Raw genomic sequence first — 91,761 nt, 5'->3', positions numbered from 1 at the left:
GACACGATCCGTGCCGCCGGACGCGACGAGTACGCGGGCGACCAGGACATCCAAAACCGTTCGGGGTGTCCGCAGTGACCAGGTATGGGTCCAAGACTCACTCCTGCTCACTGATTAGGAACGGTTCGGGGACATCTGCCGGATCTACCCGCCCACCGACGCTCCGTTCAAGCAACTGCGGGTCAGCTGGTACCTGTCCGGTAGTGCGCCGGAGGACATCTCCGCCGGGAAGTTCACCCTGCTGCCGATGGGCGAACAGGCCGGCACTGCACCGAACGTCGCCTTCGTCACCTTCGCCTGCCACGACGGGCACGAACTGACCGGCCCCACCCCCCGGCACATCACCATCACCGTCGAGCCCGGAGGCAGGCCCATCGAACCCGAGGGCGACGCGGAGGAACTGGAGGCGCTGAAGGACGCCTACGCCACCATCGCCCACTCCTTCTCCCTGGCCATGGCGAAGGAACTGGGCTGCGAGGACAACGGCGGGCTGAAGGCCCGGCCCTCCCTGGACCCGGCGTAGACGGAACGCGCGGGCCGGCCGCGGCATGACGGTGCGGGCCTCTTGGGCGGTCCCTGCGTCCACCTGCCCGCGCGCACCCGCCGGAGGCGATGACGAGTGGGGCGAGTCCTTCGCCTGGACGGGCGCTCTGCTCGACACCGCGTCGGCCGCAGGAGGTGCACGAGTCCGGGCAGGCGCTGAACCTCGTCAGCCCGTCCACCCCCGCCGAGTTGCGGGCTCGGCTCGTGCAGGACCCGAGCACGCATCGGACGGTTGGCGGCAGGCCGAGTCAGGGCAGGTCGACCCGCGGGCAGGAGTAGGTGTCGGCCGCTGCGTCGAGGAAGTTCTGGAATGTGCTCTTCAAGACGCGCACATAGGCGGTTGCGGAGCGACCGGCGCGCTTGAGGGCCCTGTCGTACTCGAAGCTACTCCGTGCGGCGAAGTAGACATCATTGTTTTTGCACTTCAGGACGGCCTCGTCGGTGGTAGCGACTCCCTTGCCGCCGGGAAGCGCCCGGAAGGTTTCTACGCCCTTGGGGGCCATTTCGACGAAAGAGGCGTCTGTCGTCATGGCGAAGGACAGATACGCCTTCTCCGGACCTGTCAGATACATGTCACAGGCCCACGTGTGGGCGCCTGTGCCGTTCACCACCTCCCGGTCCGGCTCGGCACGACCGACCAGTACGGCCTTCTTGGGAAGCGAGAACCCCGGCAGACCACAGACATTCTGCACATCCGTCGCGCGCGAAGAGTCCGGCTCGGCGAGGGCGGGAACGCCGGTGCGATCCGATGCTGCACAGCCGGCCTTCTCGGCAGCCTGCCGAGCCGAGCGCGTCAGAAGCCGGGCCAGTCCCGCACGATCCGCTGAACCCTTCTCGACGACGGCTTCAACGGTCGCCACCGCGCCCTCTTCCTCGTCCTCGAGCACGATCCGGCTCCCCTGGATCCCGCCGACCTTGTTCCAGCAGGACTTGGGAAGAACCACATATCCACGGGTCTCGGAGACCGCACCCGTCATCCCGTCCTTGAAATAGGAGCGGGCGGCCGGCTTCTTCCAGACGGCGGTCGTGAAGGGGAACGCCCCCTCTTCGCTGTGGGTCTTGACGGTTATCCGCTGGTCGTCGCCTCCGCCGAAACGACTGGTGCGCTCGACGGTGCACGTGAATTCCGCTCTGCTGGAGTCGACTTGAGAACGCACCTGGGACACCCTGCCGGTGGAGTCCAGCGCGGCCCGCACATCGCCGCCTTCCAGCCTCCCGTCGCAGAACGAGCCCGCCCCGAGGACGTCCGTGTTCCACCAGAAGTACGAGGAGGTAACCGCGGCGACCGCGACCAGGACGCCCGCGACGATCCACACCGGCTTCTTCTTCCGCGTCCGGGATGTCTGAGTGCTGCTCATCGGTTCCTTGCCTTGTGGTGTACAGCAATGGCGGATGCAGTGATCAGGTGCGGGAGCGCAGGGCTTCGTACGCTATCTGCCGACCATCGACGTAGCTCTGCCGGGCCTCCCCAGCGGCTGCCTCCGTGATCTCGGGAGCCATGCGGCGTTCCTCGCCCCATGCGTCGAAGGTGCGGTCGAGGTTGTCCTGAGCGACATCGTTCCCGCGGCTCAGCTCTTCCTTGGAGAGCGCCCCCTCTTCGGCCTGGACTCCGGCGAGCCAGTTGTTGAGCGAGACGTCGACGAGTCGCTGGGCGGCGTCACCGATGGCCGGGATGCCGGTCACCAGACCACCGCCGAGGTGGTAGCCGTAGAACCGGGTGTCGGTGGCGCTGCCGATCTTGTCGTCGTGGATGTCCATCTTGACGTCGCCGCCCACCGCGTTGAGGGCGCCGGTGACCTCACCCACCTTGCGGGCCTCATTGGTGGCCGCGGTGACGTTCGCGAAGTCCTTGCCCATCAACTCCTGCGACATGTAACCCTGCTGAGCCTGGTAGATGCGCTCGAAGTTGGTGGTGTCATCGGACTCGGAGACGCCGCGCATCATACGGATCAGACTGCTGCGGCTGTTCTGGAGCTGCGACTCGTCACCGTTCTCGTACAAGTCCGCCTTGCCGGACCGGCCCCCGGGCGCGTCGCCGCTGATGATGTCGACGGCGTCCGGCGAGTAGTCGGCCAGGGCCTGGGAGAGAGGGTCGCGGAGTGCCGCGTAGTCGTCTTCGGCCAGCACCTCGTCGGCCCTGCCGACACGCGGGTGCTCGGCGTCCTCGCCGGACTTTCCGTTCGGGTGGCCGTAGTCGATGAGATTGATGGTGTCGTGCATGACACGCGTCTGCGCGGCGGTGTGCCGTCCCAGCGCCTCCCCCTCGCCACCGGGAACGTTGCCGGTGGCACCAGCCGCCAGGGCGAGTCCCAGACCCGTGCGCACGTCCTTGTCGAAGGTGTCCTTGCCGGTGGTCTCGACGTTGCCGGACCAGTTCGAGGTGTCGACATGGTTCCAGTCCCGCTCCGTGAGCAGGTACTCGAGATTGTCGTTCTTGCTGTCAGGGCCCGGGTCCAGGTAACTGGTGGCTGTGCCGGGGTCCTCGGACATGATGCCCAGGACGCCGTCGAGCGGGTCGTTGGCGAACCAGCCGTCGCGCTTGCCGCTGAATCCACCGCGCAGGTCCCAGATATCGGGATCTCCGCCCCGCCTCCCGTCCTCGGCGGCCCGGATGTCGGTTGCCGTGTCCTGGAGGAACTGCCCCGAGTAGCCGTCGCCCTGCTGCATGAGGGTGACGAGGCTCTGGTAGCCGCGTACCTGCTGCCCGGCTCCGGGGCCGACCCGAAGCTTGTCCCCGGCGACGTCGAGATCGAACTTCTGAGTGCCGGCCTTCTGCATGTCGGCACGGAACTTTTTGTAGAACGCCGAATCGGAGTCCTTCGTCGCCACTGCGAGGGAGTTGGCAAGATCGCCTTGGAGCCCGGCGTACACGCTCTTGTCCTTCCCGCCGTGCATCCGGTCGCTGAGCGCATTGGAGAACTCGATGGTTCCCGACGCTCCCAGATTGTTCAGGAGCATCTGGTTGAACTGTTCGTTCTTCGCATTGTCCCGGAACGCCCGCCGTGCCTCCCGGAGGTCCTGTGTGGTCGCGTCCCCGGAATCGATGCGCATGGCGATGTCGGCGAGCTCGTCGGCCTCGTACTTCTCGATGTCGCCACTGGCGGCGCCGTTGAAGCCGTTGACAGTGCCGTCGAGAGGGTCGGAGTCCCGGACCACGCCTTGGAAGGCGATCTCCACTCCCTTGTCCGCGTCGTTGACGGCCTTGACCGCGTTGTCGATACGGTCCTGCCAGGACCTCACCGCCTTGTCGAGACTTTGCCGGTAGTCCGGGTCGTGGTGCAGCGCGGCCTTCTCGCCCTCGGACAGTTTCTCGTAGTCGTACTCGACCACTCCCTGATCCGAGACCTTCATGTCCGCCGCGATCGCCTCGCTCCGGGCCGTCTTCAATTTCTTCTTGAGATCGGTGTACTGAGCGTGTGCGTCACGTAGAAGCGAGGCGATGGCCTTGGCCTCCTTCTGCGCGTACCGGTACTCGCGCAGCGTGATGTCGAATCGCTCAGTGGCCGCGTGGGCACTCAATCCCTGCCATCCGCCGCCCAGCGAGATGCCGTGCACATCTCGCTTGTAGGCCACTTCCTGGTCGTGCAACTTCTCGGCCATGCCGTTCCAACGGTCGGCGGCTGTGATCAGCACGCCCAGATCCGTGGTCATGATCTCGTGGTACGTCGGCATACCGGATTCCCCCGCGAAGTCTGAACGCAGTTGCTCGGAGCACTTGCAGGTCGGTCAGTACTGGTCCAGAGCCGAAGGAGTGCGCACTCCCTGCACACCGGCGCGTACGCCGAGGTCAGTGTTCGTGAACAGACTGCTGGTGCTGCGCAGCGCGGTCTTCTCGGCCCCGAGGCGGTTCATCAACGCCTGCACCTGCTGGTCCCACGTCTTGCGTGCCTTTTTCACCGAGGACGACATGAGCCAGCCGTGCCCGTCCTTGGCGTCGAATGCCTTCACGACCCCGGACGTCGCCTCGTCCGCGTAGTCGCCGGCCTTCTTGGTATCCGGCTCGATGTGGTCCTCGATCGCTTTGGCTGCGGCCTTCTTCTGCGCGGGTGTCGAGGCCAGGTTCTGCTGACCGCCTCCGAAGGCGCCGCCGCGGTCGGCGGGATGCTGGTTGAGATGCATCCCGGTGTCCGATGACATGTTGTCCCCCTCCACTCGCCGATCTGTGTTCGGCGTTGGCCTGCGATCAACGTATCAACCGGCCCTGCACCGTCACGTGGTGAGCGCCAAGACGCGCGAGGGGAGGCGCACAGCGCACCCCGTCGCCGCCCGCCTGGACGTGGCTGAACGACGGATCTGCTCCAGTTCTGTCCTGCTGGTCCTCAACGCCCCTACGGTGAAAGAAGATTGTGCAGGAAGCCCGTACCGACTTGTCAGCACGGACGCGGCGCCGGCGACGGCCCGGTGCCGGAAGGAGAACGAGACCCCTGATGGCCCAGGCTCAGCAGCCGCCCCTGCTCCGCGATGTCCTCGACATCAAGGAGTCGATCTCGACCTCGGACTTCGTGCTCCAGCTCTCCGAGGCGACGACCCCGGAGGGCGCCGAGCGGGCGCTGCGGGACTACGTGGTCACCGAGCGGCTGCTGGAGAACTTCGACGAGGCGCTCGGGCTGATCAGGACGGCCCTCGACGGGCGCACCTCGAAGGCGGCCTATCTGCACGGGTCGTTCGGTTCCGGTAAGTCGCACTTCATGGCCGTGCTGCACGCGCTGCTGAGCGGGCGGCCCGCGGCGCGGGCCCGGCAGGACTTCGATCCGCTGTTCACCAAGCACGCGTGGCTGACCACGGAGGGGAAGAAGTTCCTTCTGGTGCCGTACCACATGCTCGGCGCGAAGGCGATGGAGCAGCGGGTGCTCGGCGGGTACGTCTCGCACGTCCGGAAGCTGCACCCGGAGGCGCCGATACCGCAGGTGTACCGGACGGACGCGCTGTTCGAGGACATCCGGGCGCTGCGGGCCCGCCACGGCGACCGGTTCATCATCGACGGGCTCGCCCCGTCCGACGGGCCGGACGCCGGCACCGAGGACGAGGACGACGAGTGGGGCGAGTCGTTCGCCTGGACGGGCGCTCTGCTCGACACCGCGCTGGCCGCCGAGGAGGTGCACGAGTCCGGGCAGGCGCTGAACCTCGTCAGCCCGTCCACCCCCGCCGAGCTGCGGGCCCGGCTCGTGCAGGACGCGAGCACGCATCTGCTGCCCGGCTTCACCCGGAACGCCGCCGAGGACGAGCACGGGTTCATCTCGCTGGACGCGGGCCTGTCCGTGATCGCCGCCCATGCCAAGGGGCTCGGCTACGACGGGCTGATCCTCTTCCTCGACGAGCTGATCCTGTGGCTCGCCACGCTCATCCACGACCAGAAGTTCGTGGGGCGCGAGGCCGGGAAGATAACGAACTTCGTGGAGGGCGCCGACGCGCGCCGGGCGATACCCGTGGTGTCGTTCATCGCCCGCCAGCGGGACCTGCGCGAGCTGGTCGGCGAGGAGCTGTCGGGCGCCGCCGAGGCGTCCGTGCAGGACACGCTCAACCAGGCGTCCGGCCGCTTCGACAAGATCACGCTGGAGGACCGCAACCTCCCGCAGATCGCCCGCGCCCGGCTGCTCCGCCCCCGGAGCCCGGAGGCGGAGGCACTGGTCGACGCGGAGTTCGAGAAGACGCGCACGGTGCGGCAGGAGGTGTGGGACACGCTGCTGGGCTCCGAGCGGGGCGCCGGCGGCGTCGGCGCGGACGAGGAGAGCTTCCGGCTGACGTATCCGTTCTCGCCCGCCTTCATGGACACCCTCGTGCACGTGTCGTCCGCGCTCCAGCGGAACCGGACCGGCATGAAGCTGATGGGCCAGCTCCTCGCCGACCACCGGGACGAGCTGCGCCTCGGGGACCTCATCCCCGTCGGCGACCTCTACCCCCTCATCACGGCCGGCGGGGACAAGCCCTTCACCGACAGCCTCAAGGTCGTCTTCGAGGCCGCCGACAAGCTGTACCGCACCAAGCTGCGGCCGTACCTGCTCGCCACCCACAACGTGAGCGAGGAGGACATCGAGCAGTACACGCACCGCGGTCCCGGCTCCCTCGCCGATCCGGGGCTGCGCGGCCGGGTGAAGAGCTTCACCGGCGACAACCGCATCATCGGCACCCTGCTGCTGTCCGCGCTGGCGCCGAGCGTGCCCGCGCTGTCGGATCTGACGATCCGGCGGCTGTCCGCGCTCAACTACGGCTCCGTCACCGCGCCGATCCCCGGCCGCGAGTACGGGATCCTCAAGAACAAGGTCGCCGAGTGGGCGGGCCGCTTCCCGGAGATCAAGGAGACCGGCAACGACACCAACCCGGGCGTGCGGCTCGAACTGTCCGGTGTGGACGTGGACTCCGTCATCGCCAACGCCCAGGTCAACGACAACCCGGCGAACCGGGAATCGCTCGCCAGGCGGTTGCTCGTCGAGGAGCTGGGCGTCGAACAGGGGCAGTTGTCCGCCCGGCTGGACTTCGTGTGGCGGGGGACGCAGCGCACGGCCGAGGTCGTGTTCGGCAACGTCGCCGACGAGGAGCGGATGCCCGACCACGAACTGGTCCCCCAGGAGGACGGGCTGTGGCGGATCGTCATCGATCTGCCGTACGACGAGGGCGAGTACGGGCCCCGTGAGGACGCCATGCGCGTCCAGCGGCTGCGGGAGCGGCAGCAGGGCGAGCGGTCCCGCACCGTGGCCTGGCTTCCGGCGCATCTGTCGGCGCAGCGGTACGCGGACTTCCGGCGGCTCGTCGTCATCGACAAGGCGCTCGCCGACGACCAGCGGTTCAACGGGCACTACGCCGGACACCTCAACGCCGACAACCGGGCCCGCGCCCGGGGGCTGCTGCAGACCCAGCGGGAGTCGCTGCTGCGGAACCTGAAGGCCGCCTTCAAGCAGGCGTACGGGCTCGCCGCCAAGAAGGCGTCCGATGTCGAACTGGGTTTCTCCGAGCACCTCCAGGCGCTGCGCGAGGTCGACGCGCTCACCCTGTCGTTCGGGCACTCGATGCACGAGGGGCTGCGGCACATCGCGGGGAAGCTGCTCGCGAGCCAGTACCCGGACCATCCCGACCTCGACCCCGACGCCACCGGCACCGTCGTGAAACCGGCCGACGCGCGGAAGGCGTTCACGCATGTGCGGGCCGCCGCCGAGGCGCGCGACCGGCGCACCGAGGTGCCCGGCCCGGACCGGAAGCTGATGCGACGCCTCGCCGGGCCGCTGCGGCTCGGGCAGCAGAAGGAGGCGTACTTCGAGCTGTCGCTGTACTGGGCCGACCACTTCCGCAAGCTGGCCCGCGAACGCGGCGCCACCGGCGACCTCAGCCTGATCACGCTGACCGACTGGACGGACGAGCCGGATCCGCGCGGCCTGCCCGGCTTCCTCGCCCGACTGGTCGTCTCGTCCTTCGCCGAGATGGACGACCGGGTGTGGGTGCGCGGCGGCATGCCGCTGGACCCGGCACCCGAGCCGGCGCAGATCAAGGACCACGACGCGCTGCGCAGCCAGCCGCTGCCGTCCGAGGAGGACTGGGAGACGGCCCGGGGGCGGTTCGAGGCCGTCTTCGGGGAGAAGGCGCCGGCGCTGCGCCGCGGCCGGATGGTCAACCAGTTCGCCCGCCGGATCACCGAGCTGGCCCGGGCCCACCATGAACCGGCCGCCGACCTCGTACGGCAGTTGGAGACGCACGCGGACTTCCTGGAGCTGGACGACACCGACGAGACGGGCCGGCTCGCGCTCGCGCGGCGCTCTCTCGATCTGCTGAAGGCCCTGACGCAGGCGGCCGGCCAGGGCGCCGCGGGCGCGAAGAAGACGGTGGAGGCGCTGGCGTCGTTCCCGCTGGGGCAGGTGTCGGCCGACCGGTACGGAACGTCCGTCAAACAGGCGCGGACGGTGGCGCGGGCGCTGGAGGAAGCCTCCTGGACCACCCTGGAACTGGCGCCGAACGAGGGCCCCGAGGGGCTCGCGCTGCTCGACTCGCTGCGGAACACGGCCCGGAGCGACCAGCGCACCTCCCCGCTGCACGAGGCGCTGCCGCGCACCCAGCGCGAGGTGCTGGCGCTGGTGAAGCGGAACCGGGCCGCCGCGCTGCCCGTGCCGCCCGCGCCGCCCGTCCCGCCGCCGCCCGGGCCCGGTGACATCTCGCTCGCGGGCTCCAGCAGCCACCCGCCGGTGCCCGGGATCCCGGCGCAGCCCTCGCGGGCCGCGGGCGCGGCGGCCGCGGGCGGGCCGGGTGCGGACGGGTCGGCCGGCCGGGCGCGGCGGTCCGGCGGGGGCCGTACGACGGCGGCGCGGGCCGCGGCGGAACTGCACGCGGAGCTGGCGGAGCTGGCGGCGCTGGAACCCGGTGCCACCGTCGAGATCAGCTGGCGGGTCGTGGACTGATGAGCGCTGCTGCCACCTCTGCCGGGACCGCGGCCGGGACGGACGGGACGGCGGCCCGGCGGGCCGAGACGGCCGGGTCGGCCGGGTCGGCCGGGTCGGCCGCCATCCGGCTCAACCCGGCGACCGTCACCCAGTACCTGTCCTCCCAGACCTCGCTGGCCGCCGCCCTCAGGGGCGGGGACCGTCGGCGCGTGGTCCTGCTGCGGTCCGAGCCCGTGTGGGACGGACCGGCCGAACCGGTGTGGGGCGAGGGGCACACGGCCCGCATCGCCGCCGCGCCCTCGCCCCTGGCCGTGCACGAGCTGGTTCTGGACCACCTCGGCGCCGGGGCCGCGCCCCCCGCGGGCGGCGAACGCCCCCGCGTACTGGTGGTGTTGACGGACCGGGAGCAGAACGAGCTGGATCCGGCGATCCTGGCCCGCGTCCACAAGCTGCGCATCGACACCGTGGACAGCTTCGAACTGGTCCGCGAGGCGTTCGGTGCCGTGCAGGTCGATCAGCGGCTGCGGGACGCCGGATGGGCTGCCGAGGCCCTGCTCGACGCCACCCCGCCGGGCGGCTGGCCCTCGCTCGCCGGGGGCATCCTGTCCCGGCGCACCGCCCTGTCCGCGCTGGCGACGCGGCGGCTGCGGCTCGGCGGTGGCGACGACACCGGCGCCGCGCGGGCCCCGGGCGCCGCCGTGGGCGGCACGCTCGACCCGCACACCCTGCTGCGCTGGTCCCTCACCCCGGGCGGCCCGGACCTGCTGCTCGGTCTGCGGGGTCCGGAGCGGGCCGGGCTGGCCGATTTCCTCGGCGAGGAGGACCAGGTCGGTCTCGCGGGCCGGGCGCTGCTCGCCCTGGTGGAGGCCGGGCACGGGGCGGACGCGGTCGCGTTCGGCCTGGTCTGCGGCGCGCTGTGGCTGCACGCGCCCGCCGACGCGGACACCTACCGGGCCCGGGGCCGCGCCGAGCGCTGGTTCGGCGAGCAGCCCCCGGCCGCCGGTGAACAGCTCGACGCGCCGGCGTCCGCGTACGGGCGGGCCTGCGAGGAGTACACCGGCACCCTGCTGGCCATGGCGGCCCGCGCACCCGGCTCCGGCGCGGAGGCCGCGGAGGAGACGCGGGAGGCCCGCCGGACCGGCGACACCCTGCTGGACCGCGCGTCCGTCCTGCTGCGGCAGTTCGGCGCCGAGGCGGCCGGGCGGACCAGTCCGCTGCTGCCCGCGGGCCTGGCGGCCCGCTTCACCGCCGTGGGGCGGGCGCTGGCGTCCGGCGCCCTCGGCGCGGCCGTGGAGGCCGTCCGCGCGCTGGACGATCACCAGGGTGCCGTACGGGCCGAGCTGCGGCCCCGGGTCGAGCGGACCCGCATGGGGCTGCGGCTGGCCCGGTGGCTCGCCACCGACCCGCCCGCCGCCTGCGACACGGTGGACGCGGGCATCAGGCGCCAGATCGCCGAGACGGGCTGGGTGGACCAGGCGCTGGAGCACATCGAGGCCGGCGGCGACCCCGACCCCGTGCTCAAGGCGGCCTACGACACGCTCGCCGCCCGGACCCGCGAGCGGCGGCACGAAATCGACCGACACTTCGCCCGCACCCTGGCCGGCTGGACCGCGGCGGGCACCCGTCCGGGCTCCATGCTGACGGTGGAGACCTTCCTGGACCGGATCGTGAAACCCCTGGTGCGGGGCGGCGGCGAACAGCGCGTGCTGCTCCTCGTCCTCGACGGCATGAGCGCGGCGATCGCGGCCGAGCTGGCCGGGGAACTCCGGGCTTCCTGGGCCGAGTTCGATCCGCTGCCGGACGGGGTGCCGCAGCGCAGGGGCATGGCCGCCGCGCTGCCCACCCTCACGGCCGTGTCACGCACCTCGCTGCTGACGGGCACGCTGACGAACGGCTCCCAGGCGGACGAGAAGCGGCTGTTCCCCACGCTGAGACTGTGGGGCGGCCGGCCGGCGGCCGTGTTCCACAAGGACGACCTGCGGTCCGGCACCGCCGGGGAGATCTTCGGCCCGGCGCTGACCGAGGCGCTCACCGACGGGCGCACGCACGTCGCCGTCGTCCTCAACGCCATCGACGACCGGCTCGCCAAGGAACAGAAGCTCGGGGACGGCACCTGGCGTCCCGAGCACATCCCGGGCCTGCCCGACCTGCTGCGGGTCGCCGCCGAGCAGGGCATGGCCGTCCTGATCACCAGCGACCACGGGCACGTCGTGGACCGGCACGGCACGAAGGCGGAGGCGGCGGCCGCGGCATCGGCCCGGCACCGCGCCCCCGGCGGGCCGCTCGGACCCGCCGAGGTCGAGCTGAGCGGGCCCCGTGTGGTGTGGCCGGAGCCGGGCGCGTCGATCGTCGCCCTGTGGGACGCCGACACCCGCTACACCGCCCGCAAGGCGGGCTACCACGGCGGCGCGTCCCTCGCCGAGTTCGCCATCCCGGTGCTGGCCTTCCTGCCATTCGGTGCCGAACCGCCGCGTGACTGGCGCGAGTTGGGCGACCCGCGGCCGTCCTGGTGGGATGCGGACGCGCAGGTCCCCGGCCCGCGGGTTCCGGCACCGCCCGCCCGCGCCGAGGCCGCGGCGCCGGTGCGGAAACCGGCCCGCCCCCAGCGGTCCGCGAAGGAGCGGGCCGAGCTCGCCGCGACACACGCCCCCCTCTTCGAGGTCGCCCCGGAGCCGGACCCGGCCCCCGCCGGCCCTCCCGCTTCCTCCGTTCCCTCCGTCCGGGCCGCGGAACAGGGGGCGGCCGAGCAGGGGGCGGCCGAGCAGGGCGTGGCGGACAGTGCCCTGGTGGAGCGTCTCTTCGCCTCGGACGCGCTGCGCAGCCAGGCCGAACTGCTGGCGCGCAGGCCGCAGGAGCGGGAGATGACCAAGTTCCGGCGGGCGGTCGCCGCGCTCCTCGACGCGGGCACCCTGCCGGTGACAGCCCTGGCGCAGCGCGCCGGCCACCCGGCCGGCCGCGCCGACGGCTTCGCCGCGGTGCTCCGTCAGCTGCTCAACCACGATGGCGTCCAGGTCCTGGAGACGCTGCCGGACGGGCGCACCGTACGGCTCCATCAGGCCCTGCTGCGCGAGCAGTTCGGGCTCGGGTGAGCGGGCGGGAAGGGGCGGCCGGTACCACGACGGCGCCACGGCAGGACGGCACGACGGTGGGAGACTGAACCGATGAGCACGACCAGACCTTCCGCTGCCTCCACCGCCTCCGCGGCACGCCGGCGGGCGGTCATCGACGCCCTGCGGCGCGGCGCCGTCCCCGACAGCGGTCTCGACCTGCTGGCGACCGGGCTGGACCGCTTCGAGTCCGCGCTCGACGCCGAGTTGGCGGCGGTGGCCTCCGGGGCGTCGGTGTTCAAGGCGGTGCGCGGCGAGTACGGGTCCGGCAAGACGTTCTTCACGCGCTGGCTGGGCGAACGCGCCAAGCGTCTGGGCATGGCCGTCTCGGAGATCCAGATCTCGGAGACGGAGACCCCGCTGCACCGGCTGGAGACCGTCTACCGGCGCCTGACCGAACACCTGGCGACCGCCGGTTTCCCGCCCAGCGCCCTCCGGCCGGTGGTCGACGCCTGGTTCTACGCGCTGGAGGAGGACGCTCTCGCGGCCGGCGCCGGCGAGGAGGAACTGGCGGAGGCCGCCGGCCGGCTGCTGACGGCCCGGCTGGCCGAGGTGTCCCGGCAGGCGCCGTCCTTCGCGACCGCCCTGCGCGGATACCGCGCGGCGCTCACCCGGGGCGACGAGGCCACCGCGTCGGCCGTCCTGGCCTGGCTCGGCGGCCAGCCGCATGTGGCGGCGTCGGCCCGGCGGTCCGCCGGGGTCCGGGGCGACCTGGACCACTTCGGCGCCCTCGGCTTCCTGCAAGGACTGCTCACCGTCCTGCGCGACTCCGGGCACCGGGGGCTGTTCGTCGTGCTCGACGAGGTGGAGACCCTCCAGCGGGTCCGCTCGGACGCCCGGGACAAGGCGCTCAACGCCCTGCGGCAGCTCATCGACGAAGTGCACTCCGGCCGCTTCCCCGGCCTCTACCTGGTCATCACCGGAACCCCGGCCTTCTACGACGGACGGCAGGGCGTCCAGCGGCTCGCGCCGCTCGCGCAGCGCCTGGCCACCGACTTCTCCACCGATCCCCGGTTCGACAACCCCCGGGCCGTGCAGCTGCGGCTGCCGGGATTCACGCAGGAGTCCCTGACGGCGCTGGGGGTCACCATCCGCGATCTGTACGCCGCGGGCGCCGACGCGCCGGAACGCGTCACGTCCCTCGCGGACGACGCCTACGTCGCCGATCTCGCGCGGGCGGTCGGAGGCGCGCTCGGCGGCAAGGTGGGGGTGGCGCCCCGGCTGTTCCTGAAGAAACTCGTCGGCGATGTCCTGGACCGCATCGACCAGTTCGCCGACTTCGACCCCCGCAAGCACTACACCCTGACCGTGAGCGGCAGTGACCTCACGGATGTGGAGCGGAACGCGGCGGCGGGCGCGTCGGCGGGCCCGTCGGCGGGCGACATCGAGCTGGACGTCTGAGCGGCGGCATGGGCGGGGACGGAACGGGACAGGGCGGCGGCGCTTCAGCATGGCCGCCCTGCGCATCAAACAGACGGCGGACGGCCGGGAGGGACTGGTCACCACCCTGCAGCGCACGCGTCTGGCCGGCGTCTCCGCGCAGGGCGTCGGAGCATCGGACCTGGCGTCCTGCACCGCGGACGGCAGCCTGCTGGCGACGGCGGACCCGTTCGCCGGGAGCGAGAGCAGCGCCGCACAGCGCACGGTCGCCCTGTGGGACACGCGTGACGTCGTCCACCCGCGCCGGCTGGCCACGCTCACCGGTCATGCGGAGCGCGTACACGGCTTCGCCTTCAGCGCCGACGGGCGTCTGCTGGCGACCATCGGCAACGACGGGCGCGAGGAGCGGTACCGCTCCAGCCTGGCCCTGTGGGATCTCTCCGACCGGGCCCACCCCCGCCGGGTGCTGCACTGGAAGGGCCTGCGCGACGCGGCGGGGGCGGCTTTCAGCCGGGACGGCAGGACGATGGCCGTGGTGTCGGGCAGAGCGAACGGCACCCTCCAGCTGTGGGACATCGGCAAGCCGTCCGCGCCACGCCGGCTGACCGCACCGCTGCCCGCCACCGACTCGGACAGCGTGGCGTTCAGCCCGGACGGGAACACCCTCGTCACGGGCTCGGGCTGGTTCACCGCCTCGGACAGTTCCCTTGATCCCGGGACCATCACCCACAGCAGCGGCTGGACGGCGTGGGACATCCGCGATGTCCGCCATCCCACAGCGGTGTCCCGGCGGAAGGGTTTCGGCGGCGCCGCGTTCGGCCGCACCGCGCCCCTTCTGGCGGTGACCCACGGCAGAACCGTCACGCTGTGGGACCTTCACCGCCCCCGTTCGCCCCGGCGACTGGCCGCGTTCGAGCACAAGGACCAGGTGGAGGCGGCGGCGTTCAGCCCGGACGGCCGCCGCCCGGCGGTCTCGGTGCTGGACGGCACGGCCTTCCTCCGGGACGTGGGCGATCCCTCCCGTCCCGGTGAGCCGGCCCTGCTGGGCGGGCACGGCACCCGGGTCCACGCCGTCGCCTTCGGCCGTGACGGCCGGACCGTACGCCTGGCGGACGTCTCCGGTTTCCTCACCGGCTGGCGGGCCGCCAGCCGGGTGCCCGCCCGCACCGCCACCCTGCGCATGGACTCCGCCGGGCTGAACGGGTCCGCGTTCAGTCCGGACGGCCGCACACTGGCGGTCGCGGCCTCCGGTGGCGAGGTGTGGCTGTGGGACACCTCCGATCCCGCCCACCCGCGCAGACGGAAGCGAGGAGTGGCGGAAGCAGGCCCCGGGCCTGCCGTACGCGTCAACCTGCCCGCGGCGGTGACCGCCTGCCGGGACAGCCGGCTCTCCGGCCGGGCCGCGCTCCGCCGCCAACTCTCCGCCGTGCCGGGAGTATTGACGCAGCCGTGAAACGACGCAATAGTTTTTGTATCTTCGACTCCGCCGGTCGATCCGCGTCCGCTCCGGCGCACTCCCCGCACCCCGCCCGACGGGAAGGAACTCGCTTGAGGGACAGAGAGCCCCGAAGCGGTGGCCTCCCCGGCTGCGGTGCTCCCGGCCCGGCCGGCGCCACGGGCGGCCGGGCCGGGCCGCGGTGCGGGGCACCGCCGGCGGTACGCCGGTGATCGCCGTCCCGCATCCCCCGGGACGCCCGGCGGCAGCCGGTACACGGCCCCGGCGTGCTAGCCGGCCGGCCGGTCGCGGAGAACCACATCCGCCGCCCGGCGACCGGCGGGCGGACGCGGGCCGCCGGCGGGGATCCCGGCATCCTCCGGGTGGACGTCCGCGCCGCCGGCTCACCGGCTCCGTTCACCCTCCCCGGCACCGGCCCGGCGGACGAACGGGCGCCGGGCCGGGCCGGTGCCGAAACGGTCAACTCCCGCCATCCGAGCGCCCGCAGCCGCACGCACGAGGAGGCACCACCCATGGGCCGTTACACCCGGCTCCGCCGCATCCGGCGACTGGACCCGCAGCAGGACCACGAGCTGATCTTCCACTTGCTCACCCGGTACGAATTCCCCTGGGACTACCTCCAGGGCGTCTCGGTCGCGTTCCTGCGCGACTACGGCGTACCGCGCATCTCCCGGCTCCTCGACCGCACCCAGGAATTCGAGCGCGCCGGCCAGAAGCGGTACGACGACACCCTCCTGTTCGCCCACGAGATGGTCCGCGACGGCCTGGGCTCCGAGCACGGCCGGGCAGCCGCCCGCCACCTCAACCGCATCCACGGCCGCTACCGGATACCCAACGAGGACTACCTCTACGTCCTGGCCACCACCGTGGTCGGCCCCAAGCGGTGGATCGACCGGTACGGCTGGCGCCCGCTGTCGCCGCAGGAGACGGAGAGCATGGCGCTGGTCGGGCGGCGCATGGGCGAACTGATGGGCATCACCGGGATCCCCGGCGACTACGCGGGCTTCGAACGGCTCCACGACGCCTACGAGCAGCGGATGTTCGCCTACGATCCCGCCAACCGGCGCGTGGCCGCGGCCACGCTGAGGGTCATCGCCGGCTGGTACCCGCGGCCCCTGCGCCCGCTCGTCGTACGGGTCGTCCTGGCGCTCCTGGACGACCCGCTGCTGACCGCCCTCGGTCTCCCCCGCCAGCCCCGTCCGCTCCGCGCGGCGGCCCACCGGGCGCTGCGGCTGCGCGCCGCGGTGGTGCGCCTGCTGCCGCCCCGCCCCGCGTGGCTGCCGTACCGCCCCCGGCCGCGCAGTTACCCCTTCGGCTGGACACTCGACGACCTCGGCCCGCACTGGGCGCACGGCAGGCCCCTCGCCCCGCTCGCCGGGGAGCCCGACGATGCCCAGGGCCCCTTCCTCGCGTCCGCCGCGTCCGCCGCGTCCGCCCCCTCCGCCGGCGAGCCCCGAACCCCGGCCCCGGCCCCGGCCCCGGCCGAGGACACGACGACATCTCCGGAGCACCGATGACCCGCCCCGTCCAGGAGCCCGCCGCACCGCGGGACACCACCACCGGCAGCCCCACCGGCGGCAGCGCCGACGGCAGCGCCGGCGGGCACACCCCCGCGTCCCCGGACCGCACCGGCCCGCGGGACACCACCGGTGAGCAGGAGACGTTCCCCTCCCGCGACCCGGCCACCGGGCGGCCGCTCGCCGCGTACCCGGTGCACGGGCCGGACCACATCGCCCGGACGGTGGACCGGGCCCGTGCGGCGGGCGACCGCTGGGCCGCGCTCCCCGCCGCCCGCAGGCGGGCCCACCTGCTGCGCTGGAAGCGGGAGCTGGCGGCGGAGCTGGACACCGTGGCGCACACCGTGGCGGCGGAGACGGGGAAGCCGCGCCGGGACGCCGAGTTGGAGGTGCTGCTGACCCTGGAGCATCTGGCCTGGGCGGCGCGCAACGCCGGCCGGGTGCTGCGCCGCCGCCGGGTCCGCTCCGGGCTGATGGCGTCCCACCAGGCGGCGGCGGTCGGGTACCGCCCGCTCGGTGTCGTCGGGGTGATCGGCCCCTGGAACTACCCCGTCTACACCCCGATGGGCTCCATCGGCTACGCCCTGGCGGCCGGCAACGCCGTGGTGTTCAAACCGTCCGAGTACACCCCGGGCACCGGTGTGCTGCTCGCCGAGACCTTCGACGCGGCGGTGCCCGGGTACGCCGGGCTGCTCGCCGTCGTCACCGGGGCCGCGGGGACGGGCGGGGCGCTGGCACGCTCCGGGGTGGACAAGCTCGCCTTCACCGGCTCGCCGGGGACCGCCCGCAAGGTCATGGCGGTGTGCGCGGAATCGCTCACGCCCTTCCTGGCCGAGTGCGGCGGCAAGGACGCGGTGATCGTCACGGCGGACGCCGATCTCGACGCCGCCGCCGACGCGGTGGTGTGGGGGGCGATGGGCAACGCCGGGCAGACCTGCGCGGGCGTCGAACGGGTCTACGCCGTACGGGAGGTGCATGCGGAGCTGTGCCGCAGGATCGTGGAGCGCGCCCGCGCCCTGCGTCCGGGGACCGGCCCGAACGCCTCCTACGGCCCGATGACGATGCCGGCCCAGACGGCCGTCGTGGAGCGGCACGTCCGCGGCGCCCTGGCGGCCGGGGCGCACGCCGGCCTGGGCGGCGCGGAGTCGCTGTCCGGGCCGTTCGCGGCACCGGTCGTGCTGGTCGGCGTGGACGAGGACGCCCCGGCGATGACGGAGGAGACCTTCGGGCCGACCGTGGCCGTGAACGAGGTGCCCGACGTGGAGGAGGCGGTGCGCCGGGCCAACGCCTCCCGGTACGCCCTGGGCGCCGCCGTCTTCTGCGGCAGCCGGCGCGCCGGCGCGGCCATCGCCCACCGGCTGCGCGCGGGCGCGGTCTCCGTCAACACCGTGCTGGGCTTCGCCGCCGTACCGGCGCTGCCGTTCGGCGGGTCCGGCGAGTCCGGCTTCGGCCGGATCCACGGCGCGGACGGGCTGCGCGCCTTCGCCGCCCCGCAGTCGGTCACGGTGCGGCGCTTCGCGCCCCCCGTCGACCTGACGTCCTTCGCCACACCGGCCGCCGTGAAGGACCGCGCCATCGCCCTCGCGCGGAGCCTCCACCGGCGGCGCTGAGGGGCGGCCGGAGGCCCCGGTCAGCTGCCGATCAGGGGCGCGAGGTACCTGCGGGCGAAGGCGCGGGCCTGTTCGTCGTCGTCGAGTTCGATGCAGCTCGCGGGATTGAGGAGGAAGGAGACCGCGACCCGCACCATCAGCTCGGCCACCGGGCGGGGGTCGGAGTCCGGGCGGCCCTCGGCCTGCTGCGCCCGGCGCAGATGTCCCGTCAGATAGTCGGTGGTGGCGGCGAGGGCCGGACCGCCCTGGACGGTCAGATAGGGCAGGACCACCTCGGGTTCGAGCCGGAGCAGCCCGCCGAGGAGCGGGTGGTCCCTGCTGTGGCGGAGTGCGACGACGAAACCCTCGACGACCCTCTGCTCCATGGTGGCGAGCGCCGCGACCGCGGTGTCGAGCTGCCGGAAGAAACGGCCGGCCTCGCGCAGCAGGCACGCCTCGACCAGCCCGTCCTTGGTGCCGAAGCGGCGGTAGACCGTCACCCGCGCGACCCCGGCCCGTTTGGCGACGTCGTCCACCGAGGAGCGGCGCAGGCCGAAGGTCGTGAACTGTTCCAGGGCGGCGTCGAGGATCCGCCGCGCCACCTTGTCCTCCGTCGCCCCGTCATCCGCCTCCGGCCGGGCGAGGGCCCGCGCGAGCAGGGAGTCGTTCGCAGAAGTGTTCATGGTGCCTGTCACGGTACCGGCACATCTCCGGACGCAGCACTGCAACAGGAGCCGTACATGTGTGTCTTCACGGAGTGGGGAGGGCTCGCCGGGAGTATCCCCCGGAGGGCCGGCCCGGCCGGGCCGGGCGGGCCGGGCGGGCCGGGCCTCGCGGTGGGGGTGCCGGCCGTCCCGGGTCAGTGGCGGCGGCAGGCGGCGGCGAGCCGTCCGGCGATCAGCTCGTCGGCCTCCGCCACGATGCGCCGGACGACGTCCCCGACGGTCGGGATGTCGTCGATGAGGCCCTGCACCAGGCCGACGCTCCAGATACCGGCCTCCAGGTCGCCGTCCTCGAACACCTTGCGCCCCCGGGCGCCGCTGACCAGATCCCGTACGTCCGGGAACTCGCCCCCGTCGCGGAGTATGCCGACGACCTTCCGGCTGACGGAGTTGCCCGCCACCCGCGCGGTGTTGCGCAGCGGCCGGAAGATCAGCTCGGTGTCGAGCTCGCTGCCCGCGACGATCCGCTCCTTGACCCGCTGGTGCACCGGGGACTCGGCGGTGCACAGGAACCGGGTGCCCATATTGACGCCCTCGGCGCCCAGCGCCAGGGCCGCGACCAGTCCGCGCCCGTCGGCGAAACCGCCGGAGGCGATGACCGGGACGGAGAGCCGGCGGGCCGCCGCGGGGATGAGGACCAGCCCGGGTATGTCGTCCTCGCCGGGGTGGCCGGCGCATTCGAATCCGTCGATGCTCACCGCGTCGACGCCGATCTTCTCGGCCTTCACCGCGTGCCGGACGCTGGTGCACTTGTGCAGCACCTTCACGCCGTGCGCCCGGAACTCCGGCAGGTGCTCCTCCGGGCTGAAGCCGGCCGTCTCGACGGTTTTCACACCGGATTCGATGATCGCGCGCCGGTACTCGTCGTACGGCGGCGGGTTGATCGACGGCAGGATGGTCAGGTTGACCCCGAACGGCTTGTCGGTCATCTCCCGGCAGCGCGCGATCTCCCGGACGAGCGCCTCCGGGGTCGGCTGGGTGAGAGCCGTCAGAAAGCCGAGCGCGCCCGCCTCGGCGACCGCGGAGACGAGCTCCGCCCGCCCCACCCATTGCATCCCGCCCTGGACGATCGGGTGTTCCACGCCGAACGTCTCACAGAACCGTGTGGTCGGCATCGCGGTCCCCTACAGCCCGTAGGTCTTGCCGATGATCTCCCGCTGGATCTCGCTCGTCCCGCCGTACACGGTGGAGACGACGGTCGAGCGGAGCAGGGCTTCCATGCCGTACTCCGTGGCGTAGCCGTAGCCGCCCATCATCTGCATGCCCTCCAGGGTGATGTGCTTGGCGAGTTCGGTGCACTTGAGCTTGGCCATGGACGCCTCGCGGGCGAACACGCGGCCGGGTTCGGCGTCGATCGCGGCGGCCACGTCGTCGAGGAGCAGCCCGGCGCACTCGAGTTCGGTGGCCATGTCCGCGATCCGGTGCTTGAGCGCCTGGAAGGAGCCGACGGGCCTGCCGAACTGTTCCCGCTGGCGGACGTAGGCGACGGTGTCGTCGAACGCCCGCCGCGCGACGCCCAGCATCATGGCGGCGAGGATCATCCGTTCGAGGTTCAGCCCGGCCATGAGCTGGGCCCATCCCGCACCGGGGGTGCCGACGACCGCGGAGTCGGGCAGGAAGGTGTCGGTGAAGTAGAGGTCGTTGACGTCCTTGCCGCCCATGGTGCCGATGCCCATGATCTTGAGGCCGCCGGCGTCCGTGGGCACCATGAACTGGGTGAGGCCGTCGTGTTTCGAACCGCCCTGCTCCGTGCGGGCGGTGAGCAGGATGTGGTCGGCGAAGTGCGCGTTGGAGCACCAGGTCTTCTGTCCGTTGACGACGTAGCCGCCGCTGACGCGTGCCGCGCGGCAGGTCAGGGCGCCCACGTCGGAGCCGGCACCGGGCTCCGACATCGACAGGGCCTCGACCCGGCCGTTCACGACCCCTTCGAGGACGGTGCGCTTCTGCTCCTCGGTGCCGAACTTCTCGTAGGCCGCGGCCGCGATGACGGTGGTGCCGAAACCGCTGATGGGCGCCAGGCCGTAGGAGGTCTCCCGCAGGAAGAGGCAGAGGTCCGTCATTCCCTGCCCCGCGCCTCCGTACTCCTCCGGGATCGCGATGCCGAGCCAGCCGAGTGCCGCCATCTTCTCGTAGAGCCGCTGGCTGTGCGGCTCCTGGCCGCCCTCGGTCAGTTCGTCGCGCTGCTCCTTCGTTCCGCACTCGCGGCGGCAGAAGTCGGCGATCGCCCGGACCAGGTCGCGGCGTTCGTCGGACAGGGCTTGGGGCATGGCGGTCTCTCTCCTTGGCAAGGGGTGTGGGCAGGAGGTGTCAGGGTGTTCTCACGCGTCCCGGCGCACCGCGGGGAAGACCGTGTCGACGAGGTGGAGCACGGTGCGCGTCAGCATCACGTGCAGGTCGCTGCGGCCGAGGGTGCCGCGCACCAGCCATTCGCGGGAGGCGGCCTTCAGCATGCTGCTGTGCGCGCGGATCATCGCCCGGAGCTTCTCCCGGCCCTCGGTGACGTCCGCCATCATCGCGGCCTCCAGCACGCGGTCGGTGGCGATCTCGTCGGCCTCCAGCATGATCCGGTCGATCTCCGGATCGTTGCCGAGCGCTTCCAGACCGATCGCGGACAGCCACATGTCCCGGTTGCGCTCCACGACTTCGAGCCAGCGGTCGACACAGATCGACACCCGTTCCTCCGCGGTGGTCGGCGGGAGCCGCTCGGAGACGGAGGCCGGGATGACCATCATCTGCCGGACGACCTCCAGGTAGAGCTGCCGCTTGCTGCCGAAGTAGTGGCTGACCAGTGCGCGCGCCACGCCTGCTTCGGCCGCGATGTCCGCGACGGCCACCGTGCTGTAGCTGCCGGCCCCGAACAGCCTGCGCGCGACGCCGAGGATCTCGGCGCGCCGGGCGTCCGGCTCCATCCGGCGTCGCTGGGCGTGACGCTGAGCGCTCATGTGGTCTTTCCTTCCGTGGGTGCCGCCGCGGCGGACCTAGGTGTACATCGATTCGATGACGTCCGCGTGCCGTTCGGCGATGGCGCGGCGGCGCAGGCTGAGTTTGGGGGTCAGCTCGCCGGTCTCGGCGGTCCAGGGGCCGGCGAGGACCTGGTGTTTCTTCACCTGTTCCGCGCGGGAGAGCACCGTGTTGGCCTCGGCGACCGCCTCGTCCAGGGCCGCGAGCACGGCCGGGTGCCCGGCCAGCTCCGCCATGCCGGACGTGGTGATCCCGTTCTCGCGCGCCCAGAGCGGGGCCGTCTCCTCGTCGAGCACGAGCAGCGCGGTGACGTAGCGCCGCCGGTCGCCGATCGCGACGGCGTGGGCGACCAGCGGGTGCGTCCGCAGCAGGGATTCGATCCTGGTCGGGGCGATGTTCTTGCCGCCGTCGGTGATGAGGATCTCCTTCTTGCGGTCGGTGATGGCGACCATGCCCCGGGAGTCCACCGTTCCGACGTCACCGGTGGCCAGCCAGCCCTCCGCGTCGGTCGCGGGTTCCACCCGGCCGTCGGCCTGCAGGTAGCCGGCGAAGACGACCGGGCCCCGGACGAGGAGTTCGCCGTCCTCGGCCTCCCTCACCTCGATCCCCGGCCCGGGCCGCCCGACCGAGCCGAGCGCGAACGCCTCCGGTGTGCTGACCGTCGCCGCGCCGGTGGTCTCGCTCAGGCCCCACACCTCGTACACCGGCAGTCCCATACTCGCCAGGAACTCCAGGACGTCGGCGGGGATCGGTGCCGCGCCGCTGAAGGCCCTGCGGCAGTCGTCGAGTCCGATGGCCGCCCGGAAGGGCCGCATGACCTGCGCGTCGAGCTGTTCCAGCGGCTCGGTGAGATCCGCCGGGATGTCCTTGCCGTCGGAGCGGAGGCGGTACAGCTCCAGGGCGGTCTTCCGGGCCTGCGCCACCGCCGCGGCCTGCTCCCCGGGGAGCGCGGCGAGCGCCGCCCGCAGACCGGCCGCGAGTTTCTCCCACACCCGGGGCACGCCGAAGAAGCCGTGCGGGCGCACCGCTTGCAGGGTGGGCAGGAGCTGGTCCGGCTGCGGGCAGATGGTGACATGGCCCGCGGCGCAGATCGGCATGTAGATCCCGAGCACCCGCTCGGCGATGTGCGCCATCGGCAGATACGCGACCGACCTCGGGTGCTCCGGGACCGGGACGAGGTGGTCCTGCATCAGGCATTCGTGGATGACGTTGCGGTGGGAGAGCACCACGCCCTTGGGGTCACCGGTCGTGCCCGAGGTGTACACCAGGGTCAGCGGCTGGTCGGCGGTGACGGCGTCCGTGAGCGCCTCGAACGCGTCGTCGTCGGGCGGCACCGCGCCCCGTACGGCCGAGTAGCTGACGAAGCGCGCGTCACCGGCCGGTGCGGCGTCCCAGTCGAGGACGACGACGGCACGCAACCGCGGGAGGTCGTCCAGGACGGGCTGCCAGCGCCGCATCTGCTCCGCGCCCTCCAGGACGAGGACGGAAGCCGCGCTGTGCCGGGCGACGGCGCCGATCTGCTCGGTGCTCAGCGTGTCGTACGTGCTGCACGGCAGGGCGCCGGCGTGGATCGCGGCCAGGTCGGCGATCCAGTGCTCCGCCCGCTTGGACATCGCGATGAGCATGCGGTCGCCGCGTTGCAGGCCGAGGGCGGTGAGGCCGCGGGTGAGCGCGGCGACCTCGGCGCGCAGCTGCGACCAGGACAGGGTGCCGGCGTCCGGCCCGATGCCGGTGGTCAGCGCCGGGAGCCCGGCGAACTGCCGGGCGTTGCGACGCAGCAGTCCGGTGATCGTCAGACCCTCGACGGACTCGTGCAGCTGCTCTGCTGTGGCCACGGCGGGCTCCCTCCATCGCGAACCGTGAGCTGACTCCTTGAGCGGTCCCCACAGTGAAGCGCTCTTGGCCGAGAGTCAATAGGAAGCTCAAGAAGACGGCTCAGCGCTCTTCCGATCGCCAACACGGCCTCACATTCCCTATGACATAGGCCATCCCGCATCCGCCACCGCTATTGACGTAGCGCCAATAAACCTCCTTACTTGTCTCGCCGGAGCCCCGCGCGGACCCGGAGCGCCCGGGTCCGCGGGGGCGCCCGCCGACGGAGACGAAGGGCAGGGACAGTGACCGAAGCATTCATCTACGATGCGATCCGCACCCCGCGAGGCCGGGGCAAACAGGGTTCGCTGCACCACGTCAAACCGGTGTCCCTGGTGACGGGGCTGATCGGCGAGCTCCGCCGCCGCCACCCGGGCCTGGACCCGGAACGGCTGGACGACGTCGTGCTCGGCGTGGTCTCCCCGGTCGGAGACCAGGGCATGAACCTCGCCAAGACCGCCGCACTGGCGGCCGGACTCCCGGACCACGTGGCCGGCGTCCAGCTCAACCGGTTCTGCGCCTCGGGACTGGAGGCGGTGAACACGGCCGCGCAGAAGGTCCGTTCCGGCTGGGACCGGCTGGTGATCGCCGGCGGGGTGGAGTCCATGTCGCGGGTGCCGATGGGCAGCGACGGCGGCCCCATGGCCGCGGACCCGGAGACCGCCTACGCCACGTACTTCGTGCCGCAGGGCATCGGCGCCGACCTGATCGCGACCATCGAGGGCTTCTCGCGCGAGGACGTCGACGCGTACGCGGTCCGGTCCCAGCAGCGGGCCGCACGGGCGTGGTCCGGCGGCCACTTCGCCAAGTCCGTGGTGCCCGTCCGGGACCGCAACGGGGTCATCGTGCTCGCCGAGGACGAGCACCTGCGCCCGGAGACGACGACGGAGACGCTCGGCACGCTGCGGCCCTCCTTCGCCGACGCCGGCGCCAGGGCGGGCTTCGACGCGGTGGCCCTGCAGAAGTACCACTGGGTGGAGCGCGTCGAGCATGTGCACACCCCGGGCAACTCCTCCGGCATCGTGGACGGTTCGGCCCTGGTCCTGATCGGCGGCGAGGAGGCGGGGGCCGCGTGCGGCCTGGCCCCCCGCGCCCGCGTGGTGGCCACCGCGGTCAGCGGGGCCGATCCCACGATCATGCTCACCGGGCCGGCCCCGGCGACCCGGAAGGCGCTGGACCTCGCCGGGCTGACGGTGGACGACATCGACCTGTTCGAGATCAACGAGGCCTTCGCCTCGGTGGTGCTCCGGTACGTGCGGGACCTCGCCCTGCCGTGGGACAAGGTCAACGTCAACGGGGGCGCGATCGCCCTGGGGCATCCGCTCGGCGCCACCGGGGCGATGCTCGTCGGCACCGTGGTGGACGAACTCGAGCGCCGCTCCGCGCGACGGGCCGTGGTCAGCCTCTGCGCCGGCGGCGGCATGGGCATCGCCACCGTGATCGAACGGCTGTGACGGCCCGCCCGCCTTCCCCGTACACCGGCCACGCACCTCCCCTCGCGAAAGGAACGCCGTACCGATGCCGGAAAAGAACATGATCCGCTGGCAGCAGGGCTCCGACGGTGTCGTCGTCCTGACCCTGGACGACCCGGATCACCCGGTCAACACGATGAACCAGACCTATGTGGACTCGATGGAGGCCACCGTCGCCCGTCTTGAGGCGGAGCGGGAGACCTTCGGCGGTGTCGTCCTCACCTCCGCCAAGAGCAGCTTCTTCGCCGGCGGCGACATCGGCCTCATGAGCCGGGCGCGGCCCGAGAACGCCGCGGACCTCACGGAGCTGTGCACGGTCCTGAAGTCACAGCTGCGCCGGCTGGAGACGCTCGGCAGGCCGGTGGCCGCGGCCATGAACGGCACGGCTCTCGGCGGCGGGTTCGAGATCGCGCTCGCCTGCCACCGGCGCATCGCCCTGGACACGCCGGGCAGCCGCTTCGGCCTGCCGGAGGTGACCCTGGGCCTGCTGCCCGGCGCCGGCGGCGTCAGCCGGACCGTCCGTCTCCTGGGGCTCCAGAACGCGCTCACCGACGTCCTGCTCACGGGCCGCCAGTACAGCCCCCGGGAGGCGCTCACCAAGGGACTCGTCGACGAACTCGCCCGGACACCGGAGGAGTTGCTCGCCCTGGCCGGGAAGTGGGTGCTGGCCCACCCCGACTCCGTCCAGCCGTGGGACACCAAGGGCTTCCGCATCCCCGGCGGCGCGCCCTCCCACCCGCGGGTCGCGGCGATCCTGCCGGCCCTCCCGGCGCAGCTGCGCAAGCAGCTGAGGGGCGCGGACGTACCGGCACCGCGCAACATCCTCGCCGCCGCCGTCGAGAGCGCGCAGGTCGGCCTGGAGGCCGGGGAGAAGACCGAGACCGGCTATCTCGTCGAACTGATGACGGGCCAGGTCTCGACGAACATGATGCAGGCGTTCTTCTACGACATGCGGCACATCACCTCCGGCGGCAGCCGGCCCGCGGGCCATCCGCGGCACACCGCGCACCGGGTGGGCGTTCTCGGCGCGGGCATGATGGGCGCCGGGATCGCCCACTCCTGCGCCCGGAGCGGCCTGCCCGTGGTACTCAAGGACGTCTCCCGGGAGGCGGCGGAGAAGGGCAAGAAGTACTCCGAACAGCTCCTCGCCAAGGCGGTGGACCGCGGCCGGCTCTCCCGGGAGGAGGCCGGCGAGATCCTCGCACGGATCACGCCGTCCGCCGATCCCGGGGACCTCACCGGCTGCGATCTGGTGATCGAGGCGGTCTTCGAGGACCCCGCGCTCAAGCAGCAGGTGTTCCGCGAGATCGAGGGGGTCGTCGCACCGGACGCGGTGCTGGCGTCCAACACCTCCACCCTGCCCGTCACCGGGCTGGCGGAGGGCGTGGGGCGCCCGGAGGACTTCATCGGCCTGCACTTCTTCTCCCCCGTCGACAAGATGCCCCTGCTGGAGATCGTCGTCGGGGAGAAGACCGGTGAGCACACCGTGGCCAAGGCGGTCGACATCGCGCGGCAGATCGGCAAGACGCCCATCGTGGTCAACGACGGCCGGGGCTTCTTCACGAGCCGGGTGATATCCCAACGCCTCGACGAGGCGGTGGCGATGATCGGTGAGGGCCTGCCTCCCGCCTCGGTCGAACAGGCCGGCGCCCAGGCCGGCTACCCCGCGCCGCCGCTGCAGCTGCTGGACGAGCTGACGCTGACCCTGCCGCGGAGGATCCGCGAGGAGACCAGGGCCGCGGTACTGGCCGGGGGAGGAGAGTGGCGTCCGCACGGTTCGGAACCGGTCATGGACCGCATGATCGACGAGTTCGGGCGGGGCGGGCGCTCCTCGGGCGCCGGGTTCCACGAGTACGCCGACGGCCGGCGGACGCGGCTGTGGCGCGGCCTGTACGAGCACTTCGCGGTGCCGGGCCGCGAGATCCCGTTCGAGGACATGAAGGAGCGGATGCTGTTCGCCGAGGCCCTGGACGCGGTCCGCTGCCTCGACGAGGGCGTGCTGCGGTCGGTGCCCGACGCCAACGTCGGCTCGATCCTGGGCATCGGCTTCCCCGCCTGGACCGGCGGCGTCCTGCAGTACATCAACGGCTACCCCGGCGGACTGCCCGGCTTCGTCGCCCGGGCCGGTGAGCTGGCCGGGCGGTACGGGGAGCGGTTCGAGCCGCCCCGGTCCCTGGTGGCCATGGCCGCCGAGGGCGGACGCTTCGAGTGAGGCGCGTGCGTGGCCCGGGCACGGGGGGGGAGGAACCGCCGGGCCACCGCCCGTGGGCGCGCGTCCGCGTGGGGATCGACCGCAAGGCCGGGGACGGCGGGGGACGCCGTGGACGGCCGGAAGGGACCGGACGTCCGGGCCGTCGTCCCGGCCGGCGGGTGCGTCTCCGGTGAAACCCCTGGCGTTCACGGCACGTTTGCGCTCCCCTGTTTGAAACAAAGAAGCTGAAAATGATTCATCGTAACAACTACAGGGAACAGCGGTGCTACGGAGAGAGGAGGAGTCCACAGCGATGGACGGACTCAGCCACGTTTGTCATGCGCAAGCTGAAAGAGCGGCGGGTTCCGGTCTCGGCCGCCGAGTCGGACGGCTTCCTGCACGTGTGGCAGGTGACCGCGCACATGCTGGGCATCCTGGACGAGTACATCGTCCCGGAGGCCGCCTGGACCGTGGAGGAGGCCATCCGCAGGTTCGTCCTCCTGTACCTCTCCGAGGGACGGGGCATCCACCTGGAGATCCCCGACACCAACCGCCCCTCCTGAGCCGCATCCCTCCCCCACGGGAAGCGCGGGGTTCCGCCGCCACCGGCGGAGCCCCGCGCCACCGGGCGCATCCTCCGGAGCCCACCGCGACCGCCCCCGCCGCCGACCCGGCGGGTGGCCCCGCCGACCACGCACCCGCGAAAGGCCGTTGACGACAGTGCGCAGTGACGGAACGACAGAGCCGCTTCCGGCCCGGGCCGCCGGCCCCCCACCCCCACGGCCGCCGCACACCGGCGCCGCACGCGAGGGAGGCCGTCCATGACCGGTGACGGCGACCCGGCGCGGCGGGCCGCCGGCCCCCGCCCCCTCGGCCGGCGCCGGTTCCTCGGCTACGTGCTGGCCGCCCCGACGCTGACGGCGGCGGCCGAACTCGTCGCCGCACCCGGGGCCCGGGCCGACGGCATCCCCTCACCCGAGATCACGGAACTGGCCGATCTCAACGACGTGATGACGGCGGCGGCCCTGCCGACCTCCGGACTGATCACGGTCGAGGTGCACCGGGACGGCACCGTGTCCTTCGCCCTGCCGCGGGCCGAGGTGGGCCAGGGCATCACCACCTCGACGGCCATGCTGATCGCCGAGGAACTGGACGTGCCCGTGGACCGGGTGCGCGTCACCCTCGCCGACGCGCGGCCGGAGCTGGTGTTCAACCAGCTCACCGGCGGATCGAACACCACGTTCTCGACCTACACCCCGGTCCGGGTCGCCGCGGCGGTCGCCCGGGCCCGGCTGCTCCGGGCGGCGGCGGCCGCATGGGGCACCGACGTCACCGAGCTGTCCTGGGAGGCGGGAGTCGTCACCGGCCCCGGCGGCCGGAGCGCCGGCATCGGGGCCCTGTCCGAGCGTGCGGCGGCCGTGCGGACCGAGCAGGTGGCCGTGGACCTCAAGCCGCGCGACCGGTTCACCGTCATCGGCACTCCGCACGGTCGCGTCGACGCCCTCGCCGCCGTCACCGGGCGCAAGAAGTTCACGATGGACCTGGACATCCCGGACGCCCTGCCCACCATGGTGTGCCGTCCGCCGACCATCAACGGCACGGTCGGATCGGTGTCCAATCTGCCCGAGGTCCGCGCCATGCCCGGGGTCACCGATGTCGCCGTCATCTCGACCGGCGTCGCGGTGTGCGCGGCCACCTTCGGCCAGTGCATCGACGCCGTGCGCGCCCTGCGGGTCTCCTGGAAGCCCGGCACCGCGGAGGGCAAGTCCGACGCATCGGTGCTCGGAGAACTCCGGGCGGCCGAACTGCCGCTCGGGCCGCCGCCGCTGACGCCGAGCGTCGAGGGCACGTTCACCTTCCACTTCCGCAGCAACAGCGCGCTGGAGCCGAACTGCGCGATCGCCGACGTGCGCTCCGACCGTGCCGAGATCTGGTCGAGCCTGAAGGCGCCGATCGTCGCGAAGGAGACGCTCGCCGCCCAACTGGGCCTTCCGCTCGGTGCGGTGACCGTCCACGTCACCGAGGGGGGCGGCTCCTTCGGCCGCAAGCTCTTCTTCGACGCCGCGCGGGAGGCCGCGGAGATCTCCCAGCGGATCCGCAAACCGGTCAAGCTCATGTGGCACCGCGCCGACGACTCCCGCCAGGGGCGCACCCACCCCATGGCCACCTCCCGGGTGCGCATCTCCTACCTCGGCGGCACCGTCCTCGGCTACCGGCAGCGGCACACCAGCGTCGCCACCGACCTCAGCCACGGACTCGGCGAGATCTTCACCGCCCTCGCCGCGAGACTTCCCGTGGGCGACATCGGGTTCTCCGAGACGTTCTTCCAGCTCTCCCAGTCGATGCCCTACAACTTCGGCGCCAACAGCCGGCTGCTGAGCGAAACCGACAAGGGCTTCAACACCGGCAGCATGCGCAACGTCTATTCACCCGATGTCACCTGCGCCCGGGAACTGCTCGTCGACCGGCTCGCCACCAGGATGGGCAGGGACCCGTACCGTTTCCGCCGCGCGTTCCTGCGGGACGACCGGGCCCGGGCCGTGCTGGACACGGCTGCCGAGGCCGGCGAGTGGGGCCGGAGCATGCCGGACGGCACGGCGCAGGGCATCGCCCTCCACACCGAGTACCACGCCGCCTGCGCGGCCCTGGTGGAGATCGACTGCCGCCCCGGGACCGTCAACCGCCGTATCCGCGACGCGGTGACCGGTCCCCGCGTCACCCGGGCCGTCATCGCCGTGGACGCCGGCCTCGCCGTCAACCCGCGCGGTCTGGAGGCACAGATGATGGGCTGCCTCATGGACGGCATCGCCCTGACGCTCACCTCCAGCCTGCATCTGCGCGACGGGCACTTCCTGGAGGCCAGCTGGGACAACTACTTCTACACCCGGCAGTGGAACACCCCACCCGAGATGCGGATCGTCGTCATGCCGGACAGCACGGGGGAGCCCGGCGGTGCGGGCGAGCTCGGCGTGGCCCCGTCGATGGCCGCGGTGGCCTGCGCCTACGCCCGCGCCACCGGCACCCTGCCCACCAGCTTCCCCATCAACCACGGCACCCTCTCGTTCGACCCGAAGCCCGCCGTCCCGCCCGTCCCCCAGTCCCCCACCGACGGCCTGGACCACGTCCGCTGAACCCCACGTCCACCGAACCGCCTGGAGACACCGTGCCCCAGCACACCTTCCGCCTGAACGGCGAACACGTCACCGTGGACGTCGCCGACGACGTGCGCCTGCTGTGGGTGCTGCGTGACGTCCTGGGCGTCACCGGCCCCAAGTACGGGTGCGGCATCAACGTCTGCAAGGCATGCACCAGCCACCTCAACGGCAGGGCCGTCAACCCCTGCGCGGTCCCCGTGGGGGCCCTCCGTCCCACCGACGAGGTCACCACGATCGAGGGCCTGCCCGCCACCTCCGGAGCGGATCTGCACCCGATGCAGCAGGCGTGGATCGAGCAGGACGTGGCCCAGTGCGGCTACTGCCAGCCCGGCCAGATCATGACGGCGGTCGCCCTGGTGCGCCGGGTCGCCGAGGAAGGGCGGGAGATCAGCGACGACGATCTCGACACCATCCGCAACATCTGCCGGTGCGGCACCTACCCCCGCATCCGTGAAGCGATCAGGGCCGGGGCCCGGAACATGCGGTGACACGGGACGCGCGTCGCGGAGGCCGGCCGCCGCGCGGACGCGTGCGGCAACCGCCGGGGAGCGACTTCCCGGCGGTTGCTCCGTGCTGCGCCGGCGGCGGACCGGCACACGGCAATGGCAAGGAGCTGAGCCGCTCCTTGCCACTCTCAACGTATAGCGCACGGGGGGCCTTGCGGCAAGGCCCGGTTTCCGGTGCAGAATCTCCGTCCGCGGCCGGGATCTGCGGAAAACGGGGATCCGCGGAGTCTGCGGTCCCGGGCCGATCCGGGGCAGCCGCCGGACACCGGAGTGCCGGCGGGTCGGGCGACGCGGGCCCGCGGGCGGCGGGCGGCGGGCGGACACGCGGGGCCCGGACGGGGTGTGCGCGCCGCCGGACCGTACGACGCCGCGCCGCGCAGTCCGGTGTCCTGTTCAGTGAGTGGGGGGTTTCATGTTTGACGTGATCATCGCCGGTGGCGGGCCGACCGGCCTGATGCTGGCGGCCGAGTTGCGGCTGCACGGCGTGCGCGTGGTGCTGCTGGAGAAGCTGGCGGAGCCGACCGGGCATTCCCGCGCACAGGACCTGCACGCCCGCAGTGTCGAGGTGATGGACCAGCGCGGACTGCTGGAGCGTTTTCTCGCGCACGGAAGGAAGTTCACGGTCGGCGGCTTCTTCGCCGGTATCGGCCCGTCGTGGCCCGAAGGGCTGGACACCGCGCACTCGTACGTCCTCGCCATCCCGCAGACGGTCACCGAGCGCCTGCTGACCGAGCACGCCACCGGCCTCGGCACCGAGATCCGGCGCGGCCGCGAACTGACCGGGCTGAGCCAGGACGACGACGGGGTGACCGTCGAACTCGCGGACGGGTCCCGGCTCCGCGCGCGCCATCTCGTCGGCTGCGACGGCGGCCGCAGCACGGTGCGCAGGCTGCTCGGCGTCGGCTTCCCCGGCGAGCCCAGTCGTGTCGAGACGCTGCTGGGCGAGGTGGAGGTGGGCGTCGGGCCGGAGGAGCTGGCGGCCGTGGTGGCGAAGGTCCGCAAGGCGGAGTGGCGGTTCGGCACGATGCCCGTGGGGGACGGGGTGTACCGGCTCATCGTGCCGGCCGAGGGGGTGGCCGAGGACCGCACGGTCCCACCGACCCTTGAGGAAGTCAGGCAGCAGGTCAAGAAATTCGCCGGTACCGACCTCGGCGTGCACTCACCGCGCTGGCTCTCCCGCTTCGGCGACGCGACCCGGCTGGCCGAGCGCTACCGCGTCGGCCGGGTGCTGCTGGCCGGCGACGCGGCACACATCCACCCGCCGACCGGCGGGCAGGGCCTCAACCTGGGCGTGCAGGACGCGTTCAACCTCGGCTGGAAGCTGGCAGCCGAGGTGGCCGGCTGGGCACCGGAGGGCCTGCTGGACAGCTATCACACCGAACGGCACCCGGTGGCCGCCGCCGTGCTCGACAACACCCGCGCCCAGATGGAGCTGCTGTCCTCCGAGCCGGGCCCCCGGGCCCTGCGCGGGCTGCTGGCGGAACTGATGGAGTTCGAGGAGGTCAACCGCCACCTCATCGAGAAGATCACCGCGATCGGGATCCGCTACGACTTCGGGGAGGGCCACGAACTGCTCGGCCGGCGGCTGCGGGACGTGGAACTGCGGCAGCGGGGCCGCCTCTACGGGCTGATGCACGCCGGCCGGGGGCTGTTGCTCGACCGGACCGGCCGGCTCTCGGTCGCGGGCTGGGAGGACCGGGTCGACCACGTCGCCGACGCCGGCGACGAACTGCGGGACATGGACGTGCCCGCGGCGCTGCTGCGGCCGGACGGCCATGTGGCGTGGGTCGGCGACGACCAGCGGGAGTTGCTCGCCCACCTGCCCAAGTGGTTCGGGGCCGCGACCAGTTGAGCCCGCTCCGGCGGCAGGCGGCAGGCGGCAAGCGGCGGGAAAGGCAAAGTGTGCGTCAACGGCAGCGTCAACTCCGCGGGACAGGCCGAGGCGGAGGTCATCGGCCGCACGGCTGACGGAACCCGCCTGCCGGGCCTGGGCGGCCACGGACGGACTCCCCGAACGCCGGGACGGCTTGGGCCCGGTGGCGGCGTCGCCGGGCGGACCAGCCGGCATGAGCCCACTTCTGGTGGAGGCACTTTCTTCGCTTGATGATGCCTGCGCGACTCAAGAATCGAGCACGGCGGCGACAGCCTCGATCTCGACGAGTTGGTCCCGGTAACCGAGCACGGTGACGCCCATCAAGGTGCTGGGGACGTCATGGTCGGCGAACGAGTCCCGGACGACCTCCCAGGCAGCCACCAGGTCCTCCCGCCGGGCCGACGCGACGAGAACTCTTGTGCTGATGACGTCCTGGAGTGACGCTCCCGAGGCAGTGAGAGCGGCACGCATGTTCTCGACGGCTTTCGCCGCCTGGCCCGCGTAGTCCCCGATCGCGGCCGTGGAGCCGTCATCGTTCAGCGGACACGCCCCCGCGAGGAAGATGAGGCGTGACTCGGCGGGCGCCGTGGCCGCGTAGGCATACTCGGCGATGTCAGACAGGGAAGCGGAGCGGATCAGAGTGACGGCGCGAGCCACGGACGTCGGGTCCTTTCCCGTCGGGCGGTGAACACGGACATCCTGCCAACGCCCGCCGGCTCCCGCCTTCCCTTTTCTCCGCGGCCCCACGACAGCGCCGTCACCGTGGGCATCGGCCGGGTGCGCTTCCCTCGCTGTCATCGCCGCATCGGCAACTCCAGCAGGCCGGCGAGTTCGGCGCCGGTCGCCGGCCTGAGCGTCGACAGGACGTGGCGGGCCGCGGACAGATCGGTGGGGGAGCCGTCCCCGGCCACGGTGTACACCAGGCCGTCACGGCGCAAACGCAGCTCCCAGTGCTCGTAGTCCCCCTCGTAGACGCGCAGTTGGCGGCCCCCGCCGTCGTCCGTGCAGCGGATCGGGTCGCCGCGGGGAACCGGGCAGTCGCGCGCGTCGACGCGCCGGGGGTCGTGTCCCGCCCGTTCCACGCCGAGGTGCAGCGACTCGGCGTTCGGCCCCTCGTAATGGGCACCGAAGCTTTCCTCACTCGCGCCCTCGCCGCGCAGGGTGTACCCCGGCGGCGGGTCGCCGACCCGGAGCATGCCGCGGTCCACGCCGTTGGCGGTGATCCACTCACCGAGCGTGGGTGGCTGCGCGGCCGCCCAGGCGGCGTACGCCACGCCCGCGGCGAGAGCGGCCGCCGCTCCGGCGGCGCCCAGCTTGACGCGGGTGCCGGGGAGGAAGAGCGCGGCCGCGATCGCATAGCAGGCGCCTCCGGCCGGGTAGAGCAGATGAATGCCGTCCAGGCGGTTGATCTGCATGCTCACCACGGTGACTCCGGACGCGGCGGCCGTGCCGAGCGCGTAGACGCTCGCAGTCCAGGCCCACAGACCGCCACGCCGGCGCATGAGCGGCACCAGCGTGCGGACGGCTGATCCGAGCGCCGCGAGCACGGCCACCGCCAGGAGCACCACGCCGGCGAGAACGGACGTGAACAAAGCCGCTCCGCCGGAGAAGAGCGTGACGAGTACGGCCATGACCTGCATGCCGGTCAGGGCGCATCCGGCCAGCCAGACGGCCGCCACGTGACCGATGGCGCGCCGCGCCGCTTCCCTGTTCCGCGTCATGTCCCCGACCACGCCGGACGGTCGGCCATGGTTCCCCGGCCACAGCGGAGACCATGGCGGACCCGTCCGGCGCCCCGGGTGCCGGAGTGCGCGGAGTGGAGCCGGGGTACCGGCTGGGCGGGCAAGGGGAGCGGCCCCGCAGTCCGCGGCAGCTGGTTCCGGAGCCGTGGCGCCATGACCGGTTCTGGCGGCCAGCCGCCGCGGCGGCGCGCGGCGCAGGTGTCGGGGTATCGCCTCGGCTCGTCCGGGGAACGAGCACGCCGGTCTCCCGGGCGAGGCGGCCGGCCGGCCGCTGGAGTTGCCGGGCCGGTCCGACCGCGCGGCGGGACGGGGCCGGTGCCCGTCCCGCCGCGCGGGGGGCCGCGTGCGCCGGCGGGAGGGGATCACCGTGCGCGCCGCGGTCCGGTGTGGTGCGGGGGACTACCCTGCGGCGGCCATGGCCTCCTCGCACACCACCAGGTGTCCGGTGCCGCTGAGCGACGACAGGTCGATGTCGGCGACGCAGCGCACCCGCACCATGTTGAGCGTCAGCGTCCCCTCGATGTGCACGCTGCCGGTGCCGTTCGCGAAGTCGGCCCCGCCGAGGTCGGTGGCCGCCTCGTCGAGGCGCACGCCGAGGTCCGTGCCCCCGCTGGTCTCGGGGAACTTGATGAACACGTATCCCAGTTCGGTGATGCGGCGCCGCAGCTCGTCCACCGAGGGCGAGGGGCCGCCGACCACGGCCTTCCGCCCCTCGGCGGAGAGGCGTTCGACGAGTGCGTCCATGAGTGTCTCCTTCATGGCTGTTACGGGCTTGTCCGACGGGTTGCTTGGGCCCGGCGGGTTGGTGGGGTTGCTGGGGAGAGCGGCGGGGGGTGGCGTGGGGGAGGGCGGGGCCGGGCCGGTCAGCCGGACTGTTCCGCCATCTGCCGGCGCAGGCTCTTGGGGCGCATGTCGACCCAGACCTCCTTCACGTACTCCAGGCACTCCTCCTTCGAGCCGGCGGTGCCCGTCTCCTTCCATCCGGCGGGGACGGCAAGGTATTCCGGCCACAGGGAGTACTGCTCCTCGTCGTTGACGAGGACCTTCATCCGGTCTGCTTCCACGGGTGTTCTCCAGCCTCTGGTGTCGGGTTGTTCGGATTGCGTGGCGTCGTTGCGGTGCGCTGTCCCCCGAGGGGGCGCGCGGTCTACGGGAAGAGCCAGGGCGCCTCCTGCTCGCGCCGCCGCTCGTAGGCGAGGATCCGGTCCTGGTGGGAGAGGGTCCAGCCGATGTTGTCCAGCCCCTCCATCAGGGAGTTCTTCTTGAAGGGGTCGATGTCGAAGGTGAAGGCCCGCCCGTCCGCGGTCGTCACGGTCTGGGCCGCCAGGTCGACGTGCAGCACCGGCAGGGCGCCGCCGGTCAGGCTCTCGGCAACCGCCTCGACCTCGGCCGTCTCCAGGCGCACCGGGAGGATGCCGCTGTTGAAGCAGTTGTTGTGGAAGATGTCCGCGAAGCTCGGGGCGACGACGCACCGGAAGCCGAACTCCCGCAGCGCCCAGGGGGCGTGCTCGCGCGAGGAGCCGCAGCCGAAGTTCTCCCCCGCCACGAGAAGCCCGGCGCCCGCGTAACGGGGCTCGTTGAGCGGGAAGTCCGGGCTGGGCGTGCTGCCGTCCTCCAGGTAGCGCCAGTTCGCGAACAGATGGGGGGCGAAGCCGGTGCGGCGGACCGACTTGAGGAAGCGGGCGGGGATGATGTCGTCCGTGTTGACGTTGGACCGCATCAGCGGCACCGCGGTGCCCTCGTACGTGATGAATTTCTCCACGGGGGTCCTTCTTTCTACAGGTCGCGTGCGTCGGCGAAGCGGCCGGCGACAGCCGTGGCGGCCGCCGTCAACGGACTGACCAGGTGGGTGCGGCCCCCTTGGCCCTGGCGGCCCTCGAAGTTGCGGTTGCTGGTCGAGGCGCAGCGTTCGCCGGCGGAGAGGCGGTCTCCGTTCATGGCGATGCACATGCTGCAGCCGGGCTCACGCCACTCGAAGCCGGCCGAGCGGAACACGTCCGCCAGCCCTTCCTCCTCGGCCTGGCGGCGCACGCTCATCGAGCCGGGGACGACGATGGCGCGGACACCGTCCGCGGCCTTCCGCCCGTCGACGTACCGGGCGGCCAGGCGGAGGTCCTCCAGCCGCGAGTTGGTGCACGACCCGATGAAGACGGTGTCGACCGGGGTGTCCTGGAGGCGCTGCCCCGCCGTGAGGCCCATGTACTCCAGGGCCTGTTCCATCTCCGCGCGGGCCACGGGGTCGCTCTCGGCGGCCGGGTCCGGGACCGTGCCCGTGATGTCGGCGACCATGCCGGGGTTCGTGCCCCAGGTGACCTGCGGGGCCAGGTCATTGACGGTCAGGTGGTGTTCGGCGTCGAAGCGGGCCCCCGGGTCGCCCGCCAGCTTTCTCCACTGCTCCGCCGCGCGTTCGAAGAGCTCCCCCGAGGGGGCGAAGCGCCGGCCGCGCACGTACTCGATCGTGGTGTCGTCGGGGGCGACCATGCCGGCCCGCGCTCCCGCCTCGATCGCCATGTTGCACAGCGTCATGCGGCCCTCGATGGTCAGGGACCGCACGGCCGAGCCGCTGAACTCGATGACGTGGTGGGTTCCGGCGTCCGTGCCGAGCCGGCCGATCACGGCCAGCGCGACATCCTTCGCGGTCACCCCGGGCGCCAGCACGCCGTCGATGCGGATGTTCATCGTCTTCGGCTTCTTCTGCAGCAGGCACTGGGTGGCCAGGACGTGCTCCACCTCGCTGGTGCCGATGCCCATGGCGAAGATGCCCAGGGCGCCGTGCGTGGAGGTGTGGGAGTCGCCGCACACGACCGTCATGCCGGGCAGCGACAGGCCCAGCTCGGGGCCGATGACGTGCACGATGCCCTGGTCGGCGTCGTTCATGCCCAGCAGCCGCACCCCGAACTCGCGGGCGTTCTCCTCCATCGTCTCGATGCACAGGACGCTCTGGCTGTCGACGACGTCGACGAGCCGGCGCCCCGGCACCGTGGGTACGTTGTGGTCGATCACGGCGACCGTGGTCTCGGGGCGGCGCACCGGCAGGCCGCGCTCCCGCAGCCCGGCGAAGGCCTGCGGCGAGGTCGCCTCGTGCGTGAGATGCCGGTCGATGTACAGCACCGGTATCTCTCCGGGCTCGTCACGCACCAGGTGCGCGTCCCAGATCTTGTCGAACATGGTCTGTGGCATTGTGCGGTTTCTCCTCTGGGGGCGGTTCCTGACGGGCTGGGGCGCTCAGGCCCCGTGCGCTGCGGGCGCCTTCGCGAAGCCCTCTTCCAGCTCCTCCGGTGTCAGTTCGCGGCCCAGTTCGTTCGCGCGGGCGAGCAGCCCGTCGATGGTTTCCGGGGTGAGGCCGCGGGGGTCGCGGCCGCTCAGCATGCAGGCGAGCTTCACCGAGCTCTGTCCGCTCCACGGGCTGACGACCACGGACGCGGTCCCGCCGACGGTTTCCGGGTCGACGGCGGAGTACACGGTGCGGGACATCTCCCGCAGCTTCTCCTCCAGCGCGGCGTCCCCCGCCTCCCGCGCCTGGTCGGCCAGGTGATGGGCCTTGAGGATGGCGTCCGTGTGGATGCCCGAGGAGGTGTGGCTGTAACGCTTGCCGAGCACCCCGTGCTCGGGTGTCGTGACGCCGACCATCTCCTGGTAGGTGGTGATGAGTTCGAGCAGCCGCGGCATGTCCCAGGAGACGGGCAGACCGGCTTCCGTCTCGATGGCGGCGAGGTTGAGCACGACCTCCTCCAGGGAGGCGTTGCCGGAGCGCTCGCCGACGCCGCGCGACACGACGTGGATGCGGTCGGCGCCGGCCGCGACGGCCATCATGGCGTTGCCGAGCGCGTTGCCGGTGTCGCGGTGGCCGTGCCAGTCCACCTGCAGGTCGGGCACGCCCAGGGCGGCCAGCTCCGCGCGGAGGAAGCGGACGATGCGGTAGGTGCCGAGCGGCCGGATGATGCCGATGGTGTCGGCCATGGCGATGGTGTACGCGCCGCTCTCGACCTGTGTGCGGGTGATGGCGCGCAGCGCCTCGGGCGAGGTCTGCGTGGTGTGTTCGGTGCCCGCGATGACGGGGATGCCCGCCTCGGCGGTCTTCTTGATGAAGGTCTCCATCCGGCCGAGGACGAAGTCCAGGTCCCAGCCCTGGACGAGGCGGCGGGAGGGCGCGCTGCCCATGAAGACGACGGCCTCCAGCGCCGGGTGGATGTCCTTGCACTCGACGGTCCACTTCAGCGATTCCTCCGTGCACATGGAGAGCACGGAGGGAACGATGCCGGGAAGCTCTTCCCGCATGCGCGCGAGAAGCTTCTTCATCGTCGCGTCGAGCCGGTCGGCGTTACCGGGGTAAATGCCGACGGTGGCGTGCCGGACACCGAATGCGTGGAGGAGGTGCAGGTACCGCATCATGGCGTCGACCGAGGGATATCCGGATATCCCCTGGAGTCCGTCCCGCAGGCATTCCGAGAGGATCCGCGTCCGGGCGGCCTGGGCGGGGAGCGGCTCACCGGGGATGCTGTCCGGAATGGGCGAGAGCGGGCTGTCGTCGCTGTTCCAGTTGAAGTTCACCGGGATGTCGAGGGAGGTGATGTCCGCTCTCGGGGTCCCGGTGGTTCCGGGTGTGTCCTTCTGCATGGTTGCTCCTTGTCGGAAGATCCGTCGTCTCGATGGCGCGGCGACCGTCAATCCGGCTCGACCGGCAGAATGCCGACCGAGAACCGGATGTAGTCGTCGGAATATCCGAAGGTGGAACCGGGGATGCCCGCGATACCGGTTTTTTCCAGGACCGAGAAGCAGTCCTCACCCGGCTTGAGCCTGCACCAGGTGTAGATGGTCGTGTCGTCGTCGAGATAGACGTGTTCGAAGATGGGGTGTTCCTCGTTGAACCGGTCCAGCCGGCTGCGCAGCCGGGAGCGGCGCAGCCGGTAGAGACCGCGGATCTTGTCGATCAGCCGGGGGTTCCGCCGGAAGAGGGAGTGGTAGGCCATGAAGCGCAGCTGCCACTCGCCGGGGAGGCAGGCGACACTGTTCACCCAGCTCGACCGCATCGCCGCCGCGAAGCGGGCGTCGCCGAACACGGCCCAGCCGAACCGCTCCCCGGTCAGGGTGTGGGTCTTGGAGAAGCTGTTCACGTAGACGATCCGGTCGGCCGTGCCGGGGGCCGAGGCGAGGGCCCGCATGCGCGCCTCGTCCTCCTCGGGCCGGCCCGTGCCGATGTACGCGAGGTCCGCCAGGACGTGGAGGCGGCGCCCCCGGCCGGCGGCGTCCCGGACGACCGCCATGAGCGCCGAGAGCTCCTCGGGGGTGTAGGCGAAGGTCGTGGGGTTGTTCGCCACGGTCAGGTAGACGACGGTGATGTCGGGGTTCTCCGCCAGCTGCCGCTCCAGCAGCGCGCCGGTCAGCTTGAACCGTTCCTCGGCGCCGGTCCGCACCCGGTGCAGCCGGTACCCGTAGGTCTCGGCCTGGAGTTCCGGCATGTTGAACCCGGGAGCGGCGAAGAGCACGGCGCCGGGCGGCCGGGAGTCGCGCCGGGCGGAGAACGCCAGGCCGCGCAGCACCTTGTCCAGGCAGTCGGTCGCCCCGAGGCCGAGGGCGACCTGCTCCGCGGTGGCGGTCACGCCCCACTGCCGCATGTCCTCCGCCAGCCGACCGCGCAGCACCGGGTTGCCGACGCCCTGGATGTCGTAGACGCGCGGGTCGTAGCCGGCGGCGAGCAGGTCCCGTTCCTCCTGGGCCATCCGGTCGCGGAGCCAGTGGTATCCCGTTCCGGAGGCGGTGATGCCGCCCAGGTCCTCGCCCGGCAGCGCGATGCCGAGTTCGTCCGCCAGCAGCCGGTAGTCCCCGGGGCCGCCCTCCTCGCCCTCGCACTCGGTGATCAGCCGCACGTTGACGTCGCCGATCGTCCGGTTGACGATCTCCAGCCGGGTGGCGGCGGGGTGGAAACCGCGGGCCGCGCACTCCCGTTCCAGATCGCCGACCAGGCGCGCCATGACGCGGATGGGCGGCTCGCCGGGGTCGGCCGGTCGGGCCCGGTGGCGCCGCACCATCTCCTCGCGGGCTTCGCGGACGAGCAGGCGCTGCTCCTCCAGGCGGGTCGGCGCTCCCCGGAGGGAACTCGGTGACGTCATGCGCGGACAACCTCCAGTGGTCGGTGCGTCGAACGGCGGCGGGGTGGGGGACGGCGGGGTCAGGGCTGCCGCAGCCGGTCCACGACACGCCGGCCCATCTCCGCGGTTCCGACGACGGCGCGGGCCCCCTCGTCGAGGTCCGGCGTCCGGTACCCCTCGCCGAGCACGGCCTCCACGGCGGCCTCGACATCCGCGGCCTCCCGGTCCAGGCCGAGGGAGTGGCGCAGCAGGAGCGCGGCGGAGAGGATCGCCCCGACCGGGTTGGCCCTGTCCTCCCCGGCGATGTCCGGGGCCGAGCCGTGGATGGGTTCGTACAGGCCGAACAGGCCGCCGGCGGTGCGCCGGGTGCCCAGACTGGCCGACGGCAGCATGCCGATGGAGCCGGTGAGCATCGAGGCCTCGTCGGTGAGGATGTCGCCGAACAGGTTCTCGGTGACGACGACGTCGAACTCCGCGGGCGTCCTGACCAGCCGCATGGCGCAGGCGTCGACGAGCATGTGCTCGCAGGTCACCTCGGGGTGGTCGGCGGCGACCCGGTCCACGACCTCCCGCCACAGCACCGAGGAGCTCAGCACATTGGCCTTGTCGACCGAGGTGACCTTCTTCCCGCGGCACTGGGCGATCCCGAACGCGGCCCGCACGACCCGCTCGATCTCCTCCTCGGTGTACAGGAGGGTGTCGACGGCCTCCGTGCCGTGTTCCGTGCGGCGGATCTCGCTGGGCTTGCCGGGCACGGTCTCCAGCCGCCCGTAGTAGAGGCCGGCGGACAGCTCCCGCACGAAGACCATGTCCGTGCCCTTGAGGTACTCGGGCTTCAGCGAGGACGCCCCGTACAGGGACTCGCTCGGGCGCACCGGCCGCAGGTTGGCGAAGAAACCGAACTCCTTGCGGAGCCGGAACAGGGCCTGCTCGGGGCGGGGGCCGCCGGGGCGCTCCGCTCCGGCGGGCAGGCTGCCGATCGCGCCGAAGAGGATGGCGTCGCTGTGCGCGCAGGTCTCGAAGGTGGCGTCCGAGATCGCCACGCCCTCGGCGGCGATGGCGTCCAGGCCGACGCGGCGCCGGTGGACCGTGAAGATGTGGCCGTACTTCTCCTCCACGGTGCGCAGCACCTGGAGGGCGCAGGCCGTCACCTCCGGTCCGACGCCGTCTCCGGGAAGGACGGTGATGGTGGCTTTGCTCATCGGGCTCACCTCTCGCGGGTGTTCGCGGGTGTTCGCGGTGTTCGTGTGCTGGGCTGCCGGGCGGCCCGGTGCGGGCCGCCGGCCGGCGGGGCGGGGCGGCCTCACGTCTTCCGCCCGGCCGGTGAGCCCTTCGGCCTGGGGTGGAACGAGAGAAGCCGGTCGACGAGGGTGCCGCGCCAGCAGACCATGTCGTGGCCGCCGGTGTACTCGCTGTAGTCGACCTCGTAGCCCTTGCGCACGAGGACGTCCCGCATGGTTTCGTGCGTCGTCATCGGGTCGTAGTCGACGATGGCGCGTTCCAGGCTGCCGATCTCCATGGAGAACCGGACGGGAAGCCGGGGGGACTCCTCGAACCGCCGGGTCAGCCACTCCTCCTCGCGGTCCGGAACGCCCTTGCCGGGCCACCAGAACGATCCCGACTGGGAGATGACGTTGCCGAACCTCCCGGGCTCGCGGAACGCCGCGTAGAACGCGGCCAGTCCGCCGAAGCAGGAGCCGCCGACGACGGTGCGGGCGGGGTCGGAGGTGATGTGGTAGTTCTCGTGCACCCAGGGCATCAGCTCCCGGGTCAGGAACGCGTTGAACGGGTCGTGGCAGGGCAGTTCCCGGGCGCGGATCTCCTGGTCCTCGTTGGTGTGCATCACCAGGACGTACGGGGGGATCCGGCCGGTGTGGAGCAGGTTGTCCAGCACCGTGGTGACGTTTGCGAAGTTGTGGTACGACCAGCCGTCGAAGAGGACGAAGACGTTGTAGTCGTCCCCGTCGGCGGTGTAGCCGGGCGGCACGTGGACGCCGATGTGGTGCCGGGTGCCCAGGATGGAGCTGTCCATCGTCCGCATCTGCGTCCGGCCCTTGGCCACCCCGCGGCGGGGGATGTTCCACGGCTGCCTCGGGGCCCCCGGGAGTTCCAGCACCGACACCTCGAACCGGTCCGGGTTGCCCATGAGGGTGTAGTCGCGCGGGTTGAGCGGATCGGTGCGGTACTCCGGGAGGCGCCGCAGCACCTCCGCGTAGGAGGTGAACGGCACCAGCGAGTCGTTGACCGAGAACAGGTAGGTCGTCCGCAGCTCCGCGGGCAGGAAGTAGGACCGGTACCAGATGTCGGTGCCGGGCAGCCGCTCCAGCCGGAACCCGTCGAAGTCGCCGCTCGGGGCGGAGCAGAAGAGCACCACCACGTTCTCGGTGTCACCGGGGTCCCGCCACAGGAAGGTGACCAGGGTGCGGGTGTCGTCGTCCCCCACCTGTTCCATCAGGGGGGTGCCGGATTCCGCGACCTCCTTCCACAGGTCGTCGACGGCGTGGGGGTCCCCGGCCTCCACGGCCGCCGCCACCCGGGCGATCCGGGGGCTCGTCAGGGACGTCTCCGCAGTGAACATGGCTTCTCTCCTCGGGCCGGCCGCGCCGGCTGTTCCCGGCCGGCGCGGCCTCGGTGGACGGGGGGACGACGTGTCGGTGCGGGGGGGGGTCAGAGCAGGTCGAACAGCTCCGCCGCGTCCTCCTCCCCGCTGTCGCCCTCCTCGGCGCTCTCCTCGATGACCTGCGCGAGCGCCTCGACCGTCCGGTGCTGGAAGACCGTGGTGAGCATGAGCGGTACGCCCCACCTGTCCTGGACCTCGGTCGCCATGGACGCCACGAGCAGCGAGTGGCCGCCGAGGGTGAAGAAGTCGTCGCGGATGCCCACCCGGTCCAGGTCCAGCAGCCCGGCCCAGATCTCCGCCAGCGCCTTCTCCGTGTCCGTCCGGGGTTCGACGTGGTTCCCGTCCGCCTGGGCCCGGCGCGCGATCTCCGGCAGCGCCGGGAGCGCCTTGCGGTCCACCTTGCCGTTGGCGGTGAGCGGGAACTCCTCCAGCGGCACGAAGTAGGCGGGCACCATGTACTCCGGCAGCCGGCTCAGCAGATGCGCCCGCAGCTCCTCCTCGGACACCTCCCGGCCGGCCTCCCGGGTCAGGAAGGCGGTCAGCCGCTTGTCGGCGGAGGTCACCTCGTGCACCACCACCAGGCACGACCGGACGGCCGGGTGGTCGGCCAGAACGGCCTCGATCTCCTCGATCTCGATGCGGTAGCCGCGGATCTTGATCTGGTTGTCCCGGCGCCCCGCGTACTCGATGACGCCGTCGGGCCGGTACCGGGCCAGATCGCCCGTCGCGTAGAGGCGGCCGGGGCCGAAGGGGTCGGCGACGAAGCGCTCGGCGGTCAGGTCCGGGCGGCCCAGGTAGCCGCGGGCCAGCTGGACGCCGCCGATGTACAGCTCCCCGATGACGCCGTCGGGCACCGGTTCCATCAGCTCGTCCAGGATGTACAGCCGGGTGTTGGCCACCGGTCGGCCGATGGGCACACCGGTCCCGTCCGGGTCGTCCCCGCAGTCCCAGAAGCTGACGTCGACGGAGGCCTCGGTGGGCCCGTAGAGGTTGTGCAGCCGGGTGTCCGGCAGCAGCCGCCGGAACGTGTCCCGCACCTCCGGGGGCAGGGCCTCCCCGCTGCACACCACGTGCCGCACCCCGCGGCACCGCGGCGCCGCGTCCTGCTGCTGCAGGAAGGCCTGCAGCATCGAGGGCACGAAGTGGAGGACGCCGATGGCCTGCTCCTCGATCAGCCCGGCCAGGTAGGACGGGTCCCGGTGCCCCTGGGGCCGCGCGAGGTGCAGTTGCGCCCCGGTGATCAGCGGCCAGAAGAACTCCCAGACGGAGACGTCGAAGCTGTACGGGGTCTTCTGCAGGACGCGGTCGTGCTCCTTGAGGCCGTAGGCGTCCTGCATCCACAGCAGGCGGTTGGTGATGCCGCGGTGCGACAGCATCGCCCCCTTGGGGCGGCCGGTGGAGCCGGAGGTGTAGATGACGTAGGCGAGGTTGTCCGGGCCGGCCGGGGTGTCCAGCGGGTCGGGGCTCGCGTCGAGCCAGGAGGTGTCGTCGCCGCCCAGTTCGACGACGGTGACGCCCCGGCCGTCCAGCGGGCCGAGCCGGTCCCGGGTGCCGGGCTCCGCCAGGACCACCCCGATCCGGGCGTCGCCGGCCACGTGGGCGATCCGCTCCCGCGGGTGGTCGGGGTCCAGCGGCACATAGGCGCCGCCCGCCTTGAGGACGGCCAGCAGGCCCGTCACCAGGTCGGCGGAGCGGTGCATGCAGACCCCGACCCGCGTCTCCGGGCCGACTCCGTGGCCGCGCAGCGTCCGCGCCAGCCGGTTGGCCCGCCGGTCCAGCGCGGCGTAGCTCAGCTGCTGGTCCTCGAAGGACAGCGCGATCCGGTCGGGCGACCGGCGGACCTGCTCCGCGAACAGCTCGTGGAGGCACACCGGCCGCAGGGTGTCCTCGTCGTGCGTGGCGTTCCGCGCCTCCAGGATCCGCCGCCGCTCGCCGTCCGCCAGCAGCGGGAGCCGGGCGACGGGCGTCCGCGGCGCGTCCAGGGCCGCGTCGAGCAGGGTCAGCAGACGCTCGCCCAGGCCGGCGACGGTGCCGCTCTCGAAGAGGTTGGTGCTGTACTCGAAGGTGCAGCGCAGCTCGCCGTTCCGCTGCTGGACGCTGAGGCCCAGGTCGAACTTGGCGACGCCGATGCCCTCGTCCGTCACATCGTGCATCCAGGCGGGTTCCCCGGCGCCCTCCGGGAGGTCCTCGAAGAGCTTGTCCAGCCCGGTGAACATCACCTGGAAGACAGGGCTGTAGCTCAGGCTGCGCTCGGGCTTCAGCTCCTCGACGATGCGGTCGAACGGCACCTCCTGGTGGCTCTGCGCCTCCAGAAGCTTCCAGCGCACCTGCTGGAGGACGTCCGCGAAGTCCGGGTCGCCGGACAGGTCCACGCACAGGGCGATCGTGTTGACCAGGAACCCGATCATCGGCTCGGTCTCGACGCGGCCGCGGTTGGCGACCGGGATGCCGATGACCACCTTGTCCTGCCCGCTGTGGCGGGAGAGCAGCACGGCGAAGGCGCTCAGCAGGGTGACGAACTCCGTCGTCCGGTGCTCACCGCTCACCTCGCGCAGCCGCCCCGTGAGTTCCGGCGGCAGGGCCCGGGTGAGGTTGGCGCCCCGGAAGTCCTGGACCGCCGGCCGGGGGTGGTCGGTGGGCAGCGAGATCAGCGCGGGCGCGTCCGCCAGGTGCTCCTTCCAGAACTCCAGGTGCGGGCGCAGGCGTTCCTCGTCGAGCCACTGCTGCTGCCAGACCGCGTAGTCGGCGTACTGGACGGCCGGGCGGTCGGGCAGGGGGCCGCCGGTGCCGTCCTCGGCGAGGGCCTCGTAGATCCGCAGCAGTTCCTGGTTGAGGATGCCGACCGAGGAGCCGTCGAAGATCGCGTGGTGCGCGCTGAAGACCAGCAGCGCCTCGGTGCCGGACAGATGGACGAGCAGGGTGCGGAACAGCGGCCCCCGGGTGAGGTCGAAGGTCTGCTGCCACAGCTCGCGGGCGGCGGCCTGCACCGACTCCGGCCGCCGCTCGGGCGGCTCGGCCGACAGGTCGGTCTCGGTGAGGGCGACGGTGCCGGTCTCCGCGATCTCCTGCCACACCCGTCCGCGGCTCTCGCGGAAGGTGGTCCGCAGGATCTCGTGGCGTTCGATCAGCTCGCCGAGCGCGCGCCGGAGCCGGTCCGGGTCCACCGCGGCGGGCCGGTGGAGGAGCCAGCCCACCGTGTAGAGCGGGCTGTCCGGGTGCAGGCGGTCCATGTACCACAGCCGCTGCTGGTCGAACGTCGCGGGAACGGGCTCGTCGCGCCCCGCCGGGACCAGGGGGAGGGTGGGGAACGGCTGCCGTTCCGCCAGCAGGGCGTCCAGTTCGGCGGCGACCCGGGACAGGGCCGGCTGCTCGAACAGTGCCCGGACGGGCAGTTCGACGCCGAAGGCCTGCTGGACGCGCGCCGTCACCTTCACCGCGAGCAGCGAGTGTCCGCCCAGGGCGAAGAAGTCGTCGTGGACGCCGACGGAGTCGTGGCCCAGGACCTCCTCCCAGATCCCGGCCAGCTTCGCCTCGGTCGCCGTCCGCGGCAGCGCGTGCGCCGGCAGCGCGGACGCCGGCCCGTCCTCGGGCAGCGGCAGCGCCCGGCGGTTCAGCTTGCCGTTGCTGTTGAGGGGCAGTTCGCCGAGGAGGACGAACGCCGAGGGGACCATATAGGCCGGCAGGCGTTCCCGCAGGTGGGCCCGGAGCGTCCCGGCGGTGTCGGGGGTGTCCGGGGTGTCCCCGTCCGGCACCACATAGGCGACCAGGCGCTTGCCCGGGCCGTCGGGCTGGGCGAGCACGGCGCAGGTGCGCACCAGCGGATGCTGCTCCAGTACCGTCTCGATCTCGCCCAGCTCGATCCGGAAGCCGCGGATCTTCACCTGGCCGTCGACGCGCTCGACGAACTCGATGTTCCCGTCGGGCAGGTACCGCACCAGGTCCCCGCTGCGGTAGAGGCGGGCGCCGGGCTCGTCCCCGAAGGGGTCCGCGACGAAGTTCTCGGCCGTCAGGTCGGGGCGGCCCAGATAGCCCCGGGTCACACCGGCGCCGCCGATGTACAGCTCGCCGGGCACCCCGGGCGGCACCGGCTGCAGATACGGGTCGAGGACGTAGAGCCGCGCGTTGGTGATCGGCCGGCCCATGTGGAGGACGTCCAGGTGCTCGTCGGTGGGCGCTCCGGTGGCGAAGACCGTGGTCTCGGTGGGCCCGTAGACGTTGAAGAAGGTACGGCCGGGCGCCCAGGTCCGGATGAGGTCGGCCGAGTACGCCTCACCGCCGACGACGAGCGTGCGCAGATGCGGCAGCGGGGCGTCCGCCGGCAGGGTGGCCAGCGCGCCCGGTGTGAAGTTCAGGCTCTCGATGGCCCGCTCGTCCAGGGCGTGCCGCAGGTCGGCGCCGATCATGCGCACACCGGCGCCGGGAATGTGGAGCGTGCCGCCGGTCATGAGCGGCAGGAGGATTTCCCAGACGGAGAAGTCGAAGCTGGTGGAGGCCACTTGGAGGACGTTCTGCCGCCGGTCGAAGCACGGGTGGCGGCGGATCCACGGCACCAGGTGTCCCAGGCACCGGTGGGCGACCATGACGCCCTTCGGCCGTCCCGTCGAACCGGAGGTGTAGATGATGTAGGCGAGGTTCTCCGGGGTGAGGGGCGTGGACGGCGCCGTGTCCGGCTCGTCGGCGACGGCGGACCACTCGGAGTCCAGGCAGAGCGTCCGCAGCTCGCCGGCCGTTCCCTCCGGCAGTTCCCGCAGTTCCCGCAGCTTCGGCAGCAGGTGCTCCTGCGTGAGCATCAGCCGCAGCCCGGCGTCCCCGACGACGTACGCCATGCGGTCGAGGGGGTGGCGGGGGTCGATGGGGACGTAGCCGCCGCCGGCCTTGAGGATGCCCAGCAGGCCGACGATGCCCTCCAGCGAGCGGTCCGCGCACAGGCCGACCAGGACGTCGGGGCCGACCCCGCGGTCCCGCAGCCAGTGGGCGAGCCGGTTGGCGCGGCCGTCCAGCTCGGCGTAGGTGAGGTGCCCGTCCTCGTGGACCACCGCGACCGAGTCGGGGGTCCGCTCGGCCTGCCGCTCGACGAGTTCGTGGAAGAAGACGGCCCCGGCGGGTGACGTGGTGTCGGTGCTCCACTCCTCCAGGGCCCGCGCGCGCTCGGCCCCGGTGAGCATCGTGACCCGGGCGAGGCTCCGCTGCGGCTCCGTCACCAGCTCGCGGCAGATCTGCCGCAGGTGCGTGAGCATCGCCTCGACCGTCCGGGCGTCGAACCGCCGCGTGTCGTAGAGGATGTTGGCGCCGATCCGCTCGCCCACGGTGATCACGGTGTTGACCGGGTAGTGGGTCTGCTCCTGCGAGCCGAGCGCCTTCCAGCGCAGCGCCGGCTCACCGCCGTCGTCGCCCTCCGGGTAGTTCTCGAAGACGAAGAGGCTCTCGAAGAGGGGGGCGCCCGCGGGCAGCCCGCTCCACTGCTGCACCATGCCCAGCGGGCTGTACTCGTACTGGCGCATCCGCAGGTTCTGCTCCTGCAGCTCCCGCAGCCAGTCGAGGGCGGTGCTGTCCTGCGGCAGCCGCACGCGCACGGGGAGCGTGTTGATGAACAGGCCGACCATGCGTTCGACGCCCTCGATCTCGGAGGGGCGTCCCGAGACGACCGTTCCGAACACCACGTCGTCGGTGCGGGCGTAGCGGCCGAGCAGCAGTGCCCAGCAGCCCTGCAGCACGGTGTTGAGGGTGAGGCGGTGGTGCTGCGCGAACTGCTGCAGCCCGGCGGTCTCCTCCTCGTCGAGGAACGCCTCCGCCCACGCGTACGGGGCCGGGCCCTCCGCCCGGCCCTCCGCCGGGTCGTCGCTCGTGGTGTCCTGGTGCGGCCCGGGGTTCAGGGGGGTGGCCTGGTCGACGCCGTGGAGGGTGTCGCGCCAGTAGTCCTCGGCCTGGCGCAGGTCCTGCTCCCCGAGCCAGGAGACGTAGTCGCGGTAGGGCCGGGTGGGGCTCTCCTCGCGCGGGCGGCCGTCGGCGAACACGCCGTACCACTGGACGGCGTCGTTCAGGATCAGGCTGATGCTCCAGCCGTCCAGGATGGCGTGGTGCGCGCTCCACACCAGCTCGTAGCGGTCGTCCGCGAGCCGGGCCAGCAGCATCCGCCACTGCGGCGCGTCCTGCGGCTCGAAGCCCCGGACCCGGTCCTGCCGCAGATACTCCTCCAGCAGCTCCCGCTGCTCGTCGGCGCCGCGGGAGCGCCAGTCCTCCTCCCGCAGCGGCACCGGCAGATCCGACCAGACCAGCTGGAGCCCGTCACCACCGCCCTCGACCGCGGCGCGGAAGGAGGTCCGCAGGATCGGGTGACGCCGCATGACCTCCGCCCAGCCCCGCCGGAACGCCCCGGCATCCAGCTCCTGATCGATCCGGAGGACGTTCTGGACGTGGTAGAAGCCTTCGCCGCGGGCGTACTGGCTCTGGAACCACAGGCCCTGCTGGACGGGCGTCTGCGGATAGCAGTCCTCCAGGGGGCGGGCCGACGTGGCCTGCTGCCAGGCGGGTTGTTCGCGCAGGGCGTCGACGAGTTCGTCGACCCCCTCCTGGGAGAGGCCGCTGAGCGGCAGGTCGGACGGGGTGTAGCCGACCGCTCCGGGGCGCCGGGCCTCGCGGACGAGCTGCCGCAGGGTCTCCAGGGTCTGCTCGGCGACCCGCCGGATCGTCTCCTCCCGGTGCGCGGTGCCGTTGTAGGTCCACTGCATCCGCAGCTCGCCGTCCTGCACACTGCTGACGATGTCGATCAGGTGCGGGCGGTGGTTCTCCGGGGCCATGTCGGGGCCGGCCTCGCCCAGGGAGGCGGCGAAGCTGCCGGCGAAGGAGCCGTCGAACTGGCCCAGGTGGTTGAAGCTGAGCTGCGAGACGCCCGCCCCGCGCAGAGCCGCGCCGGGGCCGGTGCCGGTGCCGGTGTCGCCGGTGGTGCCGGTGTCGCCGGTGGTTCCGTCCGGGCCGTGGGCGAGCAGGCCGTAGCCGATGCCCTGCCGCGGCCGGCCGCGGAGCAGTTCCTTGATCCGCTTCAGGCCCTCTCCCGGCGCGTCCGGCGCCGGAACCGGCAGCCGCAGCGGGGAAACCGTGGTGAACCAGCCCGTCGTCCGCGAGACGTCCACGTCCCCGAACAGGTCCTCCCGGCCGTGCCCCTCGACATCCACCCGCACATGACCACCACGCGCCCACGCACCGACCGCCGAGGCCACCCCCGTCAGCAGAACGTCATTGACCCGCGTACCGAACACCGCCGGCACCTCCCGCAGCAGAGCACCCGTCTCCTCCGCCCCGAGCACCGCCTCGACCACCCGGCCGGCACCGACCGTGTTGCCGTCCACCGGACCGTCCAGCGGCAGCTCCGCCACCGGACCCGCGCACTGCTCACTCCAGTACGCCACCTCCCCGGCCGTCTCCGCGCCCAGCGCCTCCTCCGCCAGCCGCGCGGCCCACTCCCGCCACGAACTCGACTTCGCCGGCAGCACCAACTCCTGCTCCTGGCCCTGCTCCTGGCCCTGCTCCTGGCCCTGCTCCTGGCCCTGCTCCTGGCCCTGCTCCTGGCTCAGCTGCTCCGCCAGGGAGCCGACGTCCTCCAGCAGAATCCGCCATGACACGGCGTCGATGACGAGGTGGTGGGCGACGAGCAGCAGCCGGTGGGTGCCGTCTTCCAGGCCGGTGAAGAGGACGGCGCGGAAGAGCGGCCCCCCGGCCAGGTCCATACTCGCCTGAACGCGCCCGGCCTCCTCCGTCAGCCGCTGCCGGCGCTCACCGGCCGGACACGACGACAGATCGTGCACCCGCCACGGCACCGACTCCACCGCACCGGCCAGCTCCGACCGCCAAACACCGTCCTCCCGGAAGAACCGCGCCCGCAGACCGTCATGATGCTCCAGCAGCCGCCGCACCACCCGCTCCCACGACCCCGCAGCGACCCCCGCGTCCACCTCCACCAGCACCGACTGGTTCACATGCCCCGGCCGCACAAAATCCTGCGCGAAGAACCACCGCTGAATCGGCGTCAACTCCACCGGACCCGACACCGGCCCCTGCTCCGCCCGCACCCGCGGAGCCTCCTGCCGCTCCACCACCGGCGCCAGAGCCGCCACCGTCTGATACCGGAACAACTGCTTCACCGTGAAATGCAGACCCACCTGCCGGGCCCGGAAAATCACCTGAAGACTCAGAATCGAATCCCCGCCCAGCGAGAAGAAGTCATCGTGCACCCCCACCGGCCGGCCGGTGCCCAGCACCTCCCGCCAGATCAGCGCCAGCTGCTCCTCCACCTCCGTACGCGGCGCCGTGAACTCCCGCTCCGCCCCCGCATGCTCCTCCCACGGCAACCCCGCCAGAACCCGCCGGTCCACCTTCCCGTTCGGACTCAGCGGCAGCACCTCCAGCGGAACGAACACCCCCGGCACCATGTACGCCGGCAACCGCTCCCCCAGGAACGACCGCAACTCCTCCCCCGCCACCACACCGTCCCGGAACACCACATACGCCACCAGGCGTTTCGAGGAACCGTCCCCGTGGGCGAGCACGGCGGCGCTGCGCACGCCGGGGTGGCGGGTGAGGGCGTCCTCGATCTCGCCCAGTTCGATCCGGTGGCCGCGGATCTTGACCTGGTCGTCGACCCGCCCGAGGAACTCGATGTTCCCGTCGGGCAGCAGCCGCGCCAGATCGCCCGTCCGGTACAGGCGGTCGCCCGCCTCACCGTACGGGTTCGCCACGAACGCCTCGGCCGTCAGATCCGGCCGCCCCAGATACCCCCGCGCCAGCCCCGCACCACCGACGTAGAGCTCCCCGGCCACCCCCACCGGCTGGAGCTGGAGGCGGGAGTCGAGGACGTACATCTGCGCCCCGCCCAGGGGGCGGCCGATGTGGACGCGTTCCAGTTCCGGCCCGTACCGGGCGACGCTCACGGCGATGGTGGCCTCGGAGGGTCCGTAGCCGTTGAAGAAGCTGCGGCCGGGGGCCCAGATCCGCACGAGGTCGAGGGGGCAGGCCTCACCGCCGACGGAGATGCAGCGCAGGTGGGGCAGGGACTCCTCGGGCAGGGTGGAGAGCGCTGCCGGGGTCAGGCTGATGTTCTGCACGCCCTGCTCGATCAGCAGCTCGGCGAGGTCGGAGCCGATCATCTTCAGGTCGGGGGGCGGCAGCACCAGCGTGCCGCCGGACAGCAGCGCCGTGCAGAACTCCCACACCGAGATGTCGAAACTGGGGGAGGTGCCCTGCAGCACCCGCTGGGGATCGTCCAGGCCGTAGTTGTCGTGCTGCCACCGCGCGATGTTGCGGAAGCCGCGATGGGTGACGGCCACGCCCTTCGGCCGGCCGGTGGACCCGGAGGTGTAGATCACATAGGCCAGGTCGTCGCAGCCGCCGGCCGGCTCCACCGGCTCACCGGACCACCGCTCCAGCTCCGCCCACACCTCCCCCACCGCCAGCACCGGCGCACCGGACTCCGGCAGCACCCCGCGCACCGACTCCTCCGCCAGCACCAGGGACAGCCCGGCATCCTCCACCATGAACGCCAGCCGCTCCCGCGGATACGCCGGATCCAGCGGCACATACGCCCCGCCGGCCTTCACAATCCCCAGCACACCCACGACCATCTCCACCGAACGCGGCACACACAGCCCCACCGCGCTCTCCCGCCCCACACCCCGCTCCCGCAGCAACCGCGCCAACCGGTTCGACCACCGGTCCAACGCCGCATAACTCACCTGCGCGTCACCCGACACCACGGCCACCCGGTCCGGACACCGCCGCACCCGCTCCGCGAACAGCTCGTGGAAGGGCGCCGGCCGGCTCGCCCGCTGCTTGAGGTCCCGGAGCCGGCGGCGCACGAGCGCCTGCTGCTCCGCGGTCAGGTTCTCCAGCTGGGGAAGCAGTTCACTCATGGTTCTCACTCGTCTCGGTAGCCGGTCGGGCACTCGGGATACGGGACTGGAGGTCGCCGGGCGGCGATGTGCCCTGGACCTCCGCGAGGAGTTGTTCGAGGAGCTCGCGCTCCTCGTCGGTCGCGATACCCGCGGCGAAGTCCGACAGGTCGAAGTCCTCGTCGGCCGGCGTCTGCCCGGCCGCTGAACTCCCCTGCTGGAGGATCTGCCGGCGTTCCTCGTCCGTGAGGACGGTGATCTCGCCCAGGCGCGCCCCCGGGTCCCGGGCGATGTGCGAGCAGACGTTGCGGAGATGACCGAGCGTCCGTTCGATCGCCTGCTGTTCGAAGCGGCCGGTGTCGTACTGCACCAGGATCCGCAGCCGGGCGTCCGGAACGGTCGCGACGATGCCCAGGGGGTAGTTGATGCGCTCCTCGGACCGGGTGAGGTCCAAGCGCAGGGCGGCGGTGTCGTCCTTCTCCACCGGGTAGTTCTCGAAGACGAAAAGGCTCTCGAAGAGGGGGGCGCCCACGGGCAGCCCGCTCCACTGCTGGACCGCGCCCAGCGGGCTGTACTCGTACTGGCGCATCCGCAGGTTCTGCTCCTGCAGCTCCCGCAGCCAGGCGAGGACGGTGCTGTCCTGCGGCAGCCGCACGCGCAGCGGCAGTGTGTTGATGAACAGGCCCACCGTGCGTTCGATGCCCTCGATCTCGGAGGGGCGTCCCGAGACGACCGTTCCGAAGACCACGTCGTCCCGGCTGGTGTAGCGGCCGAGCAGCAGCGCCCAGCAGCCCTGCAGCACGGTGTTGAGAGTCAGCCGGTTGTCCTGGGCGAGCTTCTGCAGCCGTGCGGTGTCCTCGGCGTCGAAGAAGACATCGGTCTCGGCCTGGCCGCTCTGCTCGGGGGACGGGGCGTGCGGGTCCGCGTGCCGCTCGATGTCGAGGGGGGTGGCCTGGTCGACGCCGTGGAGGGTGTCGCGCCAGTAGTCCTCGGCCCGGCGCAGGTCCTGCTCCCCGAGCCAGGAGACGTAGTCGCGGTAGGGCCGGGTGGGGCTCTCCTCGCGCGGGCGGCCGTCGGCGAACACGCCGTACCACTGGACGGCGTCGTTCAGGATCAGGCTGATGCTCCAGCCGTCCAGGATGGCGTGGTGCGCGCTCCACACCAGCTCGTAGCGGTCGTCCGCCAGCCGGGCCAGGAACATCCGCCACTGCGGCGCGTCCTGCGGCTCGAAGCCCCGGACCCGGTCCTGCCGCAGATACTCCTCCAGCAGCTCCCGCTGCTCGTCGGCGCCGCGGGAGCGCCAGTCCTCCTCCCGCAGCGGCACCGGCAGATCCGACCAGACCAGCTGGAGCCCGTCACCACCGCCCTCGACCGCGGCGCGGAAGGAGGTCCGCAGGATCGGGTGACGCCGCATGACCTCCGCCCAGCCCCGCCGGAACGCCCCGGCATCCAGCTCCTGATCGATGCCCAGGATCAGCTGGACGTGGTAGACGCCCTCGCTTCCGGCGAACTGGCTCTGGAACCACAGGCCCTGCTGGACGGGCGTCTGCGGATAGCAGTCCTCCAGGGGGCGCGGTGACCGGCTCTCCCGCCAGGCGGGCTGTGCGCGCAGATCGTCGACGAGTTCGTCGACCCCCTCCTGCGACAGGCCGCTGAGCGGCAGGTCGGACGGGGTGTAGCCGACCGCTCCCGGACGCCGGGCCTCGCGGACGAGCTGCCGCAGGGTCTCCAGGGTCCGCTCGGCGACCCGCCGGATCGTCTCCTCCCGGTGGGCGGTGCCGTTGTAGGTCCACTGCATCCGCAGCTCGCCGTCCTGCACACTGCTGACGATGTCGATCAGGTACGGGCGCCGGTTCTCCGGGGCCCAGTCGGGGCCGGCCTCACCCAGGGAGGCGGCGAAGCTGCCGGCGAAGGAGCCGTCGAACTGGCCCAGGTGGTTGAAGCTGAGCTGCGCACCGGGGGCTCCGCCGAGGGCGGTGTCCTCCGGGCCGTGGGCGAGCAGGCCGTAGCCGATGCCCTGCCGCGGCCGGCCGCGGAGCAGTTCCTTGATCCGCTTCAGGCCCTCTCCCGGCGCGTCCGGCGCCGGAACCGGCAACCGCAGCGGGGAAACCGTGGTGAACCAGCCCGTCGTCCGCGAGACGTCCACGTCCCCGAACAGGTCCTCCCGGCCGTGCCCCTCGACATCCACCCGCACATGACCACCACGCGCCCACGCACCGACCGCCGAGGCCACCCCCGTCAGCAGAACGTCATTGACCCGCGTACCGAACACCGCCGGCACCTCCCGCAGCAGAGCACCCGTCTCCTCCGCCCCGAGCACCGCCTCGACCACCCGGCCGGCACCGACCGTGTTGCCGTCCACCGGACCGTCCAGCGGCAGCTCCGCCACCGGACCCGCGCACTGCTCACTCCAGTACGCCACCTCCCCGGCCGTCTCCGCGCCCAGCGCCTCCTCCGCCAGCCGCGCGGCCCACTCCCGCCACGAACTCGACTTCGCCGGCAGCACCAACTCCTGCTCCTGACGGGCCTGTTCGAGCAGGGTCTGGAGGTCTTCGAGGAGGATCCGCCAGGACACCACGTCGATGACGAGGTGGTGGGCGACGAGCAGCAGCCGGTGGGTGCCGTCTTCCAGGCCGGTGAAGAGGACGGCGCGGAAGAGCGGCCCCCCGGCCAGGTCCATGCTCGCCTGGACGCGCCCGGCCTCCTCCGTCAGCCGCTGCCGGCGCTCACCGGCCGGATACGACGACAGATCGTGCACCCGCCACGGCACCGACTCCACCGCCGCGGCCAGCTCCGACCGCCAAACACCGTCCTCCCGGAAGAACCGCGCCCGCAGACCGTCATGATGCTCCAGCAGCCGCCGCACCACCCGCTCCCACGACCCCGCAGCGACCCCCGCGTCCACCTCCACCAGCACCGACTGGTTCACATGCCCCGGCCGCACAAAATCCTGCGCGAAGAACCACCGCTGAATCGGCGTCAACTCCACCGGACCCGACACCGGACCCTGCTCCGCCCGCACCCGCGGAGCCTCCTGCCGCTCCACCACCGGCGCCAGAGCCGCCACCGTCTGATACCGGAACAACTGCTTCACCGTGAAATGCAGACCCACCTGCCGGGCCCGGAAAATCACCTGAAGACTCAGAATCGAATCCCCGCCCAGCGAGAAGAAGTCATCGTGCACCCCCACCGGCCGGCCGGTGCCCAGCACCTCCCGCCAGATCAGCGCCAGCTGCTCCTCCACCTCCGTACGCGGCGCCGTGAACTCCCGCTCCGCCCCCGCGTACTCCTCCCATGGCAACCCCGCCAGAGCCCGCCGGTCCACCTTCCCGTTCGGACTCAGCGGCAGCACCTCCAGCGGAACGAACACCCCCGGCACCATGTACGCCGGCAACCGCTCCCCCAGGAACGACCGCAACTCCTCCCCCGCCACCACACCGTCCCGGAACACCACATACGCCACCAGGCGCTTGCTGTCGCCCTGCCGGTGGACGAGGACCGCGGCGCCGCGCACCCCGGGGTGGCCGGTGAGGGCGTCCTCGATCTCGCCGGGTTCCACCCGGAAGCCGCGGATCTTGACCTGGTCGTCGACCCGGCCCAGCACGTCGACGTTTCCGTCGGGCAGCAGCCGCGCCAGGTCACCGGTCCGGTACAGGCGGCTTCCCGGCGCACCGTGCGGGTTCGCCACGAACGCCTCGGCCGTCAGATCCGGCCGCCCCAGATACCCCCGCGCCAGCCCCGCACCACCGATGTGGAGTTCGCCGGTGACGCCGGCCGGGACGGGCTGCAGGAGGCCGTCGAGGACGAACACCTGCATGTCGTCGAGCGGCCGGCCGATCGGCACCGTGGCCGGCACCTCGGCCCCCGGCTCGATCCGGTGGCTGGTGGCGAAGGTCGTCGTCTCCGTCGGCCCGTAGCCGTCCACCACGGTGAGGTCCGGGCAGGCGGCGCGCACCCGCCGGACCGCCTCGGCCCGGACCGCGTCGCCTCCGGTCCACACCTCGCCGAGGCCGCTGAGACAGCCCGGGTCCTCCTGGGCGAACAGGTGGAACAGGGCCGCTGTCAGCCAGAGGGCGGAGACGGAGTGCGTCGCCACGGTGTCCCGCAGCACCTCCGGGGTGACCGATCCCTCCGGCGCGATCACCATCCGGCCGCCGGACAGCAGCGGCACCCAGAACTCGTAGGTGGAGGCGTCGAAGGCCTGCGGGGAGTGCAGCAGGACGCGCTCGTGGCCCCGGGCGAAGCGGCTGTCCGAGGCGAGCGCCGCCACATCGGCGTGGGTGACGGCCACGCCCTTCGGCCGGCCGGTGGACCCGGAGGTGTACATCACATACGCCAGGTCGTCGCAGCCGCCGGCCGGCTCCACCGGCTCACCGGACCACCGCTCCAGCTCCGCCCACACCTCCCCCACCGCCAGCACCGGCGCACCGGACTCCGGCAGCACCCCGCGCACCGACTCCTCCGCCAGCACCAGGGACAGCCCGGCATCCTCCACCATGAACGCCAGCCGCTCCCGCGGATACGCCGGATCCAGCGGCACATACGCCCCGCCGGCCTTCACAATCCCCAGCACACCCACGACCATCTCCACCGAACGCGGCACACACAGCCCCACCGCGCTCTCCCGCCCCACACCCCGCTCCCGCAGCAACCGCGCCAACCGGTTCGACCACCGGTCCAGCGCCGCATAACTCACCTGCGCGTCACCCGACACCACGGCCACCCGGTCCGGACACCGCCGCACCCGCTCCGCGAACAGCTCCGTCAGGGGGGCGGGCGCAGAGGTCCGCCCGCCGCGGGTCCCGTGCCCCGTGTCGACGAGCTGCCGGCGCTCGGTCTCGCCCGTCATCGGCAGGTGGCGCACACGCTGCCCGGGGTCCGCCAGGGCGGAGTCCAGCAGTGCCGCGAAGTGGTCGGCCATGCGCGCGACCGTCGGTTCCCGGAACAGGTCGGTGCTGTACTCGAACCCGAAGTGGGTGCCCTCGGGAGCGGCCTGGATCATGAGGGTGAGGTCGAACCGGGCGACGCCGACGCTCATGCCCTGGGCGATCAGCTCGTGCATCCACGGCTTCGGCCGGACCAGGTCCGCGACGTGGTCCAGGAGGGGCAGGCTCTCGTCGGCGAACATCGCCTGGAAGACGGGGTTGTACCCGAGGCTGCGCGTCGGGGCCAGCGCCTCGACGAGCCGCTCGAAGGGGACGTCCTGGTGGCTCTGGGCGTCGAAGAGCTGCTTGCGGACCTGGAGCAGGACGTCCTCGAAGCTCGGGTTGTCGCTGAGGTCCACGCGGAGGGCGACGGTGCTGACCAGGAACCCGATCATGGATTCCAGCTCGACGCGGTTGCGGTTGGCGATCGGCACACCGATGACCACGACGTCCTGCCCGCTGTACCGGGACAGGAACACGGCGTAGCAGCTGAGCAGGGTGATGTAGTGCGTCACCTGGTACTCGCGGCTCAGCTGCGCGACGTGCCGCGTGCTCTCGGGCGACAGCTGCCGCCGCAGGAAGTCGCCCTTGAGGCTCTGCTCGTCCGGCCGGGGGAAGTCGGTGGGCAGCGTGAGCAGTTCCGGTGCCCCGGTGAGCTGTTCCTTCCAGTAGTCCAGGTGGAACTGGAGCCCGTCCTCCTCCAGCCGGCTGTGCTGCCACGCCGCGTAGTCGGCGTACTGGATGTCCGGATCGGGCAGCGGGGAGGGTTCGCCGTCGGCCAGGGCGCGGCAGATCTCCACGAACTCCCGGCCGAAGAGGCCGATGGAGTAGCCGTCGAACACCATGTGGTGGGCGCTGAGCGCGATCACCTGCTCCGCGTCCGGCAGCTTGATGAGCCGGGCACGCAGCAGGGGGCCCCGGACCAGGTCGAAGGGCTGGTCCCACCACTGGCGGATCTCGTCCCGCGCCCGTTGCTCGCTCTGCTCGGCGGGGAGTCCGGAGAGATCGCTGACCGGCAGTCCGACCGGCCCGGCGTCCGCGACGATCTGCCAGACCCGGCCGTCCTCCTCGCGGAACGTCGTGCGCAGCGTCTCGTGGCGCCGCGTCATCTCGGCCAGCGCGTCACGGACCACCGGGGTGCCGATGGCCGCCGGGAGCGGAATGAGCCAGTTGACCGTGTAGGAGGTGGTTCCGGGGCTCAGCCGGTCGATGAACCAGAGCCGCTGCTGGTCGAAGGTGGCCGGCAGCGGGCGGCCGCGGGGGACCGGGGTGAGCGGGGGCCCCTGCCGCGGCTGCAGTTCCTCCTGGCGCCGCTGCAGTTCGCGGGCGACCTCGGCGATCGTCGGCAGGTCGAAGAAGAGGCGGACCGGCACGTCCAGGGAGAACACCTGCCGGATCCGGGCCACGAGCTGGACGGCGAGGAGGGAGTGCCCGCCCAGTTCGAAGAAGTTGTCGAGGACGCCGATGGGCGAGCGGTCCAGGATCTGCTCCCACATCGAGACCAGCAGGGCCTCGGTGGTGTTCCGGGCGGGCACCCGGGGGGCCGACCCGTCGGAGCCGGAGGCCTGCGGGGCCGGCAGGGCGCGGCGGTCGAGCTTGCCGCTGGAGGTGACGGGCAGGGTGTCGAGCGCCACGAGGTCGGAGGGCAGCATGTAGCCGGGGAGCCGCTCGGCCAGATGGGTGTGGAGCCGGGGCAGCAGCAGGTGCCGGATCTCCGCCTTCAGCGGCTGGTTGGCGTACTCCGACCAGTCGGGGGCCTCCTGCTCCGGGGCGGCCGGGGAGACGGACTCCTCCTCGTCGGGCTCCGGTTCGGTGCCCTCGCGGGTCAGCAGCGCGTCGAAGCGGCCGTCCGCGCCGTGCCGGCTCCAGTCGAGAGCCGCGCGGTAGCCGGCCTGCCCGGCGAGGTCCCGGATGTCCTCGGGGTCGACGCCCTCGGCCGCCCGGTCCCGGGCGCGCCAGTCCTCGGCCGTCTCCGGTCCGGAGCCGGAGTCCGCCGTCAGCCAGCGGAGCGTGCGGACCGCTTCCTCGACCCGCGCGTTCGGGACGCCGCGCAGCCGGAGCCGTGCGGGCCGGTCACCGGCCAGCAGCTTCCGCAGCCCGGGGAGGGTGAGGCCCTCGGCGGTCCAGTGGAGTTCCGTGCCCTCCGGCGCCGGCCGGGCGGCCGCGTTCCGGGCGGGGTCGCCGACGTGCAGCACCACCTGGTAGCGGAACATCGACATCTCGTTGCGGTGGCGGCCTCCGCTCGGCCGGATCTCCACCCGGTGGATGCGGCCGGTGCGGGCGGCCCAGTCGCGGAAGAACGCCGGGTCGAGGGTCAGCTCCTCCTCCTGCTGCACCCGTTCCCGGACGCGCTCCCACAGCTGCCCGCGGGTCGTGGCCCCGGGCGCGCGCTCCGCCTCGACGCTCGCGTGGAAGGCGTCGAGCAGAGGGAGGCTGCGGACGTCCCCGATGACGATCCGCCCGCCGTCGGCGACGCGGGACAGCGCCCCCTCGACGACGCGGAGCAGGTAGTCGATGCCGGGGAAGTACTGGATGACGGAGTTGATGACGACCGTGTCGACCGGTTCCGGGTCCAGGCCGTCGAGGGCGTCGGCCTCCGCGCGGTGCAGGACGACCGTGTCCCGCAGCTCCGGATGGTTCTCCAGGCGGCGGCGGACGGCGTCGAGGGCGGAGGCGGAGAAGTCGGTGCCGTAGTACCGCCGGCATCCGGGGGCGAGCGGGAACAGCAGCAGGCCGGTGCCGCAGCCGATCTCCAGGATCGTGCGCGGGTCGTGGCCGCGGATCAGCTCCACCGTGTCCTGCTGCCAGGAACGCATCTCCTCCAGGGGGATGGGCAGCCCGGTGTAGCTGCTGTTCCAGCCGGAGAAGTCGTTGCCGTCCTCGGAGTCCTCGGCCGCGCCGGGGTCGAAGGCGTCGTACACCTCGCGCCAGCGGTCGATGCGCCGGCCGGCCAGGGAGTCGCCGTCCTTGTCCCCGTCCCTGTCCCCGTCCTCCTGGACGGCCGCGCGGGCGCGCTGCGGGTGCAGCACCACGTACGACACCAGGGACCGGTCGCCGGCCCGGTCCTCGCGGACGATCGTCGCCGCGTCCTGGACGGCGGGGTGCTCGCTCAGCGTGCTGTCGATCTCGCCGAGTTCGATGCGGTAGCCGCGGATCTTGACCTGTGAGTCGGTGCGGCCCAGGAACTCCAGGTTCCCGTCCGGGCGCCACCGCGCCATGTCACCCGTCTTGTAGAGACGTTCACCGGGCGTGCCGGCGAAGGGCGAGGGGAGGTACTTGGACGCCGTCAGCGCGGGTTCGTTCGCGTAGCCGGAGCTGAGGCAGAGGCCGCCGATGTAGAGGTCGCCGGGCACGTCGACCGGGCAGGGGCGCATGCTCTCGTCGAGGACGTAGTAGCGCGCGTTCTGGATGGGCCTGCCGTAGGGGATGCTCGGCCAGGCCGGGTCGACCGTGCCGATGGGGAAGAAGTTCGACCAGACCGTCGCCTCGGTCGCGCCGCCCAGGCCGACGACCTGGACCTCGGGGAACACCGTCCGCATCAGGTCGGGCGAGTGCACCGGGATCCAGTCCCCGCTCATGAAGATCAGGCGCAGCGAGCGGGAGACGACCCGGTGCGCGCCGTCGCCGTCCGTGGGCAGCAGGGGGACGAGCTGCATGAGGGCGGCGGGCGCGGAGTCCCAGAAGGTGATGGGTTCGTCCGCGAGGTGGCGCAGCAGGTTCGCGGGCTCCCGGATGTCCTCGTCGGAGGCCACGCGGATGGATCCGCCGGCGGCGAGGATGCCGAAGACGTCGTAGACGGAGAGGTCGAAGGTGAGGGCGGTGACGAAGAGGACGCGGTCGTCCGGTCCCACCGCGAAGGTGTTGTTGACCCACTCGATCAGGTTGACCGCCGGGAAGTGCGCCACCGCGACGCCCTTGGGGGTTCCGGTGGAGCCCGAGGTGAAGATGGTGTAGGCGAGGTCCTGGGGTGTGCCCTGCCGGGGGAGGTCGTCCGTGGGCATGGCGTCGGTCCCGGCCCGGGAGTGGACGGCGCACGGGCCGCCGGCCGGGAAGACGTCGCCGTCGCCGTCGCCGTCGCCGGGCGGATCCAGGCAGAGGATGTGCGCGAGGTCCGGCAGGGGGCCGGCGGACAGCAGGCGGTCCACGAAGGCGTGCTGGGTCAGGACGCACGTGGCCTTCAGCGAGCCGGTGATCCAGTGCCATCGTCTGACGGGCGCTCCGGGGTCCAGGGGGACATAGGCGGCGCCGGCCTTCAGGACTCCCAGGAGCGCGGGGATCATCTCCGCGGAGCGCTCCGTCAGGATCGCGACCTGGTCCCCGCGGCCGATCCCCAGGTGCCGGAGGTGGTGGGCCACCTGGTTGGCCCGCTCGTTGACCTCCCGGTAGGTCCAGCGCTCGTCCCGGAACAGCAGGGCCGGCGCGTCCGGGGCCTCCGCGGCCCGGCGCTCGAACAGCTGGTGGATGCAGAGGTCCTGCGAGTACGGCGTGTCGGTGTCGTTCCAGGTGTGGACGAGCCGGGAGAACTCCTCCGGAGCGAGGAGGTTCAGCTGCCCCAGGCGGGCGTCCGGCCGGTCCACCAGCTCCGCGAGGATTCTGCGGAGGTGGTCCGCCGCCCTCTCGGCTGTCGCCGCCTCGAAGCGCCGGGTGTCGTAGTGGACCGTGAGGGTCAGGCGCTCTCCGGGGGTGGCCACGAGGCTCAGGGGGTAGGCGGCGTGGCTCTCCTCCCGGACCCGGACCATCCGGAAGGGCCGGCTCCGGGTCGCCGTCTCCCCGGTCCCGCGGGTGTTTCCGCAGTCGTCGCGGCTGTCGTCACCGGGGTCGTCCTCCACCAACACGACGCTGGTGAAAAGCGACTCGCCCGAACCGATCCCGCTCCACTGCTGGATCCGCAGCAGGGGGCTGTGCTCGTGTGCCCGGATCTGCTCGTACTGCCGCTGCAGACCCCGCATCCACTCCGCCCAGCCCTCCGAGGCCGGCACGCGGACCCGCAGGGGGAGCGTGTTGATGAACAGCCCGACCATGTCCCCGGCACCGGGCAGTCCGGCGGGACGGCCGGGGGTGGTGGCGCCCACGACCACCTCGTCGGTGCCCTGGTAGCGGCTCAGGAGAAAGGCCCAGGCGCCCCGGACGAGCGTGCCGAGGCTCAGGCCGTGCCGCTGCCCGGCGGCGCGCAGCGCGGCGGTCTCCGCCCCGTCCAGGGCGAGGGGCACCTGCGCGTACGCGGCCACGGCCGGCACGTCCCCGGCCGGCTCCCCGCCGGCGGGGAGCCGGCGCTCGACGGGGAGGGGGCCGGCCGGGGAGACCGACCGCAGCTCCTCCCGCCAGAATGTCTCGGCGCCGTCGGCGTCCTGGCGTCCCAGCCAGTCGATGTACTCCCCGAAGGGCGGCACGGCCGGCAGGTCCGGGGACGCCCCCGAGACCAGGGACGCGTAGGTCCGCTCGACCTCGCGCACCACCGCGGCCTGGCTCCGCCCGTCCATCAGGAGGTAGTGAAGGCTCCAGAGGACCTCGTAGCGCGCCGGCCCCAGCCGGGCGACATGGAGCCGCCACAGCGGCGCCCGCGTCAGGTCGAAGCCCTGTTCGAGGTCGTGCCGCAGACGGTCCCTCAGCCGCTCCGCGAGCTGCGCCTCCTCCAGGGAACTCCAGTCCTCGTGGACGAGGGGGACCTCCACCTCCTCCCGGACCGTCTGGAGCGGTTCCTCACCCGCGCGGTCCACGATGCCCGTGCGCAGCACAGCGTGCCGCTCCGCGACGTGCTGCCAGCTCCGGCGAAAGGCGTCGAGGTCGAGATCCTGCGCGATCTCAAATACGGCCTGCACGTGGTATAGACCGGCCTTTTCCCCGTGGCGGGCCTGGAACAGAATGCCCTGCTGCGTGGGTGACATCGGGTAGGAAATCTCGACCCGCCGGCCTTCCGGGAAGGCAGGGAGGTTTTCTGCTGAGTCACGAGAAGTACTCAAGGCCGCAATCCCCAGAAGTCAAGAGGTGATGTGCGCTCCCGGCCCCGACCAAGGGGTAACCACTGCCGGACGAAATGTCCGGACCCTTGTCCCGCGACAGTCACCGTGGACTGTTCCGGGGCCGTGCGCATGAGCGTGGTCGGATCACTCCGAACCCGGACGGAATTCTGTGGAATTCCCCGTCAACAGCCGGCGAAGGTACTGCGACCACCGGGGCCCGGCAACCCCGATAACAGCTCTGGCCTGCACAGATGTCCCGCACAGACGCCAGCCGTGGCAATGGCGGCGGCATGGCTCAGCAGACCGTGGAGCACGAGTCCGAAAGCACCCCGATTTCCCATGCAAATCCCCCGTATCGAAATAGTCACGCCGCAACTCACCATGGGAGGGAACCACGTGCACGCCCCCGGTCCCGAGGGCCGCACCCGTTCGCACCTTCGATATTGAACGACATGCTCATCCACCCGAACAGCGCCTGTCAACGGTCGGCTCCGGAAGGCCCGGGACGCGATCCCGCCAGCATTCCGGAACCCGAAGCACTGCCTGACCTGCGGAAATACCCGGCGCAACACCGTGCACCGCACCGCGAGCCGGGCGCCGGCCGCCGGAGGACTAGAAGAATGCCCATTCTTTGAAGCCCGGCGATCGCTTCCGTCTGCCAACGGGGCGATACGGGCCGTCATACTTGACACCGCTGCGGCAACCCCACGAACGGAAGTTCACCGACATGGTCCTGTTACTCCTGAACGCCCTTCTCATCCTTTTCCTCCTGGCGGCCGTCCACTGGTATCTGTTCCGGCGTCTGGTCCGGGACGTCGCGCCCGAGGGCAGCCGGTGGCGCCGCGCCGGCACGGTGCTGCTGTGGCTCTTCGCGGCGACCACCGCCGCCGTGCTGGCCGCCGGGCCCGCCGAGCTTCCCTCCGGTCTCAGCCGCCTCTCCGCCCAAGTGGCCGCTGTCTGGCTGCCCCTGCTGCTGTACCTCACCCTCGCGCTGCTCCTGGGCGAGCTGGTCCGCCCCCTGCTCCGCCGGGCCGCCGCCCGCCGGGCCGCCACCCGCCACTCCGTCCCGCCGCCGGACGGCCCCCACGCGTCCCCGGGCGCGCCGGAACCGGGTGACGACTCCTCACGCAGGCTCTTCGTCGCCCGCACCCTCGCGGTCGGCACCACCGCGCTCGCCCTGGGCGGGGTGGTCGCCGGCCGGCCCGGAGACCACCCCGCCCAGAATCCGGAGGACGGAGGGGTCGTGGTCTCGATGCCCTTCACCGGGCTGTGGCGCGCCAGGAACAGCCCGGCCCGGCAGGTCCCGAGCCACGGGACCGATCTGCTCGGCGGCCGCTACGCCATCGACTTTATCGCCGTGGACGGCCGGCACCGGACGGCCGGCAGCCGCAGTTGGCGGACCTTCCTGGCCACCGAACCGCCGGAGCTCTTCCACGCGTTCGGCCTGCCGATCCTGGCCCCGGTCGGCGGCACGGTCGTCGCGGTCCACGACGCCGAACCCGACCACGAGGCCCGGCGCTCACAACTCGCCCTGGTCCCCTACGCCCTGGGCCAGGGGTCACGGCTGCGCCAGGGGGTGCACGCCATCGCCGGCAACCACGTGATCATCGCGCTGGCACCGGACGGCCCCTTCGTCGCCCTGGCGCACTTCAAGGCCGGCTCCGTCCGCGTGTCCGCCGGCCAGCGGGTGGTGGAGGGCGAGCACATCGCCGACTGCGGGAACTCCGGCAACTCGACCCAGCCGCATGTGCATCTGCAGGCCATGGACAGTGCCGACATCTCCGTCGCCCGGGGTGTGCCGATGCTGTTCCGGCGCTTCCGCGAATGGCCCTCCGGCCCGGAGCGGTCCGAGATCCGGGAACGGGCCGTGCCGAGGGAGGAGGGCGTCGTGGAGCCGCTGCCCGCCGCGTTGTGGCCCCTCGCCCGCGGGGGGCTCAGGGCCTGCGGGACATCGTCCGGTAGGTGATGAGGAATCCGGCGAGGGACCAGAGGGCCAGAACGGCGAAGGGAACGAAGGAGACGCCGCCCGCCGGGGTGTTGAGCGTGTCGCGGACGGCCTCGGCCATGTACTGGAACGGCAGCACCGTGTGCACGGTCCCGAACCAGTCGGGCAGCCGGGACGCCGGGAAGGTGATCGGCGAGAACATCAGCGCCACGAAGACCACCAGCTGCGACATCATCCGGGCCGCCGGCGGCGCCATCCCGTACCCGATCCCGTATCCGAGGCCGATGGCGGTGAACGCCGTCAGCAGGACCGCGGGAAGGACCAGGGGGCTGATGTCGAGGGACAGGTCGAACCGCAGACCGGCGACCACGAGAGCGGCCAGCATGCCGGGCAGCGCGGTGAGCAGCGCCACCGTGGCGTCCGAGGCGATGAGAGCGCTTCTGGGCACCGGCAGCGACCGGTTGAAGTCGAAGATGCCCTCCTGCTTCGAGGAGGCGACCTCCTGCGGCCCGATCACCATGCCGACGGTGATGAGCCCCAGCACCGGGGCGCCCGTAGCGAAGTACAGCGCGGTGGCGTCGTCCATCTCCGGCACCAGGTACCCGAAGCCGATGATGATGCCCACCGCGAGGCAGGTCTGGATGATGAGGTTGAGGGGCAGCGTCGCGCGGCTGCGCAGCGCCGTCCATCCCAGCAGCAGTCCGTAACTACGCAGCCAGTGGCTCACCGCGCTCCTCCTCCTCGTCGGTGCCGGAGGCGGCCTCGCTGCCGACCAGCTGCAGATACACGTCCTCCAGGCCGACCGGCACGAGCGCGAACTCATCGATCTCCCCCGCGGCACGGAGCTGCTGCGCCCAGGCGAGCGCCGCCGAGGCCGCGTCCGCGTCGATGGGGACCGCGAGCCGCCGGGAGCTGTGCAGCGGCGGGCCCGCGGTGGGAAGGTGACCGGGCAGCTCCGGGAGGGAGCCGGCGGTCGCCGCCGTCAGCTCCAGCCTGAGCTCGCCGACGGCCCGGGAGCGCAGCTGCGCGGCCGTGCCCTCCGCCAGGACCTTGCCGGACCCCATCACCACGATGCGGTCCACGCTCCGCTCGGCCTCGATCACGTTGTGGGTGACGAGCAGCACGGCACTGCCCCGGTTGGCGAGTTCACGGATCTGCTCCCACAGCAGCCTCCGGCGGACCGGGTCCACGTCGTTGGTCGGCTCGTCGAGCATGGCGACCCGGCCGGGTTCGGCCGCGGCCATGCCGAAGGCCGTCAGCCTCCGGACGCCTCCGGAAAGGCGTTCTCCCGTGGTGTCGGCCCAGGCACCGAGATCCAGCGCCTCGATCAGTTCAGCGGTCCGCGCGGCGGCGGCCTGCTTGCCCAGCCCCCGGATCCGGGCCATCGTCCTGATGGCCTGCCGCGGCGTCACACCGGTCAGCGGCGCGTGGGCCTGGGGCATCACCGAGACCATCCGGCGGACCCTGGCGGGCTCCGCGACCGGGTCGCAGCCGTCGACCCTGATGGTGCCGGACGTCGGCACCGCGAGTCCGGCCACCTGGTTGATCAGCGTCGTCTTGCCGGCTCCGTTGTGCCCGAGGAGACCGACCACCTCGCCGGCCCCGACCCGCAGGCTGACGCCGTCGTTGGCCCGGGTGCCGCCCCGGTAGCACTTCACGAGCTCCTCGATGGTCAGCAACGTCCCTCCCGGTGCCGTGCGAACGTCCGGAACGCCCCGTCCGGGCAGCGGCGGTCGCCCGCCGGGACCAGCTGGAGAAGCTTGTTGGGGGTGCCCGCGGTCGGCACCCCGGTCAGGGCGCCCGCCACGGCGGCGCAGTCCAGGGCCCTGGCCACCCCGGCCGGGGTGGCTCTCGGGTGTCCGCCCAGGAAGAGCGCGGCCACCCCGGCGGCGTGCGCCGAGGAGACGGAGGTGCCGGACTGGGTCCGCGTTCCGCCGCCCGGCCAGGCGGAGGTGATGTCCACCCCGGGGGCGTAGAGGTCCAGCCCCTCGCCGTAGTTGCTGAAGGAGGCGACCTGGTCGGCGCAGTCGGAGGAGCCGACGGTGATGCCCTCGGCCACCCGTGCCGGGGAGGAGTTGGCGACGTCGTCGGTGCTGGCTCCCGCGGACATCGTGTAGGTGACCCCGGCGGCGATGGAGTTGCGCACCGCCTCGTCGAGCACCTCACTGGCGGGAGCGCCGATCACGACGTTGGCCACCGACGGGCCCTCGGCGTGCTCGGTGATCCAGTCGATCCCCGCCAGCACCCCGTCCAGGGTGCCGCCGCCCTCCGCGTTGAGCACCTTCACGGGGATCAGCGTGGCCTTCTTGGCCACTCCGTGCTCGGTGCCGCCGATGATCCCGGCCATGTGGGTGCCGTTGCCGTGGTCGTCGCTGCCGTCCCCGCCGAAGGCGTCGAAACCGGGCTTGACGCGCGGCCGGAGATCGGGGTGGTCGTAGTCGATGCCGGTGTCGAGCAGATAGACGTCCACTCCGGCGGCCGCGTGGCGCGGGTGGGAGTAGGAACCGTCGAGCGGCAGCGCCGGCTGGTCGAGCCGGTCGAGCCCGCAGGACAGCGGGGCCGTCTGCGTCGCCGTGCCCGGAACCGGCCGCCGCACCGTGGTGTTCTGCTCCACCAGACGCACGGACGGATCGGCGGCCAGCCGCCGCGCCTGCGCCTCGTCGGCCTCGACCAGCGCGCCGTTCAGCGCGTGGTCGTATCTCTTCTGCACCCGCACGCCGTACCTGCCGGCGAGATCCGGCTGCTTCCCCTCCTCGAACAGGACGAGGTAACTCTCGTGTATCGCCTCGTCACTTCCGGCGTTGAGGACGGGACCGAGGTCCCGGGCGTACCCCGGAGCGGCCGTTGCCCCCACGCAGAGCACAGTTCCCATGGCCACAACGGTGGCCGCTATTCCGCAGCGTCTGGCTGACCGGGATGGTCGCACTTCTTCTCCTTGCATGAAAAGGACCGCGGCATTTGTGTGACGGCGCAACAGTCCGCCCCGGCCGGTTCCCCGGTACACGTTCGCCACAGACGGCACCGGCCGGACGGCGCCCGCGCCGCTGCCTGCCCCCACCACGATCCCCGCTGTGCGCGGGAGTCGGCGGCCACACCACCGATCACTACAAGAATTCCCAGTTCTTCTCCGGCCGGGTTGCGGAAGTCGTCCGCGGAACCGCCGGAACCGCCGGAACCCGGCCCGGCCCGGCACCAGGCGCATTCACCTCGCGCGGACATACCGGACGCCGATGCGGTTCCGGCCGTCACCCGACGACGGGCCGCGGACCCCGCACGCCCGCGGCGGGGACAGCGGGCGGCCCGGCTTCCGCGGGCCGGCGGCGCGCCGGGGCGCCGGGGCGCCGGGCGGGGATCAACCGCCGTGTGTGTCCGGGACCGCCAGCCGGTAACCCCCTCCTTCGGCGACCTCCACCAGGCCGGACGGCCCGAGCCGGTCCCGCAGGGAGGCGATGCCGTCGGGCAGCGAGTCGCGCAGCGCGGCACGGCGCGCCCGCAGGATCTCGTCGGCGACCTGGTCGGCGAGCAGGGTCTCGCCGGGCCGCCGGGCCAGGGCGGCCAGGATGTCGAACTCCTCGTCCGGCAGCTCGGTCGGGACGCCGTTGACCAGCACGGCCCGTTCCCTCAGGTCGATGCGCACGGGCCCGGCCAGGAGAAGGTCGCCGCCGGGCGGTTCCTCACCGCCCGGGGGCCCGGCGGGCCGCTGGCGGCGCATCACCGCCCGCATCCGGGCCAGCAACTCCGCGAGGTTGTAGGGCTTGACGAGGTAGTCGTCCGCTCCCAGATCGAGGCCCCGCACGCACGAGGCGTGGTCCCCGCGTCCGCTCGTCACCAGGATCGGGACCGGACTGGCCGCCCGTAATCTGCCGCACAGCGTGAAGCCGTCGCAGTCGGGGAGCCCGAGGTCGAGGATCACGGCATCCGGGCGGGTCCGCTCCAGAAGCGCGGCCGCCGCCTCGCCGGTGGCCGCGCACACCGCTTCGATCCCCTGCCGGGCCAGCCCGGCGCGGAGGGCCGCCGACACCCGTTCGTTGTCCTCAACCACCAGTAGTTTCACATCGTCCCCGCGGTTCCGGAATCCTGCGCCGGCACGGCGGGCCCCGCGGACGTTCCGCCGCGGGACCGGTGTATGTCACTGCGGCGGCTTGCCGGCAACGGCCGTCCGCGGCACGGAAGAAGGGGCGGACCGCAGTCTACGGCCGCCGCGTCCGCAAGCCGGCCCCGCCCCGCGGCCGCTCCGCTTCCTGCTCGTCGGTGCGGATGTAGTCGGGGTGGACCCTGGGCGGCCAGGAGCCGATGCTGAACATGCCCAGGGAGTACGCCTTCGCCGCGAGGGCCGTGCGGTTGGGCACCTTGAACTGCCGCAGCAGCATCCCGACGTGGTACTCGATGCCCTGCCGGCTGAGGAACAGCTTGGCCGCCAGGCGCACGGTGGGGTCACCCGCCGCCACGCCCTCCAGGACCTTCGCGCTGAGGGGCGCCAGCTTCCACTCCGCGCCGACGAGCGCCTCGTGGCCGTCGGCGGTCTCCTCCGGCGTGAACTGCACCACGATCATCCTGATCCGGCCCTCGCCGTCCTCCACCGGGAACGCGGTGAGCTTGCCGGAGACCACGGCCTCGTGGAAGCACAGGGCGACGGAATGGCTGACGAGGCGTACGGGCTCCCCCCGGACGAGCCGGCCGAACTGGCGGAGCACGGACTCCTGCACGCTCGGGTGCAGGAACTCCGTGATGTCACGGCCGCGGAGTTCGTCAAGCCTCCGGTCGCACCGGGAGGTCAGAGCGCTGTTGACGGACAGCAGACGCAAGGCCGGATCGAGAATCGCGAGACCGATTCCGGAGCGCTCGAAAAGCGAGAGGAACATATCGTGATGCTCCTCTCCCCGGCTTTTCGGACCGAGAAAAGACGACGCGATCTCACGGAATTCACTGAAGGGACGCATCGCGTTCTTCTGGGTGGCATTTCCTCTTTCTCTGGCGTACTGGGTCTGCTTTTCCACACCGACCTCCACGTCGACCATACAGGTCAGCCCCCCGCCTTTCGTTTTCCGCTTTCCGTATATCCAGGTCGACCGCGAGGCAGCCTAATGAAACGGAACGCCGGCACGCAATGCCGCCGGACGACGCCCGACGAAACTGTGGTCGCGGACGCGGAGGTTCGGAGAGTCCGGGGCCCGGCGCCCCGGGCGCCTCGCCGGGGCCGCCCCCGCACCGGAGGGACGGCCGCGCGACGGCCGCATATCCCCGGAAATATCATTCATATTCCCCGCCCGGCCGTGCGGCGATTCGGCACTACCGTCCAGTAACCCGGCTGGTGCACCGATCGGCCACCGAAGCGGAACACCCTCTCCGCGGGGATGAGCACCGGCCGCGACAGGGAGTCCGCCATCCGGAGCCCGCGGCCCCGGGTCCACAATCTGCCCGGAAAGGGAACGGACGCGGTGCGGATCCCCGGAGGATCCCGGGCGGATTTGGGGCAGATCCCGCGCGGGGCGGGTGACCGGGGCCACCGCGGATCCCCCGGCGCTCCCGCCCGCGCCGGCCGGGGCCCGGCGTCACAGCTGCTCGGTGAGCAGTCCCGAGGTGAAGGCCGCCCGGCCCGCCATCCCGCGCACCACCGGGATCAGCCCGGCCTTGCCGGTCACGCCCAGCCGCCGGTACAGCCTGGTCAGGATCTTCTCCACGGCCCGCGTCGTGACGCCCAGCACCTCCGCGGTGCCGCGGTTGGTGTGCCCGAGGGCCACCAGGGAGGCGACCCGGCGTTCGGTCTCGCTGAGCGGCCCGCCGCCCGCCGAGAACGTTCCGAGCGGCTTTCCACCCGGTGCGGACGGTACCGGCCCGGCCCAGCACCGCAGCAGCGGCTCGCCCACCGTCTCGGCGATCCGGTCGGCCTCGGCGAGGACGCCGGCGGAACCGGGGCGCCCGGCGGCGCGCAGGCGGTTTCCGTACGCCGTCAGCGACCGGCCCAGTTCCACATCGTTGGCGCTCTCCCGGAGGACCGCGACGGACTCGGCGAGCAGGGACAGCGCGTAACGGCCGTGGACCGCCGTGCCCCAGACGCGGAGGGTGCGCCCGAGCGCCGCCGGAGCACCGAAGGCCCGGGCCCGCTCGCAGGCGCGGGCGAGGACTTCCAGCGCGGCCCGCCTCTCGCCGAGGCGGAGCAGCAGGGACGCACACCACAGGTCCACCGGCAGCAGCGTCCAGTTGCGCCAGCCCGCCGTCTCGGCGCGGTCGGCGAGACTCCGCAGATCGGCGGCCAGAGCGGGCAGTTCGCTCTCCGGGGCCACCCCGGCCCGCAGCATGCGCAGGAGGAGACTGCGCAGCGGCATCCCGGCCCGGTCTCCCTCGGCCAGCAGGGCCCGCAGGCGCTCGGCCAGCCAGGGATCACCCGTCTCGACCGCCACGGAGGTCAGGCCGAACACGGTCAGCCAGTCGTTCTCCCCCAGCGGTCCGGGAGCAGCCGCGCAGGCCTCCCACGCGTCCGACCAGGCCTCGGCGAGGCGGCCGGTGCGCAGGGCGGTCAGCGCACGCCAGCCCAGCAGATGGGTCCGCAGCCGTTCGTCGCCGCGCTGCCGCGCCGTCTCCAGCGCCATGTCCAGCCAGCCGAGCGCGGGTTCAGCCGCCTCGGCCGCCGCCGCGCAGGCGATCAGCAGGGTGGTCGCGGCGTACGAGGAGGCGGCCGACGCCGGTTCGGACTCCAGCGTTCGCCGCACCCCGGCGGCGACCTCGGCGGCGGACAGCCGTGCGCCCAGGCCGCCGGCGAAGAGGAGGACCGACACCAGTTCGCGCCCGGCTGCGGTGCCGGTGCCGGGTTCCATGGTGCGCAGGCGCTCGACCGCAGCGGCCAGGGCCGCGGGGTCGGTGAGTCCGAACAGCCGGGTGCGGGCCTCCAACCGCAGTCCGGTGGCCGCGTCCTGCGGGTCCGTCACCCCGGAGGAAACCGCCGGCGCCGCGGCCGGTTTCCCGGCGGGCTCCTGGCCGGCGCCCTTGAGCAGCTCCGCGGCCCCCCGGGTCGAGAAGAACAGCGTGAGCGGCACACATGCCACGACCGCCGCGCGTTCGCGGACCGATCCCAGCAGCGGAAGAGCCTGGCCGACGTGGCGCAGCATGGCGGCGGTGTCGGTGTTCTGCTCCGCGTCGGCCAGGGCGGCGAGGAAGTCGCCGCGCTGCGGGCTGTCGGCCGGGAATTCGCGCAGGGCCCGGCGCAGAGAGCGGACCGCCAGGGCGTCGTCCCCACGGCGCCAGGCTTCGCAGGCGGTCTCGCGCAGCACCGTCGGGGCCCCGGTCCACTCGCCCGGTCCGATTTCCCGGAGATGCGGGACGGCCCGCCCGGCCGGAGCCCCGGTCTCGTGCAGCAGTTCGGCCGCGCGGCGGTGGAAGCGGGCGCGGTCGGCGGGGGAGAGGCAGTCCTCGGCGATCTCCCGTACGCAGTCCCACAGCACGGGCGGCGACCGGCGGTCGGCGGCCCAGCCGAGCCGGAGCAGGGTCTGTGCCGCGGTGGTCTCCTCGTCCGGGTCCAGCTGCGCGAGACGGCCGAGGAGGGGCGTCCCGGCCGCCTCGCCCAGAAGCGCGGCGCAGTGGGCGAACCGGCGGACGTATTCCGGATGGCCGGTCAGGGCCGCGGCCACGCGGGCCCGCAGTTTCCAGGGCGCCGGCCGGCCGCGGGCCAGGCCGAGCAGCCGGGCGGGGGCGAGGACGCGGGAGATGTCCAGGCGTTCGAGCAGGGACACCATCAGGGCCGGATTGCCGTCCGTCGCCCGGATCCACTCCCGGACCTGCTCGTCGGCGAGGACGATGCCGTGCGCCCCGGTCAGGGCGCGCGCCCCCGCCACGTCGAGCGGCCCGGCCCGCACCACGTGGTCCGCGGCCGCCAGGAAGTCCTGCACGCCCGGGAGTTCGACAGTCGGCTCCCCCTCGCACACCGCGACCGCCATGAGCAGCGGAACGGGTTCCGGATCGGCGAGCAGCCAGGCCAGCCAGGCCAGTGACGCCTCGTCGGCCCACTGCAGATCATCGACGACAAGCGCCACCGGACCGGCCGGTACGAGGTGGGAGAGCGCCGGGCCCCGGGGGCCGTATGAGGTCCGCGGAGAGAGCTGGAGGGGCAGAGCGAAGGGGAGTCCTTGTTCCAGGCGGCTGCCGCGGACCTGCCGCACCGCGAAACCGGCCTGCTCCGCCCGTTCCGCGATCGCCTCCAGGAGCGTCGAACGGCCCGCGCCCGGCGTGCCGGTGACCGCCAGGAGCACGACCCCGCCGTCCCGTACCCGGGCCACCGCCGCACGGACGGGATCGGGCTCATACGTCCGGTCACGAAGCGGCACGGGGGTCTCCGTTCACGGACGATGCCGAGCGGGTAGCCGCTCCCGCGGGACGGGGTGCCGGGTCCCGTGGCCGGGAATGTTCCCCGGCTCGCGGGCGTCCGGGCCGGCCCTCGCGGCCGCACCACCGGCGAACCGCCCGGATCCGGTCGGCTTCACCTCACAGCGATGCATAAGCTTGTCTTATCATAGCGATCATGAGCTCGAGCCGATCAGAGCACGTGCAGCCTGCATCTTCCTCGATCTCTCCGTCCGTCTCCCCCGCGGCCGCCACCCGCCGGACCCGTCTCCCGGACGCGAACTCCCCTGCCTGCCCGGTCCCCCTCGAACGCTCCGGCCCGCACTGCGTGCTGGTGCTCCTCTCCCCCGACCCCCCTCCCGTGGAGGCGATGTCACGCCATGTCCGTGACGTGTGCGGGCCGGAGACGAACGTGCGGCACACCGTCTGCCGACGCGAGGAAGCCGGCACGGAACACACCGTGCTGCGCCGCCTGCTCGGCATGTCCCACGACGCGCCGCTCTCGCCCCACCGGGCACGGCAGGCGGCCCTGACCTCGGTCGACGGGCTGCTGGCGCGGGGGCCGCTGATCCTCGCCGTCGGCGACGCACAGTGGTGCGACGAGGGCACGCTCCGCTGTGTCGACCATCTGGTGCGTGACGCGTCCGGGGGGCCGCTGACCGTCGTCCTCGGCCTCTCCCCCGGCCTGCTGTCCTCCGCCGCGGCCGCCTTCCACGAACTGGTCGCACGCGATTACTGTTCGGTCGTCGACACCACGGGCAGACAGCCGGCCGCCGGGCACCCCGGCGCCCCGGCCCCGCGCGAGCTCGACGTGCTCCGGGTCGCCCAGGCGGCCGCACTGCTGCGCAGTACCGATGTCGATCTCGTCAGCGCTCTGACGGGCTTCGCCCCGGGCGTGACCCGCCGGCTCCTGGAGTCCGTCCGCCTCCTCGGCCTGCTGCCGGGGCGGATACCGGCGCAGCACGTCCCGCCGCTGCCGGAGACCCTGCCCGGACACCGGGACGAGCGGATGCGCGTCCAGGCCGCCGAGCTCCTCAACGACGCGGCACGGCCGGCCGGACAGGTGGCCGACCTGCTGCTCGGGCAGTCCGCGCTGGACCGCCCCTGGATGGGCGCCGTTCTCCGAGAGGCGGCCGCGGCGGCGCGCCACGACCGCCCGGCGTCCGCGGTCTCCTACCTGAGCCGCCTCCACGAGGCCGATCCCGGGGACACCGCCGTCCGCGCGGACCTCGGCGCCGCACTGCTCGACATCGATCCGGCAGCCGCCCGCGAGCACCTGGAGGACGCGCTGTCCCGCACGGACGATCCCCTCGTCCGGGCCCGCGCCGCCGGCCCGTTCCGGCTCACCGCGCTGATGACGCACCGCCTCCCCGACACGCCCGCGGCACTCGGCTCGCTGCTGCGCGAGACGGGCCCCGGCCACCCCGGCGCCCCGCCGCCTCCCGCGGCCCGGCCGGTCCCGGCCGGCGAATCCCTCCTGGCCGCGGACGACCCGACCGGGCAACTGGTCGTTGCCGCACGGGCGCTGCGCACCGCGCTGAGGGGAACCGACCCCGGCACCGCGGTCGCCGACGCCCGTCAGGTCCTCCGCTCCGAGCGGCCGCGCGCCGCCTGGGCCAGGGTCGCCGCGGCCCGGGTTCTCGCACTGGCCGACGAGACCACGAACGCCCTCGACCACCTGCGCCGGGCCGCCGAGGGCAGCAGACGGCGCGAGGAGGGCTGGGCCGAGTGCCACGCCTCCTCGGCCCGGGCCCTGGTGCTCCTCGAATCCGGGCGGGCGTCCGAGGCAGCCGAAGCGGCGCTGGCCGCGTCCGGTCCCGCCGGGGGACGGCACGCGGCCGGACCGGCCCGCCTGGCCTCGGTCACCCTGGCCCTGGCCCTGGCGCACCGGGGCGAACCCGGCCGCGCCGAGGAGGTCCTGCGCCGGCTCGAAGGGAGCCGCCCGGAGGACTCCGTCTGGGAACACCACCACCATCTGATGGCCAGGGCCCTCGTCGAGCGCGGCCGTGGCCGGACCGAGCGGGCCCTGAGGCTGCTGGAGCGGTGCGGTGCGAGTCTGGCCGCCGCCGGCGTGGACAACCCGGTGTTCACCACCTGGTGGGTGCTCCGCACGGAGCTGTTCGCGGAATCGGGCCGGGCCGCCGAGGCCACGGCGCAGGCCGAACTCGGCCGGCACCTGGCCGAGCGGTGGCCGACGGCCCGCAGCACCGGGTTGAGCCTGCTGGCCCGGGGCATGGCGGCCCACGCCGCCGACCGCGTGGAACTGCTCGCCGAGAGCGTGCGCGTTCTCGCGGACAGCCCCGACCGGTACTCCCACGCACTCGCCGAACTCCACCTCGGAACAGCCCTGTTGCGGCAGGGTGACGACAGGGCCGCGCGCGTCCGCCTGCGCGCGGCCCGGGCCGCGGCCCTGCGGTACGGCCTGGGCACGGTGGCCGAGCGGGCGCGGGCCGCCCTCGACGCGGTCGGGGACCGGCCCGCGCGGTCCGTCCTCAGCGACGCCGAGCGTCCCGTGGCGGAGATGGCGGCGGCCGGAACGCCGAACCGGGCCATCGCCGACGCTCTCTGCCTGACCGTGCGCACCGTCGAGTACCACCTGACGAACGTGTACCGGAAACTCGGCGTGAACGGGCGGGCCGGCCTCGCGAAGCGGCTGCCACCGCCCGGGCCGTGCCCGCCCGAGCGGGTGCCCGGCGGCACGCGGTGAGCCCGTCGCCGTTCCACCGCGGACCGGCCGCCGCGCGGGGCCGGCTCCTGGAACGGGCGGCGCAGCTGGCCGTGCTGGAACGGGCCGTGCGCGAGGTCGCGGACGGCGGTTCGGCGACCGTCCTCGTGCACGGACGGCCGGGCACCGGACGCAGCGCCGTACTCGCCGAGGCCGCCGCCCTCGCCCGGCGGGCCGGACTGCGTGTCTTCGGCGCGCCCGCCCGCCCGGCCGGCTCGCGCGGGCCCGCGGCGGCGGGTGACGTCCCCGGCAGCCCTCTGGCAGTCCTGGCCGACGACGCCGGGGACCCGTCCCCGCCGGAGCAGGCGGCGTCTCTCCGGGACGGCGCGGAACGGCGGCCCCTGCTGCGCGTCGTCACCGGCACCGGCCCGGCGGTCCCCGGCGCGGACGCCCCCGCCCGGTACGCTCTCGCACTCCGCCCCCTGAGCGCCCACGCCGTGCGGACGCTGCTCGCCGAGGCGTACGGTCCGGACGCCGCCGAACCCCTCGTCGCCACCGCGGTCGCCGCGACGGGCGGCCTCCCCGCCGTCCTGTGCGCCACGCTCCGGCGCCTGCCCGCTCCGCCGCCCGACCCCGGCACGTTCGCCGCGCTCGCCGACCAGGTGGGCAGGCACCATCTGCGGAGCACTCTGGCCGGGGCCTCCCCGCGGGCGGTCGCGCTGGCCGGCGCGACCGCGGTGGCCGCAGGCGACTTCTCCTTCGACCAGGTGTGCGAACTGGCCGGCGTCCTCCCCCCGGACCGCACACGGGCCCGGGCGGATCTGGAGGCGACCGGGCTGCTCGGCGACGCGGCCGGCCACCCCCGGCTGTACGACCCGGTGGTGGCCGGCCGGGTCATCGGCCTCATGGACGACAACCGGCGCCGCGAACTCCACGAACGGGCCGCGCGGCTGGCGCTCCGCGACGGACTTCCGGAACCGGTCCTCGGCCGGCTCGCCGCGCGGACCCGGCTGACCGGACACTGGGTGCCGGGCGCCCTGTACGCGGCGGGCGCCCACGCCCGGCGGTCCGGCGACGACGCGACCGCGGTCGCCTACCTGGAGCGGGCGGCGGACCGCGGAGCGGCCGGCGGGCTGCGCACCGGCATACGGCTGGAGCTGGCGAAGGCACAGCTGTCCCTGCGCCCCGAGGCCGCCGACCGCGTGCTCCGCCAGATCCTGGCGCGGGCCACCGGGCCGCAGCGGTCCGCGGCCCGGCTGTTCGCCGCCGACCTGCTCACCCTGCGCGGCGGCGGGGACGATGTGGCGCGCCTCTGCGCGGCCGCCGCCGCGGAGACCGGGTCCGCGGCGGAGCGGCGCTCCCTGCTCGGGCTCGGGGAACTGGCCCTCGGCACCGGATCGGCCGGACCGGTGACATCGCCCGGCGGCCTGCGAAGTGACGGGCTGTCATGGGAAGGCGACGCGGCCGGGGCCTCGGCCGCCGCTTGGGGGCACTGCCTGACCGGGCGGGGGATCGACCGGGCCCGCCGGCTCGCCACGGCCGTGCTCACCCGGCCGGAGGACGGGCTGTTCGCCCCGCGGCTCGTCGCCGCGCGCGTACTCGCCGTCACCGAGGACGCGGCCCCGGCGCGCGAGGGGCTGCGGCGGATCGAGGCCGAGGCCCGGCGGCGGTCCGTGGGTCCGGCGGCCGGCCGGGCCCTGCTCGAACTGGCCGAACTCGCCCTCCGGACCGGGGCGCCGGACGAGGCCGCAGAGCGGCTGGCCGAGGCGGTCGCGGAGGTGCCGCGGCAGCACTGGCATCCGCATGTGCTGCCGAGGCTGGCCGCGCTGGAGGCCCTTGCCGCCCTCGAGTCCGGCCGGCCGGACCTCGCCGAGTCCGCCCTGGCCCGGGTCCCGCCCGACCGGCAGGGCCGCAGCCTGGGCCGGGCCTTCCTGCACTTCGCCCACCATGTCCTCGCTCTGCACTCCGGGCACACCGCCGACGAGACGGCCCACCTGGACGAGTGCGGCCGCATCCTGCCCGCCCTGGGCTGCGCGAACCCCGCCGTCCTGCCCTGGCGTCCGCTGCTGACCGCGGCACAGACCTCCGCGGGCCGGCGGGCCGCCGCCCGGCTGCCCGTCAGAACGCTGGCAGCCCTCCGGGCCTGGGGTGCGCCGGGCCCCATCGGCGCGGCCCACCTCTGGGCGGGCCTCACCGGCACGGGCCCGACGGCGCTCCTGCACCTGCGGACCGCGGCCGGTCTGCTGGCCGGCACGGCGCACCGGGACCTGCACGCGCAGGCGGTCGCGGAACTGGCCGCCGCCCTGCTCGACGCCGGCCGGCCGGCGGAAGCACGGCGCCTGCTGGACGAGGCCGCCGCTCTCGGCCGGGCCGCCGGTGCGCGTCCGGTCCCGCGCGCCGGGGAACTCCGGGCCCGGTTCGCCGGGTTGCCCCGGGCGAGCCGGGCACGGCTGAGCCCGGCCCGGCTCAGGGTCGCGCTGCTTGCCGCCCAAGGCCGTTCGAACAGGGCGATCGCCGAGGAACTCTCGGTCAGCCTCCGCACGGTGGAGCTCCATCTGACCCACGCCTACCGGGCCCTGGGCATCGGCGGGCGGGCCGATCTCGCGGTGATGCTGGGGCGCGCATAGCGGACCGGCGCCCGGGTGGCCTACGGGCGCGACGCCTCCCCCATCCCCACCAGCCCTTCGCGCAGGGCGACCGCCACGGCCTGGGTCCGGTTGGGACAGTTCAGCTTGGACAGCACGATCGCCACCGTGCGCTTGGCGGTGTGCTCGGACACCCCGAGGGCCTGCCCGATCTTCCGGTTGCTCAGCCCGTCGACGAGCAGCTCGAGCACCTGCCTCTCGCGCTCGGTGAGCAGCCCGGCCGCGGACCCGTTCCGCGGCACGGCGTCCCCGCCGCGGGGCCGGCACGGAAACGCCGGTGCCGGCGGCACTGCCGGTGCGGCCGGTGCCGCCGGTTCGGGCAGCAGCCGCTCCCCGCCGGCGAATCCGCGCAGCACGTCGTCCAGGACCTCTGTGGTGACGGTGTCCTGGTCCAGGACGGCGTCGCAGGGCGGGGGCCCGCCGGATGCGATCCGCCTGACCTCGGCACTCGGCAGCACCAGGGCCACCCGGACCCCGTTCCTGCGGACGGCCGCCGCCAGTTCGGCCGCCCACGCGTCCTCTCCGCGGCCGTAACCGTTCACGCACCACAGCACGAGCACATCGCAGGAGAGCACGAGCAGTTGGATGGCGTCCTCCGGCGACGCCGTCGTGAACTCCTCGGGCCTGAAGACAGCGGTCTGCTTCACCTGGTCCGCCTCGGCGAGCATGGCGGCCAGCCCGCCGCGTGCCACTCTGCCCCGTGCCACGACCGCGACTCTGACCGCTTCCGCCTTCTTCATCCGGCGCCCCCGTCCGTTCGTCGGCCCTTGGCCAACTGCCCCCTGTGCAGCCGCTCCTCGACGCGCTCCGGCGATTATGTCCCGGCGGGAGACCGTTGTCCGCCGCCCCTCGCGTTGCGATCGACCGACAGTCAGATCACCATTTCGATACGCATGGAACTTTGCGGGGTGACCTGCGGTAACTCCGACCTCGGCCGCCGCGCCGGCGCACGGGACCGGCCTCGCCGCCCCCGGCACGACCGGCCTCGTCCCGGTGAGGGGCCGCAGCGCCATGACGGTGCCGCGCGCCCCCGCGCTCACCGCGACGGTCGCCGTGACCTGGTGCGGGCCGGAGATCAGAGCATGATGAGCAGCCGCGTCCTCGGCTTGAGCTTCCGGTTCACCGAGCGGCTCTGCACGTACACCTCCAGCTTGGGATTGTTCCCCGCCTTCACGGAGACGGTCCCCTGGATGCCCGTGCCGAACAGCAGACTGCGCGCCGCCTCGCCCGTGTAGGCACGGTCGGTGTCCTTCTCCACCACGACGACTTCCTTGTTGGGCTGCACCAGCGCCCGGGCGCCCAACTGGTAGTAGCACGAGCCGCGTTCGTACGTCACGCCCGGATGGGAGTCGACGAAGGGCCGGATCTCCATCTCCTGGTCGACCTTCAGGAGCCGGTACCGGTCGGCCGGGATCGGTTCGAGCGTCGCCCGCACCTCGTCCACCGATATGTCCTGGCCGACGGCGAACAGGTTCTTCGTACCGCGCACGCCCTGCTCGCGGCCGCGGAGGAAGCTCGTGGCCGCGGCGCGCACGGTGCCGATCGCCTCCTCGACCCCCTCGTGGGAATCCGCGTCCCAGATGGCGATGTTGCCGGCCGGGAAGCCGTAGTTCTGGGCGGTGCGCTTGGCCAGGGAGTTGGGGACGAGGATCGCGGACGTCCAGTGGCCGGGCAGCGCGCCCATCTTCGCCGTGATCCGGTCGAGCCAGGGGCCGAGGATGGCCATGTCACCGTCGTGCCGCCGGTCGCCGCCGGAGGCGTTCTCCTCGCCGTCCGTCACCACGATCTGGAGGAAGCTGTGCTCGCCGTACTCCTCCCAGATGTGCCCCAGGTCGTCCAGGGACTTCAGTGACGCCTCGATCAGGGCCGTGGCGCCGTTGTTGACCTTGTACAGCCCCCGCATGGACGGCAGATGCTTCACGTCCATGTCCCAGACCAGGTTCTCCACCCGGTGGTCGAAGGAGTAGAGGCTGATCCGCGTCTCGTGCCCGAGACTGTCCGACTCGGCCTTCAGGCCCGCCACGAACTCGTCGACCACGCGGATGAGCTGACTCTGGTGCTGGTACATGGAACCCGAACAGTCCACGACCAGCGCGACGTGGTTCACCTTGTGCTGGATCTTCTTGGCGGACACGCTTCCGCTCCCCTCCGCTGCTCCCCGAGTAGTGCTTGAACTCTAGGAGCGGGCACTGACATCGGGGTTCGGCGCCCGATCACCTGCCCGACCGGTGCCGATCCCGCCTGGATGGCCGGATTGAGGGACCAGGGTGTCGTGCAGAAGCATGAGGGATGGTGACAGCCCTCACCAACTCGGCACATGTGCCTCATACTTGCGGCACGCGTGTGCTGCTGGCGCAGGGGGCGAGGGGTGGCGTTCGGGGTGGAGCGGGTCGTCGATCTGATCAAGTACTTCTGCTGCGACGCGGCGACCGCCCGCTGCGGGCCGTACGAGGCCGTGGTCCCGGACGAGCCGATCGGCCTCCGGGAGCTGCTGCCGGGGCATCTGTACCTGACGCGCGAGCTGTTCGACGCGGAGGCGAACCGGCAGGTCGACGTCTCGGTCTACCTGGGGTTGACGAAGCTGGGCGGTCTGCTGTGGGACCAGCAGGTGCGGGCACTGACCCGGCTGTCGGGGCTGGAGCACCCCTGTCTGCCGGTGCTGCTGGGCGGTGGCTATCTCGACGCCGTGACGGCCGAGGAGGCGGGGCTCAGGACGGAGTCGGGCGAGGGGACCGAGGCTGCGTTCATCGCCACCGTGGGGGCGGACAACCAGCTCTCCCCGGCGGACGGCGAGATGTTGCGCGGGGATCCGGCGGGGGCGCTGAGGCAGTTCGAGCTGCTGGCGGACGCGCTGGCGCACGTCCACGACCTGGGCCTGACGCACCGCCGGCTCTCCCCCGCCGCGCTGGACGTGGTCATCGGGTCCGACGGCGAATACCGGCTGCGGCTGGCCCGGTTCGAGCTGAGCTCCTTCGTGGCGGGGCTGCTGAGCGGCGCGTCCGCGGACTCCTCCGCGGCCGGGCAGCTGCGGGAGCTGGTGCTGGCGGAGGGTCCCGAGCCGTTGCCGTATCTGGCGCCGGAGCGGCTGGCGTACCTGCTGCCCCGGCCGGGCGAGCCGGACCACGTCGTTGAGAGCGCCAAGGGTGACGTGTACGGGCTGGCGGCGGTCGCCTGGGAGTGGTTCGTCGAGCCGCTGCCCCAGGAGCTGGTGCCGAAGCGCGTCCCCCGTGAGGCGGCGGAGGCGGTGGCCGAACGGGACCGGCTGGAGCGCCTGGGCGAGCATCTGCTGGACCGGCTGCAGCACGCCCGGCTGCCTTCCGCGCTGCGCGACCTGCTGCGGCGGATGCTGGACCCGCACCCGCGGAACCGGCCCACCGCGGACGAGGTCGCGGGCCACCTGAACGAGCACCACGAAGCGAACGTGATCGAGTTCGGCGGTGCGGTGAGCAGCCTGCCGCATCTGCTCGCCTTCATGCCGGAGCGGGGCGAGGAGACCCTGGGCAAGTGGAACTGGCTGGAGCACCCGGCGGACAGTGAGGCCGGCATCCGGGAGACGGCCGAACTGCTCCGCACCGATCTGCGCCGCGGCGAGGTGCTCTGGTCCCCGGACGGCGCCGACCCGTTCGTCAACGGCGGCTCCACGGAGAGCAAGCGCGAGGCCACCGTGGTGCTGGCGGGCGCCCGTGCCCTGTGGTTCTGCCAGTTGCTCCGGCCGCGGCAGGGTCTGAGTCTGGGGGCTCCGATGCCCGAGGTGCTGGTGGTGAAGTACGTGGCGCGGCTGGACGCGTACGGGGTGCAGAACAAGCTGGAGGATCTGCGGGCGGCCTCGCTGAAGCGGCCCATGCCGGAGATCAAGGCGCTGAGTTACCGCACCCCGGCACCGCGGCTCAACGCGCTGCGCCGGGACCGGCCGAGCTGGGAGGCGTTCACGGACGCCATCCGCCCGGCCGTCGCGAAGTCCACCGCGCAGCTGGACTACGAGCGCGCCATCAACTGGCTGCTGGAGTTCCAGGGCGTCGAACTGCGTGCCCGCCGCTACCCGTACGAGACGGTGGCCGACGCCCCGGGCGACGGCACGCTGGTGCGCTGGGACCAGCAGCGCGACCAGGATCGCGTCCACAGCCACGCCCTGCTCACCAAATACGCGGGCAACCCCGAACTGCGGCCCCCGTTCGGGGAGTTCTTCGGCCGGCTGGAGAACGAGGAGAGCGGCAGCGCCGACGTCGAGGTGTACGCCGGGGACCACGACCGCAAGGGTCGGAACGTACGGAGCGTGCAGGCACAGGTGGTGCGGGTCGAGGGCGGCGACCGGATCGTGCTGCAGCCCAAGCCGGGGCAGAAGAGGATCCCGCCGCGGGGCTGGATCCGGCCGGCCGACGACATCGGTTCGGAGACGGTGCTGCGCCGGCAGGCGGACGCGCGCTGGGAACTGTTCGCCCTCAAGTCGCTGGTCAGCCAGTTGCGCAGGCCGTTCTCACTGCCCACGCTGCCGCAGCGGTGGGCGGGCGCGGGCGAGGGCCTGCTGAAGGGCGGCCGGCAGGCGGTGCGGGACATCCTGGTGCACCAGCCGTTCTTCGCCCTGCAGGGGCCGCCCGGGACGGGCAAGACGACGGTCACCGCGCGCGCTGTCGCCGCCTATCTGGAGCAGGAGTCCACCCATCGCATCCTGGTCTCGGCCCAGTCCAACTTCACCCTGGACAACCTCGCGGCGCGCATCCTGAAGGACATCGGCGCACGGAACGACGAGGGGCCGACGGACGCGGACCCCGATGTCCCGATCGCGCTGCGGGTGGTGTCCCAGCGCGGCAACCCGGACGAGCGGGTCCGCCCCTGGCTCCGCAGCGAGCTGGTACTGCGCCGGGCCCGGCAGATGCGGCAGGGCATCGACGAGCAGCTGGCCGCCGGGGTGGACCCGGACGTGCGGCCGGTGCTCGAGCGGTGGCGCGGAATACTGGATCCCGGCGCCCGGGAACCGGTCCTGCCGGAGCTGGCGGACCGCCTGCAGCGCGGCGCGAACATTGTCTTCGCCACCTGCGCCACCGCCACGCCGCGCAATCTGGGGGCGACCGGTGGAGCGTCGTCGTTCGACTGGGTCATCGTCGAGGAGGCGGCCAAGGCATGGCCGACGGAGCTGGCCATCCCGCTGGTGAGAGGCACCCGCTGGACGCTGATCGGGGACCACTTCCAGTTGCCGGCGCACCGGCGGGACGAGGTGGTGCGGTTCCTCGACTCGTGCGTCAACGATCCCAGCACCGCGATCGCCGCCGCGGGCGCCGACCGCACGACGTACCTGAAGGCGTTCGACATGTTCGGCAGCCTCTTCCCGGAGCAGGAGACCGCGGGCGACGGCACCGGCACCGGCGCGGATGCCGCCGGCACGGACACGGGTGCGGACGCCGGCGTGGAACCGGTCACCTGGCGAAACCGGCCGACGGCGCGGCTGTCCACCCAGTTCCGGATGCGTGAGCCGATCGCGCAGGTGGTCAGCCGGGGGTTCTACCCGCGGCCGCCGCGCCCCGGGGAGCCCCCGCCCGAGGACGGCATGCCGCTGGGCGGGCTGGCCACCCACCACCCGGAGACCCCGGCACCGGTGGAGGCGCCGGGCTGGCTGCGCGGCCGTGCCCTGGTGTGGCTGGACACCGCGGGGCTGCCGAACTGCCAGGAGCAGCCGTACTGGAAGAACGAGGGCGAGGCGGACATCGTGCACCGCCTGGTGTCGGCCCTGCGCCCGGCCCCGGTTCCGGGCCGCGACGGTTTCAGTACCGAGCCGCTGGCGGTGCTCACCCCGTACCGGCGGCAGGCTGAGGTCCTGCACCGCTACGGCGACCTGTCGCGGTTCGTGCAGACCGTGCACGCCTTCCAGGGCCGGGAGGCGGACATCGTGGTGGTCTCACTGGTGCGGAACAAGCGGCGCGGCTCGGGCAGCGCGGCCGAGAGCTTCGGTCACCTGTCCCGCCGGGACCTGATCAACGTCCTGTTCTCCCGGGCCCGGCAACTGCTGGTGGTGGTCGGGGAGTACGCGCACTACGCGGGGTTCGAGAACGGCGGCGACACCTTCTGGCAGACGGTCTGCCAGGCGGTGGACCACTACGGTGCCGTGCTGAACGCCGCCGACGTCCTGTCCCTGGAGGCGAGGTGAGCGTCGCGGTCGTCTACGTGCCCTGCGAGACGGTGGAGCTGCAGGTCCGGCTCGGCTACGGCGGCGCGCTGTCGCCGATGGAACTGGTGCTGCTGGACGCGGTGCGCGCCGGGCTCACCGACGTGGGGCAGCTCACCGGGCATCTGCAGCTCGGCCGCAGGATCGTCCACGACCTGGTGTACGACCTGTGGCGGGCAGGGCTGCTGACGGTGGACCGCTCCCTGAACCGGATCGTCGTGCCGCCGGAGGTCGCCGACCGGCTGGACCGGGGTGCGCCGGTGCCCGGTGCGGAGTATGTGCGGGAGAAGCGGGAGCTGATGATCGACCAGGTCACCCGCCGGGTGCTGCCCGCCGGCGGTCCGCTGTCGCCGCCCGACCCCAGGTTCGCCCTGCCGCCGGGCGACGACCCGGTGGGCCTGGACAGGGTGCCGCAGTCCGCGGTGCTGCGGGCGCTCGACGAGTCGCTGAAGGCCGACGACCACCGGCCGCCGGCCGACAGGTCCCACCAGCCGGTGGACTCCGGGCGCCGGCGCAAGGTGCTGTCCTACCGGCTGCCGCCGCCCGGTCTGGAACGGCCGCGGACCCGCCGGTGGATCGAGCTGAAGGTGGAGCCGCGCTGGGACGAGCACGACCAGCAGCTGACGATGACCGTGGTGGACGACCGCGTGCCGGCCGAGCTGCGGGAGAGTGCCTCGGAACGGCTCACCCAGCTCGCCGCGGAGGCGCCCGGCGGCAAGCCGTTCACCGCGCTGCGCGATGTCGCGGTCGGCGCGCTGAGCGAACCGCCCTCCCCCGCGGGCGCGCTGGCACGCCTGGCGGACCGGGTGGAGACGGCGCGCGGGGTCCCGGCCGGGCAGCGCCGCGCCTGGCACCGCGAACTCGCCGACGGCGCACGGCAGTTGGAGGGCCTGCTGCAGGAGCGCACGGACCGCGAGATGCGGGTGCGACCGGTGACGGCCGACGAACACGAGCGGCTGGTGGGGGAGCTGATCGCCCAGGCCGACGCCCAGCTGGTGATCTGCAGTCCGCGGATCCACTACCAGACGCTGCGCCGGCACCTCCCGGCACTCGAGGACGCGGTGCGGCGCGACGTCCGCCTGGTGCTGCTGTGGGGGGCGGCCGACCGGGACCGGGACGAGGAATTCGACGAGCGGACCCGCAACGCCCTGGAGGACCTGCAGCGGCTGGGCGCGAAAGCCGGCGCGACCCAGGTGGTACTGCCGGTGACCAGCGCCCGGACGCACGCCAAGCTGGTGATCGCCGACCACACGGCGGCTCTGGTCACCAGCGCGGCTCCGCTGTCGGGCGCCGGGGGGCGGTCCTCCGTCGGGCTGCTGCTGGAACAGCCGGGCGACGACAGCCCGGTGATCACGGAGCTGCTGGACTGGGTACGGGCCTCGGTGCCGTCGTACGAGCACAGCCGGCTGGTCCGGGTCCGGGCCGCGGACTTCCGGACCGCGGACCCCGGGACGGCCGGGGCACCGGCGCCGGAACCGGCGCGCGGGCGCGGGCGCGGGGAGTTGCCGGAGCCGGCGGTGGAGGCGCCGGCCGAGGATCCGAGTGTCGAGACGTCGGCGCTGGAGCTGTGGGTCGGCGGCTGGTCCGCGTACCTGCGGCAGGCGCAGGCCCGGCTGGCGGCCCGCCGGCTGCCCGCCGCCCGTCTGGTCACGGACGCGACGCACCGCACCCTGTTCCGGGTCGCCCTGAGGCGGGCACGCCGCAGGCTGGTGATCGCGTCCGACGGTCTGGCCGCCGAGATCGTCGACACCGGGCTGGTGGGCGCCCTGCGCTCCCGGCTGGAGGAGGGCGTCGAGGTGACCCTGGTTCTGCCGGACGCCGGCCACCCGGTGGGCGACCGCCGTCAGTACGGCGAGGCCCGGCAGCGGCTGCAGGACCTGCTGGCCCGCTTCCCCGGCGGACTGCGCCTGGTGGAGGGCGGCAACCGGGCGGCGCTGCTGGTCTGGGACGACGAGGCCGTCGTCGGCAGCTTCAACTACCTGGCGTTCGACGGCCGTTACGGACGCCACCGGCTGGCCTCGGAGCTGAGCGTCCGGGTCAGCGGCGCCGCCGCCGCGGACTCGGTGGCCCGGGCGGCGGGCGCCACCGGGACGCCCGCCGCGCCGGAGGCGGCCGCGGGGACCGGGCCGGAGACCGGGCCCGGCTCCGCCGCGGCCCCGACGCCGGCCGGCGTCGCCCACGCCCCGGCCCAGCGGCTGCTCCGGGCCTACGCGGAGCAGGGCGCCGCCGACCCGCGGCTGGTGGCCAAGGTGCTGGGCGACGCGGAGGATCCCTGGCAGCTGCTGGAGCTGCTCGGCGGGTCGGGCCCCGAGGACCTGGTCGCGGTGGTCGCCGCCCGCTGCCTGGCCGACCACCGGGGCGGCGGCCCCGACGGCGGGCAGGACGCCCGGGCGGGGCGCTGGCAGCGGTGGCTCGTGCGGCACTGCTGGAACACCGGGCGGTTCGTGGAGGCCGCGGTGCTCCGCCTCGGCCTGCCCGAGGCCGGTTTCCGGCCCCGGGCCCGTACGGCGGTGCTGGGCGCGGCCCGCTCCGCGCACCGTCCGGCAGCGGTGGCCGCGGTCCTGGAGGAACTGGTCCTTGAGGAACTCGTCCTCCCGGAAGGGCTCTGCGCCGCGGAGCGGGTGGTGGCGGCGCTCGGAGCGTGCTCCCTGCTGCTGCTCACGGGTGACGCCTCCGGCCAGGAGGCGCTGGAGGTCGTACGGCCCCGGCTTGCCGCACCGTGGTCGGAGTTCGCGGACCGGGTCGGCGCCTACTGGCGGGCCGCGTACCTGCCGATGCCGCTGGAACTGATCCGGGTGAGCCTGGACGGCTCGCGGCGGGAGCACGAACGGGCCGGGCTCTGGGAGGAGCTGGAACACCGGCTGGCGCACGCCCGGGCCATGACCTTCGCCAGCCCGGTCAGCACCCGCACCCACCATGCCCTGTTCAACACCCCGTCCGGGGCCTTCGCCGAGCTGGGCCGGATCGTCACCGGCCGCGGCGACGGCGAGCTCCGGGAGTGGCGCGAGGGGCCGGGGGCCCATCCCGCCGAGCAACTGGTGCTGGCGGCCGGGCGGGGCGCCTCCCAGCACGGGACCCCGATGTTCGGCGGCCACCTCAAGCGCTACCTGCAGCGGCTGAACCCGGTGGTGACCGCGGTGGACGACCTCCTCGGCACGGCGGGATCGGCCGCCGCGACGGGGGCGGCCCCGCCCGGAGCCGAGGAGCTGGGCACCTGGCTGGCCGGGCACTGGGCCGGACTCACCGGCGCGGCGGCCGCACTGGACGGGCCGGAGGGCGTGCTGGCCCGGCGCTTCCTCGCCGACCTCGAACCGCTCGCCCGCTGGAGGGCCTCATGACCGTACCCGCGGACTCCGCCGGCCCCGCCGAGCCCGCCGGCCCTGCCGAGCCCGCCGAGCCCGACGACCAGGCCGGGCCGCTGCTCGACACGGTGCTGCGGAACTGGGCGGGCCGCAGCCGGCACCCCGCACTCGCCGTCGCCCTGGCCGGCGGCCGGACGCTCGCCCCCGGCGAGGCGGCCGCCCTGGTACTGCGGGGCCTGGCCGAACCGATGACGGAGGCGCAGGGACTGCACCGCCTGGTCGACGACGGCGAGTTCACCGTCACCGCCGACCTCCTGGATGACACCGCCGGCTCCCCCGCCGGCCCGGCCGGCACCGCCCTGCCGCGGAACGTACGCGCCGGCCTCGACGCCCGGCTCGACGCCGCCCAGCAGGAGGCCCTCGCCACCGTACGGTCCCGGGTCACCCTGCTGCGCCGGCGCGCCTCCCGCAGCTCGGCCGGCCTCCCGGCGGACCTGGCAGGGCGGGCCGAGGAGGCCGCGGTGCGCCGGCGCGCCGAGGCGACGGCCCTGCTCGACGAGGCCGAGGCCGCCGTACACCGCGCCGAGCAGCGGCACCAGCAGGCGCTGCGCGAGAAACTCAACGCCGCGGAGTTGTCCGAGGCCCACGCCAGGGCGGTCGAGGCCTGCCTGGACGCCAACGAGTTCGAGGCGGCCCGCAGGCTGCTGGCGGCGGACGACATCGACACGAACGGCAGCAGCCCCGCCTGGGTGCCCCGCCCGCCCCGCTGGGACCCCGCACTCGGCCGCGGCCTCCGGGAGATCCTCAGCCACTACCCGCCCGAGTCCGTGCCGCCGCGACACGACTATCTGACCCGCTACGTCCGGCTCGGCGAGTCCGACATCCCGCTGCTGCAGTCGCTGCGCGTCCTCGCCGCGGGCCGCCACGAGACCTCCGTCGCCGACTTCGCCTCCTGCCTGAGCGCGGTCCTCGGCGAGGACGTGCGCAAACCCGTGATCTTCCGGGACAACGGCTACCACACCCTGCTGACCGGGCTGGACGACGCCCGGCTGCCGCACCTGCCGATCACCGACCCGGCCGGGGTCGGCCTGTGGGTCTCCGCCACCGACGCGCCGCCGCCCGGCGAACTGCCGCGGCCACTGGTCTGGTTCGTGCCCACAGCCGGCCCGGCACCGGCCACGCCGGCCGGTGTCGCGGCGCTGACCGCCGTGGAGCTGCTGCGGGTCCTCACCCCGCCGCCGGCCGGTCTGCTGTCCGCGCCCGCCCACCGGCGGATCAACCTGCTGCGCCTGCTGGTCCCCCGGCTGGGCCCGTGCGCCCTGGCGTTCCCCGGCGCGGGCATCGCCCTCAACGGCGGCACCCCGCGCGAGGCGCTGGCCTGGCTCCTCGACCTGCACGCCGTGGTCCCCGACGCGGCCCTCGTGCACGCCCTGGACTATGAGTCCGAGGGCCATCCGCTGGTCATGCGGATGCTGCTGGACGAGGTGCTGCCGCAGCGGTCCGCCGACGGCCGGCTCGGCCACACCGGACTGGCCCTGGTCCGTACCTCCGCGTTCCGGGCCCGGGTGCGCTCCGAGGTGACCGGCACGCTCCCCGCGGAGGAACGGGCCGCGCTGGGCCTGGCCCACGCCCTGCACCCGGAGGAGCCGTTCCGGGCCGCCGACATCCTGACCGATCTTCCGCTGGCCGGCCTGCCCGACGACTTCCCCCGGCGCTCCGGGCAGCTCTTCGACGCCGAGGAGGTCCTGGAACGGCTGTGCGGGCAGGGTCTCCTGCGGCGCGCGGCGCTCCCCGACGGTACCGGCGGCTACCGCACCCTGCGGGCCGGCCTGGGCGCCCTGCTCTCCGAGGGCGCGAGCGAGCAGGCCGCCGCGGCCGTGGAGGTCCTGGTGCAGCGCCTGGAGGAGGCCAGGGCCTTCACCCATGCCGCGCGCACCGAGAAGGCGGTACGGCACCACGCGCACCAGGCCGACAACGACCTGGCGCTCATCCACGCGCGTCTCGACGAGCTCGGCACCAGACTCTCCGGCGCCGAGGCGGCCGAGTTGAAGCGGGTCATCGGCATGCTGCCCCGGCTCGGCGGGGAGCAGATCCGCACCGCGGTCTCCGGCCATCAGGAGCCGCCGGCCGTGCACGACCTGGGCGAACTGCTGCTCAGGGTCACCCGGGACGTCGAGTTCAACGAGGGTGTACGGATGACCTTCCACAGCGAGGCGGCCGACGGGCCGGCCGGCGGGGCGCCGGTGCTGGCCGTACGCGTCGCCCTGGAGACCGCGTTCGAGAACCTGATCCGCAACGCGGCCCAGGCGGTGCGTTCCGTGCGGGGGGCCGGATCCGCGGAAGCGGTCCGCGGCGGCCCGGACGTCGTGGTCCGGCTCCGGCGGGTGGTTCCAGGTGGACATCGAGGACTCAGGGCCCGGACTCACGCAGGAGGAGCGGGAGTTGCTGCGCACCGGCGAGCACCTGTCCCGGCACGGCACCGGGGGCACCGGGCTGTCGGCCGCGCGGGGGCTGGTACGCGAGGCCGGCGGGCGGCTCGACATCCTGGACGGCTCCCCGCTCGGCGGCGCCCATCTGCGGGTCCGGCTGCCCGTCGCGCACTGACGGCGGCCGCCCGGCCCCCGCCCTCAGCCCGGGTACTGCTGGAGGAAGGCGCGCATCTGGTCTTCCGCCTCCGCCACCGTCCCGTTCCGGAGGGTCCCGCGCACCCGGTCGGCAGCCTGGCGGCAGCGCTGCAGTGCCGTGTTCCGTCCGCTGCCCCCGGCGTCCAGTCTCTCGTCGGCGCGCAG

General features: G+C 72.9%; 47 protein-coding genes. 19 read left to right on the top strand and 28 right to left on the bottom strand.

Translation table 11 applies throughout. The annotated features are described in order from the left end of the window. Positions 1-247: 247 nt before the first annotated feature. A complete protein-coding gene (locus KBZ10_RS14005) occupies positions 248-523 on the top strand; it encodes a hypothetical protein (protein ID WP_210987926.1) in 276 nt (91 codons plus the stop codon). Between the two features lie 268 nt (positions 524-791). Here KBZ10_RS14005 and KBZ10_RS14000 read toward each other — a convergent pair whose 3' ends face one another. From KBZ10_RS14000 to KBZ10_RS13990, 3 genes are read right to left on the bottom strand one after another with little or no spacing between them, the layout of a single operon-like run. Continuing rightward, complete coding sequence (locus KBZ10_RS14000; RefSeq protein WP_210987925.1) at positions 792-1,901, bottom strand: hypothetical protein; 1,110 nt, start codon at positions 1,899-1,901, stop codon at positions 792-794. Positions 1,902-1,944: 43 nt separating this feature from the next. Then, positions 1,945-4,215: a hypothetical protein gene (locus tag KBZ10_RS13995; protein ID WP_210987924.1), complete on the bottom strand. Its 2,271-nt coding sequence runs from the start codon at positions 4,213-4,215 to the stop codon at positions 1,945-1,947. A 54-nt stretch (positions 4,216-4,269) separates the two neighbouring features. Next, positions 4,270-4,680: a hypothetical protein gene (locus tag KBZ10_RS13990; RefSeq protein ID WP_247702333.1), complete on the bottom strand. Its 411-nt coding sequence runs from the start codon at positions 4,678-4,680 to the stop codon at positions 4,270-4,272. Positions 4,681-4,970: 290 nt separating this feature from the next. Here KBZ10_RS13990 and KBZ10_RS13985 point away from each other — a divergent pair, with 290 nt between their 5' ends. The 6 genes from KBZ10_RS13985 (at position 4,971) to KBZ10_RS13960 (ending at position 17,976) form a co-directional block, all read left to right on the top strand. Continuing rightward, positions 4,971-8,924, top strand: a complete 3,954-nt coding sequence (locus tag KBZ10_RS13985; RefSeq protein ID WP_210987923.1) for a phage resistance protein — start codon at positions 4,971-4,973, stop codon at positions 8,922-8,924. Continuing rightward, the gene (gene pglZ, locus KBZ10_RS13980) at positions 8,924-11,995 is read left to right on the top strand and encodes a BREX-2 system phosphatase PglZ (protein WP_210987922.1); all 3,072 of its coding nucleotides are present in this window, start codon (positions 8,924-8,926) and stop codon (positions 11,993-11,995) included. Before KBZ10_RS13985 ends, pglZ begins: the two co-directional genes overlap by 1 nt. Positions 11,996-12,067: 72 nt before the next feature. Further along, positions 12,068-13,414, top strand: a complete 1,347-nt coding sequence (brxD, locus tag KBZ10_RS13975; RefSeq protein ID WP_210987921.1) for a BREX system ATP-binding protein BrxD — start codon at positions 12,068-12,070, stop codon at positions 13,412-13,414. 49 nt (positions 13,415-13,463) lie between these two features. Next, positions 13,464-14,846, top strand: coding sequence for a WD40 repeat domain-containing protein (locus KBZ10_RS13970; protein WP_210987920.1), 1,383 nt, complete (start codon positions 13,464-13,466; stop codon positions 14,844-14,846). Between the two features lie 515 nt (positions 14,847-15,361). Further along, on the top strand, positions 15,362-16,366 hold the full coding sequence (locus KBZ10_RS13965; RefSeq protein ID WP_210987919.1) for an oxygenase MpaB family protein: 1,005 nt from the start codon (positions 15,362-15,364) through the stop codon (positions 16,364-16,366). After that, a complete protein-coding gene (locus tag KBZ10_RS13960; RefSeq protein ID WP_210987918.1) occupies positions 16,363-17,976 on the top strand; it encodes an aldehyde dehydrogenase family protein in 1,614 nt (537 codons plus the stop codon). Before KBZ10_RS13965 ends, KBZ10_RS13960 begins: the two co-directional genes overlap by 4 nt. 20 nt (positions 17,977-17,996) lie before the next feature. Here KBZ10_RS13960 and KBZ10_RS13955 read toward each other — a convergent pair whose 3' ends face one another. The 5 genes from KBZ10_RS13955 to KBZ10_RS13935 all read right to left on the bottom strand — a co-directional run bounded on the left by KBZ10_RS13955 (position 17,997) and on the right by KBZ10_RS13935 (position 23,473). Further along, positions 17,997-18,638 carry a TetR/AcrR family transcriptional regulator gene (locus KBZ10_RS13955; RefSeq protein ID WP_210987917.1) on the bottom strand — a complete coding sequence of 214 codons (642 nt, stop codon included), beginning with the start codon at positions 18,636-18,638 and terminating at the stop codon, positions 17,997-17,999. Positions 18,639-18,814: 176 nt separating this feature from the next. Continuing rightward, positions 18,815-19,792 carry a nitronate monooxygenase family protein gene (locus KBZ10_RS13950; protein WP_210987916.1) on the bottom strand — a complete coding sequence of 326 codons (978 nt, stop codon included), beginning with the start codon at positions 19,790-19,792 and terminating at the stop codon, positions 18,815-18,817. A 9-nt stretch (positions 19,793-19,801) separates the two neighbouring features. Then, on the bottom strand, positions 19,802-20,944 hold the full coding sequence (locus KBZ10_RS13945) for an acyl-CoA dehydrogenase family protein (protein ID WP_210987915.1): 1,143 nt from the start codon (positions 20,942-20,944) through the stop codon (positions 19,802-19,804). Positions 20,945-20,995: 51 nt separating this feature from the next. Continuing rightward, on the bottom strand, positions 20,996-21,619 hold the full coding sequence (locus tag KBZ10_RS13940; RefSeq protein ID WP_247702332.1) for a TetR/AcrR family transcriptional regulator: 624 nt from the start codon (positions 21,617-21,619) through the stop codon (positions 20,996-20,998). A 36-nt stretch (positions 21,620-21,655) separates the two neighbouring features. Beyond that, complete coding sequence (locus KBZ10_RS13935; RefSeq protein WP_210987914.1) at positions 21,656-23,473, bottom strand: long-chain fatty acid--CoA ligase; 1,818 nt, start codon at positions 23,471-23,473, stop codon at positions 21,656-21,658. Between the two features lie 282 nt (positions 23,474-23,755). Here KBZ10_RS13935 and KBZ10_RS13930 point away from each other — a divergent pair, with 282 nt between their 5' ends. The 6 genes from KBZ10_RS13930 to rox all read left to right on the top strand — a co-directional run bounded on the left by KBZ10_RS13930 (position 23,756) and on the right by rox (position 32,686). Further along, positions 23,756-24,964: an acetyl-CoA C-acetyltransferase gene (locus tag KBZ10_RS13930; RefSeq protein WP_210987913.1), complete on the top strand. Its 1,209-nt coding sequence runs from the start codon at positions 23,756-23,758 to the stop codon at positions 24,962-24,964. A gap of 64 nt (positions 24,965-25,028) precedes the next feature. After that, positions 25,029-27,194: a 3-hydroxyacyl-CoA dehydrogenase NAD-binding domain-containing protein gene (locus tag KBZ10_RS13925; protein ID WP_210987912.1), complete on the top strand. Its 2,166-nt coding sequence runs from the start codon at positions 25,029-25,031 to the stop codon at positions 27,192-27,194. A 317-nt stretch (positions 27,195-27,511) separates the two neighbouring features. After that, a complete protein-coding gene (locus tag KBZ10_RS13920; protein WP_247702331.1) occupies positions 27,512-27,736 on the top strand; it encodes a hypothetical protein in 225 nt (74 codons plus the stop codon). Positions 27,737-27,994: 258 nt separating this feature from the next. Beyond that, the gene (locus KBZ10_RS13915; RefSeq protein ID WP_210987911.1) at positions 27,995-30,304 is read left to right on the top strand and encodes a molybdopterin cofactor-binding domain-containing protein; all 2,310 of its coding nucleotides are present in this window, start codon (positions 27,995-27,997) and stop codon (positions 30,302-30,304) included. Positions 30,305-30,336: 32 nt separating this feature from the next. Next, positions 30,337-30,816, top strand: a complete 480-nt coding sequence (locus KBZ10_RS13910) for a (2Fe-2S)-binding protein (RefSeq protein ID WP_210987910.1) — start codon at positions 30,337-30,339, stop codon at positions 30,814-30,816. A 430-nt stretch (positions 30,817-31,246) separates the two neighbouring features. Beyond that, complete coding sequence (rox, locus tag KBZ10_RS13905) at positions 31,247-32,686, top strand: rifampin monooxygenase (protein WP_210987909.1); 1,440 nt, start codon at positions 31,247-31,249, stop codon at positions 32,684-32,686. A gap of 267 nt (positions 32,687-32,953) precedes the next feature. Here rox and KBZ10_RS13900 read toward each other — a convergent pair whose 3' ends face one another. The 12 genes from KBZ10_RS13900 to KBZ10_RS13845 form a co-directional block, all read right to left on the bottom strand. Continuing rightward, positions 32,954-33,364 (bottom strand): RidA family protein, encoded by a 411-nt coding sequence (locus tag KBZ10_RS13900; protein WP_210987908.1) that lies wholly within the window; start codon positions 33,362-33,364, stop codon positions 32,954-32,956. A 137-nt stretch (positions 33,365-33,501) separates the two neighbouring features. Further along, positions 33,502-34,428, bottom strand: a complete 927-nt coding sequence (locus KBZ10_RS13895; RefSeq protein WP_210987907.1) for a hypothetical protein — start codon at positions 34,426-34,428, stop codon at positions 33,502-33,504. A gap of 420 nt (positions 34,429-34,848) precedes the next feature. After that, the gene (locus tag KBZ10_RS13890; RefSeq protein ID WP_210987906.1) at positions 34,849-35,193 is read right to left on the bottom strand and encodes a hypothetical protein; all 345 of its coding nucleotides are present in this window, start codon (positions 35,191-35,193) and stop codon (positions 34,849-34,851) included. Between the two features lie 119 nt (positions 35,194-35,312). After that, complete coding sequence (locus tag KBZ10_RS13885; RefSeq protein ID WP_374223349.1) at positions 35,313-35,513, bottom strand: MbtH family protein; 201 nt, start codon at positions 35,511-35,513, stop codon at positions 35,313-35,315. 83 nt (positions 35,514-35,596) lie between these two features. Next, positions 35,597-36,211: a 3-isopropylmalate dehydratase small subunit gene (gene leuD, locus KBZ10_RS13880; RefSeq protein WP_210987905.1), complete on the bottom strand. Its 615-nt coding sequence runs from the start codon at positions 36,209-36,211 to the stop codon at positions 35,597-35,599. 14 nt (positions 36,212-36,225) lie between these two features. Continuing rightward, the gene (gene leuC, locus KBZ10_RS13875) at positions 36,226-37,629 is read right to left on the bottom strand and encodes a 3-isopropylmalate dehydratase large subunit (protein ID WP_210987904.1); all 1,404 of its coding nucleotides are present in this window, start codon (positions 37,627-37,629) and stop codon (positions 36,226-36,228) included. A 45-nt stretch (positions 37,630-37,674) separates the two neighbouring features. Then, on the bottom strand, positions 37,675-39,066 hold the full coding sequence (locus KBZ10_RS13870) for a hypothetical protein (protein ID WP_210987903.1): 1,392 nt from the start codon (positions 39,064-39,066) through the stop codon (positions 37,675-37,677). A 47-nt stretch (positions 39,067-39,113) separates the two neighbouring features. Next, positions 39,114-40,559 (bottom strand): pyridoxal phosphate-dependent aminotransferase, encoded by a 1,446-nt coding sequence (locus tag KBZ10_RS13865; protein ID WP_210987902.1) that lies wholly within the window; start codon positions 40,557-40,559, stop codon positions 39,114-39,116. A gap of 59 nt (positions 40,560-40,618) precedes the next feature. Further along, positions 40,619-41,740, bottom strand: a complete 1,122-nt coding sequence (gene leuB / locus KBZ10_RS13860; RefSeq protein ID WP_210987901.1) for a 3-isopropylmalate dehydrogenase — start codon at positions 41,738-41,740, stop codon at positions 40,619-40,621. Between the two features lie 101 nt (positions 41,741-41,841). Next, positions 41,842-43,116 (bottom strand): enterochelin esterase, encoded by a 1,275-nt coding sequence (fes, locus tag KBZ10_RS13855; protein ID WP_210987900.1) that lies wholly within the window; start codon positions 43,114-43,116, stop codon positions 41,842-41,844. Between the two features lie 89 nt (positions 43,117-43,205). Then, complete coding sequence (locus tag KBZ10_RS13850; protein ID WP_210987899.1) at positions 43,206-53,060, bottom strand: non-ribosomal peptide synthetase; 9,855 nt, start codon at positions 53,058-53,060, stop codon at positions 43,206-43,208. Beyond that, complete coding sequence (locus tag KBZ10_RS13845) at positions 53,053-63,849, bottom strand: non-ribosomal peptide synthetase (RefSeq protein WP_210987898.1); 10,797 nt, start codon at positions 63,847-63,849, stop codon at positions 53,053-53,055. Before KBZ10_RS13845 ends, KBZ10_RS13850 begins: the two co-directional genes overlap by 8 nt. An 802-nt stretch (positions 63,850-64,651) precedes the next feature. On the opposite strand from KBZ10_RS13845, the gene KBZ10_RS29425 reads away from it, so the two are divergent. After that, entirely contained in the window at positions 64,652-65,890 is a 1,239-nt protein-coding gene (locus tag KBZ10_RS29425; protein WP_247702330.1) for a M23 family metallopeptidase, read from the top strand. Here KBZ10_RS29425 and KBZ10_RS13835 read toward each other — a convergent pair. The 6 genes from KBZ10_RS13835 to KBZ10_RS30300 all read right to left on the bottom strand — a co-directional run bounded on the left by KBZ10_RS13835 (position 65,859) and on the right by KBZ10_RS30300 (position 74,187). Then, entirely contained in the window at positions 65,859-66,596 is a 738-nt protein-coding gene (locus KBZ10_RS13835; protein ID WP_210987897.1) for an ABC transporter permease, read from the bottom strand. The genes KBZ10_RS29425 and KBZ10_RS13835 overlap by 32 nt on opposite strands. Continuing rightward, entirely contained in the window at positions 66,577-67,548 is a 972-nt protein-coding gene (locus KBZ10_RS13830) for an ABC transporter ATP-binding protein (RefSeq protein ID WP_210987896.1), read from the bottom strand. Before KBZ10_RS13830 ends, KBZ10_RS13835 begins: the two co-directional genes overlap by 20 nt. Next, positions 67,542-68,741, bottom strand: coding sequence for a S8 family peptidase (locus KBZ10_RS13825; RefSeq protein WP_247702329.1), 1,200 nt, complete (start codon positions 68,739-68,741; stop codon positions 67,542-67,544). Before KBZ10_RS13825 ends, KBZ10_RS13830 begins: the two co-directional genes overlap by 7 nt. 480 nt (positions 68,742-69,221) lie before the next feature. After that, on the bottom strand, positions 69,222-69,911 hold the full coding sequence (locus tag KBZ10_RS13820) for a response regulator transcription factor (RefSeq protein WP_307847401.1): 690 nt from the start codon (positions 69,909-69,911) through the stop codon (positions 69,222-69,224). Positions 69,912-70,059: 148 nt separating this feature from the next. Next, entirely contained in the window at positions 70,060-70,731 is a 672-nt protein-coding gene (locus tag KBZ10_RS13815; RefSeq protein WP_247702328.1) for a PAS domain-containing protein, read from the bottom strand. Positions 70,732-71,421: 690 nt separating this feature from the next. Further along, positions 71,422-74,187 (bottom strand): helix-turn-helix transcriptional regulator, encoded by a 2,766-nt coding sequence (locus KBZ10_RS30300; RefSeq protein ID WP_210987893.1) that lies wholly within the window; start codon positions 74,185-74,187, stop codon positions 71,422-71,424. A gap of 194 nt (positions 74,188-74,381) precedes the next feature. On the opposite strand from KBZ10_RS30300, the gene KBZ10_RS13805 reads away from it, so the two are divergent. After that, entirely contained in the window at positions 74,382-76,910 is a 2,529-nt protein-coding gene (locus KBZ10_RS13805; protein ID WP_210987892.1) for a helix-turn-helix transcriptional regulator, read from the top strand. After that, entirely contained in the window at positions 76,874-79,495 is a 2,622-nt protein-coding gene (locus KBZ10_RS13800) for a helix-turn-helix transcriptional regulator (RefSeq protein WP_210987891.1), read from the top strand. The genes KBZ10_RS13805 and KBZ10_RS13800 overlap by 37 nt, the downstream gene beginning before the upstream one ends. A 20-nt stretch (positions 79,496-79,515) precedes the next feature. Here the strand turns inward: KBZ10_RS13800 and KBZ10_RS13795 are convergent, their stop codons facing one another. Continuing rightward, complete coding sequence (locus KBZ10_RS13795) at positions 79,516-80,220, bottom strand: LuxR C-terminal-related transcriptional regulator (RefSeq protein WP_307847400.1); 705 nt, start codon at positions 80,218-80,220, stop codon at positions 79,516-79,518. A 368-nt stretch (positions 80,221-80,588) separates the two neighbouring features. After that, the gene (locus KBZ10_RS13790) at positions 80,589-81,647 is read right to left on the bottom strand and encodes a vWA domain-containing protein (protein WP_210987889.1); all 1,059 of its coding nucleotides are present in this window, start codon (positions 81,645-81,647) and stop codon (positions 80,589-80,591) included. Positions 81,648-81,881: 234 nt separating this feature from the next. Here KBZ10_RS13790 and KBZ10_RS30295 point away from each other — a divergent pair, with 234 nt between their 5' ends. The 3 genes from KBZ10_RS30295 (at position 81,882) to KBZ10_RS30565 (ending at position 91,576) form a co-directional block, all read left to right on the top strand. After that, positions 81,882-85,652, top strand: coding sequence for an AAA domain-containing protein (locus tag KBZ10_RS30295; RefSeq protein WP_210987888.1), 3,771 nt, complete (start codon positions 81,882-81,884; stop codon positions 85,650-85,652). Further along, positions 85,649-89,008, top strand: a complete 3,360-nt coding sequence (locus tag KBZ10_RS30040; RefSeq protein WP_210987887.1) for a hypothetical protein — start codon at positions 85,649-85,651, stop codon at positions 89,006-89,008. Before KBZ10_RS30295 ends, KBZ10_RS30040 begins: the two co-directional genes overlap by 4 nt. Before the next feature lie 2,358 nt (positions 89,009-91,366). Beyond that, positions 91,367-91,576 carry an ATP-binding protein gene (locus tag KBZ10_RS30565; protein ID WP_210987886.1) on the top strand — a complete coding sequence of 70 codons (210 nt, stop codon included), beginning with the start codon at positions 91,367-91,369 and terminating at the stop codon, positions 91,574-91,576. Positions 91,577-91,761 lie beyond the last annotated feature (185 nt).

The sequence above is a fragment of the Streptomyces sp. F63 genome (genome assembly GCF_018070345.1).
Classification (GTDB): domain Bacteria; phylum Actinomycetota; class Actinomycetes; order Streptomycetales; family Streptomycetaceae; genus Streptomyces.
Note: the sequence above shows the minus strand (reverse complement) of the source record. Positions and strands in the feature narration are given on the sequence as shown.

What these genes read in the sequence shown, in the direction of transcription:
- KBZ10_RS14005 (WP_210987926.1), top strand. Translation starts at nt 248, where the DNA reads ATGGGCGAACAGGCCGGCACTGCACCGAACGTCGCCTTCGTCACCTTC.
- KBZ10_RS14000 (WP_210987925.1), bottom strand. Translation starts at nt 1,901, where the DNA reads ATGAGCAGCACTCAGACATCCCGGACGCGGAAGAAGAAGCCGGTGTGG.
- KBZ10_RS13995 (WP_210987924.1), bottom strand. Translation starts at nt 4,215, where the DNA reads ATGCCGACGTACCACGAGATCATGACCACGGATCTGGGCGTGCTGATC.
- KBZ10_RS13990 (WP_247702333.1), bottom strand. Translation starts at nt 4,680, where the DNA reads ATGTCATCGGACACCGGGATGCATCTCAACCAGCATCCCGCCGACCGC.
- KBZ10_RS13985 (WP_210987923.1), top strand. Translation starts at nt 4,971, where the DNA reads ATGGCCCAGGCTCAGCAGCCGCCCCTGCTCCGCGATGTCCTCGACATC.
- pglZ (WP_210987922.1), top strand. Translation starts at nt 8,924, where the DNA reads ATGAGCGCTGCTGCCACCTCTGCCGGGACCGCGGCCGGGACGGACGGG.
- brxD (WP_210987921.1), top strand. Translation starts at nt 12,068, where the DNA reads ATGAGCACGACCAGACCTTCCGCTGCCTCCACCGCCTCCGCGGCACGC.
- KBZ10_RS13970 (WP_210987920.1), top strand. Translation starts at nt 13,464, where the DNA reads ATGGCCGCCCTGCGCATCAAACAGACGGCGGACGGCCGGGAGGGACTG.
- KBZ10_RS13965 (WP_210987919.1), top strand. Translation starts at nt 15,362, where the DNA reads ATGGGCCGTTACACCCGGCTCCGCCGCATCCGGCGACTGGACCCGCAG.
- KBZ10_RS13960 (WP_210987918.1), top strand. Translation starts at nt 16,363, where the DNA reads ATGACCCGCCCCGTCCAGGAGCCCGCCGCACCGCGGGACACCACCACC.
- KBZ10_RS13955 (WP_210987917.1), bottom strand. Translation starts at nt 18,638, where the DNA reads ATGAACACTTCTGCGAACGACTCCCTGCTCGCGCGGGCCCTCGCCCGG.
- KBZ10_RS13950 (WP_210987916.1), bottom strand. Translation starts at nt 19,792, where the DNA reads ATGCCGACCACACGGTTCTGTGAGACGTTCGGCGTGGAACACCCGATC.
- KBZ10_RS13945 (WP_210987915.1), bottom strand. Translation starts at nt 20,944, where the DNA reads ATGCCCCAAGCCCTGTCCGACGAACGCCGCGACCTGGTCCGGGCGATC.
- KBZ10_RS13940 (WP_247702332.1), bottom strand. Translation starts at nt 21,619, where the DNA reads ATGAGCGCTCAGCGTCACGCCCAGCGACGCCGGATGGAGCCGGACGCC.
- KBZ10_RS13925 (WP_210987912.1), top strand. Translation starts at nt 25,029, where the DNA reads ATGCCGGAAAAGAACATGATCCGCTGGCAGCAGGGCTCCGACGGTGTC.
- KBZ10_RS13920 (WP_247702331.1), top strand. Translation starts at nt 27,512, where the DNA reads ATGCGCAAGCTGAAAGAGCGGCGGGTTCCGGTCTCGGCCGCCGAGTCG.
- KBZ10_RS13915 (WP_210987911.1), top strand. Translation starts at nt 27,995, where the DNA reads ATGACCGGTGACGGCGACCCGGCGCGGCGGGCCGCCGGCCCCCGCCCC.
- rox (WP_210987909.1), top strand. Translation starts at nt 31,247, where the DNA reads ATGTTTGACGTGATCATCGCCGGTGGCGGGCCGACCGGCCTGATGCTG.
- KBZ10_RS13895 (WP_210987907.1), bottom strand. Translation starts at nt 34,428, where the DNA reads ATGACGCGGAACAGGGAAGCGGCGCGGCGCGCCATCGGTCACGTGGCG.
- KBZ10_RS13890 (WP_210987906.1), bottom strand. Translation starts at nt 35,193, where the DNA reads ATGGACGCACTCGTCGAACGCCTCTCCGCCGAGGGGCGGAAGGCCGTG.
- leuC (WP_210987904.1), bottom strand. Translation starts at nt 37,629, where the DNA reads ATGCCACAGACCATGTTCGACAAGATCTGGGACGCGCACCTGGTGCGT.
- KBZ10_RS13870 (WP_210987903.1), bottom strand. Translation starts at nt 39,066, where the DNA reads ATGCAGAAGGACACACCCGGAACCACCGGGACCCCGAGAGCGGACATC.
- KBZ10_RS13865 (WP_210987902.1), bottom strand. Translation starts at nt 40,559, where the DNA reads ATGACGTCACCGAGTTCCCTCCGGGGAGCGCCGACCCGCCTGGAGGAG.
- leuB (WP_210987901.1), bottom strand. Translation starts at nt 41,740, where the DNA reads ATGAGCAAAGCCACCATCACCGTCCTTCCCGGAGACGGCGTCGGACCG.
- fes (WP_210987900.1), bottom strand. Translation starts at nt 43,116, where the DNA reads ATGTTCACTGCGGAGACGTCCCTGACGAGCCCCCGGATCGCCCGGGTG.
- KBZ10_RS13850 (WP_210987899.1), bottom strand. Translation starts at nt 53,060, where the DNA reads ATGAGTGAACTGCTTCCCCAGCTGGAGAACCTGACCGCGGAGCAGCAG.
- KBZ10_RS13845 (WP_210987898.1), bottom strand. Translation starts at nt 63,849, where the DNA reads ATGTCACCCACGCAGCAGGGCATTCTGTTCCAGGCCCGCCACGGGGAA.
- KBZ10_RS29425 (WP_247702330.1), top strand. Translation starts at nt 64,652, where the DNA reads ATGGTCCTGTTACTCCTGAACGCCCTTCTCATCCTTTTCCTCCTGGCG.
- KBZ10_RS13825 (WP_247702329.1), bottom strand. Translation starts at nt 68,741, where the DNA reads ATGGGAACTGTGCTCTGCGTGGGGGCAACGGCCGCTCCGGGGTACGCC.
- KBZ10_RS13815 (WP_247702328.1), bottom strand. Translation starts at nt 70,731, where the DNA reads ATGTTCCTCTCGCTTTTCGAGCGCTCCGGAATCGGTCTCGCGATTCTC.
- KBZ10_RS13805 (WP_210987892.1), top strand. Translation starts at nt 74,382, where the DNA reads ATGAGCTCGAGCCGATCAGAGCACGTGCAGCCTGCATCTTCCTCGATC.